Consider the following 115,343-nt stretch of genomic DNA (forward strand, 5'->3'; position numbering starts at 1 on the left):
GCGCGCTTGGCGGGTTGAGCATGCCTAAGAGCCGGAGGATTGGCGCGAACACCGCAGCCAGTATTTGAAAGAACCCTTCGATCCAGGCTAGCGGATTTGGCCAATTCCAGAACGATCTCTTCTTTTTCATGTCGACATCTCATCGTTTATCGACACTAGGATCCGGCTAACGGCCGAAACCGACAAAGAGGACGCGCCAGCGGATTTTTCGAAAGAGGTCTGTCGACTGCCTGTGGTATATCCGGTCTCTTTTTTTTCTAAACCACGAAATCAAGCACGGATACGCTAAAACCTTCAATCCAACGCGTCGGGAGAAGCGATTCCTGCGCAGTCTCACACGGCGATTGAAAGCATACTCGTCAGCCGCATTCCGATTACAGCACATGTGGAGAGTGGAAGCAGGACGCCGACGAGGCTTGTAACGCCAAGTTGCTCAGCTATACATCATTTTCTAGGAGAACGTTTCGACGCTCGTGGGAGGGGCGTGAAGTGAACAATTTGACATCGCGATCTCTGAAGCCATCGGCAGACATAACTATTCCGATAGGAAGTCTTGTAAACGTAACTGCTCTTGCAACTTTTGGGATCGGCAAACTCCACAAATATGATGAGCAAGGTCGCGCTGTAATTCACTTCACCGGTGAGGGCACTCGGACGGTCGCACCGAAGACCCCAATTGTCCGAGTGCGTCTCAGTCCAGAAACATCTGTACGTTTTAAGACTGCTGCCGGCACGGTCGCGATAGGGGAAATCGTCGATTTCCTCATCAAGCGCGAAGACGGTGGTTTCGTCTACCGAGTTGCTTTTGATGACGAAATCCATGACGTTTGGGAAGGCTTGATCATGCCGGTCGGGGAGACGACCGATCCTGTGCAGTTGCTCAAGGCATATCGTTGGGACACGCCGCGAAACTATATCGCTCGATGGTCAATGGCGGATACTTACGGCCGCTGGTGCGCGTCGTCTGGCGGATTGCCCGCGATGCTGGGTGCTCGTGTGCTTCCGTTGGGCCACCAGATCTACGCGGCACGCCGCGTGCTCTTTGACCGCACGCCCCGCTTTATTCTCGCCGATGAAGTTGGCCTCGGGAAAACGATCGAGGCCGGGATGATCATCCAGGCGTTGCAGGCGGAGCGGCAGGATTTTAGCGTACTTGTAGTGGCGCCGGGGTCTATGTCTCGCCAGTGGCTAACGGAGACGTATCTGCGCTTCGGCGCTCGCGCATATCATCACATTGATTGTGCCAGAATGGTCGAGGAAGGCCGTGGCTCGTTGAGGACCTTAGTTGGAAGCGAGAGGCTCATAGTCGCAACAACCGCACTTGAAGCATATCCTGAACTTGCTGAGATGATTGCCGCGCGTCGCTGGGACATGGTGGTGATAGATGAGGCTCACCAGATCCCGCCCGGTCACGCGTTATATCCTCAACTGCAACGCCTCGCTTGCCAGTCGGACGGCCTCCTGCTTTTGTCCGCGACGCCCTCGAAGCGCGACATGGCTGGCTTGGTAGGGCTCCTTGCGCTGATTGCACCTGATGCCTACACCGACCACTCGCCAACGAACCTCCAAGCAAAGTTCGACCGACAAAGCGAAGTCTGGGACCGTCTCAATTTCACCCGGAAGCTAATCGACGCCACTGCGGCAGAAGGTCGGGAGCTTAATTCAGATGAGGTGGAGTTCGTAGCCGGTGAATGGGTAGGCTTTATTGAAGGCGATCCCCAATTCGATGCCCTGCTGGAGCGGATGCGGGCGGGCGAAGCACAAGCTGCAATCGAACTCATTGCTTATGTGCAGGAGTTCCACAGGCTCGACCACCGAATCATTCGGACGCGGCGCGCAACGCTGCCAGGTGAAACGACTGCTTGGCCTGAGAGAAAGCTCATAGAGTTGTCGTGGTCAGCTAGTCCGGCCGAAGCCATTTTCCTTAACCACCTTGAGGAGTTGCCTGAAAGCGAAGGACCAGAAGGCACGGCAATCCGCGCGCTTTATCAGCGCTTTTGTTCAACCTCTCCCAGTGCTGCCGTACGCTTCCTGGAACAGCGGCGAAAAGCCCTCGACGACGGACCAGACGGCGACGCCAACGACCCCATTGGACGCATCGCATCGGATTCGGGCCCAAATGATGAGCCGATCATCCTAGCGGAACTTGTCGGAGATCTTTCACCACTTGAGGGAGAAGACAGGTGGCTGCGGACGGCTATGGGTCTTGCAGAGGCTTGGGAGCAGGAAGGCGGCTTCAGCCGAGCGGACGTCCTCGAAAGCTGGCTCGATGATCACTTGGCTGATCCAGATCACCAGGTACTGGTTTTTGTGCAAGACGCCAGATCTGCCGACGATCTTGCTGATCGGTTCGAAGGGCGATATGGCAAGCGCTCGGTCGCGCGTTTCCACTGCAATATCGAAGAAGTGGATCTCGCCAGTACCGCCTTTCGGTTCCAGCACGATAAAAGTTGCCGCGTGCTCGTCTTGGACGAACTGGGGGGCGAGGGTCGGAACTTCCAGAATGCTTCCGCAATCGTCCATTTCGACGTGCCGGTCTCCTGTGCGCGGCTCGAGCAGCGCATCGGGCGGCTCGACCGAGTGGGCCGGAAGTGTGACTCACACGTTCTATCTGTCGTATTGGAGCCAGGAACGGCGGCGGATCAGGCGTTACTGGAAATGCACCGCGATGTCTTCCAGGTCTTTAATCGTTCGATCGGCGGCTTAGAGTTCATATTGCCGAAATTGCAACGGCAGCTCCAAGCCGCTTACGGAGAAAGCCCATCCGCATTGAAAGCGATTATCTCCGACCTTCGTGCCGAGGTCGATGCATCGATGAGCGCAATTGACGAGGCTTTTGACATATCCCTTGACGCAACTAAACCCCAGCTTGAGCGCGCATTCGCCCTCGCCTCAGAAATGGAAGACGAGGGTGATACGCTTGATAGCGCTGTGACGCTGCGATCGTGGGCTTCGCGCCTTGGAATTCAGACAAAAAAAGGGGAGGATGACACCAGTGAGTTTCGCTGGACCAACGGGTCGCTCAACGTCACAAGTGATCGTTTGAAAATAGGCACAGGCGCGGATGGTGAAACCCGCCTGGTCTGCGGTACGTTCTCTCGGAGAATTGCTCTAGCACGAGACGACCTCCAGTTTTTCGCCCCTGGCCACAGTCTCGTCGATACGATGACTTCCGAGGCAGAGCATGGGCGGCACAGCCGGGTCACAGCCTTCATGCTCAATGGTTTCCCCAAGCTTAAGGGCACTTTTCTCCTCCAAGTACTTGCACGATCTGTCCTCGATGAGCGTGTCTGGGTATCACATGACATCGGACCGGGGCTGGCCGCCCGCGCCCGGTCGTTACTCTGGCCGGAGGTCACCGCCGAGATCATGCTGCTCCGCGACAACCGCGGCGCACGTCAAGATATCGTCACTCATGGGGGTATTCGGGGCTTTCTCGATCAACCGCGGCGGGACTTGAACCTCAGAGCCATCGAACCTTCCATGGTCGGCGAATTGCCATTCCTAGCCGAGTTGTGGGGTTCGATTGATAAGTCTGTTCCGATAGCTCTCGCGTCCATTGCCAATCGTCGAGCCGCCAGTGCGAAAGAACGAGCCGATGCGCTGGAGACCAGTCTGCGAGGAGAGATTGGCTTTCTTCATTGGCAGGCACATACCGCAACTAACGATGCTGCGGCGAACGAATTTCTTTCTGCGATTGAGGCCCGGCAGGCACTCATCCAGTCCGTGCGAAATCCGCGTACCGATCTCCTCGGGCTGGCTTTGGTAGCCCTGGTCTAATTGCGATGACAGTGATCTCTCAAAAGCCCTGGTATGTGAGCGCGCAGCAGCGTGCGGTCCTTGCGTTCAACGCCGGGAGTGGGATCGGCGATCGGGGAGCGATGCTCCGGGAGCTTTGCCGCCTCCACGGTGGCTATTTGGATGTTGCCACAAGCGGGGTTACTCTCACTGCCAACGATTTCGCAAGCTTCGACCGGTTCGGACTGAAACGCGTTACTGGATCCGGCGGCGACGCCCTCATCATTGATGAGGTCGATGCGCTTCCGATTGAGGGGCTGGCCGATGTCCTGAGACTCGATCCGGCGCCGCGCCAGACGTATCCACCCTCCTGTGCCGATGCCCTGCTGCTGCGCCATACTCCTTTCGATCAATATCGCGCGCCGACGCAGAAGGCTGCGGTTCGCGCCCTCGCTACGATGCCTGACGGCGCTACGCTCCTGGCGACGCTCCCGACCGGTGCAGGAAAGAGCCTACTTTTCCAAATCGCGCCGTTGTTTGCAGGGGCACCCGGTTCTTGCTGCGTTGTCATCGTCCCTACCGTAGCGCTCGCGCTTGCGCATGTAGGCCGCCTCCGGGCTATAGCTGGCCTCGAAGCCAGCCAGTGCATCCATGGTAGTCAGAGCCACACCACCCGATCGCAAATCTTTGATGCGTTCGGACGAGGTGAGGTACCCGTGCTTGTCCTTTCGCCTGAGGTGGCCCTTGGGGCCGCCCGCACCCTCCTGATCGAGGCCGCTCAGGATCCGGCCGCTAAGTTGCCCGGTCTCGGCGCGCACTTGACCACCTTTTTTGTTGACGAGGCACATATCATTGAGTCTTGGGGACGGTCTTTTCGTCCGGACTTTCAACGTCTACCGGGTCTAGTGGAGGCGCTGCGAGAGTCCAACCCTGGGATGCGGACGGTATTGCTCTCGGCGACAGTAAACGATGCCGCTCGCGCCGAACTAAAGCGTGCTTATGGCGCTGCTGAATTTCTGGCGGTTGAGGCCAAGGTCGCGCGCTACGAGTTTGATCTCGTTCATAGCCGTGTCGACACCGCCGTTGAGCGTGATGCCATGTTGATCCAGATGATTGACCGCCTACCGCGACCGGCGATCATCTACACAACGCTCGTCAAGCATGCGGAAAGCCTCCACAGGGCCATAGCGGTGCGCGGATATAACCGGCTGGCTCTCTTCACCGGCCAAGTCGACGACGGAACATCTCGTTTGCAGATCGTTAAGGACTGGTTAGACGGCAATGTCGATCTGGTCGTTGCCACCTCAGCCTTCGGAATGGGCATTGATAAGGACGATGTCCGCGCCGTAATCCACGCCTGCGTCCCAGAGTCTCCGTCCCGCTATTATCAGGAGATCGGCCGGGCGGCGCGAGACGGGAATCAGGGGCTGGCGCTGATGCTCTGGACTGATAATCGAGGGGACGCCGGCGACTGGCGCAAAGCAAGGCAATTGTGGTCAGGTGGCTGGCTGCGCCCGCCGATGATGCTGAAGCGCTGGCGCGCGATCGTGCGCGCCGCGGAGGCGCTCGGCGAAAGCACGATTGTCTCGGGCGTCCGACGACTCGTCGTTCCGCTCGATGCTGCACACGAGGATCTCGAAGATGGCGACACCGACTATAATCGCGATTGGAACCGCAGCCTCCTGAACATGCTGCAGCGCGCCGGTGCTATTTCGATCATGGCAACGGAGAGCCGAGGTGAGATGCCGGTCTGGCATGTAGAGATCCGAGAACCGTTGCTGCTCGATTCTAGTGCGAACGAGACATATTGGGCAGGCATCGCTAAGCTGCGGAGTAAAGAACAGTTGGCCGCTTTGTCGGATCTCGACAACTTCAAGGCGGCAGTGTTCAACCCGCAGATCTGCGTTTCGGCGGCAATTTTCGAGCAAGTCGAGGCGGGAAGCCCGCTCGTACCACCATGCGGCCGCTGTGCCTTTTGCCGGAAGCAGCAGATTGCACCGCCCAGGCTAGATGAGATTCGCTTTGAAGGGGTCGATCGCCGGTGGCCCCATTCCATAGGCGAAAGCGGACTGCGTCCTGGCATCTCTATTCTTCACCCGACCCGCGATGACGGAACGATTAGTGACGATCTCATCGAAGGCCTAGTAAATGCCGGGATCGAGCAATTTGTCGTTCATGACCATCTCGCGGCCGACTTTGCCCGAAGGCTTGTCGCCTTCGGCTGTCGCTATGGCCTGGTCAGCAGCCATAGCGACGTGCAGGGAGACTGGCGTCTGGCCCTCTTGCCCACTGCGATCTTCATCGATGGTCGGGGCCGTGTCGAGCGGTTGATCGAGCGAATCGAAAGCTGGACTGCGGCCAATCCCACCGAGCGTTTGGTCATCGTTGCGCTGCCTGAGACTTCCGTTCGCGGCAAGTTGATCGTCAACATTCTATCGAGCAGTGCTCCTATCAGCGCGGGAGCGCTCCAAAATTTCGCGAAGGAAACGTTGCCCCAATGAGTCTGCTGAGCGACACCAATTATTCTCCGCAGCGCATCTATGCTTTGCTACGCCTGCTCGGTGCCCAGGGGGGGCAACTCGGCTTTGACAGCATCCGAACATGGCTGAAGCCAGCAATGCGAGGGATCGAGCAAAAAGGCTCGGAGGAGAACACTAACATACGGCAGTTGCTCGGAGCGACAGCAAGCCTTGAGTTGATCGAGACACCTTCTCAAAACCAATATAAGCTGGCAGCGGCGGTGCCACCCACGATCGAAGCCTTCGCCGACGCCGTGCATGATCGGCTGGTTGGACTAGACATGAGCCACCCGGATTCAGTTGTCCTTGAGGCTTTCGCCGCGATGGTCGTGCTGACAGAGGCAGAGCAGGGCACGTCGTGGCTCGACCTCAACGCCAAGGACCGCGCTGCAAAGGTTAACGATGCTATGCGCGCGTCCGAGACGAACGAAGATGATGACGAAAAGAAGCGTTTCAACGCGACCAAATCTTCGCCATGGAAGCGTTGGATGATCTTTCTTGGCCTCGGTGTGCCAATGCCGAAGAGCGATCTTTACCCTTATCCTGCGCAAAGGCTTGAACGCGAGATCCGGAGGTTGCAACGTAATGAGACGACCCCAGATGCACTAGAGGTAGAGGTGTTCATTTCGAAGATTGCGGAGCGTATGCCTTATCTCGATAGCGGCCGCCTATTCCTTGCTTCCGCAGATCGTCTCCGGCTCCCACCGTTAGATCGGCGTATCTCTCGCGTCTTGAGCAATACACTCCGCGACCTCCATGACGACAAACGTCTGGTACTCGATGCCATCGGCGATGCGAAGGAGATCTATACTCTGACGCAGGAACCGCACCCAGTAAGGCACATCAAGGCCATAACGTTGCAAGGGCAGATCAACAATGACTGAGGCGATGCACGGTACATGCTGGACCGAGGACCGCGCGCACGCGATCCTGCGCTCCGTTGCGCTGGCCAATGATGAACCCGAGTTTCTCGCTGTCCATCAGCCGATCCGCGACTTTCAGGTTTCGACGACAACAGGCCGGAGCATCGAAGCAAGCGATGAGGCCTTGCTTGCTGACCTGTCAGATTCAGAAACTCGTTACGCCTTCTGCATCGTCGAAGGAGAACCCGGGGCAGGCAAATCGCACCTGATCCGGTGGCTCAATGTCAAATGGAACCGTGACGATCTCGTTATGCTGATTGAGCGGGCTGACGGTAGCCTCACCGGTACGCTGCGCCAGTTGCGGGACCAACTAGGCTCCAAGTACGGCTACCTGTTCGAAAATCTCGCTCAGAGCGTCGAGGCATCGTTTGACGGCCGGGTGAAGCTCTTTCACGCTAACCTAGCGGCCTCGCTCGGCAAATCCTTCTTCGAGACTCCCATGGGAGATGAAGACTGGTGCACAACATGGGACGTTGAACGCCTGCTTGGCCATCAGGCAGTTCAAGAGAGATGGGGTAGCCCCGAGCGTATCCTCAAGGTGATGTCCGGGAGTGGCGGTCATCGCAATTCTGCGTCGGCAAGCTTCAACATCTATGACATCGCCGACCTCGCGCAGGTTCAGTTGGCGGTCGAAGGCTTGCCGCCGAAAGCTATAATGCTGATGCGGACCTTGAAGCGGGAATGCGACCGTATCGCACCTGCACGCGCGGCAGGTGTGCCCGCAGCAGACCTCGAGCTCGACGAAACCCTAGAGATACCGCAAGCCCGCAGATTTCTGAAGGCGCTCAATGATCGCCGGAACTTCGCGGTCCAGCACATTCTCGGTATCACTGTGGATGGCTTGCGCGACATGTTCTTCAAGCTGCGCAGGGAGTTGCTCAAGGAAAAGCGCCGATTGGTTCTTCTGCTTGAGGACGTCACTAGCTGGGAAGGCATTGACGGCCAGTTGATCGACTCGCTGGTCGTTGATGCGAGGACCCGCAGCGATGTCTGTGACATGATCTCGGTTGTCGGCATGACGCCGCTGTACCTTAAGGGGATCCAGGGGAATTACAGCGGACGGATCACGCATGTTTTGCGCCTCGGGAGAGTACGTCAAGCGGGTGGATTCCAGGAAACCATCCAACTTGCAACCAAGGATTCCCAGGCAGAATTTGCCTCGCGCTATCTCCGCGCAGCGCGAATCGACCGGCCGGAATTGAAGGCCTGGCACAAAGCCGGCGCCAATCCCGACACGATACCCAATAAGTGCGAAACTTGCGCCAGTCGCGAAACCTGCTTCGCGACTTTCGGCGCCTCCGACGGGATCGGATTGTTTCCTTTCAACCGAAACGCCATCACGAACATGTTCGAGAAGCTCGAGGACCCGAAGGGCACGCAGAGTCTCCATACTCCTCGAGGGATGATCCAAGGCGTGCTTGCACCTGTGCTCCTCCATCCTTCTCGATTTGATGCCGGCGAGTTCCCCCCTGCGGAAATCGAGTTCTCGGAATGGCTGCCTGAGCGCGCGTTGCAGCCAAGTGGCTTTCTCGCGCAGGTGATCAACGCTGCGGAGCCTGATTTCGCACGACGTGAGCAATTGCGTCGGCTCATGATGCTCTGGGGCGACCGGACAAGCGAAGTCCGCGTCGGCGTGACCGCGGAGGGAGTGCGCTCTGTTTCCGGAGTAGCCGAGGGCATCTTTAGAAGTTTCCGACTTCCATGGCTCGGGGAAGGTCTGGAGGCGGCGGAGACGCCAGCGCCTGCGATCGTTGTTCCGGCCAATGAGGCATTGCCGCAGCAGCAGGCACACGAGGCCGCCGCTCTCGTTACGGAGGGCCAAGCGACTCCCGCGCCCAATACCCGAGCGTCGGTACAGCCAGGGCCGGTAAGACCCGTCTCCTCAGGAAACCGGTCGATGTCGAGTTCGACAGTCTCTCCGGCTCGTCTGAAAGCGCTGGCCGAGCAGGCGCTGCTTTGGCGCGATGGGAAGTCGATCAGCGACCCGACCGCATGGGAGATCTTGCTGGTGGAGTTGATGACCGAGGCGCGAGAGCTTTTGGCGGAGCCACAATTCGGGCTTTGGGAACGCATCTTTACGAAGGACAATGTGAAGCTGGAGGGCTCAGGAAGGACCGACATTCGGCACTTCGTCATCCCTCGCGAGGAGTGGGCGACGCGCGGCATCGAAGCTTATCTGACCAATCGGCTTGGTACCCCCCTGCAGCCTATTGAAATGGAGAGCAATCGGCGAGCTATTGCCCGATTATTGCGGCGCCTTGCTGAACTGGCATCTGCGCAGATGGCGCGCCGCGTGGGACAGAACGAAAACCTCTGGTCTATTGATGGCGCGCTGGCGCAGGTCTTACTGGCGCGCGCCTGGCTCCGGGGCGCCATTTCACCTGATGCACCGCTTGAGGAGCAATTTCAGGAACTTCTCTCGGAAGAACAGGAGGCGAGGAGCCTTCCGGATGATCGCGTCGAATCCTGGGGCGAATTAGTGAAAGCGACGGGCTATTGGCATGACAAGCTTCGCAGCATGCTAAGGCAGTCCCTAAACCTTCCACTCGGCAGTGGCGCTTCATTGGTCAATGCGGGTGCAGTTGCCGGAGTGATAAAGAGCCTTCGCGATACTATGCGGACCGTGGCCGTACCGACCAAGGCGGAATTCTCGAAGGGACTCGAAGAGGTTGGCAAACTCGTTGAACTCACTCGCCAGACTGATAGCCAGTTGCGGTTTATCCCCGAGCGCGAGAACAAGAGCCTTACCCAGCGCAAGGATCGCGCGCTCGTTCTGCTCCGTCAATCGAGCCTCAGCCATAACCTAGTGAGGGTCGACGGCGCAATGTCACGTACCGTTGCCGCACTTCTGCAAGCGGCACCGGTGCAGTATCAGGAATATCTCACCGCCCGGGCGCGCGCCGACAACGCCGGGTTGCTGAATGATGCCGATCCGATGTGGGAGCGGCTGGCAGAATATCTCCTCGCCGATGAAACGCCCTTCGATGGCGAGGCCGAGAAGCTTGCCCATACGCTCGGGGTTCCGATCGCGTCGTTGCGCGTCGCGCTTGAGACACTCGAAAAAGCTGAACTCGCCGTCTCTGCGGCCTATAAACATGCCCGCGCCTTTGTTGAGAGCAACCAGAGCGACGGCGACCTCTCGGTCGTGCGAAGCTTCGGCGAGCGATTAGCGACAGCCATTGAAGCGCTGCGGACCAAATTGGATGAGGTGGCGTGATGGATTATGCACCTGACCCCGATCTGGCACCACTCGACGAACTGATTGAGTTGCTGCCGAAGATTGAAACGGCAAAGGAGCGTGCCCGGCTTGGCACCGCGCTGCAAAAGGCGACAGCATCCGCAGAACGGTTTGATCACATCCCAGCGTTGATCGAGGGGCTGGCGACTTTGGTGGAAGCAGCCGACGCCGACTTTGAAGCGGTCCGGTCGGAAATCGGCACTTCGTTGAGCGAGATCGTCAAGATGAGCCGGATCCTTTCCGGCGAACCAACCATCGATCAACTCGACACAATCAACCAGATTGGGCTCACTCGACTGCCCTTCGAGGTGGAGAAGATCGGGAACTATGTCGAAGGCGTTTGGCGAAAGGCCGTGCAAGATGCTTTGGGTGGTCAGGCGGCGCTGGGCGAAGTGCTGACCAACATTCCTGGAGTGGACGCGCTCGGCCGGGAACTGCTGAAGCTAGCCGCACGTGCCAAGAAACTTGAGGATGCAAGCCGTCCAGCGGTCGATCGGGTAAACGAACGCAATACCCTCGTAGCAGAGGCTTCCGCCCTAAATGAGCGGCTGCTTGCCGTCGGAGTTGCCCCACCCATCGCCAATTTTCTCGTGGCTGTAGCGGCTCGGCCCGTGCGTCTGTCTGACCTCACGGACGAGATACTCGGTTGGATCCGCGATCATGAAGCTTTGGCGTTATTCACCGTGTCAGCCCGCGGAGCGACATGATACCATGAAGCGCGTCAGCAGTCGGCGACTGACGGTGACGTCTGCAAGAGCAGATGGCATGAGGTCGCTGCCGCCATACAAGCAAGAAAGGCAGCCATCGAAGCACAGCCTCCCACTGACGCGATAGATCTGGTCGGCTACGCGTTCGGAGGGCGAGAGGCTGCCATCCTGTGCTGCACCCTCAATTTGCGAATAGGAGGCGAGCATCGTCGCGAGCGTCGGATAGAGCCCGTCCAGTGTGCCCTTCGAGGCCGCGCTGACGATTTCCCACCCATCAGGCTCGCGCCCTATGAGCAATTTCAGCGCGGACTTCGCCTTCATTACCTCCTGCCAGACGTCGTACAGGGCCACTTGCTGGCCGCCAATAGCCTCAGTAGCGTATAGCAGGCGCAGAAGTTGCTGAGGTGAAGGCGCATCGCTTGCTTCGAAATCAATGCCCAAATCGCGGCCTATTTGATCAAGGGTGTCGGGATGGCGCGGGTCCAGCGACCGCCAAAGATCGTGACGCTCGCAGCGGCCATGCGCTAGTTCCATCAGTTGATCTTCGGCGGCATTAGGACACTCTTCGGCAAACCCCTCCATGAAGGTCGAAAATGCATCGCTCGCGTGCTCGATGAAAGTACGCGTGGTGCCATCCCCGCCCATTCCATTCTCGACAATGGAGATGATATCTTCCGCTTTGCTGCCGAACTGGATCGGCAGCTTCACATGAACGACGACCCGCCGCTCTTCTCCGCGACCGTGCAGCACGAAAGTCTGGCGGAGCCGAACAGCCAAGCTGTGGACAAGTTGGCTACGCAGAAACTTGCGAAGATGATCGTCGGATTTCTGCGCTTCGGTGACATGCCGGAGCAACTCATTAAAGCGGGTCCCCGCGAGCGCCCCCATGAGCCGATCAATCCGCCGCACGCTGAGAAGGGGGTGACTGGACAAGGCCTCCTGGTAGGTGCGCTTGAACAAGTTCCCGAGCGCGGTGTCGCTCCACATCTTGAGCAACTTAGCGAGATCTTTAGCAAGGCTGGGGGTATCGGCTGCGGTGACCACCAATTCGGCGGCCCGTTGTGCCTCATAGCCGTTGATCCCGGCGTTTCTCGCCCGACGCTGGACAATGTACCGAAGCATCTGGTTGCGATGCCATCGCAGGTCAGCGGGATCGCTAGCGAGCCGTATCATTTCGTCGTCGAGGAACCGGTCGATCCGATCCGAGTGTAGAGCAAAGCGCACGCCTTCGCTCTCCATTGTGTAGCCGATGAACTGCGAATTCTCACCGGCAGCATCTGTGAAAGTCTGGGAAACAGCAATAGGGTCGGCCTGCTCGACGATCCTGACTTCAGCATCCGCTCCCCAATAGATCCGAGACAGGTGAAGACCTGGCCCGTGCGTCGCAGTGCCGACATAGGTCTCGAATCTTGAGAGGATCGCGCGCATTAGGTCACTCTCCGCTGTCGCACCTGCTCGGTCGAACCGCAGAGTCGGAAAGCCACGAAGCGTGCCCGTGCTGCGCATGTCGAGCGCTGCTGTCGGATCGAGATTGTCCGGGATCGGCTTGGCGGTCGAGTTCTGCGCATCCCATTCGACCAACGGCGTCCAGCCACCACCCCGAACAAAACCTATAAGCTGCGCGGCAAGGTTTGCAGGACGAAGGACCGTGGCCGAAATCGCGGCGTTGCCCAGATCTTCCCTTGCGTCGATCGGCAGACTTGCAAGAAGATCAGCACTGCTGCCCAGATAGATCTTTTCGGCTTCGGCCTCCTCGTCTGCGTTCAGAAAGGGGGCGCGGCCGAGCTTTGGTGCACGCCAATGGACTTCGATGCTTCCCCATCGGCGCGTTGCGTTGCCCGGCGCGCTTGCGGCGAGTCCCAGGGCGATATCTTCGCTTTTCACGAGCGGTACGCCATCATGGGTCGGCACACTAATGTGGACGCTGGGTAAGTCGGCCGCCCCGAACAAGGTCCGAGGCACCCAGTCGATCCGCGCCCGTCTGGCCCTCGCACGCTCATCGGCAAGGAATGTGCCGAACTTCGCGGTGAGGTCGCGAACGAACGCGCGCGCATCGGCATAGCCAAGCCTCGGAAAGGGATCGTCGGCAAAGAGACGCGAACAGGCGGCGGCGAACTCGGAGACCGCCTCATTCGTCAGTTGTCCGTCGCGCTCTATCGTCGGCAATCCGAGACCCTCGCGGCGAGCGACGAGGTCGAGGATCAATGCCGCCAACTGACCGCGAGTGACGATAGGGTTCGTAAGATTTAAAGGAACCTCAAAGCTGCGGCTATCCAAGAGCGCTGCCGGCCGCCGGTAATACCAGGAATCACGAGCGGAGTAGATGGAGAGCGTTATGCCCGTCACTGGGCGGTCATCGTTTCCGCGGCCTCCGCGTCCCTTGCGCTGAATAAAACTTGCTAGGTTGGAGGGGGCGTAATGCTGATATACAAACGCCATGTCGGGATCGTCGTAGCCGACCTCAAGGGACGCGGTTGAGAAGACCAAATCACTGCGCTGGATCTCAGTCTCGATACGCGCGCCACTTCCGGAATAGACCGGGAAGCGGGCGACCGTGAGCGGATTGCCCGGGATATAAAGCCCACGAGCCGTCCGCTGTCGTCGGTCGGTGGCGGCGAACGTCCAGCATTCGCCGTCGCGGAACAGGTCGCATCCGAGCGGATCGCCACAACACGCCCGTCGTGGCAGGCCGGTCGCGGGATGATCCGGGTAGATGCGGGTGCGGAGACTGGCGAGGTTCTGTCCCTCTTCCGCGTCCATGTAGTTGCCGTGGAGACGCTTCAGCTTGTCGATGGAGTCGACGAATACGATCCCGCGAAATCCCCCTTCGCTGCCCTGGCGGCGATGCATGTTGTGCGCGAGTGCCATCGTTGATTGAATTGTTGTCGACGCGCCCGCCACGTCGCGATTTCGCGACTCCACCTCTGGCTGAACGAAGTAGAAATATTCTCGCCCCTTCGGATTGGGTTTTCGCTCGTCCGGACGCGGTTCGACCAGTAGGGGCTCGGAGCCTCCCACCAGATGATGCCAGACATGGGAGGGGCGACCGAGCGTGGCGCTCATGCCGACGGCGAGGGGAGCTACTCCGTTCAATGCGCACCGGCCGAGGAGGCGACGTAGACTGTAGCCGATCTGGGCGCCTTGGATGTGAGTATAAAGGTGGATCTCGTCGGCTAGCACGCAGCGTGGTCCGACCGCGCCGTCGCCAAACAGAGGCCCATAGCGGCTATCATTCAACCATTGATGCAGCGATTCCGTGGTCGGGAGGAACAGGCTTGGTGGCGTCGCTCGCAATGCCTGCTTCGTTCCGATCCAGCCGTCGAATTGCCAGCCGCAGCACTTGCAATTCAGCGTATCGGGTGCGCTGTTCCTACCGGCAGTGACCGTAAGCGGCGCACCGCACGCGGGTTCGGGGCACATGAAAAAGGGGAACTGATACTCGCCCGTACGCCCGGTCGGTTCCCAGGCCTCTGGGTCCGCTTCATTCCAGGTTTCGGGGACGGAACCGTTCTGCAATCCGAGAGTGAGCGGGGGCGCACCCTCGATCTGTTGAAGTGCCGCGAGATACCGTGCGAGGCGCTGCGCCTGGTTAGCAGCCAGCCTGACGCGGGGATAGACGAGGATTGCTCGCGTGCCACCGATAGATCGGAGTAGGTCCAGCGTCGCTCCTGCGATAATTGGGAGACAGGCTGCTTCGGTTTTGCCGGAGCCGGTATCAGCCGCAATGACGAACCGTTCGTCGCTCGGGCCGACCCAAGCGTTGAAGATTGCGGTGAGAGCCCGATCCTGAAACCCCGCGAGGTTGGGCGCAGGTGCGTTCCAAGCCCGCCGCAGCATCGCGGTGACCATTCCAAACGCGATGGCTGGTTCGCTTCCTGCCCCGTGTCTCGCCTCCACGGCCGCTAGCGCATCGCTGAGGGGGCTGTCGTACGCAGGTTTGTCCCGGTTGCGCAGTTCGACTTTCAAGCCACGAACCAGATAAGGCCGATCGGCAGAATCATCCTTGCGAAAACGCTGCTTCGAATAGCGAACCGCGCGCGCCATCTCGGCCATTCGGCTGCGGATGCGTCCTTCCTCGGCCACTAGGATCAGGCCATGAAGGCTGAGGCGACGCAGAGACTCAGCGACTTCTTCAAGACTGGTGCAAAGCCCGCGCGCGAGATCGATCGGCGCGTGCCACTCTTCGAAGACGCCGAAGTTGATGCGGCGCGCTTCCTGATCCTCGAGGTGATTTAGCAGGATGTAGTCTGCTGACTGTAGTTCCTCGCCCAACGACTCTATGGTAACTGGATCGTTCGCCGACTCGGGACGTACCGTCGAGACGTGGAGCCGATTGTTGATCATCTCGTATTGGACGATCCCATCAGCCTCGAGCCTGTCGAGCACTGGCTTGAACTGGTCCTCGCCCTCTGCGCTTAGCCAGTCGAATGCATCGCGAACACGAGGATAAAGGGCACCCCGGCGGCCTGCCCCGGAAAGCATGATGGATTCCTCAACGCGATCGACAAGGTCCTCTTCATCAAGCGAGTGGAGGGGGGCATTCGAAGTCGGCCTCATGCTCCAGAATGGTGGGTTGCCGCTTATGCGCTCGAGTGCGATATGGCCATGGCGCTGCAGGAGCCGAAGATCGGGGAAGATGCGATCTGCGTCAGTGCGCATCGCTTTCGCGAGCGTGTAATCGGGGACAGTGCCCCATTTGTTTGCGCCGGCCATTTTACGGATTTCCTCGAGGATCCGCAGGTGACCTGGCGCAATGTCGGTTAGGTCGTCAAGTGTCGGTCGCGCGAGGGCCGCTATTTGCGGCAACGGCGCCTCGTCTTCGAACGGCAACACGCAGACGTCTACTTTGATCTGGCCGTGATCGGGGGCTGAAAGTTTGATACTTTCGACATACTTGGCGCGGAAGATGAACTCGCGCAGTGTCTCGGCTTTGTCGACAACTTCCTCATCGGTGGGAACAACCTCGAGCAACCTTCGTGATATGATCAGGATGAGTTTGCCGCGCGCGCGGGTCACGGTGACGTTGAGGCGTTCCGGGCTGAAGATGAACTCGGCTTCCGCCATTGCGAATTCCGGGTCTGAGACGGTGTAGCTCACCACAATTGCATCGCGTTCACGGCCCTGAATGCGATCCACGGTCTCCACGACCGCCCCCGTACCTTCGGCGCCTTGCGCAAGCATGTTACGGATGAGCGCGTTCTGCGCCCGATGTGGGCTCACGATTGCGAGTCGATGCTGCCACTTGTCGGCGTCGTCGGCACCGTCCCCGGTTGGGGGCAGTCTGCGAACCAACAGCCTGCCGAGTTTAGCAGCGATCGTCGCCTCAAACGGGTTTGACGATCCCACCGGCGGTCCATCGTGAATCAACACGCAGACCGGATATTCGGGATCAAGTGCCACCCGTTCCCAATCTTCAAGCCCTTGTTGCCAACCCTCGATAAGCGCTAGGCGGCGCTCGGGCACGACGCTCTGGTATCGGTTCTCATAGAAGCGATCTCGCGGAAAGCGCGTGAGTGGTTCGTTTAGCCGGAAGGTTTCATCAAAGGGAAACTCGGGAACACCCGCAGCCTGCATGAAAGCGTAGAGCGATGATCCGAGTCGGCGTCCGTCGAAGTCATGATCATGCTCTACACGGATCGGCGGGAGTTGCTTGTTGTCGCCCGCGACCAGGATGCGTCCATTCTCCGCCATCCCGGCGATCGCCATAAGGCCATGGCTCAACACCATCTGAGACGCTTCATCGATACAGGTTAAGTGGAAGAAGGCACCGGTGAACCCACCTTGAGATGTGATAAGCCTGTTGAGGCCCCATACCGTCATGCCTGCGACGGCATAATTTTCGGTCAGCAGATCGGATGCGTCATCGACATCCAGATGTTCGACCCCCGCCGTCAACGGACTGGATGGTTCGCGGCCGACAAAGGCAATCCTTGGGGGCGTCGAAAGTTGCTGACAGCGCTCCGCGATCGCCTCGATCAGGTTGATGATTGCGTTGCGAGTGAATGCAGATACGAGGATCCGGCACGGAAGGCCTGCCCTGCGTCGCGCTTCGAGGTAACCGGCGGCCATCCACGCGAGTGCATGAGTTTTGCCTGTCCCTGGGGGGCCTAGAATTAGGCCCGCCCTTGCATCAGCGAGGCCGTGCCAAGCGTCGATCTGCGCGCGTCGCAACGGCTTGTTCGCGGCTTCCGTGAGTAGCTGCGCAACGTCGTAAAATCCAGCCTCCCAGACATCAGTGTCGACGCGATCATTCGCGAAGTCGACCGGATCGCGCAGGAACCGCAAAATTTCAGCGCCACTCATCCCTGAACTCCGAGTTGCGCGAGGAAGTTCTGGACGCGTGGGCCGTTAATGTCCCGATGCGTTTTGTCTATGCACCAACCCCGTGGACCCGTCTGTCGGCGGAGACTTGCCATGAGTGATGAATCATATTGGCGCGCCGACATATTCACGAAGAGCGTTCCATAGTCTCCGTAGTTGAATCGTATCTCCAACGGCCGCCAGTTCGTCGGATTCAAGCGCAAGTCCGGGTTATCGTTGGTGAGTATGAGACCGATGTCGTCGGGCGATATCTCGGCGTCCCGACTTTCAGGCGGTATGGAAAATTGGAGCCAGCGACGCCCATTCTGGTGTCGCCCTTCTCGTTCCAATGTTAGACCAGCAAGGCATTCTCCCCGTTGCTGACGAACCTGAGCAGGCTGTGCCAGACGGACAAGTGTTTCCAACAACGCGCTACGCGAATCCAGCAATTCGTAGGCGTGCAGGAGGTCGAGATCCCCTGCGTCGAGAGGATTGAGTGTCGACTGAAATCGAAAGGGCTGCTTCTCGAGCCTCAGGAAGGGAGTCTGAGCAGCGGCGTTCTGGCTAGTCAGCCAATCAACAAGTTGCGCTGCTGCGTCCAACCGCGCTCTGACATCGTCTTCAACCGCAGCAACGGGGATCGCGTCGCGCTTGTCCTCACGCAGTGAGCGGATGACTTCCATCGCGAGCAGCGATGAAAAGTCGCGCCGAAATGCACCCATAGGAGCATAGGCGGTATCAATCTGCCCGGCAGCCCTCAGCGCCTCCGAAACTTGGCGAAGATCATAGGAGACCATAGTGGGCAACGCATAGAGCTGCTCGATGACCGACCGAATTGCCGTGGCGGGAAGGTGATGCGCGCCCTTGAACTCCGGTTCGGGTATAACATCCTCCGGCGGAAACAGCCGGACTGCATGAAGCAGCCCGGTGCGGATTTGGGGGTCATTGAGATGGCGTCCGATCGCTGCTTGGATGGCTCTCGCCTCCGCCGGTTCATAGACGAAGATGTGCGCCTGCAATTGCTGGTCGGGATCGGCCGTTTCATTGTGGCGATCGACTTCTCCGAGATCCGCGATTAAAGCACTGAAAACGTCTAGCAGTGCCTGCCGCTCAGCATTCGAGTTGCTCTTGTCAATTATGCGGATCATCGAGCGCGGAGCACCGCCGCGCCGCATATAGCCAATTGTGACGAGATTGTCTTCGACGGCGTCGTGATCGGCCAGCAGATAGAAGGCACGGTCAATACGGGGCGGCATCAAATAGCTCATTACTTCAGGAAGGCGTCGCGCTTCGCACGCGGTGATAGCGCCTGCACGGGCGATGATTGTGTTGCTCAGTCGCTGAAGTGACCAACTTGTGGGTCCGGTGGTGCCGATGCCAGGCGATCGCGCCACCAGTCCAACGGTTTTCATGCCCCGCGCCTGCAACGCCAGTTTGCCTTCATGTGATACCCCAGGGATTGCGGACACATCGTTGTCTCCTGGGTCAAGATGATCAATCGCTTTGCGGCAATGGGTGAGATAATCGCACTGCTCGCACTTGAAGTAGATGTGAAAGAAAGTTTCATCGTGTTTGGCGGAAACCCTCCCTTTTGCAATTCGGGGTGCGTCTCGCCTTAAGAACTCCTGGACAAGACGCAGATAGGGCTTAAGCGGGAAGTCCGCTGGCTCGCTGAGGCCTTCCACTAAGCGAGTGCCCGCGCGAATATGCCAGATGGAGCTAGTCGCATCGACAGTTGCATCGATGTCGAGATCGGCGAGCATCCCGCGTAGGAGCAGCGCATAAAAGGCGACCTGTGCTTTGTGGAAAGGCGTAGAGCTACGTGTCGCCTTTATGTCCACGATGCGAAAAACTGTGCCTTCCGGCCGAGAGTCTCTGAATACTATGTCGGTGAAAGATCGATTGATCTGAAGGTGATCTGGCAGATCCTGCTCGGCCCTGAAGGACGGTCCAGCTTCGAGACCGAGTTGCGTAGCGGCTTTCTCCTTAGTCCGGCCACAGAGGAAGGCGATTGTCTCAGCTTGACCCAACCTATCTTGGTTAGGGCTTGGACCGAGCAAAAGCTGCTCGTCCCTCACCCTTGCGAGCACACGTTCCTCGAACTTGCTCCCTTCAAGCGCCCAGGCGGCGCCGCTCTCTTTCTTGGTGATAGTCGCACTGTCGCGCTCCGAGCGCGTCATCATATCGTATCGAGTTTTGCGCTCGCAGCGATATTGGAACCAGTTTTTGACTGTAGAAGCACTTATACCCGATACCATCATCCCCCCGGGCGCAGGCGCGGCCTTTCAGCAGTTCAACAAGTGGCGAAATCTGGTCGCTCACGACCAGCAGTGCGTCGAATACTTTCAAATCCTTAAGCGATAAAGGGCGGTTAGTGAACTCGAATTAGTTTGCGATCCGGCCAGCAGGCATAATTCCTGCAGCGGTATCTGCCTCAATTAACTGCGGGGACCAAAACTGAGGCCCAACAGTTTTGGCTCGGCAACGAGAAAGCGCTGCGCAGTTTCTGTATTGACGCCAATGGGTCGATACAGTTATCTGACAAGCAGGATCAAACTTCTTCAGTAATTAAGTGACAGCCTCAAAGGCAGCTATCATGCATGCTTTCCTCACTGCTTGCACTCAGCGAAAGCGCTTTACCCCCAGTCCTTTTTTGTGCGCGCGAAACCTGACGGGCGGCGCTTTCCAAGACGTGCTTGACGCATGGAAGGGTAGGCTAGCCGAGGTTGAGTCGTCTTCGAGAGCCAAAGATCTGTACTGCGGTCGCTCATTCGCGGAAGCTAGGAAAGCTGCACAGATCGCGAAGGCGGATTTGCATATTGTGTCCGCCGGATTGGGCTTGATCCATTTTGAGCAGCCTGTTCCCTCTTACGACCTCACAGTCTCGAAGGGGAGTCCGGACTACATCCTAGGCAAATTGAATGATGACAAAACGGAGTCTGATTGGTGGAGCGCCTTGGGCGGAGCCAAGGCATTGCATGAGGTTTTCGACCGCACGGAATGCCTAATCATCATTGCTCTGCCATCGCCCTATCTTCGAATGATCGCGCCATTCCTCTCAGAACTTCCAGAATCAACATGCAAACGGATACGTATTGTTGGGGGGCGAGATGCGCGCGGCCTCCGGCCAATTTTAGAGAGCGCCCGTCTTCCATATGACGATCGCTTGGACGGGCCGCAAAGTTTCCTTCGTGGCACAAAGTCAGATTTTGCCTCCCGCGCACTCCGTCATTTTGCCGAAGTAGTCTTATCGAAGGCACCTCTCGAGACAGCAGAGACCCATGCAAAGCAGGTTGAACTTGCGTTGGCTGCATGGCGCCCTCCCGTCACTAAGGTCGGCGTGCGCGTGTCCGACACCGACTTGAAATCCGTCCTACGTGAACACTGGTATAGGGCGGGCGGTCGAACGACCAAACTACTTCGACTGTTGCGCGATGAGATGAATATCGCCTGCGAACAAAAGCGGTTTGCCAGGTTGGCGGCGGAAGTACGCGAAGAGAGAACGCTCTCATGACGATGCAAGAAAATCTCATGATCCGAGCCGTCAAAACCCAACAGGGCGACGGCATCGATGTTTATGCGTTCTTTCTTCATGGCTCCGACTTGACGCGTATCGCCGACATCAGTCGAATTCACCGTGACGAAAAAGATCTCAAAGGCTTTCAGCGAAAGGAAATTCGCAGCCACGTTAAGGCGATCTTGGAGTTTTTGGACAGCGGTCCAGTCCTATTTCCTAACGCAATTACGCTCGCACTTTCTTCAGAAGTAACCTTCGAGGTGTCGCGCGGCCCCAAACCGAAAGGGCTGATAGAGGTTGGTGTTTCGGGCACTCTTACTATTCCTTTCCTGAAGGAGGGGGAACGGGTCGCCTGGATCGTTGACGGTCAACAGCGCTCATTGGCCCTTGCAAAAGCCAAGAACAGTCGGTTTCCGGTTCCAGTGATAGGCTTCGTCTCTCGAGACGTTCAAGTTCATCGCGAACAATTTATCTTGGTCAACAAAGTTAAAGCCTTGGACGTCCGCCTCATTAACGAGTTGCTGCCGGAAGTTGGATCACTTTTACCTAAGGACCTTTCAGCAAACCGACTCCCTAGTGAACTCTGCAATCTTCTCAATCGCCAGCAGAAATCCCCGTTTTATCGGTTGATACGCCGCGCGTCGGACGCCGGCCGTGAAGACAATGTCGTAAACGACACCGCCCTGATCGCAGCAATAAAGCAGAACCTGCGCCCGCCGTACGGCGCGCTCAGCCAGTACAAACCAGGTTCTGAACCATCGAACCCAGATGCAATGTTTGAGGCACTCGTCCTTTATTGGTCCGCCGTCCGAGATACGTTTTCAGATGCCTGGGGCAAGGCTCCAACCGAGAGTCGCCTCATGCATTCGGCTGGTATTAGAGCGATGGGCGCGCTGATGGACCAGATTATGCTACGGGCTGATAGTTCATCGACGCCGCAAATCGAAATCCAGGAAGCGTTGCGGCGGATTGCCCCGCATTGCTGCTGGACAGAAGGGACATGGGAAGGGCTCGGTTGGCAGTGGAATGAAATCCAGGGCACGCCCCAACATATTTCAAAGCTCTCCGATCACCTCATGCAACTCGACCGTAGACTATCGAGACCGACACGATGAAGTTCATTTTTGCCGACAGCCTCGATCACGTCGATCCGGGATACGATTTCATCAGAGATCGGTATTCGGAAGGCCGTACCCCTTACTGGGACGATGCTTACCCGCACGAAATCATGGGGTATGCCCCCTATAAAGGAATGCTCGTTTCAAGAGGGATTGTAGGCGGCGGCGCAGTTGGCGGAAAGTACACGGAAGCCCAGGCAATGCGCTTTCGCCGTGTAGGAGCGCGGGAGTTCCTTCGGTTGGACAAACCGGAGTTCGCAGGCTTGCCGATCTTTGGCGATTGCGGCGCGTTCACTTATCACATGGAAGACAAGCCTCCTTATACTCCCGAAGACACCGCCGAGTTTTATGACGATGCGCGTTTTACACACGGATGCTCCGTCGACCACATCATCTTCGATTTTGACGAGAGCCTGAAAGGATTCGAGGGGGGCACCGAGGAGGCGAGAAGGCGGTTCGAAATCACGCTCGAGAACGCGTCGGCTTTCAGAACGGCGACCCAGCATATGTCCAACCGCTTCACCCCCCTTGGCGTCATACAGGGCTGGTCGCCCGGCAGTATGGCCGAGGGGGCAAGGCGGTTGGTAGCCATGGGTTACAACTATCTGGCACTGGGCGGTACAGTTCCTCTCAAAGCGCCTCAGATCAGAGCGTGTCTTGCTGCCATTCGAGACACTATCCCGGACACGACTAAACTTCATATCCTCGGGTTTGCCAAAGCGGACGAAATCGACACGTTCGGCCGCTACAACATCACTAGCTTCGATACGACGTCGCCACTGATCCGGGCCTTTAAGGACGCCAAAGCGAATTACTATCTGCCGATGAGGAGCGGGAAGTTGGAGTACTACACCGCCATTCGTGTCCCACAGGCGCTCGAAAATCCTAAGCTGATGCGATTGGCGAAGCGTGGCGCGCTTAACCAAGAGCAACTCGTGTCGATGGAAAAGAATGCTCTCTCCGCGTTGCGGTCCTATGACCGCGGGGAATCGCAGTTGGAAGAGACGCTCGACACAGTGATTGCCTACGCGACACCGGCGATTACGGGTTCGACGATCGAGGAATTGCCGGGCATGAAGGCAGCAAAGGACCTCCGGGATCGCTACCGACGGACGCTGAGCGACCGGCCTTGGCAGCGGTGCTCTTGCGCGATTTGCAGTGCTCTTTCCATTGAAGTCGTAATTTTCCGTGCGAGCAATCGAAACAAGCGACGCGGCATTCACAATCTTGGCGTCTACAACGCCCTTGTCGACCAACTCCCAACCAATAGCGGCCAAAATGACGACACTCAAATTTCCAGCGATCCGAGCCAGACAGAGCGGAGCACACACAGTTCTTTCGTTTGCAGCGCTGGCGTCTGACCTTCAAAAATTCGCGCTCATCGAACGCGTCGCCCGCGACGCTGAGGGGAGTTTGAGCGGTTTTCAGCGCCCCCAGATTGCGGGCCACATTCGAGAGATCCGGGATTATCTGGAAAAGGCAGAAGCTATTCTTCCGAACCCTATTGTGGTCGCCTTTACCGATTGTGTCCAAATCGTGGACGAGCATGCCGATGGCCGTTGCACCGTCGAAATTAACGTACTCGAGGGGGCGCCAGGCCTTGTAGTCGATGGCCAACAAAGACTGACCGCCTTGGGTCAGGTTGAAGAGAAAGACTTCCAGGTCTTCGTTTCCGCGATCATTTGCCGTGATGAGGAGGAGCTGCGTCGGCAATTTGTCTTGATCAACAACACAAGGCCACTTCCAAAATCCCTCATTTATGAACTCCTCCCGACCGTGACCGGATTGCCGCGGCGCCTTGGAGATCGATCAGTGGCCGCGGACATTGCGGCACGTCTCAACTACGATGAGACGTCATCGCTCAAGGGTATGATCTATCAGCATACGAACCCGACCGGCATCATCCGCGACACGGCCATCCAGCGCGTCATTATCAATTCCATGAGCGACGGCGTCATGCGCGAAATGATCCGCGAACCGGATGGGGCTGATCTCAGCTTCCGACTGGTTAGTGAGTTCTACCGCGCCGTCCAATACGTGTTCCGAAGCGAATGGGAAGATCATACCCCGAAGACGTCCCGCCTGGTTCATGGCGCGGGCATCATGGCCCTTGGCTATGTCATGGAGATCTTAGCACTTCTCGACGGAGCACGCACGTGGGAGGATTTCTCCAAGGGGCTCGCATGCCTGGTCGACAATACGGCTTGGACGTCCGGCGAGTGGAACTTCGGTGAAGGCGACAGGCGTCACTGGAAATCTGTTCAGAACGTCAACCGCGATATCGTCACGCTTGCTCAGTATCTGATCGGAATCGTGCGCGCTGATGTCAAACGACGGCGGACGCAGGGCGTCGAGGTTGCTGAGGAAGAAGTTTCGAAGCTGCGGGCGTGAGATGACTTATTCCGTCAAAGAACTCTTCAAAACTCTGCAAGGCGAAGGCGCCCAGACCGGGCGCGTTGCCATCTTTTGCAGGTTCTCCGGTTGTAACCTCTGGTCCGGTCGCGAAGAGGATCGACACAAGGCTGCCTGCCAATTTTGCGATACAGATTTTATCGGGACTGATGGCGGAGGCGGAGGCAAGTTTCAAAACGCTGATAGTCTAGCCGAGGCGATAGCTCGAACTTGGGGAGACGCTGCCGCTCGTCGTTACGTTGTCTTCACCGGTGGCGAGCCGCTCTTGCAACTCGACTCTGCCCTTGTCAACGCAGTTCATAACGTGGGCTTCGAGATCGCAATCGAGACGAACGGCACAGTCGAGCCGCCTGAGGGTATCGACTGGATCTGCGTCAGCCCCAAGGCGGGAGCCCCTTTGAAACTTAGGGCGGGTAATGAACTTAAGCTCGTCTATCCGCAGCCAAACTTACTTCCAGGCGACCTGACGGACGTGCAATTCGAACACTATTTCCTCCAGCCGATGGATGGACCTGACCGCATCGAAAACACGGCCGCAGTCACTGAATTCTGCCTTCAGAACCCCCATTGGCGTCTTAGCCTACAGACTCACAAGATGATTGGGATCCCATGAAAATCACTCAAGCGTTCACGTTCGAGGCCGCCCATCGACTTCCTAACGTGCCGGCCACACACAAATGCCATCGGATGCATGGGCATTCGTATCGGATCGAGCTTCAAGTCGAGGGGCCAATCGATCCGCATACCGGCTTCGTGATCGACTTCTTTGATGTGGAAAAGGTGTTCGGGCCAGTGCTCCAGCAACTCGATCATCATACACTTAACGACATCCCCGGCCTCGAGAACCCCACTGCGGAAAACATTTCGGTCTGGATCTGGGAGAAGGTGAAGCCCCTGCTTGGCAATGTCAGTTCGATTAAAGTGTTCGAGACGCCTGCCTGCTGGGCAGAGTATGACGGCAAATAGCTCGGAGTTTGTAGATGTCAGCGACTGCGTTGGTTCTTTTTTCGGGCGGCCAAGACTCGACCACGTGCCTCGCGTGGGCACTGGATCGATACGAGCGCGTCGAGACGGTCGGTTTCGACTACGGTCAACGACACAGGATCGAACTTGAGTGCCGAGAAACGCTACGGGCGCGACTTCGAGCGATAAATCCGATCTGGGCTGAAAGGCTGGGAGAGGATCACACGATCTCTCTTGCTGCGCTCGGAGAGATCTCTCACACGGCGTTAACTAGCTCGGTGGCAATCGAAATGGCCGATTCCGGGTTGCCGAATACGTTTGTGCCTGGTCGCAATCTGATCTTTCTGACGTTTGCGGCGGCGCTCGCTTACCGGCGCGGTTTGAAACACATCATTGGTGGAATGTGCGAGACCGATTTTTCCGGCTATCCCGATTGCCGAGACGATACGGTAAAGGCGCTCCAGGTTGCCCTAAACTTGGGAATGGAAACCCGCTTCGTCCTGGATACACCGCTTATGTGGATCGACAAGGCACAAACGTGGCAGCTCGCTGAGCAACTTGGCGGCACGGAATTAGTCGACGTGATCGTGAAGGAAAGCCACACCTGCTACCTCGGCGACCGCGGCGACCTTCATGACTGGGGATACGGTTGCGGAGTTTGCCCGGCTTGTGATTTGCGGGCGAAGGGGTACACAAAATTTATGGCCGAGGCGGCATAGGAGTTTGGGGATGAACCTTCAAAGCAGACAGTGGATCGAGGGCGGAATCTTTTTGGTCGGTTTCGCCGCCTGCATTCCGCTGGCAAATTACATGATCGGCCACGTTGGCACAGTGTGCCTTCCTAACGGGCCCTGTCTAATTCCGGTTGGACCGGGCCTGACCGCCCCAAGCGGAGTTTTGCTGGTTGGACTTGCTCTTGTATTAAGGGATCTTGTCCAGCGTCGCCTGGGTTTGACGTGGGCGATCACCGCTATCATCGTCGGCGCGTTTCTTTCCACGACTTTCGCGGCGCCCGCCCTCGCGCTCGCGTCGGCCGTGGCTTTTCTCAGTTCTGAGATTGCTGATCTTATTGTCTTCACGCCCCTTCAGAAGAAAGGGCTGGTGAAGGCTGCATTTTTCAGCAGTATCGCCGGTCTAGTCGTCGATAGCGTTATGTTCCTTTGGCTTGCCTTCGGATCGCTCGACTTCCTGGCGGGGCAAGTCGTCGGAAAAGCCATCATGGTTATTGCGGCGCTTCCAGTGTTGTTCTGGATAAGGACCCGCGACCGGCGGCTAGGTCTCATGCCGGCATGATGGTAATACCCGAAGTAATTCGACCGACTTGCGTTCGCTGGCGGTTCTCCCACCATTTGTGATCCAATTTCGATGGGCGGTGCCGCGATCGATTTTCTACTGCGCCCGGTTATTAGAACTTTCCCGTGAATCCTGCCGCCAGGGCTGCGTCCTGGTGCCATCTTACGGGCGTATCCCGCCAATGAATAACACATCGTCGATTTCAATTGGCGGCCGGTGCAATTGTATCATGTGACCTGCCACTGCGAATTTCCTCCAGAATTGATTAGAGTCCGGCCCATCAAAGGACGGACGAATGAAGAAGCAGAGATTTACCGAAGAGCAGATAATTGCGGTGCTGAAGGAGCAGGAGGCTGGTGCGAAGGCGGCCGACCTCTGCCGTAAGCACGGGATTTCGGAAGCGACGTTTTACAACTGGAAAGCCAAATACGGTGGTATGGAAGTGTCCGAGGCCAAGCGGCTGAAGGCGCTTGAGGACGAGAACGCCAGGCTGAAAAAGCTGCTGGCCGAACAGATGCTGGATGCGGCCGCGCTCCGCGAGCTTCTTGCAAAAAAATGGTAGGGCCTGCCGCCAAGCGTGAAGCCGTCACGCATCTGAAGGCCATGATGGGTCTTTCGGAGCGGCGGGCCTGCCAGATCATATCCGCCGACCGCAAGACGGTGCGTTATCGGTCCTGCCGACCGCCGGAGGTGGCGCTGCGGGCAAAGCTGCGTGACCTTGCAAACGAGCGTCGGCGTTTCGGCTATCGGCGACTGTTCGTCCTGCTTCGACGGGAAGGAGAGCCGTCCGGCGTCAATCGCATCTACCGGCTTTATCGCGAGGAAGGGCTTTCCGTTCGCAAGCGCAAAGCCCGGCGGCGTGCTGTCGGCACGCGTGCACCGATCCTGGTCGAAGCGAAGGCCAATGCCCGCTGGTCGCTGGATTTCGTTCACGACCAGTTCGCTTGCGGAAGGAGGTTTCGCGTGCTCAACATCGTCGATGACGTGACGCGCGAATGCCTGGCGGCGATCCCGGACACCTCGATCTCCGGTCGTCGCGTCGCTCGCGAACTGACGACGCTGATCGAACGGCGCGGCAAACCGGGGATGATCGTCTCCGACAACGGCACGGAACTCACTTCGAATGCTATCCTTGCCTGGTCAAAAGATCATAAGGTCGAGTGGCACTACATCGCGCCGGGAAAGCCGATGCAGAATGGCTATGTCGAGAGTTTCAACGGGCGCATGCGCGACGAGCTGCTCAACGAAAGCCTGTTCTTCGGCCTCGACCATGCCCGAAGCGCCATTGCTGAATGGGCCGACGATTACAACCACTTCCGGCCGCACTCATCGCTCGGATACCAGACCCCGGCAAGCTATGCCGATACCATTGCCGCAACCGGCTCCAACGCTGCGCGAGATGAAAGCTTCGCGTTTCCGCCGGTTGCTCACACCGCGCCACTTGGCGTATTCAAAACCGCCGGGGCTCTAATCGCTGCCGGATGAAAGTTCGGTGGCAGGTCACATGGTCGAGAAACCCCGCCATGTCGCCAATCGTCGGTCTACGCCACCAGGGAGCCGGGCTCTGTGTCTGCTGCTTGCGGATTAGGGACAGCCGTCTGCGCTAATCCAAGATAGGCAAAAACTTCCTCAAGTAATTTGCCTATCGCGCCAAAATCCTTGATCAGAACCTTGTCCGACAGCCCCGCCACGAATTTAGCGGCTTTGATTTTGTTATCGTTGTCGAACGCTTTGGTTACATAAATCTTATACTGCTCATCGACTTGATAGTCGCCCGCCTCTCCCCGCAGCACCTTCTCTACGAGTTCAACGGGGAAAACCCTGCCTCGTTCGCGGTCTACTAGGTGTCCTGCTTTTGCTGCCCACTCCCATACATGGGCTGGATATAGGATCTCCAAGGTTACGGGAAGTCTGAACCCGGCCTTGATAGCGGCAATGGCGTGTTCAGGTTTGGGATAGCAGAAGCATTTCGCCGACGCAGTGTTTCCTGCGGCCCCATTCCACTCATTTCGGTCGCTCGCAGCATCCCAGTCAAGAAGTCCTGCCGCTTTGGGGCCGTCTGTGTGGTGCTTGTGGTAGGATCGCCACCCATTCAGCATATCGATAACATAACCATGTCCGCCTCCGGCAAGCTTTGTTTCAAAGTCGACAGCATCAGCTAGCTCAGGATGGAAAATCTTTGCGCAACGTTTCAGGATGATTCTATCGCTCTCACCTTCAACGAAGATCTTTGGCCGATTTTCTTTCGCGAGACGCTCGGCAACATAACTGGATTCGACTTTTTCTCTGATGTCTTTGACAAGCTGTTTCACGCGAGGGGCGAGCAACGACATCGTGCCCATCTTCTCGTCTAGCTTCGATGCGGAGTCGCTCGCCTCGGTTCCTTTCTCGTCGGTATCTCTGAAGATGTGGGAGCAAGTGATCTTGGCTGGATTCTCTTCAGCCAGGTCATAGAAAATTGGCGAATGAGTAGTCAGAAGTATTTGAGCAACTTCTTGAGCCGCGAACGCATACAATTGAACTGCAAGCTCCACGGCACTGGTGAATTCGAGATTGTTTTCTGGCTCTTCGTAGGCCCAGATGAAGCTGTAGGGTGCCGCTCCGCGACCTTGAAGGGATCGCTTTTTCTCGGTCATGAAGCGAAGGATTAACGGGATGTGGCGCGCTTTGATGCCGTCGCCACGGTGGTCCAGCGAGATGCTTTTGTTGCCGCCTAGGAAGTCCAAGCGTTCGAAGATATGGCTTAGGTCCCTCGGAAGGGCGAGCCTCGTTTGGAAGCCGAGTGTAGTTCCAATTTCCGTTGTGAGGTCGGCGAGATGATTGCCGATGGACTCTTCGAAGGCCGTGCTTGACGTTCGGAAAGTGCGAGTTGCGGCCTCCGAAATGATCTTGTAGATCCGTCCGCGCAGGTCGTCGAAGTAGCGCGAATCCTTGATAGCCGGGACATATTCGTACTCGATTTGACGAAGCAGGGCATGAGCATTCGAGCGGTCTGGAAGCTTCTCTTGGGTCCCGACTTCACGGCCGCGCTTGTTCTTCTTGAGGTGCACGCCAACGTATTCGCTAGAGTGGAGGCCCTCTGAGCGCCATCGCTTCTCCCAAACGATGAAGTTGCCATTTTTCGACTGGTAGGATTCAGGGATATCGAGTTCGAGCCGGACAATCACCTCCTTGGCAACTTTAGCTCTCTCCGGAACGAAGAGATTGTAGTCGTCCTCAAAGTTGAACGGCTTTCCAGGATTGGTGACCCCGTTGAAGAAGAGGTTCAGCGCCCGGAGAATGTTAGATTTTCCGCAGTCATTCTTGCCGACGAAGATCGAAAGGTTCTTTGCAGGGATATTGATCTTATGGATCGAGCGGAAATTCTCGATGTAGATACTCCGTATGCTGACGCCCATGTTTGTCCCTCGACACAAAGCCAGTTTCGATCTGGATAGCATGTTTCACAACTTAGAGAAGGGTGTCAGGCTTTGGGTTCGTCGAATCCAGCGAAAATTGCGCGTCCCACACATAGGTTCAGAATTTACGCCGAGACTTGCGGTAGACGGGACCAGTTACCTTTTGTGTTTCGGCGTGCAATTTTTGACCCCCTTGTGGACTGCGTCCCTGAGGTTGACAGATATCAGGCCGCTGTTTTGCCAGTCTGCGGGATATGACGCTTCGATAGGCCATGCAGTGTCTCGCCTGCAATGAACTCCTGCGCGACCTGACGTTTGAATTCCATGCTGTGAACGCGGTGTTTGGCCATGGGCTCCACTTTCGGAAACCTAGCAGCCCCGGTCAATTCAACCAGCCGATCTGTCCACCCTTAGGGGCGCAGTCCAGATAAGGGGTGAATTTTGGACGCTGATTGACACCTCAGCGATGGGCGTGAAACGTGTTCCTTCACCAAATCTTGCACTTGCGATATCCGCTCATCTTCAAGCATGGGTTTCCGTTCAAACCTAGCAGGAACGAGAACGATCCTGACGTATGAGCAAGCCGGCCTAGCTTGGCATAGGGAGAACGCACGGCAACTTCTTTTGGCGGAGGCGTCGGCCATCGCGTCAATCAAAGCCCAAAAGTCGCTCCCCAGTTCTGCAGCGGCCAATGGTTATCTGTCCCGGGCCCAATTCGAAAATGAAAGTTCTTCAGCAATTTCTCTCTGAATAGCCAGCAGACCTCGCTGAACTGCTCCCGTGTGACGTCGAAGCTGACATTCACAGACGGAATTTCATCGGATTTAAACATGAAGCCTGCTTCGACTCTTTCGGGTGTCAGCGGCGTTCGGACCCAAAAGGAGACTACTGCTGGCCAGTGGAATTTGCTGATCGGCGAGATGACCACCGCTCCGGCGAGCAAGTAGGTAAACTCTACGACCTTGATGGGCGGTCCCGGCTGTATATGCTGACCTATGTTGCCATTCGGTGGACCGGCAAACTCCCCACGCCAGTCACCGACCTCAATCTCCGGGAAGGCGACTGCGAGGCGCGGCTTCGGCTTCCCCTGTGGCATGATACCTCCTTGAACCGGCCCGCCAATCGATCGAAGCGGCAGACAAACAAAATCCCTGCTCTAGTCCTATCGATCGCAGAGCCCCAGGCCACTGCTCCGGTGGTGAACATGGGAGCAACGGCTATACCTGATTAGCATTTCACCCAATCTCAAATAAGACGCCCGCATAATACCGAATAACAACCTACTGCGAGCGGAGGCGCGCAGCTTCTGGAGAAGGAACATCTTGATGAGCGTCAAAGACGTGAGCGCGAGGCTGGGAAGAGACGAACTCGCTTTCTACTTTGGCGGTGACGGCAGTATCCCCGCTGAACTTCTCGGGGATTTCCTGCGTCGCGCTGCGGCAGTCACTCGCAGGAACGGCATTGAAATCGAAGTCTTTGCACTGGAACCAGGCAGTCTTTCAGTCGTAATGAAGGCCTTGAAAAAGGCCGGGAGCCGTATTCACGGTGAGTTCGGCAAGGCGCCTTTGGCTACGACTGCTGCTGCAGCGGCTCTCCTCTCATCTATGGGGGGCGACAAACCCGTACCGCTTCAGAAGGTTGGAGCGGAGATCGTGATCAACGGCAAAGCCGAAAACATATACGTTGTAACCGCTGACAACGCTTACGAGGTGATGGATGCACATCGCGCTAAAGCGATAGTCGAGCGTGGAAAGCGAACCAAACCTCGGCTTGTTCAACATGGGGCGGTGCAACAGATCATGGACGATGGTATCACGGGCGCTTTGAGCGGCGTGGTATTGGAGGTCGAAGGAGTTCTTCACTTTCGACCAGACGATAGAAATTTTCTCGTCCCGAGCGACATGCGGACTAGCCCCGCTGCTGCGCAGCTTTTCGAAGGCGGCAGGTTTCGGATGAGAGCCGACCTGAGGCTCCTAGGTGGGCAACCGGACTCGCTCGTAGTCTATCGCGCTGTTCCTTTCTAGCATCGAGGCCACAGGTCGTCAGTGCGGCAGGTAACGCAAAACGACGATAGAATAGACCTCCAACTTGCCGGGCGTATATCTGACATCGGCTCTGAAGACCGCGGCCCGAATCCTGGATGTGCTTGGGCGGCTCCCGGTTCCGAGCGGTGTGAAGGGGTGGCTGAGGGCAAAGGAGCCGTCGCCCCAGCGGGTTCAACGTTTCCTTGATTTCCACAGCGCTGCTGTTTTCGCCACCGATCCTTCAGGCATGTCCGCGTGACCGGCAAGTTGGTAAACCAGAAACGCATGAGTTCTCCCACGATCCCACCCGCACTTTTGGTTCCGTCGTTGTGCGGATGATAGCGGTCGCCAAGATCTGCAACAATGAGCGGCTCGACTCCGGCCAGTGCTGGCAGCCCGGCCCCGGTCGCTGCAACAGCAGCCTCTTTCCCTTCCGAAGACCGAAAACCAGACGATCTCTTCCATTCTCTGGTACACGGGGTCGGACAATCTCATGCCTCAGGACGCGGCAGTCCTTAGGTCAACAAACTTCTATTTTTCAGGGGCTTTGTGTGTTGCGCGCCGGTGATGCAAATTTTCTCACGTAGTGAGGGCGGGAGAGCTGGAAGGGCCTCTCGTAGTGACGGGCAGGAGGGAGCGAGGGATATGCCGAGACCGCGAAATCCGAGGAAGGAAAGCCGCCGGGCCACACAGGAACGGTATCGCAAGCGGCTGCGCGAAATCCGGCGACCCGAGGCACCGCGCGTTGACGGCGCAGTTGCTGCCGCATTTGCGGTCGCTCTTGCCCGGGTGAGGCGAATGGGTGAGCGAAGCGCCGCCATTGAGGCGATTATCGCGGATGCGAAGGAACTCCTGATCGCTGCCGGTTATGCGCCCAATGAGGCCGTCAAGAAGCTCATGATGCGACTTCTCTATCGGGACGATCTGGCACCTCTCGATGCGGCAACGCGGAACCGCATCGGAGCATCATCATGACCTCGACGGGCTCAGAAAGCTCCCCCCGTTACTTCATAGAAAAGAATCGGGATTCGGAGGATTCTCATAGTGATCGTGGTGGTGGTCCGGCGCTCCGTCTCTGTCAGGGACTACTTTCCGGTCCTAAGCCGGACCCACTGCCGGAAAGGGTCGAAGCCGCTTTGGAGATTCTCGATGCCATTGCCGCCCGCGATGGCGACCGTGCCCGCGAGCGCAATGGGATCGGCTTTTCCAAGGCGGATAGCCGCCACGGACATATGCTCTCGAAACTCTCGATTGATGCGGCGTTGCGAGATCCCGCAATGTTGTCCGAAGTGCTCAAGATGGCGTCCAAGTACCAGAGACAGATATCGAGGACGGGGCAACTCGGTCTGCTCTGAGCTTCCATCGCCATAGTTTGCCGGGTTATCCAAGCCCTCCGGCAACCGTGCTCGTACACCTGTTGGCTATGGGCCGGCGTGCACGGAAACGAAAGAGTTCGTTCCAGACCGACGGCCTCCGGCTTGCGGAAACGAGTACGTCGACTCATATCGAGAGAAGTTGCCGATGATTTGTCTCAAGTTAGGTAGTGAGGGATGGCGTAGTGATCGTGGCTTGCGTCACTATCTGAGATACTCGTGATGCAACAGGAGAGGGCGAGGTATGCCACGCCCGCGAAATCCAAGCAATGAAACCGCCAGACGCCGAACTGAGGTTTGGCGGGAAAGCCGACTCCTCCACGGGCGACCGGAATCCTCGATCATCGACAGGGCGATCGCTGCGTCGGTCGCCACATTCTTCAGCGCTGATTTCGATGACGAGGGACTGTCCGTGGGTATCGTTACGATCCTGGATGGTGCCGAGCGGATACTTTTGAGCAAGGGTTTCGATAGGCGTGACGTCCGCATCGAGTTGGAGCGACGGCTATCGCGTCGAGCGGATCTACCAGAACTCCAGAAGATCTGTGGGGTCGCGGATTAGCGGTTCCCTAAATGCGGGGGCAGTCCGGATGCGCACCTGCTTTTTTGTTGCTTCCTTGCTTCACGCCGCCGGCAGGCGGAACATCGTACTGGTCGCGGCAAAGGAGCACATATCGGGCATGGCGCTAAACGGCAGCATCCTTCATCATCGTCCAGATCAGAAATTTAGCGCTCGCGATCTATGGTATATAGGAAGTGTCGCGGAATGGCGGCCATTCTTGGCGGCGTTCGAGGCGTTTCGGCAGATCGAGATGCTGGATCATGCGGAGACCCTGCATTTGCTGTCCGATCTCGTCCTGGGGCAGAAGAAACGGTGGCCGGTAGCGTCAACAGGAAAGATAATGTTGAACGAGGTTCTGGCGGAAGGGTTGTTCATCGATGCCACGCTGCTTCAGAACCTTGCGGCTGGCTGCAAGGAGTTGTTGCTTATGGCGAGGCATGATCGCTTCGACGCTTTTCGCGGAACTTTATGCGACGGATGGGCGCCGAGGTATGGGCGCGAGCCGCTTCTAAACGACATCGAAGACCGATTGGTGAGATCCTTGGCACGCAGGACAATTGGTCTGGTCGACAATGACAGCCTGCGTTACCCAACTCCGGCTTTACATTCTGAAAATGAGAGCCGCCCGTTCCCGCGCCATTGCGGCCTGCAAGAAACGGGCGTTCCGCATTTTGAAATGCTCTACCTATCTGGTGGTCGCATTCACAGGAAAGAGACTGACAAACCCGGAGTAATGGCGGCGGCCGATCATTCCGCCGGCATACTCGAAGTCTGTTTCTGACAGCGCGCGACCAATGCGCCCAGCATGGTCCACGTCTTCTCCGGAGGCGTCGCTGAGCAGGTTGCTAAGCTCCCGGATCAATCTCTCCATCGCGTTCATGTCGGGCAACGGTGCGCCGTTTCGTGCGAGATAGGTAAGCTGTTGGACGGCTTCATCATACGCCCGGTCGAGAGCAAGCTCATCGGTGAAGTCGATTTCCGAAGGGCTTGATACGTCTACGAAGAAGCGAGCAAATCGCGCTGCGCGGACCTGTGTCATGGCATTTTCCCTGTTCATGTCGGACGTTCCTTATTTGCTGATCAATGTGGGTTTCGAGGCGATCCACCTGCATACGGCTCTTCCGGCATCCCCGATGGCTTCGAGCCGTGAGTTGGCAATGCCGAAGATTGGCGGAGGGGTCCGGATGCCATCACCTCCTTCATTCAGCATGTCACCGGTCCAGACCCAGCGCCCATCTGGGCAGTCTCTTATCAGCGATACCCAGAGACATAGAGCGCCCACCTCTGCGGAGGCAGGGCTGCATTCGCTAGATCTGTTAAAGCTCCATTCGATCATCGTTTTTTTCCTCATTTATGGTGTTTGAGCCCGACCTGATCGGTCGGGGGGAAGGAGGGATCAATGATGGGGAGGGGGCGACCGATCTGTAACCTTCGCGAACAAACGGCTGATCAAGGGGCGGAGTGCGTTGATCACGGCTGTATTGTGCGGGAAGGGCAGCCCTGATCGACCTCCTCGAGGTGATGACGATCGCCCTTCGTCGTCCTGGGTGGCGCTATCGTTGGACAAGTTTGCGTGACGCGCCCACGCATCGTAAACGATAGTTACGACTTTGAGTTCGTGGGTCAGCATCTGCTTCCACCGATTGCTGCCGAGGAAATCAATAATTTGCTCGGATGTAGACGCTCCGATTGTTTGCTCCGTCCCTGAGCCGGCCAAGATATCCAGGGGCACCCAGAAGGTGTCTCGATCGACCACCGTGAATGCAAGGGGATGGGTGCGATTGACAAGACCCATCGTCGCCCTCAGCCCCTCGTCTGTAACGTGGAAATTCTGGACAAGTGTTGGTGCCCAGAACGTTTCGCCGGGAGGGGCGTCCAGTCCAGCTTTGAACTGATCCAGGATTTCATTCGACATCTCCATCAGACTCTTACCGATTTTCTTGAGATCATCAGGTTCGAGCGTGGCGAGCGTCCGCTTGGTCGGTCTGTCCGAGGGCCAAAGCAGCCTCTCTGTAAGAGGTATGACTTGTTGAGAACGGTGGGCTGGTCTACGATTTGCTGATTCATGCTGCGGTTCCTTCGTTACGAGCGGGGGATTCATATGTGTTCAGCAGGTGATGAGGGGCGGAAAGCCCCTCAAAGTCGGCTGTGCGTCAAAGCGGGCCAAACCCCATTTTTTTGGCGAGGCGTTCATCGAAGTTGTGGGCGGCCTCGGCGAGGCATGTGACGCCAATGACCCATTGCGCCACAGCCTTTTGCCGAAGCCCCGAGCGGATCATCTTTTCAAAGTGCGGAAAAATTCGCGTCGAAATTGACTGCGCAAGCACGGCACGGGTGACTGGCAATCCGCAACAGGCGCCGTCATAGCCAATTCTGTATGCGTAGTTGCTGATGCTCGTTTCGAACCGATTCACGAACGCGACACGAAGCCAGTCGCCGGGTTCGCGTTGCGGGTTAAACCTGATCTCCAACATCATGCCGTCGGGCTGCGGACGAGAGGCCTCTGGCTGGCTAATCTCGTACGGCAGTGTCGCTGCGGCGAGCTTCGCGGCGTCCGCGAGAATCTCATCCTGAATGCGCTTGGTAACGAGATGGCTGGGGAACTTGCTCATGACTTCTCCATTTACTGAGGCCTCGTTGTCCGGCCTGCGATGGAGAAAAGACTGCCCTTACATGGAGGATAAGGTCCACCAAACTTACCATTTGAGCTTGTCGGCTGGAGTAAGCCGCCTATGGTTAACGGTGGAGCTTTGCCTCTGTTTTAATTGGAATAATTCCGGTGTGAAATTGTCCGAAAACGTTTGTTCTGCAAGGGTTATTGCAAGTGATCGCCGGAAGAGAGTTCTCTCCGACCCTAGGTCGTGGCAGCTTTGGGGCCGTCTCCGGAAAGTCCGCTTTGCGGTACTCAAGGCCGAATATCAGCCGTCCGATACGTATAGATCTCAAGGACGGCATCCAATCTGTGCCTCTAGCAGCCAGTGATTGCAGCCCTCATAGAAATGGGCTATCAATGTTTGCTGTTCGCTAGTAGTGAGGCGTCGGTGGGGGACTTCAACTTCAGTAGTAGGACAAAGCTGGACGCCCAGTTTCGCCAGGGCTTGCTGTGTGCCGCGTGTGGTATCGAGGACCCGGCATTCATTCATCATCACATCATTCCGCAGCAGAGCGGAGACCCCGCAAACGCGTCGCACGGGATTCTTTCTACCCTTGATAATTGCGTTGCGATCTGTGAGAACTGCCATTGGGTTGTGCATCAGGGTGCCCGATGGCGGAACGGTGGCGTGGCCCCTCCGAGCCACTTCAAGTTCTCACATGGCCCGCGCACACGTGGTCGTGGCGTTAGGGGGGATTGGCTCCTGCGAATGGAGAAGGCGTTCGATCGTATCATCGGCTCGGTTTCACGGTTAACATGACTAACGTCCTCGTCGCGGGCGACCGTTTAGTTTTTGACGTCCAGTTTGGATCGGCGTTGCTGTCTCCCACAACGACCACCGTGAAGGGGAGCGCTATGACGTCTTCATCTCAAGGGGCGCTATGCTACGAGAGCGACCTTCTTGGACTTCCTCCAGTCAACGCGACTTATGTGATTCCGGGAGCTACTCCGGGGACGGGGCTTGTGAGCGTAACTGCGCTCGCGGAGGACCAGGTCTCCGTGATCTACAAGGACGGGGGCAAGCCTGTGGTTTTGGCTAGAGGAAAATTCGAAGCTCGCCTTCAAGTTGTTACGCCCGCAGTTACGGCCACAGGGGCGCCTGACCCTACGCCGCGTTATGACGGTGCAGGAAGTTTTCTTTACGAGGGATCACGCCCAGATGTGGAATAGCTGGCCATTGCGGCTCGCATGAGCGAGCCCAGCCGCACCTAGATACGGGGGGAGAAGGTTGCGTAAGCCGGCTTGGACGAATGGGCAGATCCTGAGCGCAGGAGATCTTGAGGCGCTTACCGACTTTGCCAGTCCGCGAGTGCCGATTGCCTTCACGGAAGGCGCATCGGCCGTGGTCGAGATCGCGGAGAGCGAGTCAATCGCAAAGCTGTCCACAGGGGGGGCTGGTGAGCAAGATTTGATCATTCCGCGCGGGCGTTTTTTTGTTGGTGGACGCTATGTAGACACCACCGAGCTCACGGAGGATCAAAGACGAACCCGCCTTGAGGGGATACCCGACGGAGTAACAATCGATGCATTTCTAACTTTCAGCCTTGAGCTCGCCGATCTGCCAAGGGCAAAGACCAGTAGTCGAAAGGAACCGGCGAGCGGAACGCTTGCATATCGAGAAGTCCCGAAACTTACACTTTTGGGAACCGGTGCACCTCCATCGGGGGCCCTTCTTCTAGCACGGTTCACCCGCGAAGCAGGGGCGCCTCTGATGCCTGTTGAGAACTTCGTTCCACCTTGTATCTGGCTCGACTCGCTCCCGGAATTGAGAGGAAAGTTGTCGCGAAGGTTTGCCTGGCTGAATGAGCCGGCGTACCAGGCGGCCTCGCGACTGCGTCACACCGACGCGCACTTCGGTCTTAGGGAATGGAGACTCGAGGCCGTCGTGCGCTTCAGCGAGCGAATACAGTCTGCCCTCGCCTTGCATGGAGCACGCCTGAGTGATGTCTATCGGCTACTGGCGATCGCGGCCAACGGGGCTCGTCGGACCCTCGTGGAGGAGCAAGTGGACGAGGACATACCTTGGGGTGCCGCCGGCATCCTTATGGGTCACACTCTGAACGACGTCTTCGAGTTCGCCGACCTGCAGGAGGCCGTCAGGAGCGTCGTCCAAACACCGATCGTTGCCGACGATATGACACTGACCGTACTTCCCGTCAGCATCACGGTGAAGCGCGCAGGAAATCTGACGAGCTTTAGTACGAAGCTGGAGTCCCGTTTGCGGAAGGTCTTTCCCACGGAAAAAATGCTTACGATTACACTGCAGTTTGCGGAAGGTGCTTTGGATGATGATACGTGGGCGTCCTGCCACCCCGAACTGGGACCAAATGCCCTCGGCCCGCCTTACAACCAGCTAAAACTGCGGAAGATTTTTGATGGTCGGTACGCTTTTGAGCTTCCGTTTGGAGACAACGACACGGCCGACGCGATCGGCGGCACATTGAATTTCAAGGTGACGATTTCGGAAATCTACGACGGTCCCAAGCCCACAATTAGCATTGGGTCAGCCAAATGACTGAATCTATAGATACTATTTTGAAGCAGTATGATCGCCTCGTTATGGCAGTTTCGGCTTCGGCCGCCCAAAACGATACCGAGGGCAAACTTGGTTCCGCGGTCAATGATTTGATCGAGATCGTATCGGCTTGCCAGCGCGACACCAAGAACGAAGAACGTCGCGCCTTTTTTAATATGTCGATCGCAAAATCATCGACGGTGCGGAGCGTAACTGTAGGTGGGAAGGGCGGCGTCGATATTAATACTATTGTTGCTACCATGCTGATTTACCTAATTGGTCGGCACGACAAAAGGATGAACGAATACATCGAGTGGGAGACAAAGGTTCAATCAACAAAGCGGGACAAAACCAGGTCTCATTCTGTCTTCAGCTACATGACGGAGGTGATCGCAAACTCGATCGTCGACGGAGCTGGGCATGAGGGTAAACTTAACGATGCAAGCACCAAATTGTGGTCCATTCCGACAGCGCACCTCCTCCTGTCGAACCTCGTGTCAATACTTGGCGAGGCCGAGGTCGAGAACTACGTAATTCTCCTACGCGACAGGCTCGTGGGTGCCGTCGCGAAGGATGCGAGAAGGGAAGTCGTCACCGGATACGCGGTGCCCGACGGCGCCATCCTTGTCAGCGTAATGGGCCTTCGGAAGTTCGCCGGCCTCGTGCCATCGGACCCCGGAAAGTGTCGGGAAGTCTTCGCGGAGGCTTTCAGCGACTATCCGGAAACGCTTGGAGACCTTCCTGACTTCCTTGAGGGGTCTACCTATCTATGGGCCGGCTCGGACGACAGCGAGGCCAGGCGCGTTCTGGCTCAGCGCATCTTGACTGACATGGGTTGGTACGTCCCCTGGGAGCAGGCCAAGGCCAGAGTGCCCCCCGCCGAAGACCGCCTTGTCGCGAGGCTCAGGAGTGCGCTTCCCGAAGGCTCGGATCGTGAGGCACTTGCCCTGGCGTTTCCAGAGAATCTTGCGGGCCGGGTGGTCGAGAGGGACGCAGCTTCGATTATCCGACAGGAACCTGTCGATACGGGTGATCCGACAACGATCCCGGATAGCTGGAGCAGGGCGAAGAGCAGGGCGGGCTTCCGGCTCGCGCAGTTGGACGAACGCTACACTCTAAAGCCACTCAACATCTTCATTGTAGGCAATCATCGCGTCGGGAAGTCGACCTTTCTGGCCGCTATCCTCCACGAATTTCTGCGGGGCGAAGCCAAGCTCATCGCGGGGCGATCTCCGCTGGTATCCGCACGGGGGCAGACCTTCTTTACAGAAAACAGCGAGAAATGGCTTGCGGACAAGCCAATCTCCCCAACGTTGATCTCCTTCTATGGGATCAGCTTGCTGATAGACGGTTGGTTCCAGATTGAACTATTCGATCATCGAGGCGAGTTGCTTCACGCGCAGGTCGATCGAAGCAAACCCGTGGAGGTGCGCGACGAACCGGACCTACACGGGGGGGGAGAAGCGGCGTTAATCGCGCCAGGCACGAAAGAAGAAGACAATGCATTCTCCGAAGCACTGAGTGCTGCCGATGGCGCTATCTTTTTCGTCAATAGCGAAGATCTGCGAGCGGTCGCTGGCCGCAACGAAGAAAAAGTGAACACTCAGCGCGACAAGGTGCTCGAGGGCCTGAATCAAGTATCGGAGAGGCTGACTAGATTTTCCCAGTTGCGAACCGCTTCGAGCAACATTCCGATCGCGACCGTGGTCAACAAGTCCGATCTCCTGTTCGACGCGGACGACTGGCCGCAGATCTACAGCATTGGGGCGCTCATCGGGGACAAGTTGGATCGCTCCGAATTCGGAGATAAAGACGTTCATGAGGCGCTGAAGAACTGGGCCTATCGAACCCCGTTGGGCACGATAAGCCTCGGCACCCAGGCCCGTATCAAGCGCGTCGTCGACTTGATGTCTAAGTGGCTTACAGCACTGATGACGGTCACACGGCGCTACGAAGTTTTCTTTACCTCCGCAAAGGCGTTCCCATTCAGGGCCAAACCGAGGACAGAGCCATCAGGTGCCGGGCCGCTGAAAGTGTTGCAGTGGGCGGTGGCGAGTATCGCGCCGGCGTACCTCCACCAAATGCTGAAGACGATTGATGAGGACCTGGCGCAACTCGACCTTATTAGGGCGGAAATCGAGCGCGGCGATCGGATCGCAGGCTGGATCAAGGCGTGTGACGAGATCGCCGGCAGCGGAGGGATTGCATTTGTCGGTGTCTATCGACTGCCTGTGCTTGGTACAAAGCGGGGCCAGAAAAGCAGGGACAAGTACGGGATGGAGCTAAAAAGGCTCATCGACCGCTATGAGGCCGCCATTCAACAGCCGGAAGCCGCCCCTGCTGCCGGCGGGGCACCCCCGCCTCCTACGAAGATCGCCGACTACGCCACCGCGAATAGCGAAATGCAGCGGCTCAAAGAGCGTCACCGAGTGATGAAGACCCAGATAGAAGGTTTGAGGAAGTCCGTCGTCCAGCTTGCGAGCGATATCCGGCAGCAGCAGACGCGGAACGGCTAGGCCATGGCCCTGCCCTCGCAACTCGTGGCTTTGGTAAAGCAGGCCCAGCGGGAGGCGGTGGCCCGTCGGCATAGGCTGGTGGGGCCGGAGCACATCGCCCTCGCCGATCTTCGCCTATCGCCGCCCTTACTTACGAGCCAGTCTTCCCAGCGGCAAAAAGACGACTATCTGGCTTGGCTTAACTCGCAACTTGATTTGAGGCCGGCACAACCAGCAGCGACCGCCACCGAGCTGGACCCGGTGGTGTTGCGGGCATCTGACGAGGCAGGCGGAAGTGTCCAAGCATTTCTCAAGGCACTCGTCGAGGGGCCCGATGCTCCATTGCGCCAAGCGCGCGAGCGATTCTCGCTGAGCGTTCCGTCAGAAAAGATCGTGGCCGAATCCGCTGGGGCCGCCAAACCAGAATTCCTCACGGAACTCACGGCACCGGACACGCTCAAGCGACTTTCGATGGCCTATGAACGAGATTCGGAGCTCGGGGAACTGGCCGTTATTCTCTGCCAGATGCGCGCAAACAATGTGATGCTCATCGGCGATCCGGGCGTGGGAAAGACCGCCTTGGTTGAGACCCTCGCCCTGTCTATCGCGTCGGACAAACTGTCGGCGCTGAGCAAGCGAAGAGTGTTCGAGCTGGACCTCGGGCATATGCTTGCCATCTGCCGGTTCCCCGGTGAATTCGAAGACAACATGCGGGCTGTGCTCGCATTCTGCGGCAACACGAACGACATTCTATTTGTCGATGAAGTTCACCTGCTGATGGGCGCCAGCGGATCGAATTCACGCATCGACGCAGCGAACCTACTGAAACCGCCACTGGCGCGCGGCGCCCTTCGAATGATTGGGGCCACCACCTATGTCGAGTTCCGCAGGCACGTCGAGCCGGATAGCGCGTTTGTGCGGCGCTTTCAGCTCCTCCATCTCGACCAGCCTTCGGCCAAGGCGACAAACTCGATATTGGAGCGAGTTGCGCCCCGATTCGAAGAGGCTCACGGCGTTTCGATACTGCCCGCGGCGAGGGAACGCATCGTTGAACTAACCGACCGGTTCGTCGGTGGGCGCAGCTTTCCCGACAAGGCGATTAAGCTCCTCGATCGCGTTGGATCTGCAGCGAAGCTCGCCCGCAAGAAGCGGGTTCCCCCAGACTTCGTTGATCTGACCTTCGCGCAGATGGCGCGACTTCCGCTGGACTACCTGCGACATGACAGCAGCTCCCACCCTGTCGGGCCGCGGTTGAGGGGCATGCTGAACAACACATTGATCGGACAAGAAGCGGCCATTGACCAAGTTATCTCCAGCCTGGAGCGACAGTTCTTCTGGAACGTCGGTAGGGCGGACGGCGCAAGGGCACTGCTCTTGGTCGGTGGGCCTAGTGGAAGCGGGAAATCGGCTCTACTAGCTGGGGCGGCGAGGGCGCTGGTGCCCGACAGCGATCACGTCCTCAGTTTCGATATGCGGAACTTCTCGGAACCGGGAAGCATCAGCCAGTTGGTGGGTCCGCCCGTCGGCATCGTTGGCCACGATGAAGGCGGGAAGTTTACCGAGTTGCTCGATCGCTATCCAAGCGCGTTCGTCCATATCGAGAATCTCCACCTGGCCACCTCCGACGTGCGCTCCCGACTGCTGGATTTATTGAGGCGGGGATGGATCGAAGACACCCGCGGTAAGCGAGTATTGGCTGCAAACTGCATCATCGCCATAGAGGTCGCGGACAAAGGCGATCTCTTCTATGAGGCGCTTGCCGCGCGCTTTGGGGGCATCATTACCTTGCGCGAACTTCGCGTGGAAGATGCGCCTGCCGCTGCCAAACGAGCAGCAGCACGGTTCTCCGCCGATATCTCGCGTCGGCTCGGGCGAGAAGTTGAGCTGATGCTCAGCGCCCGAGCAATGGCGCGCATGACTGATATCTTTAAGGAGTATCCCAGCGGAGAGCGAATTGACTTTATAGTTGCACAGTTGAAGAATGCCTCGATCGCTGTCCTTGGACTTGCGGGGGAAATTAGCATCGACTGGGTTGACGGCGTATTTCGTGTAGAGGGGTCTTGATCATGGCAGAATTGGTGCCTCAAGATAGAACGGTGTTCGTTGGCCGTTTGGACGGAGTTCCCGAGGACAGTTCTCGGGAAGATTTCGCTCCCGGAGACGAAGAGCTCGCGAAGCCTTTCGAGGCGGCATCTTTCGGCGAATATGTCGATCACTATCACCCCGTCGTAGAGACGAAGGCGTCCGTCGAATTAATCGGCGATAACTCGGGGAAGCCTTTGGTTCTATCGGTTAGGTATGGGGTAACTGATGGGGAGACCGAGCCATACCAGATGCTGCGGTCCTTCGATCCTGGTGTTGTCGCGCTGAACGCTACGAATACCGAAGCGGCTGACCCCAACTCGGTGGAGTACTATCCTCTCTTGCAGCAAGCGCTTGAGCTCGATGCAATCGACGAAATCATTTCGGTGGAGGAGTGGCGGAAGGTCGTGGAAGCTGGGCCCGCGACGATCGAAGCGCAACTGGCACGGATCGATGAAATCATTGAACGCTACGAGTCGGCTGCGTAGATGAACGACGAACCAGAGAAAGTATTGCCCAAACAGCGAGAGCAACGCGGCCCGCTCGGCAGGGGTGGCGCTGTCGCTATACTCGGGGAGATCCCAAGTCGATCGATCCCAAATGTCGGCCTTGCCCGCGACTCCGGCCTAAGCGAGCGCGATCTGAGAGGCCTTGCAAGAGCCAAGGCCTTTAATGCTGATCAAAATGAAGGGGTAAACAACGCGATCAGCGCTCACACTGTCGCCATCGGTCGTCTTAGGGCGCTTCGTGCGGCACTGGAGGTCGCAAGGAGTGCCGGGTCCTCATGGGAAAATGCGCTGGCCAATAAGAAGGCGGAGCTCGATGACTCTCGGAAAAGGGTCATGTCGTCGCTCATGTCACGACAGCGCCCTCTCGAAAGGAACTGGACGTCAGTTGCGGCCCTGTTCCGGTCGGCTGATAAGCCGGCTGGCGCGCGGCTTCGCGCAATTGGCTGTTCGTCAACATGGCTGCTCCGAGGGCTCTCCGATCGACTATCAACAGGCAAGTTCAAGACCGGTGACGCAACTTCGCTGGCTGATCGCCTGTTCGCAGAGGCGGTCGTTCCGCTTACGGGTCTGCAACTGGGGGTGAGTGCGTCGCGAGTGGTTCTCGCCGAGCCCGTAGAGTCCCCCTACGACCTGAAGAATATTGCTGACCATTCGGAACGGCACCGTGTTGTTACTTTGGCATCGCTCGATTTCACGAGCGTGGCCGATGTGAGAGCAGCATTCAAAAGCGGTGCGTGGGCGGCTCTCACGAAGACCTCGAACACGCGGTGGCGCTACGTCAGCCTCTATTCCAATCCCGCGATCCTTCGGCAGGGCGAAGATTTTTACGATGCAACGCCCCTCTATCTGCCCGCCGCCGTTCTCTATGCGGATCGCCAAATCGACGCGGACCGGAATCCCCGCGACGGCTATACGGCGAAGAGTCCAACTACTCATGAATGGCCCCTTCTTACGGAGGATAGCCCCCTAACCGAATGGCGATCCCGCGGACGCCTCAAAGGGTTCGCGTTTGAGCTGGACCGAAGCGACTTTCCAGAGGAACTGACGGGTCATGGATCTCGATTGATCCCCAGGGTCAACTTTGTTTTGAAGCGTCGAGATGCGGTGCCTGTCTATTACTTCAGCGGCGTCTTCAATCTCTACGAGGCCAAGGACAGTTCACCTACACCTTCGGCTGATCGCTACTTCGAGAGCCAGGAGGTGGTTCGTGTAGAGAATCTGATCTTCAAATCGGTTGCGCAAGTTGTTCGCGATCAATTTCAGAACAAGCCATTCTCTGACAAAAACACGATTCGAGACGCAACAAATACTGTCAAAGAACTGGTCAATACCATGATCAAAATGGATATCATTGACGATTGTCAATTCGAAATTCTTAGAACCGCCACAAGCGATAAGTTGAATACTCAGCTAACCGTGAAGTATAAACCGGTAGTTCGTGGCGTTGAAGTCGATGTGAGGGCGTCGCTACCACAGGAATACGAGAAGAAAGACGGGAAACTCAACTTAGTGAGCGATTGAAGAGGAGACGACGTAATGAAAGTCGACCTTAATGGTACTGAGCTCACCGGGGTGTCGGCAATGAGTGTCAGCCTGGATCGGGCGTACGGCCCAGACGGAAAGGTTCACGGGTTCCATACTGTCGCTCATGTACTTATCGAGCGGGACCTAGGTGATCCCGACGACGCGTCAATTGCTCCGTACGATGCCCTGACCAAACTCGACGAAGCGGCGTCAATGGAACTAACCTTCACTCAGGGCGGTGGCGATTTATGTGTAATCGAGCTTAATGATCTTAAAATCACGAGCGTTGTTGCGACGCTAGGAAATCCGTCGAAAGAAACGATCAGCGGCGCAGCGGGCGTCATGCGCATGACCAACCCAGTTGCGGGTATGGAATTCAAACGCGACGTTCCTCTTTTTAATGACTAGGATCGAACACCATGGCCATTGAGAATTTCACTGTTGCCGGCTCGGAGCTAATGTTCGGCAGTGTCCGCCTGGCACGCGTCGGGGCGCACGTTCCTTTCGACGCAAACAACGACACTGCTTCGGACAGCTTGGCTGTAACGGAGTTTGAGTTCGAACGAGATTTCGCCGTAAACCCCGGGAGCGAGTTTTTCGACTCTGTGCTGGCAGACAATGCCGACGCCAACGCACTGACGGCATCTTTCGAGCTTTCTATCCAAGATGGGACGGTTGAATCGTGGAGCATCGAAGAGGGAACAGCGGTCGGATGGTCGTTGTCGCAGAGCGCCGCCACTAACGCCCTTGAGAGGCTATTGGTTTTAGCCAGGGTTACCTCAACGGATGTCAACGGCGGGGGAGCTGAACTCCGCTACGGTCCTCCTCAAGCCGCGGGCTAGTACGCGAGAGGACGCACAGCAATGCCGCTGTCTATAGTGATCGATGGCACCGACTATTTTGTAGATCGCTATTCGTACCGTCACATCTTGGGGCGCCCGTCAAAGGCACGCGTAACCTTCCGGCACGACGTGGGTTCGCCGCGCGACTTTGTTGCCGAATGGGTTGGCAAGCAGGCCACCATTAACTGGACAGGCGCGGATGCCGACTGGTCCGAAACGCTTGACATCGCAAGCGTGCGCAGTCGACGCACACATACGAGGCTGATCTGTGTCGGACCAAGCTGGCGGCTCACCCAGCGCAGATCGAGGCGGGCGTGGTCGAACACTGCGCCGGTCGAAGCAGTTGAGGATTTACTTAATGCCGCTGGGCTCGACCCCGACGTCACAATTCGGAACGGTGCGGACAAGGTGCCGATCCTGCTCCAGCTCGACCAAACCGATCACGCCTTCATCAGCGGGCTGGCCCGTAGCTTCGGCTTTGTCCTCATTGATCGCCCCGACGGCAGTATCTTGATCTGCGATCGGCCGGAAGGCGGAGAGGCCTTCTTTGAAGAGAGCGACGTCGTTCCAGAGGAGACGCTCGCCAAGGGTGCGGTGGCGCCTACTGCTGTCGAAACCACAACGCTTATAGACGGTGAGGCAATCGCGAGAGTCGTAGATGGCGAGGGGAACTCTTTGATTAAGGGGCCTGTCTTCGAGCAGAGTCCCCACATGGATGAGGAAGGGTACATATCGAAGGTTTTGGCCAACCGTAGGAAGAGCCTTGAACCAATCGTCACAACGCGGGTCGCCATTAGGCGAGGTGACGTCTTCCTGGGGCAGACTGTTGCCGGTCACGGTGGCCATTTGCCAACCGGCGGCATCGTCAAAGTGTCTCGAAAGCTTCGGAGCGGGATCGTAGTGTCTAGGGTGTCGGTGACGAACGAGGACGAGTTTGTCCGGATCCCGAAGGGTGCTTTTGAGACTGCCGGCCCCTCTATGCTTCTTGCATCAATTGCCGAGGCAAAAACTCAACCACCTCCAGGCTGGATTGTGGCCAGACTCCCATGGCAGCAGGCGCACGAGAGCGTCCTCGTGCAGTGGACTACTCCTGGTGGAGGGGGCGGCTCCGGGCCGTTCTGGCTACCCCAGGTGGGCGCGCAGGTGCTGCTTGCCCTCGAAGGCGATCCATCAATACCCCGCCTTGTTTTCCTCGGCGTTCTTTCCCACTCGAAGCATCCTCCTAAGATGGAGCAGAGCGCAGCCAAACCCGACGCGATGCTCGTGAGCTCAGGCGGAGCCACCGTACATTTCACCGAGCGCGAGGGAAGCGAGAGTGTCCTGATCGGATATGGAGAGCATAACGTGACCATGCGGATCGACAAAGACGGCGCGATAGCGATCAACGGAACCAAGGTTACCATTGTGAGCGAAAGGTTCAGCGTAGAGGCCGATCAAATAAACCTCAGTGGAAACGCTATTGAAGCCAAGAGAAAATGAACGACTTCGAGGTAGGACGCGCGGCGTTTGTGTTTTCCATCATCGATCGGATGCGGCTTCTTAACGGCACGCCTACGATCGATGGCCGAGATATCGCTTTTCTCGACAGTTTCATGGCTGCGGTCTGGCACGATCGACCGGAAAGCGCGCTGCCGCATGCACAGGGAGCATTCAACGCGCTTCGCCGCCGACTGTTCGATCAAGCTGCCCCTTTGGTCGCTCGGGTCGTGTTGGCCCGCAGCGATAAGGGCGACGTGGCATGGTTGTTAAAGCAAGGCAGCGGGCGACTGCTTACGCAAGCGACGCCAGGGACCTCGGCGTTCGAATTCGAGATGGACAAGACCTGCTGTCCTACCGCCTGGCTCCAAGGTACTGCCACGATGGAAACCGCCGGCAGTGACATCGTCGTTACGGTTCCTGGATGTTCCGCGCGGGACCGGGATGTCTTTCTATGGGTGGAGCGCAGTGGCGCGGACGAAAACTACTATCGGAAGATCAGAGATCTGCTTGTCGCGACCGAGTGGACGCCAGAGAGCGGGGAGGGGCTCGCGTTCCGGCCGATCGACATTCCCTTCTATCGGCGCCGAAGCGCAGGTCCGATGGCTTCGCTCTTCGCTCGATACGTGGTTGCCATCCCCTCGAACCAACTGCAGGTAGCCGAAAAATCACCAACTCAAGTGGTTCGCTTCCGGATAAGGAATGTTGCTTCAATAGTAGGCGTTGGCACCGCCTTGCCGACGTTGCGGACCAATCCCTTTCTCGTCTGCGTTGGGGAAACGATCTCAGACTATACGCTGGACGTGACACCGGCAACGGCCGAGGGGGCTGCGTATATTCAACTCCCCGCAACGACGACTGGACCTAGGAAAGATTTCTGGACACAGCCCGACATCCGTGAAGTATCGATCGACAGTATGGTGATCGAGCGGCGCTCGAACGGACCGAACCGCGATCCGTCGTGGGAGTATCAGTGGGACGGCAATCGAATTGTGGTTCGATCCTCGAAGCTGGTGGCTAGAACAGCGAAGGTAAAGCTGCGGATTTGCCCGGACCTAGCGGACGCTGAAGACCTTACCTGGTCGGCACCAATAGACGGTGTAGAGATAGATTCTGTGTTGTTCGACCCCGCGCGCAAAGCTTATAAGTGGCCATTTTCCGCCGACTGCCTATCCATGGAGGTCACGAACAAGCAGGATTTGAGCACCTTCCTCGCCGCGTTGAACCCGTTCGGACTGGATCTCCGCTTCAGCAGCCTGAGGTTCGAGACACGGCTCGGTGTAGACACTTGCTCTGGATCCATGTCGGGTGCGCAGGTGATACACTACGTGATAGTGACGATCGTCGACGAATTTCCCACCGATCACGTCGCCTCGCTGGAGCGGTTGCTGGCAACAGCGATCGCTAGCGTCGCGACCACGGATGCTCCGATCAAGGTTCATGTCGAGGCTGGCGGATGAGCGACCGCTGGTTTGATCCGCATGATCACCCGCACTTGCGGATGCTCAAGGCCGCGACCTTTGCGTTGTCGTATCCGGGCCACGTAAGCCTTCGCACTCCAGACGCAGTCAGGCACTGGCTGGCCGACAGACTTGGGGTCGGCGTCGAGCGCGTCACGTTCTCGCTGCGGGCTAAGGCAACTGCGGTTGAGGAAGGGACATCTTTCCGGCTAAACAGCAGTACGCTCGGAACCAAAATGCTGACGGAGGAAGGGGTCGTTGATGCCCACCTCTGCTGGTCTTTCTCAACCGAGATTACTCAGGAACATGCAAGCGCGCGCGCCATTGACCCAGAGACGGTAATCACGGCCCTTAGCGCATTGCTGCCCTTCTGGATAGCCTTCGAACTCTCAATCACCACGCAAGACAATCAAGTGCTTTTTGTGTTAGGCACCTCGAGGCTCGGCACCAACCTGACAATCGCGCTGGACTTGCCGTCAAGCAGCTAATCCAACTCGGCGCAGCAAGGCGCCCACCTATCCCCGCTATAATTGCCCCAGAACGGATACTTCGCCCGATGCCCCGCGCAGGTTTTAGCGCCAGCCGACCAAGGCTCTGGACCGCGCAACACGTTCTTCCATTTAGACCAGTGACCGCTTCTTGCGCAACGAAGCGGTTGGCAGTCGCTGTTGAAACGGTCCGCTAACCACCCCAGTTTGAGACATCTCCGCTGTCAATCTGATGACCGCTTTTGGGAACACTCGGCGCAGCGTGAACAACTGGAATGCGGGCGCAAAGCAGCCTGTCAGACATCATCGCCGCGTGAGGAAGTGGTATCCAGACGGTCGTGGCGTTGATCAGGCACGGCTTCTCGGCGAGAACTGCCGAAAAGCCGTGGTTTTCCATTCGTCACCTCGTCCGGCGATCAGTTCTTTAAGCCACTTTGAGAGTGCCACCCTCGGACAAAGTTCCCCGCAGGATTTCCAAAGCCGCTTTTACGATCGGCTGGCGGCGCTCGTGACGTGCGTCGGGTCTGTCGTACCAGTCGCGCGTGCGTTCAACGACGGAGCGTGTCAGTTTGAAATAAGTCACAGCAAAATCATAACCGTCTCGCGAATAACGGTAGTCAGCAACGACGTTTGCCTTGCCCATTTCTTGGAGTGAGACTTTAGGAGCACGTTCGCGCGCGCAAGCTACCGCCAAGGCATCAGGTGCTGCGTTCCAAGGGCGCTGCAATTGGCCATGGGTGGGATCGAAGATGATGTTTCCCACTTGTACCACCATGTGAGCATTCCACATGTTGTGTTTTACGGGTGCCCCAGGATCGCCGAGCACCATAACGTTGAGATCATGTCCTGCGTGCATGCGAACCATTTTTACGCCAACAGGAGCAACGGATGCGTCCGCGCGGCCGATGGCATGGAAGATATCCCGCACAGTCAGCGCAGACAGAATACAGCGGACCATGGGCCACTGATGCGGAGCGCACAGTAGAGGATAGGATTGAATTGCTTTCCAATACGCCTCGACGACATTCTTGCCCAACTGTACGCCATCACGCTGCGAGGGCGTGAGCGTTTCGTAGTCAACGCAGGGCACGCATTCGATATAACGAGTGAGCGGGTCGCCACGCTCGGGCGCAAGGAAGATCGGCGCATCCAAAATAGCCGGCTGTTCGGCTTCTGTGCGCTGTGTAACTTTGAAACCGACTGTGTTGCGCGGCAGCGAACCGATGGCGGATGATGTCGTGAGGTATGTCATGTCTGCTCCTTACCTTAGGGCCGGATGTGGCGCCGTTGACGGAGAGACGTCTGGCAGACGATTGCATGTGAAAGCGATCGTCAGGACCTTTACGATGGTTTACCGCAACTTCGAAGTTATGGTTAATGGTAGATCTAAATCAATGATTCTGAATGATTTTTTTTTGTCACAAGTTTGTGCGATGGCGGCAATCATAGACAGGAAGGAGTGCATGTTCGTTTCGGCCGCGGCAAGGCCCACCGCAGGGGGCGGTGGGCTTACGGGCGCTGGATACGGAGCATCCCGGCAACCGAGCTACCAAATTCGCTAAACTTTGATCTGACGAGATCGCGCAGCCGCAGCACCGCGCCCTTTTTGCTGATCTAAATTGCGAAGTACGACAGCCATCGCCTTCTCTGTCTCAGTTGGTAATGTGACGTTGGGAAATCGTTTTTTCCATATTTGATGTAGGCGCGTTTGGACGTCCTTCTTGTTGCGGTTTTGAACGAAATCGGAATGTTCATCGTTGAAGGAAATCACAAATCGCAAGAGCTCGGATTGGTACGAGCCTTGAGGTTTTTCTTCAGTGGCGAAGAAATTGGGGAGGTTGGACCGGAGATCCTCAGCGTCCACGAATATCCACTCTAGGCTCGAAGATTTGTAATCTTCAACAGGAGCAAAAGGATTGTCGGTGTCCATCTTGCCGCATTCGAAACGGTAGAACAGATCTTCGCTGTTCCATTGCCACTGGTCGATCCGCACGATTTCCCCACCCTCATGACGACGTGTCGCAGTTTGAATCTTTCCTGACTGGAAGAGCTTGAGCAACTCGTTTCGTGTCGATTCATACCGGCGCCAGGAAGCATTTCGTTTTTCCAGTTCGACCGATGCGTGAGTCCAGACTTCGCTCGAGGCGACCGGTGGTTTGTTCAATTGCGTTGCCATCTGAATTGGACGGGTGAGATCGGCTGGTACCAGACGTTCAACCAGCCGCCAGTTTGCCCACTGATCATCGCGAGTGAACGGCGGCGTTCTCTTGAATGTCCCCAGGAACTCGCTGGTTGGTTCCTGCTCCGTCCATTCATGACCAAACAGTGCTCGCCCCATATCGTGCACCGCTCTGCCCAGGAAGCGGTATGTCCCGAAGTCGATTGGCCAGTTCCCGTCAGTCCAAAATTTATTTGCCATGTCTGCCTCTGTAGGTTGCTGACGCAAACTAGAAACTCCCGCCTAAAGATCCCCTAAAACCATGCTTCGACTTGGATGGATAATGCCAAAATCTTCGTGACAGCATTGGCTGCCACGACACCCCGCTGGGCCTGTCGCTGCCCGCTGCTCAACTCGCAATCGTGATCAACAAGACGGCAGGCGTTCTTCCTAAGCCAATGAAAATAAAAGTTTGTTGACGCAGTCGGTTGCATGCATCGCGCGTCAATTTTTTTGACTGTCATGCCAGCCGCCTGCTGCTTGCGATGCGCCCGGATGTCCCAAACCATTGATGCAAGGGTCCGCCAAGAGACCCGTTCGATGACGTTCAGAAACATCCGGATCGATCGCAATGCACAACCCCACCAGCATAGAGTTTCAGAGAGATCGCGCCCTGCAATGGCACATGCATGCCGACTATGACCGCATGGTCGAAGCGGGAGTTCCGTTGCCCGTGGGGAAAACCAAGCGCGACCGTCAGGCGATCGCCTCGATCGCCTCAGGCATTATATCCAGTGCCCGCACGATGCCGGGACAGTGGATGTCCTACAGCCGCTCTGAGTCGTGGTATCCGGGGCAGGAGGTCTATTATGGTGACGCTTTTGGCTACAGCACCGTGGTTGGCGCCGTGGAACGTCTTTTAGATGGCCCCCTGGTTGAAGCCCACATCAAGGCTCGGCCGGGTGATCATCTGCGGAAGGACGAAAACGGGCGGACGCTTCAGTCGAGGTTCCTGCCGGCCGTCGGCGCATCGAAGATTGTCCTGCCGAAGATGGACAAGGAGCTGGCGCAGTCGATCAGGCTCCGTCGTCGCGACGACAAGCGCCTCGTGCCGTACAAGGACACCGAAGCCACCTCTCGGATGCGCAATATGCTCACGAAGCTCAACGCGCACTACGCCGAGGCCAACATCGAATTCCACGGTGGCCGCCGTGAAGGAGACGTCGTTTTCCACGTCTCGAAGCGCGGACACGAATACGGTGTCGACCTGTCGAACAGGGCATGCCATCGCGTGTTCTCAGATGTCTGGACATTGGGCGGCCGCTATTACGGCGCAGCATGGCAAGCATTGGGGAAGGATGCCCGCAAGCAGATCGTCATCTATGGCGAGGCCGTGTTCGAGGCAGACTACGAGACTTTCCACCCGGGGATGCTTTACCACGCCGCCGGGCTGCGTCTGGAAGGTGATGCATATGACGTCCCAGGCTATCGAGACCAGCGCGAAGCATGCAAGCGTGGCCTGAACATCCTGATCAACGCCGACAGCTATTCCGAAGCGGTCCATGCCCTGACGGAGCACGTCAGCGGAGGATATTACGAAGCCGTCGACATGATCGAGGCCATCATCGAGAAGCATCAGGGCATCGCGCAGTACTTCCACACCGACGCTGGCATCCATCTTCAGAAGATCGACAGCTCCATCTGCACGGACATCCTGAACGAGATCACGCTGAAGAAGGGGATCACATGCCTTTCTGTGCACGACAGCTTCATCGTCCAGTCCTCGTGTAAGGAGGTACTTATCGAGGCTATGGAACGTCACTACAACAACCATGTAAATGGAGTGTCCCGTATCCTGAATTCGTGTGTAAAAACAAAGGAATTTCGCCGGAGTCCGCTACATAAGGGAGCTGTCCTCCCCTCGGCCTGTCCCGTCTCCTGCCGTGCCGTTGCGGCAGACTCAGAATCCAATCGGACTCGTAAGAAGATTCAGAACCGGAATCGTAAGACCGCAGGCGCGGAGGGAAAGGCCGACACGACATCCCAGAAGACGGAGATCAAGAAGGAAGGATCGAAGACGATGCGTTCGAACAGCCGCTTCGACCGAGTGAGACGCAAGCCCGAGACGGCACGGGCGGCACGAACCGATGTTCTGCAGATCATCCCATTAGGGGCCGCGCGGGAGAATGGGCCTGAGATGACCAAGGAGTGCCTCCCTACTGCTCCGGTGAGTTCGGACACGGGAAGCACGCCTGAAGGCGCTGTATGCCCCGTTCCCGATGAACACAAGAAATGTGGGTCTTCATATGTAGATCTGCTTGTCGAGATGGCGAAGGAAGATGAGGTCATGAAGGAGAGTCCGAGGGCCACCTGGCAGCCGCGGAAGACGACAATGCTGGAGATCATCAGAACCGAGGAAGCGAGGCGGGATACCGCCAATCACCGACGGAGAGATGCAACCTCGGTGCGATCGCACTAAACTTACCTTGACATCATCCGGGCGAAGCGTAGGGGCTCACAACTCCTCCGGGTCCTGCTATGACACCCTGAAAGAAGGAAACGACCACATGATTGCAGGACTCCGAATAGCCGTAGCCTGACATCCGCCTCGCGCGGAGCCGTCAGCCCATGTCTTTTCCTGGAGTCTTCTCATGACCTTCACCCGCAAGTTCTACACCGCTGACCTTCATCTCGGCCATCACGGCATCCTCCGCCACCGCGCCGCTACGCGTTCATACGACACCGTGGAGGACATGGATCGCGCCATCGTCGAGCGCATCAACGAGCGCGTCACAAAGGACGACATCCTCTACATCATTGGAGATTTTGCGATCTCGTCGGATCCGGCTTACGTCCGCCATCTGTTCCATTCGATCAATTGCCGCAAGATTCTTGTGCTCGGCAACCATGACCTCGACAACAAGGGCCGCGTTGCGAACACGATCCGGGATCTTCCGTGGGACATCTCGCCGACGGCTGCGCTCGAAACCACGGACGAAGGCGCCAGGATCTACCTGCATCATTACGGCTGCCGAACTTGGCCTGCTGTGCACCACGGCTCGTACCATCTGTTCGGCCACAGCCATGGAGGGCTGCCGCCGATGGGGCGCAGCCGCGACGTCGGCGTCGACTGCCCGGACACAAACTTCGCACCGATGACTTTCGCGGAGATCAAGGAGACAATCATGTCCGTGGAAACTGCGTGGTATCAATCACTTGCCGCCGCTTTCGGCGCATCCGTGCCATCTCTCGAATCCTTTCGTTGTCGTCCGAGCCTGCAGCCGATGCTCTGGAGCATGTATGCAGATCTCGAAGCGCGCGGCCTGCTGCAGTCCGTCCGCATTATTGGAATCGAGACGCGCGACCGCGGCTGGGTAACCGTAGTCCGCCAGTTCCGCGAGAGCTTGTCTGTTGAGCACAAGCGCGCGCTCGACGAGTTGCTGGTGGACTGGGAGATGGACCTCTCGGAAGCAGACCGACATGACTGACGACGAATACGAATTCCTCGTCGCCAGCCACGGAGATGCCGTTCCGCCGCGTGACCGAATCCGTCTCCACGACCGTCAGTTTGCTGCGCTCGAGAGTCTTCTGCGCGTCATGCACGAGGATGGCATCGACCGCGAGGTGCGTATCACCGGGATCTACGCAACCGCCGCAGGCCGCACTTGGATCGATAAGAAGCTGACGGCTGCAGTCGATCCGAGCAGCGCGCAAGCGCTTTGTCTTGAGATTTCGTTCTGGGCCATCGAACGTCGCTTTGAGGAAATCGCGAAAGGAGAAGACGATGATTGAGTACGCACCGCTGCCTGTGGGTTGGCTGGATCTCATCACCGACCTGCATCTCGCGTTGATGCAGCACTTTCCCGACGTTGCCGTCACTGAGATGACTTCCGACCGAGGCTGGCTGCACGTGCGTTGCGACGACAGCAGCCTAGATCCTGGAGAGCGCTTTCGCCTCGACCGTCTCGTCCAGGGATTCGTGACGCAGTCGCTGACGACATGCATGTCCTGCGGTTCTCACCACGGACGTGATCGCGGAGAACGTCGCGAAATCACGTGCGACGAATGCGAAGAGGAGACCGCCGATGCATGATTTCCCGAGGATCAAGCTTGATGACCTCCGCGCGGACTTCCCGGGCGTTTTCGACTCCGCACGCTGGGTCGACGTTGGCATCGGGTGGCTGCCGCTGATCCAGGCATTCGTGATGGAGGCGCTCCCGCACGATCCGAGTCTCTGCGTACACGAGCTGAAAGAAAAATTCGGCACCCTCAGAATCTGGTGCGACACAGAGGTCACTGCTGCGCGTATGGCCAAGGCCAAGGCGGAGATCAAAAGCAGCTACGTTTGCGAAATCTGTGGTGCCGGCGGCTACGTCCGTCGACCGCCGCCGGAACGGATGGCTTGGTGGCGCTGCCTGTGCGACGACCATGCGTCCGAAGATCAGCGGTCTTGGGGGACGCGGCACCAAGGGCCAATGTACGGCTACATGCAGACCCGCGATGGCCAGTGGTACCGCTATGACGAAGAGCGGGATTTGATGATCGCGAGCGAGCCGCCAGAGAGGTTCAGATGACGATGACGTTCAAAGAGCTGAAAGCGAAATACCCGCGCCTGATTCCGCAGCGCTTTGGATTCGAATGCCACGAAGGATGGATTCCGATTCTCGATGCCTATTTTGCCGTCGTCGATCGCTTCCTGCCCCCGGGGGTTCCCTACAATCTTCGGCAGGTAAAGGAAAAGTTGGGCGGCCTACGTATATATGACCACTCAGACGCGACCGCGTCCTCCCCGGAAATCTCCGACGCTCACATGCTTGCGGAAGCACGCAGTGTCCACACTTGTGAATACTGCGGTGCGCCGGGCGTTTACAGTGATCGCCGTGGCTATCTGACCACAGTCTGCAAAGACCATGCGGAACTGCACGGTGAATATGCAGAGCCATGCGCCGGTGAGTTTGAGTACTACCTAAATAGCAAGAGGTACCGCTACGACCCCGACGTCGATGCCTTCGTTGAGATCGAGGAGAAGACTTGAGCACGACATCACTCGCATCTCGCCGTCGCCGCCGTTCGCTCGGTGTGCCGCGTCACATCTCCATCGAATCAATGGATCGCGAATTCCTCATCTGCGAAGCGATCCTGCGCGATCCGGACATTGAACTCGCTCTCGATATCGATTGGGTTGCCGACGACGTGACTTGTCGCCGCGTTGGCTGGTGGCTGGTCAAGTACACGGGGACGCTCTTCCACGTCGGCCGCCGACTGCTCGAACTCTCGTCTCCAGGAGGCGCGCTCCTCCCGCCGCCTGAGTTTCGGATTTGCTTGGCAACGGAGCCGACCGAAGAAGAGTTGTCCATGGCGCCGATCCTGCAGCCCTGGAGCCTTTTGCTTTTCCAGAGCGGAAATCAGCCGGCGATGTGGAAGCTCGGCGGGACCGTCTATCATCCAGATCACGACTGCTCGCCGATCTGGACGCGGCTGCTGTATCTGCATCGGGACAAGGCGATGGCGCGGACAGATGAGGGTTGGGTGCGGCTAGGGAAGAGGATGAGCGCATGACGATCACGGATCAACGGAGACAGTGGCTGCGCGGGGCGTATCTCGACCGCATCATCGAAACAGCCATGCACTACGCCGCCGATCACACGCATTTTGCCGACGCGGAATGGGAATCCTATATCGCCGGCGCGTTTGAGTATCTCACCGAGCTGACGGCGGAAGACCATGGATATCTTCGCGAGCAGGCAGGATATGAAGCCTGGAAGCGGATCCGCGCGGCGCTGGCTGAGGAAAGCGAGACGACAATCGCGAAGCTCCGCCACGACAACGGCGATGTGATCGCCGACGACGCCAACTTCGCGATCGGCATGGGATGGCTCAGCCTGCTGCGGCACGCAGCCGATCGCGTCCGCACGTATCCGGAGTCGTGGCATGCTAGGCTTGCCGGCGGCAAGGAGAAGCTTGGCTGTTGCGTGCTTCACATCGCCTGCGACTACGACGCCCGTGGCTGCCGCTCCGAAGTCGAACGCCTCCGTGAGGAGGTTCGGCTGCGCAGCCTCGGCATGTGCGAGATCTGCGGAGAGAGCGGTCGGCTGCGGCTGTCGGGGTTCGCTGAAGACTGTCTGTGACAAGCATGCGCCGATCATGGGCGAGATGCGCGAAGATGACGGAATGCATGCGGATCCGTGGTCGTGGAATGATGATGCCGGACGCATCGAAGACCTGCTCGCGAAGGGCCGGGCGCTGATATCCGAGTATCCTCCTGAGACCACCGAGCTGCTCAGAGATATGGATCCCGTGCGGCCGCGACCGAAACATCATGTCATCGACGAGAGTAACGACCCGCTTCGCTCGACCACGCGCGGCATGCGGATCGATGACGACACCTGGAGCAAGAGCGGCCGCGAGCAGGAACTCTTGATCGAATTCGGATGGCACATCCAAGACGCGGTCAACGGTGCCGCCGTGAAAGTCGAATATCTCGACGGCTACGTTCGCGACGAGGTCGCGGGATGGCGCGCGCTCGCGGTGCAGCCGCTGACGGAATCAGACGAGGAATTCCTGCACGGGTATCTCCGTGGACTCATCGACGATGAATACGAGCGGATCCGGATCAAGCAGCAGGCCGAACGCAAAAACGATTAATGTCGAAAATAACCGACCAAAAGGTGGACAATGTCGAATATTCCCGTCGCTTACGGCTGGCAGCACATTCTCGCCGAGGCCATAGAAGAAGCGGCCGCGCTGCCGGAACAGTGGTGCTTCGAGATCTGCAATTCCGAGACCGTCGGCGGTGCGATGAAGCTCTCGGCCTCATACGTCAGCGGCGACGTGCCGCTGGACGACCACCTGCCGCCGCAGCGCAAGCTGCCGCATCCGTGGCGCTCGATGATGCGGATCCGGGAGAAGGCTCGCGCGCGGTCGCTGCAGACGTGTGAGTGCTGCGGCCGCCAAGGACAGCTTGTCGGTGCCGGCGAGAACGCGCTAGTGCGCTGCGTGCAGCATGAGTATGTCCTCGATGCGATGGCGTGGAGCGCGGATCCTGTCGGGTTTCTGTTCGACAGCGCGGAGGAAGCGATGGCGCACTTCCTTCAGGACTACGGTGCCGGCATCGACATGATGAAGGACCTGGCGGCTGGTTCCGATGAGGATGATGCCGACGTGACATCGGTGAAACACTGAAAACTGACACCCAGTCCCCGACGAGTTTGAAGCATCGGGCACTGGGGTAGGGCAGGGATCACTCGGCTGCTTCGAGGAACTTCTCCTGCACAGGCATCAGCCGTTCCAATCCGTCCAGGACGGAGTCGGTCCAAGCGAGCATTGCCTTCTTCTTTAGGGCAAGGTGGAGAGGATTGCCGTAGGCCATCTTGGTGATCTTCGCGACACGCTGTTCATGCCACTCCGCTTTCTGCTCGGCGGTCATGGCATCTTCGCCAAGGCCTTGGGAAAGTGTGATCTCATGCGCTAGGATTGCAGACGCTCCTCCCGGGATACCAGCATCGTCCATGCAGTCAGTCAGGCTCCGGCGAAGGTCGTGAGGTGACCAGAACAAGATCCCGTTCTGCGCCAGCAGATCCACTGCCTCATGTTTACGCCCCTTGCTAAGGACATCTTTTGCAGCGAGACGTCGAACTACCGCAAGCGGCGCGCTTCGGTTTACATGAATCTCGTTCTCGTCCGTGGCGCGCTCGGATGGAAATGCCCAGTCAGAATCCGAACGCCGAGCCGCTTTAAGCAGCGGCATCATGAATTCGACTGCCCGAGGAGGGACCGGAAGGACATGAGCTTTTCCTGCCTTCATGACGCCTTCCCCCCATGCTGCCAGATACCAGCCTGGTTCGTTTGGATCAGGATAGAAATCCCTGCGACGGAGGGAGAGGGCGGCTTCGACGCGCTGGCATGTCATCGTCAACCAGCAGAACGCTGAGTAGACATTGTCACGAAGGCCGTGTTTGCCATCCTGTCGACCGGGTAGGGGCTTGTCGAGATACTCAGTGGCAAGCCGGATGGTCTTGGCGATGTCGGTCACCGACGGCTTCCGATCGCGTGCCTTTACAACGCTGTCTGAGGTCACGTGCTGCCACCACATGAATGTCTGATCGAGGCCGGAGTCGCCCGAACGCTGCGTGCAACAGTATGTCATCACGCCCTTGATGTTCGACAGGGCCTTCAGGCTGGGGGAAACTCCACTTGTGTTTTCGACATCATCGCGGATCTTTTCCAGGTCGCCGCGCTTGAGCAGCGCAGCAGGCTGATCAACGAACTTCGACAACTCCGGGCGGCGGAGGGTGCGATTGAGTTCCTCGATGTAGAGTTTGCCGATCTTTTTCCTTGCCGTCGGTTTGGTGCGTGCTTCGATCATGTATTCGAAGCACTTCCTGAGCGTCCACGTGTGGACTACAGGCCGCATTTCATCGAGCGCTTCCTTGTTCGTCTTTTTGGGTCCGACGAACTTCGATGCGAGAAAAGGCTCAAGTTGCTCTGAGTCGTGATCGAGGAGATCCTTGACCACTTTGCAAAGCTCTCGAGCGGCAGTGATTGCTGAGATGTGCCTACGCTTGTTCGGCCAAGCGTAGCCGAAAGTCTTGCTCCAGTCGCGGTACTTCACGATCCATGAAGCTCGACCTTTCTGTACGACCAGCCTCAAACCTTCCATTTTGGCATCACTGTAGATGTGAATACCTCCGGGCGGCGTCTCACCCGTCTCAGCCATTGCAATGGCCTCTTTGATGACCCTCTCGTCAATGATTACTCGTACCGTCGCCATACCGTCTCCGTGCCGCCCCGGCTTGCCATACCGCCGCCATACCGTTCAAAACGAGTTGACAAGCGCCACAAACACGAGGGCTATAGATTAGTCATCCCTGAAATGAACCAGCCCTAATTGTTGACAATGCTTAGGAAATTCAGCAGGTTACGAAAATGATGCCGAGGAACTTCGAGGCTTGTCAACTGGTTTGGTGACGGCCGGAATTTGGGGTTTCGTCAGACAACAGTCTTGTGGCACCTGAGGTCGGAGGTTCGAGACCCCCCAACCGTACCATCTCCCCACGTAGGATCGCTTTCGAGCAAGTCGTTTCGGCTAACGTTATTTCGAACGAATTGTCACTGCAGATGCTGAAGTAGTCTGCAAACCGCAGCGCGGCGCCCTCAAGAGCTCGACGCTCTGACCGCGAATTGCTGCTTATTTGCCACATCAAATCGAACATTTGGAATGGCACAACCGCCCATATGGTGCGATAGCGCCATCTGAGCTACATGTGCAGCAAATAGCAGCACCAAGGTCCGCAATTGCGACGATCCGCCACTCGATCCAAAAAGAATCCCCCACGTCAGCATGTCGCGGAAGATGCGAACAGCGAAGCCTACCTAGCCCCAAGAGAGGCGGAGATAGCTTTCGGACCGTCGAAACATGCGGAGCCGATATCGCCGAACCTGAGACTTACTAAATTTCAGCACATCAATGTAACGTCAATTTAAGTGCCGTCATGCCAGCAATTGCGGAAGTTGGGACGGGCAGAACGCAGGATCCTGGAATATGTCTTGTAGCCCTTGAAAGAGGTTGCGGAGGAAGCGTTTCATAAGCGCTGGTTGCCAAGATCAAAACATTCCTGAACAGAAATGAAGCTTTTAGTTGAAGTTTCCCCTTTTATGAAGCAGAGGGAAACTGGTGTTAGGCGCGGCCGAGTGGAATAGGCAAACGGGGATTTTATGACGGACCTTATTACTCCGACGAAGAGCGTCAACACGACTGGCGATGCGAAAGTTGACGGGCTCTTCAGCGGCACCGCCTGGGACGGAACGATAACCTATGCGTTTCCTACCACCTCGTCATCGTATGTCGATGATGGCGTCAATTTATACTATGAAAAGTACTATTCTTTCACTCCAATATCCTCGCAGCAGCAGTCTCACGCCTTGTTCTTTATGGAGCAATCCTACGGGAGTGCGGCAAATGACGGCTTCTCCGTCGAGGGGTTCACGAACGCCAACTTTGAGGCCGGAAGCGCGAATACCGCAACGGTGCGCTTCGCTCAGACGTCGGATCCCTATCTGGATACGGCAGGGGCCTATTTCCCAGCTGCCGACGGGCGGGGTGGGGATATCTGGTTCGGGACGGGATATGCTGGCACCGAAGCTGATTATCGCTTCCCGAGGTTCGGCAACTATGCAGGCCAAACCTTGGCGCACGAGCTGGGTCACGCGCTCGGGCTGAAACATGCTCACGAAGGGGGAACGGTCGTTCCAAGCGCCTACGACTCGCTCGAATACACGATCATGACCTACCACACATTTATCGGAGACGATGAGAGTGGGGCCAAGTATGAGCAAAATGGCGCCCCACAAACCTTCATGATGCTCGACATCGCCGCCCTGCAGGAAATGTATGGTGCGGACTATACGACGAACAGTGGCGATACCGTCTACAAGTGGAATCCGAACCAGGGCATCACCTATGTCAATGGGGTGGCGGCCATCACGCCCGCTGCCAACAGGGTTTTCGCAACAATCTGGGACGGCGGCGGTATCGATACCTATGATTTGAGCGCTTATACCACCGCCCTCAAGATCGACTTGCATGCAGGGGGCTATTCGGTCTTTTCCCAGGGCCAGTTGGCCGACCTGGGAGGCGGTCCGAATAATGGCTACGCCCGCGGCAACATTTTCAACGCCCTTCTTTATCACGACAATGTCGCGTCGTTGATTGAGAACGTTTGGGCCGGCTCCGCCAACGATACTATTGTCGGCAACGAGGCGGACAATACACTCTGGGGCAATGCCGGAAACGATACCCTTACTGGCGACTCCGGCAATGACACGCTCGACGGCGGTGCCGGAAACGACAAGATGTCGGGCGGGGCGGGTGACGACGTCTACATCGCCGACAACGGCAACGACACCGTGATCGAGAATGCCAATGAGGGAACGGATACGGTCCGGACGACGGTTTGGAGTTATACACTCGGCGCCAACGTCGAAAACCTGACCTATATCGGCACCGGCACGTTCGCCGGTGGTGGCAATGCGGCGGACAATGTGATCACCGGCGGGACTGGGTCTGATCGGCTGGATGGGAAGGCCGGTGCCGACACGCTGATCGGTGGTGCGGGCGACGATCAATATACTGTCGATAGTCTCAACGATGTTGTGATCGAGGCCGCCGGCGGCGGCGTTGACACGATCTGGACCGATCTTAACACTTATTCGCTGGCGGGGATCGCCAATGTCGAGAACCTATCCTTCTCAAGCGGCGGCAATTCTACCGGCACCGGCAACAGCCTCGACAATATAATCAAGGGTGGGACAGGCAACGACACGCTCTCTGGTGGGGTAGGCAACGATACTCTGATCGGTGGCTTGGGAACTGACACGCTCATCGGTGGGACTGGCAACGATACTTATGTCGTTTGGGATAACGGCGACACTATCATCGAAAACGTCGACGAGGGGATCGATACGGTTCAGACGACAATGGCGGCCTACACATTGGCAGCCAATGTCGAGTACCTCATCTACAGCTGGATTGGGGCGTTTGCGGGCACGGGCAACAATCTCGACAACACGATCACGGGTGGCGCTGCCAGCGATACGCTTTCCGGCGGCGCCGGCAATGACACGCTGGATGGCGGGGCAGGCGCGGACAGCCTGTTCGGTGGTGCCGGTAACGACACTTACATCGTCGACAATGCCGGCGACCTCGTCACCGAAGCCGCCGACGCAGGGATCGATACGGTTCGCACGACACTGGCAAGCTATTTGCTCGGTAGCAATGTCGAGAACCTCACCTATAGCGGCACGGTAGCCTTTACCGGGACCGGCAATAGCCTCGCCAACACGATCAAGGGCGGGGCAGGTGCCGACACCCTGGACGGAAAAGCCGGAGCAGACATATTGATCGGCGCAGCCGGCGACGACACCTATTTTGTCGATAACGTTGCCGACGTCGTCACTGAACGGCCGAATGAAGGAGCCGATCTGACCAAGACGACGCTTTCTTCCTATGCCTTGACCAATAATGTTGAAAGCCTGACCTTCATTGGCACCGGCGATTTCGCCGGGACTGGAAATGGTCTCGCCAATACGATCACCGGCGGTGCCGGCAACGACACACTTGACGGCGGCGTCGGCAACGACACGCTGAACGGTGGCGCCGGCAACGACATACTTGACGGCGGCGCCGGCAACGACAGGCTGGCAGGCGGCGGCGGCGACGACGTCTATATCGTCGACAGTGCGAACGACGTGATCACCGAACTGGTCAGCGCCGGCACCGACGAAATCCGCACGGCGCTTGCAGCCTACTCGATCGCCGCACTGGTCAATGTCGAGAACCTGACCTACACGGGATCCGCCAACTTCACCGGCACCGGCAATGCGCTTGCCAACACGATCACCGGCGACGCCGGCAATGACACGCTTGATGGCGGGGCCGGTGCGGACGCGTTGATCGGCGGTTTGGGCGACGACACCTACATCGTCGACAATGCCGGCGACAGCGTCACCGAAGCCGCCGATGAGGGGACCGATACGGTTCGCACGGCATTGGCGACCTATACGCTTGGCAGCGATGTCGAGAACCTCACCTATACCGGCACGGTAGCCTTTACCGGGACCGGCAATGACCTCGCCAACACGATCAAGGGCGGGGCAGGTGCCGACACCCTGGACGGAAAGGCCGGAGCAGACATACTGATCGGCGCAGCCGGCGACGACACCTATATCGTCGATAACGTTGGCGACGTGGTCACCGAAGCCACTAATCAAGGCACCGATCTGATCAGGACGGCGCTTTCAAGCTATACGCTCGGCAACAATGTCGAGAACCTGCGCTATACGGGATCCGCCAGCTTCACCGGCACCGGCAACGCGCTCGCCAATACGATCATCGGCGGCGCCGGCAACGATCTTCTGGACGGTGGCGCCGGCAACGACACGCTTGACGGCGGCGCCGGCGACGACATCTATGTGGTCGACAGTGCGAGCGACGTGATCAAGGACAGCGCCGGCACCGACGAAATCCGCACGGCGCTTGCAGCCTACTCGATCGCCGCCTTGGTCAGTGTCGAGAACCTGACCTACACGGGATCGGCCAACTTCACCGGCACCGGCAATGCGCTGGCCAACACGATCACCGGCGGTATCGGCAACGACACGCTGAACGGCGGGGCCGGTGCGGACAGCTTGATCGGTGGGGCGGGGGGCGACGCCTATGTCGTCGACAATGCCGGCGACCTTGTCAGCGAAGCGGCCGATGCAGGGATCGACACGATTTGGACGACATTGGCCGCCTACACTCTGGGGGCCAATGTCGAGAACCTCACCTACTTCGGTACGGCAGCCTTTGCCGGAACAGGCAATGATCTCGACAACACGATCACCGGTGGCGCTGCCGCCGATACGCTGTCCGGCGGTGTCGGCAACGATGTGCTGAATGGTGGCCTTGGGGCCGATCGTTTGATCGGTGGGGCTGGCAACGACACCTATATCGTCGACCATGCCGGCGACCTCGTCACCGAGGCCGCCAATGCGGGGACCGATACGGTTCGCACGACATTGGCGAGCTATACGCTTGGCAGCGATGTCGAGAACCTCACCTACATCGGCACGACGGCCTTTGTCGGGACTGGGAATCTGCTCGACAACGTTATTATGGGTGGTGTTGGCGCTGACAAGCTCATGGGGGCTGGCGGCCACGATACTTTGATCGGCGGGGCTGGTGCCGACACGATGTTGGGTGGGATCGGCGACGACGTATACGTCGTCGACATTGCGACCGATATCGTGATCGAGAATGTGAACGAAGGGACGGACACGGTCCAGACGGCGCTTTCAAGCTATACGCTCGGCAACAATGTCGAGAACCTGACTTATACGGGATCCGCCAGCTTCAGCGGCACCGGCAATGCGCTCGCCAACACGATCACCGGCGGCGCCGGCAACGACACGCTGAATGGCGGGGCTGGCGCTGATACCTTGATCGGTGGAGCCGGCAACGACACCTACATCGTCGACCATGCCGGCGACCTCGTCACCGAAGCCGCCGATAAGGGGATCGACACGGTTCGCACGAACCTGGCGAGTTATGCGCTTGCCGACAATGTCGAGAACCTGAGCTTTGTCGGCACTGGGGCCTTTGCCGGAACAGGGAATGCGCTGAACAACGTTATCGTCGGCGGCAGTGGTTCCAATACGCTAACCGGTGGCGCCGGAAACGATACCCTCACTGGTGGAGTAGCAGCCGACGTCTTCATTTATTTGACGAACTGGGGCCATGATACGATCACAAACTTCCTGGCAACCGGCTCCGGACATGACGCGATCTCGATCGATCACAGCATTTTCGCCGACTGGGAATCGCTTTTTGCGGCAACCGAGCAATCCGGGAATGATACAATTATCACTGCCGATTCCGACAACACCATAACGCTGCAGAATGTTGCTCTTTCAAGCCTTCAGTCTTGGGACTTCCTGTTCGCATAATTTTTGCTCGGACTCGCGGCACGTTTTTGCCGCGAGTCCGAGACTGGGATCCTATCGATTGGATGGAACCCATGCCGTCTCGGGCCGTTCTCCAAGTTGACTGGAGAATATGCATGTCGAAAACCCTTCTTTACGGCGCGACCAAAGTCGACGAGACGAACAGCGCCTATGCGCCGGTCGAAAGCCTCGCCCCATTCCAGTGGAAGAACCGCGTCTTCATCGTTTTTGCCGGCAAGGACAATGCCCGCGCCGCCCGGCAAGAAAATCAGCTTTTGGCCGACCGCTCAGCCCTCGACGAGCGTGATCTGGTGGTACTCAAAATCTCAGGCGCAGCTGTCCGGCCGCTCTTCGGTGCGGCGGACGGTCTTGACGGCGAGGCGATCCGCCGCGATCTCGAAGCGTCGGAGATTGGGGAATTCGCCGCCTTCCTCGTCGGCAAGGACGGCACGGTGAAGCTCAAGGTCAGCGAGCCGATCACCGATGCCGAGCTTTTCGCCATCATCGACAGCATGCCGATGCGCGCTGCCGAATCGCTGAAGCCGGACAAGTAACCCCGGCCGAACGTCAGTTTAATCCAGCATCACGAAAGGGAGGCGGTCATGTCCGTGCCCAACGAACCCATTCCCGATCAGCCGCCGATGCCGGCGCCAGGCTGGAAGCCGGTTCCGCCGATCAAGGAGCCTGAGCCGGACAGGCTGCCTGATGAGGCGCCGGTGCCAAACCCGGATGAGAATGACGAGCCGGCGAGGCACGTTGGCTCTTAAAGAAAGATTTGCCGCTCGGCGCTGACGAGTTCCTGGAGGAAATCGACGACGCTTCTGACCCGGACAAGGTCGCGCGCCGTTTCGTGATAGGTCGTCCAGTAGGCGCGGCGGATCGAAATGTCAGGCAGGATGCGCTGGAGTTCCGGATATTGCCGGGCGATATAATCGTGCAGAATGCCGATGCCGGCGCCGGATCGTACCGCCTCCGTCTGGCCGATCGCCGTCGAAATCTCGAAGCCCGCATCCCAGCTGCGCATCACCTCGCCGGAGAAGTTCAGCGAGGCGGTGAAGATCAGGTCTTCGACATAGCCGATGCGCGGATGCGCCTTCAGCGCCTCGATATCGCCGGGCGCGCCTTGCAAAGTGAGATAGTTGCGCGACGCATAGAGGCCGAGCGTGTAATCGGTGAGCTTGGAGGAGACGAGCCGGCCCTGTTCGGGCCGTTCCAGCGTGATGGCAATATCGGCTTCGCGTTGCGACAGCGAAAACGAGCGCGGCACCGGCACAAGCTGGATCTTCAGCGCCGGATGGCGCTCGATCAGCCGGCCCATGCGCGGCGCCAGAAAGGAAACGCCGAACCCGTCAGGCGCGCCGACGCGCACCGTCCCGGCAATCGCCGTATCGGTGTGGCCGAGGCTGGCCTGTGCTGCGAGCATTTCCGTTTCCATGCGCTCGGCGGACGCCAGGAACACTTCGCCTTCGGCCGTCAGCTCGCAGCCATTGGTGCGGCGGATAAACAGCCGCGTCTTCAGCGCCTCTTCCAACGAGGTCAGCCGGCGCGAGAGTGTGGCGTGATTGAGCCCCAGCCGCTTCGAGGCGGCAAGAATCTGCCCGGTACGGGCGACGGCGAGGAAAATCCGGACGTCGTCCCAGTTCATGGCTTGGCCCGCATTGCGATCGGATCGACCTCGATCAGCGTCAGCGATGTCACCATGCCGGCCGTCTCGCTCTTGTATTTGAGGAAATGCGGTGCTCGCAGATGGGCCTCGTAGGCCCGCGGGTCGGCATAGACCTCAAGAATACGGATCCGGTTTGGGGTGTCCCTGATGGCAACAGCGCTCAGCGAAATTACGCCGTCTTCCAGCGCGACGGAGGCGTCGATTTCTTCCGTGAGCAATGCGCGATAGGCGTCGAGCCTATCCGGATCGATCTCCAGCTCCGCCATTCGGACGACAGGTTTGCGGCTCATCGGCTTGACCTCTCCGGGATTTGACTTGTCCGCGTGCCGTTCCAAGTTTGGGAGCAACAGCAACGCCTGACGCAATGGCAGCGCTATAATTTACGCACAACCGTTACTTATATCAGCGCATTGATTTGTGCAAATTGAAGTGCGATTGTAGGCCATCCAAAAAACAGGAGGAGCATCCATGCGTGAGATCGGTCATTTCATCGGCGGCAAGCAAGTCGCCGGCACCAGCGGCCGCGTCAGCAATGTCTATAATCCGGCAACCGGCGAAGTGCAGGCGACGGTCGCGCTCGCAAGCGTCGAAGAACTGCGCGCCGCCGTCGAGAACGCCAAGGCTGCGCAGCCGAAATGGGCTGCCACCAATCCGCAGCGCCGCGCCCGCGTCTTCTTCAAGTTCGTCGAGCTCCTGAACAAGCACATGGACGAGCTTGCCGAAATGCTTTCCAAGGAGCACGGCAAGACGATCGAAGACGCCAAGGGCGACGTCATCCGCGGCCTCGAAGTCTGCGAATTCGTCTGCGGCATTCCGCATCTCGCCAAGGGCGAGTTCACCGAGGGCGCAGGCCCGGCGATCGACATGTATTCGATCCGCCAGCCGGTCGGCATCGGCGCCGGCATCACCCCCTTCAACTTCCCCGGCATGATCCCGATGTGGATGTTCGCCCCGGCAATCGCCTGCGGCAATGCCTTCATCCTGAAGCCCTCCGAGCGTGATCCCTCCCTGCCGATCCGTCTTGCCGAATTGATGATCGAGGCCGGTCTTCCGGCCGGCATCCTCAATGTCGTCAATGGCGACAAGGGTGCCGTTGACGCGATCCTCACCGATCCCGATATCGGCGCCGTCTCCTTCGTTGGCTCGACGCCGATCGCCCGCTACGTCTATGGGACGGCGGCGATGAACGGCAAGCGCGCCCAGTGCTTCGGCGGCGCCAAGAACCACATGATCATCATGCCGGACGCCGATATGGATCAGGCCGTCAACGCGCTGATGGGCGCCGGCTATGGCTCCGCTGGCGAGCGCTGCATGGCGATCTCGGTTGCCGTTCCGGTCGGCGAGGACACCGCCAACCGCCTCGTCGAGAAGCTGATCCCGAAGATCGAATCGCTGCGTATCGGCCCCTACACCGACGACCAGGCCGATATGGGGCCGCTGGTCACGAAGGACGCCTATACCCGTGTTCGCGGCCTGATCGACCGCGGCGTCGAGGAAGGCGCCAAGCTCCTCGTCGACGGCCGCGATTTCAAGCTTCAGGGCTATGAAGACGGCTATTTCGTCGGCGGCTGCCTGTTCGATCACGTCACGCCTGAGATGGATATCTACAAGACCGAGATCTTCGGACCCGTCCTCTCCGTCGTTCGCGCCCAGAATTACGAAGAAGCGCTGTCGCTGCCGATGAAGCACGAATACGGCAACGGCGTTGCGATCTACACCCGTGACGGCGATGCCGCCCGCGATTTCGCCTCGCGCATCAATATCGGCATGATCGGCATCAACGTTCCGATCCCGGTTCCGCTCGCCTACCACTCCTTCGGCGGCTGGAAGGCCTCGAGCTTCGGCGACCTCAACCAGCACGGCACGGATTCGATCAAGTTCTGGACGAAGACCAAGACCGTCACCGCCCGCTGGCCCTCCGGCATCAAGAGCGGTGCCGAATTCGTCATGCCGACGATGAAGTGATTTTCACGACAGATCGATTTGCAATTCGGGGGCCTTGTGGCCCCCGTTTTCGATTTCAGGTTGTCGATTTCTTCGCGTTTTGCTTTTCTGTCGGTGCGCTCGACGCGTGATTCTCATCATGCTGTCGGGCAATGTGCTGGGGGAAGCAAAGATCATGGATAACAGAGTGTCCGCGGGCTCCGCGGCAAACGCGTTTGAGCGTGCCCGGTTCACCGGCACCGCATCGGAATATTTCGGAATCTGGATCGTCAACGTCCTTTTGACGATCGTAACGCTCGGCATCTATTCAGCCTGGGCGAAAGTACGGCGCAATCGCTATTTCTACGGCAACACCGTCCTGCTTGGCCGCGCTTTCGAATATCACGCCACCGGCAAGCAGATTTTCATCGGCCGCCTCATCGTCTTCGCCTTCGTCATCGTGGCCAACATTCTGGCGGCGATCCATCCGCTGTTTTCGCTGGTGACCACGGTTCTGGTGCTCGTCGCACTGCCCTGGCTGATCGTCAGAGGCCTTCGTTTCAACGCCCGCGTGACCAGCTACCGCAATGTTCGGTTTGATTTCACCGGCACCGCCGGCGGCGCCTTCGTCTGCGTGATGCTCGGAAGCCTCGTCGCTTTCCTGTCGCTGGGTCTGCTTGCGCCCTTGGCCAGCCGCTGGCTCAACCGCTATATCTTCAACAATCTCCGCTACGGCAATCGGCCTTTCGATACCGATCCCAAGGTCGGCGCGCTCTACCGCGCGCTTCTCATCCCGGCCCTGATGGTCGTGCTGGGCCTGGTCATTCTCGCCGGGTTGGTTGCGATCGCGGTCGTCGGGATGCAGGCCAATGACCCCGGCGCATTCGAGCATGATGCCGCTATGTTGATGATAGTGTCGGGAATGTATCTTGTCGTTTTCGGCCTGATCATCGTCTATGGCCTTGCAGGCCTCATATATCGGGCCGCCGTCCATAACATCGTCTGGTCGTCGACCCGCATCGACGGCCAGCATCTCTTGCGCAGCGATCTTTCCCGTGCACGCTATGCCTGGATCGCCATATCGAACGTCGTGGTGACGATGCTTACCCTCGGCTTGATGCGCCCCTGGGCGGCGGTTCGTCTGGCACGCTATGTGGCCGAGCATACGGCGGTCCGCATCGAAGGCGAAATCGGCGAGGTCTTTACGCAGTTTCAAACGACAGGTGCGGCCATCGGTGCCGAATATATGAGCATGGAAGGGATCGATTTTGGTTTCTGACGCAGAGACCATCGCCAAGGGGGAATGGTATCCGCCGCATTCGAGCGGCTCCGTTCCTGCGCGCCTGCTGTCGCGCGGCGGGCGTCTGCTCGCCGTAACCGAGGAGGATGTCGCCCTTTCGGACAGCGCGGCCGGAGAGCTCTCCTTCACGCCGCGCGTCGGGTCGATCCCCCGACGCGCCGTCTTTGCCGACGGCTCCGTCTTCGAGAGCAGCGAGAATGATGCCATCGATGCCTTTCTTCGCGGCGGCGGCAGAAGCGGCTGGGTACATCGGCTGGAGGAATTTCATCCCCGCATCTTCGTCTTCGCGATCGCGGTCGTTTTGCTCGCGGTCGGAATCTATCGTTACGCGCTGCCGGCGCTCGTCGAAGTCGCCGTCTTCGTGACGCCGCCTGTTGTTTCCGAGGCGATGTCCTATAGCGCTCTCAACACGCTCGACAGCACGGCGCTGTCCGCCAGCCAGTTGGACGAAGCCCGGCAGGCCGAAATCGCCGCTCGCTTCCGCCAGGTCGCTGCCAATGCCGAAGGCGGCGCCGGCCGTTATGTGCTGAATTTCCGCGATGGCGGCGTGATCGGTCCCAATGCTTTCGCGCTTCCCGACGGCAATATCGTCATCACCGACCAGCTGGTGGAACTGGCGGGGGGCGACGATGAGATGATAACCGGGGTTCTCGCCCACGAGGTGGGCCATGTCGAATACAAGCACAGCCTCCGGCAGCTTTATCGCGCCGCAGGCGTTGCCGGCCTCGTCATGCTGATTGCCGGCGATGTCGGCTCTGGCGTCGAAGATATCCTGACGCAGGGTGGCGGCCTGCTGGCCTTGTCCTATTCACGCAGTGCAGAGGCCGAGGCCGATCGGCGCTCGGTGGAACTGATGCGCAAGGCCGGCATGGATACTGTTGCGATCGCCCGTTTTTTCGATGTCATGGAAACCAAGCTCGGCGATCATTCCCGCACCAGCATGCTCTCCACCCATCCGGGCAGCCCTGAGCGCAAGCAGGCAATTCTGGAGTATGACCGGATCCTGCGGCAGGATTGACGACGCGGCATTTGGCCTCATAAGCTGAATGCGAATTTCATATTTTGGAATTGTTCAAAACTACCAAACCGCCTATATAGGTCTGAACAGGCACGAGTCAGGAGAATGGCATGCGGTTGACGAAGCAGACCAACTATGCGGTTCGCATGTTGATGTATTGTGCTGCCAACGACGGGCACTTGAGCCGGATTCCGGAAATCGCCAAGGCTTACGGTGTCTCCGAGCTCTTTCTTTTCAAGATCCTCCAGCCGCTGAACAAGGCGGGTCTGGTCGAAACCGTGCGCGGTCGCAATGGCGGCGTGCGGCTCGGCAAGCCGGCCGCCGACATCACGCTCTTCGACGTCGTCAGGGTGACGGAAGACAGTTTTGCCATGGCCGAATGTTTCGAGGATGACGGCATGGTCGAATGCCCGCTGGTCGACAGCTGCGGCCTGAATTCGGCACTGCGCAAGGCGCTGAACGCCTTCTTCGCCGTGCTGTCCGAATATTCGATCGACGACCTTGTCAAGGCGCGTCCGCAGATCAATTTCCTTCTCGGAATTACCGGCGAGCAGCCCTATCGTAAACCCGCGATCGTTGCGCCTGCCGCCTGAATTTAACGAGCAGCACAGACTTGTGAAACCGCGGTTGCCCCGGCAATCGCGGTTTTGCTTTGTGCCGCGTCTCGCCGGCTCGGCAAGAGATAAACATCCACGCGTGGCAAGTGAATCCGATCGATCGCGACACGCTTAAGAGGCGCAATTATCCAAAATACGACGAAATCCCGGTCATCTTTATCCAAATATGTCCGATTGAGGCCGATTTTTGACTGAAAATTTCTAAAATTGTCCAACTGGAAAAATTTTCTCCGTAGCCCGTTGCTTTCAGTAGATAAATGTCGTTCCATCGACCGTCGATCGGGATGCATATCTGCGGTCTCCAGACATCAAAAAAGAACAACCGGGAAACAATATTATGAAAAAGATCTCTGTCATGCTGGCAGCGACGGCCCTGATTTCGCTCATGGCGACGTCGGCCTGGTCCAAGACCCTTGTTTATTGCTCCGAGGGCTCGCCGGAAGGCTTCGACCCGAGCCTTTATACGGCAGGCACGACCTTCGACGCCTCGTCGCGCACGGTCTATAGCCGCCTGGTCGAATTCAAGCATGGCGGCACCGAGATCGAACCCGGCCTCGCCGACAGCTGGAGCGTTTCGGCCGATGGGACGGAATACACCTTCAAGCTTCATCCCGGCGTCAAGTATCAGACCACCGACTTCTTCACGCCGACGCGCGATTTCAACGCCGACGACGTCGTGTTCTCCTTCGAGCGTCAGCTGAAGGCCGACAATCCGTGGAACAAATATGTCGAGGGCGGTTCTTATGAATACGCCGCCGGCATGGGCTTCCCGGACCTGATCAAGTCGATCGAGAAGGTCGACGACCTCACCGTCAAGTTCACGCTCAACCATCCCGAAGCGCCGTTCCTCGCCGACCTCGCCATGGACTTCGCCTCGATCGTCTCCAAGGAATATGCCGACAAGCTCGCCGCCGATGGCAAGATGGCGCAGCTCAACCAGCAGCCGCTCGGCACCGGCCCGTTCACCTTCGTCGCTTACCAGCCGGATGCCGTCATCCGCTACAAGGCCAACGAAACCTATTTCAAGGGCAAGGAAAAGATCGACGATCTGGTTTTCGCCATCACTTCTGATGCCGCCGTCCGCGCTCAGAAGCTGAAGGCCGGCGAATGCCACCTGATCCCCTATCCGAATGCGGCCGACGTTCCCGAACTGAAGAAGGACGGCAATCTGACGGTGATGGAACAGGCCGGCCTCAATGTCGGCTTCCTCGCCTACAACACGCAGATGGCCCCGTTCGACAAGCCGGAAGTTCGCCGCGCGCTCAACATGGCGATCAACAAGCAGGCGATCATCGACGCCGTCTTCCAGGGTGCCGCGGCCGTTGCCAAGAACCCGATCCCGCCGACGATGTGGTCCTATAATGACGCCGTTCAGGACGACAAGTATGATCCAGATGCCGCCAAGAAGGCTCTCGCCGATGCCGGCGTCAAGGATCTCAGCATGAAGGTATGGGCGATGCCGGTGTCGCGTCCCTACATGCTGAACGCGCGCCGTGCCGCCGAACTGATCCAGGCCGATTTCGCCAAGGCCGGCGTCAAGGTCGAGATCGTCACCCATGAATGGGCCGAATATCTGAAGCTCTCCTCCGACGTGAAGCGCGACGGCGCCGTCATCCTCGGCTGGACCGGCGACAACGGCGATCCGGATAACTTCATGGATACGTTGCTCGGCTGCGATGCCGTCGGCGGCAACAACCGCGCCCAGTGGTGCAACAAGGAATATGACGACCTGATGACCAAGGCCAAGCTGACCGCCGATGTCGGCGAGCGCACCAAGGCCTATGAGCAGGCGCAGCTGATCTTCAAGAAGGAAGCCCCCTGGGCGACCCTCGATCACTCGCTCGTCTTCGTCCCGATGAGCAAGAAGGTCTCCGGCTTCTTCATGGATCCGCTCGGCATTCACCGCTTCGACGGCGTCGACGTATCCGAATAACAAGAAAAATGTAAGAATGCCCGGCAGAGCTGGGCGCAGCCGGCGGTCAGGCACCCCCTGACCGCCGGAAACTATTGGATATCTGCCATGTTGCGTTTTTTCATCGGCCGCCTCGCGGTGCTGATCCCGACATTCCTCGGCGTTTCCCTTATTGCCTTCTCGTTCATCCGCATGCTTCCCGGCGATCCCGTCATGCTCCTGTCGGGTGAACGCGTGATGGCGCCGGAACGGCACGCCCAGATCATGCATGATCTCGGTTTCGACCGGCCGATGTATGTGCAGTATTTCGATTATCTCGGAAAAGTACTGCAAGGCGATCTCGGCACCTCGATCGTCACCAAGCGGCCCGTGCTCGGCGAATTCCTGACGCTGTTTCCGGCGACGCTCGAACTTTCCTTCTGTGCCATCATCCTCGCCGTCTGTCTTGGCGTGCCCGCCGGCATTTTTGCTGCCGTTAAGCGAGGCACGTGGTTCGATCAAAGCGTGATGGGTGTCGCCCTCATCGGTTATTCCATGCCGATTTTCTGGTGGGGCCTGCTGCTGATCATCTTCTTCTCCGGCTATCTCGGCTGGACACCGGTTTCCGGCCGGATTTCGCTGATGTATTTCTTCAAGCCGGTTACCGGATTCATGCTGATCGACAGCCTGCTGTCCGGCCAGAAGGGCGCGTTTTCCTCCGCCGTCAGCTATCTCATCCTGCCGACCATTGTGCTGGCGACCATCCCGCTTGCCGTCATCGCCCGTCAGACGCGCTCGGCGATGCTCGAGGTTCTGGGCGAGGATTATGTCCGCACCGCGCGCTCGAAAGGGCTGAAGCCGCTGCGCGTCGTTGGCGTGCATGCACTGCGCAATGCGATGATCCCCGTCATCACCACCATCGGCCTGCAGATCGGCGTTCTTCTGGCCGGCGCCATCCTCACCGAGACGATCTTCTCCTGGCCGGGCATCGGCAAATGGATGGTCGATTCGGTCTTCAAGCGCGATTACGCCGTCGTCCAGGGCGGGCTTCTGCTGATCGCCGGCGTGATCATGATGGTCAACCTGATTGTTGATGTCCTCTATGGCTTCATCAATCCGCGCATTCGTCACTAGGAGCGGTTCATGAGCACCGTCACCGTCAAGACTGGCCAGCCATCCGCCGCTGCGGAATTCTGGCACTATTTCTCCCGCAACAAGGGCGCCGTTATCGGCCTCGTCGTTTTCATCATCATCCTGGTCGTCGCAATCTTCGCACCGATCTTCGCGCCGCATGCGCCGAACGAGCAGAACCGCCAGGCGCTGCTGGCCGTGCCATCCTGGATGGAGGGCGGCAGCATCTCGTTCCCGCTCGGAACGGATGCCGTCGGCCGCGATATCCTCTCGCGCCTGATCTACGGCGCGCGCTTCTCGCTCTTCATCGGCGTCGTCGTCGTCACGCTTTCGGTCGTCTGCGGCGTCCTGATCGGCCTCGTCGCCGGCTATTTCCGCGGCAGGATCGATACGGCGATCATGCGGCTGATGGACATCATCCTGGCCTTCCCGTCGCTGCTGCTTGCTCTCGTGCTGGTGGCCGTGCTCGGGCCTGGGCTGACCAACGCCATGATCGCGATCTCTCTGGTCAACCAGCCGCATTTCGTGCGTTTGACCCGCGCCTCCGTCATCTCGGAGCGCGAGAAGGAATATGTGATCGCCTCGCGTGTCGCCGGTGCCGGCACCTTCCGCCTGATGTTCAAGACGATCCTGCCGAACTGTCTGGGGCCGCTGATCGTCCAGGCGACGCTCGCCTTTTCAGCGGCGATTCTCGATGCCGCCGCCCTCGGCTTCCTCGGCATGGGCGCCCAGCCGCCGACACCCGAATGGGGCACGATGCTCGCCGAATCCCGCGAGTTCATCTCGCGCGCCTGGTGGGTGGTAACATTCCCGGGTCTTGCCATCCTCATCACCGTTCTCGCCATCAACCTGATGGGCGACGGCCTGCGCGATGCGCTTGACCCCAAGCTGAAGAGGTCGTGATGCCGCTCCTCGAAATCGAAAATCTGACCGTCGAGTTCCAGACCTCTTCCGGTCTCTTCCGCGCCGTCGACCGCGTATCGCTTACCTGCGACAAGGGCGAGATCCTGTCGGTCGTCGGCGAATCCGGCTCGGGCAAATCCGTTGCCATGCTGGCCCTGATGGGGCTTCTGCCCTGGACGGCGAAGATCACGGCCGACCGCCTGCAGTTCGACGGACAGGATCTGCGGGGCATCTCCGGGCGCCAGCGCCGCAGGATCGTCGGCAAGGACATGGCGATGATCTTCCAGGAGCCGATGTCGAGCCTCAATCCGTGCTTCACCGTCGGCTTCCAGCTCGGCGAGACCCTGCGCGTCCATATGGGCCTCAACCGCAAGGAGCGTCGCGAGCGCTCGATCGAACTCCTGAACCTCGTCGGTATTCCGGCCCCGGAAGACCGGCTGTCGAACTTCCCGCATCAGATGTCGGGCGGTATGAGCCAGCGCGTGATGATCGCCATGGCGCTCGCCTGCAATCCGAAGCTGCTGATCGCCGATGAGCCGACGACGGCGCTCGACGTGACGATTCAGGCGCAGATCCTCGATCTGCTCGCGCGCCTGCAGAAGGAGCAGGGCATGGCGCTGGTGCTGATCACCCATGACATGGGTGTCGTCGCCGAAACCGCCGAGCGCGTGCAGGTGCAATATGCCGGCCAGAAGGTCGAGGAGCAGCCGGTGAAAGCGCTGTTCCGCGATCCGCATCACCCCTATACCGCAGCCCTGCTCGCCGCCTTGCCGGAACGAGCCCAGGTCGGCCAGCGTCTGCCCTCGATCGCCGGTGTCGTTCCCGGCCAGCACGGCCGCCCGACGGGCTGTCTTTTCGCGCCGCGCTGCGGCTACGCCACGATCGAATGCGACCGCGGCGTCGTCCGCCAGGGGCCGGAGCTCGGGCTGGCGCTGTGCAACTATCCTTTGAAGGACGGCAAGCCGCTCGGGCATCCCGGCGTCATGGCCGTTGAAACGACAGGAGACCTGGTATGACGGGCGCTGTTCTCGAGGGCAGGGATCTCGCCCGCTTCTACACCGTCAACCGCGGCCTCTTCAAAGCCGATGCCACCGTCAAGGCGCTGAACGGCGTCAGCTTCAGCCTACATTCCGGCAAGACGCTGGCCGTCGTCGGCGAATCCGGCTGCGGCAAGTCGACGCTTGCCCGCCTGGTCAGCATGATCGAGAACCCGACAGCGGGAGAGTTGCTGATCGACGGCAAGCCCGCCCGTGTCGGCGACCGCAGCCTGCGCAGCCAGGTGCAGATCGTCTTCCAGAATCCCTATGGCTCGCTCAACCCGCGCCAGAAGGTCGGCGCGATCCTGGAAGAGCCGCTGAAGATCAACACCGATCTCAACGCCGCCGCCCGCCGCCGCAAGGTGGAGGAGATGATGGCCCGTGTCGGCCTGCGCCCGGAGCATCACGGCCGCTATCCGCATATGTTCTCCGGCGGCCAGCGCCAGCGCATCGCCATCGCCCGCGCTTTGATGCTGCGGCCGAAGGTGCTGGTGCTCGACGAACCGGTGTCGGCGCTCGACCTGTCGATCCAGGCGCAGGTGCTGAACCTGCTGATGGATCTGCAGAAGGAGATGGGACTTGCCTATCTCTTCATCTCGCACGGCCTCTCCGTCGTCCACCACATCGCCGACGAGGTGATGGTGATGTATCTCGGCCGCCCGGTCGAAACCGGTCCGGCCGCCGAGGTCTTCGCCCGGCCGCGCCACCCCTATACCGCCGCCCTGCTGTCGGCCACACCGATCGCCGACCCGGAACGGGCCAAGAACCGCATCCGCCTACAGGGCGAACTGCCGTCGCCGCTGAAGCCGCCGTCCGGCTGTCACTTCAATCCGCGCTGCTGGAAGGCGCAGGAGTATTGTCGCCAGGTCTCTCCCGAATTAAGGGGAGAAGGTGCGCAACAATATGCCTGTCATTTTCCGCTGGATTGAGCGGGAAGGAACGCCAAGGAGGGATCATGTCGGAGCCGATGAACAAACCCCATGCGATCATCGTCATGGGCGTCAGCGGCTGTGGTAAATCTTCCGTCGGCGAGACGCTGGCGGCAGCCCTGCATCTGGCCTTCGTCGAAGGCGATGCGCTGCACCCGGCCGCGAATGTCGAGAAAATGTCGAGGGGCATTCCGCTGACCGACGAGGACCGGATGCCCTGGCTCGACCGCATCGGTGAAGACATCAAGGCGTCGCTTGCAACAGGCGAGGGCATCATCGTCTCCTGCTCGGCGCTGAAGCGCATCTATCGCGACAGGCTGCGGGCTGCGGCCGGCGGAAACCTGTTCTTCGTTTACCTCGAAGGCTCAGAAGCCTTGCTGACCAAACGGATGGGCGAGCGCAAGGGCCATTTCATGCCGGTCTCGCTGCTCGAAAGCCAGCTGGCGACGCTGGAGGTGCCCACAGGCGAGCCGGGCGTCGTCACCGTCGATATCGACGATACGATCGACGGCATTGCGGCAACGGCTCTCAAGGGCCTTGCCTCCCTCGGCGTCACGGGTTGAAACGCTCAGGCGAATAGGCCGCAATATCGATGAATGGTTTTTCGCCGGTGATGAGCTCGGCCAGCACGCGGCCGGTGACCGGCCCGAGCGTCAGCCCGTGATGGGCATGGCCGAAGGCAAACCACAAGCCTTGATGGCGCGGCGCCTTGCCGATAACAGGCATCATGTCGGGTGTGCAGGGACGCGCGCCCATCCAAGGTTCGGGATCGAGCCTGTCGCCGAGCGGGAAGATCGTGCGCGCCACGGCTTCGGCCCGGTCGAGCTGGACCGGCGTCTTCGGCGCGTCGAGCGTTGCGAACTCCGCTCCCGTCGTCAGCCGGATGCCGCGGCGCATCGGCGCCAGGAGATAGCCGCGTTCGGCATCGAGCAGCCAGTTGTTAAGCACGGCATCGCCCCTGGCAGCATAATGCATGTGATAGCCGCGCTTGACGCCGAGCGGGAAGGAATAGCCGAGCCGGCGCGTTGCGAGCGCCGTCCAGGGGCCGAGCGCGATCACCGCATCGTCGGCTTCGAGTGGGCCTTCTGCAGTCATGATCTTCCAGCCCGAGCCGAACGGGCCGAATGAGGCGGCGTCGCCTGTGACGAAGCGGCCGCCGAGGCTTTCGAAATAGCCGCGATAGGCTGAGGTCAGCGCATGCGGGTCGAGCACCGACCACGGATCGCGCCAGCGGATGCCGCCGGCAAAATCGCCTGTCATGTCAGGCTCCATGCGGGCGATGTCGGCCGAAGTCAGGCTGTCATAGTCCACCCCGAATTCATCTTGCCAGAGTGCGGCCTCCGCTAAGGCCTCGTCACGCTTGGCTTCCGTGCGGAAGATCTTCATCCAGCCATCCCTACGGATCAGCGTTTCCGCATGTGAGGCCTCGATGAGGTCCTTGTGCTCGGCAATCGAATGTTGGATCAGCGGCGCATAGGCCCGGGTGATCACCGCGTGGCGCCGCGCATTGGAATTCCACCAGTAGCGGGCGAGAAAGGCGAGCTGGCTTGGCAGCGTGCGCAGGTGGTAATGGGCATCGATGCGGTTATTCAGCGCATAGCGCAAGAGAAGGCCGAGCTGCTGGGGAAAGCCGTAAGGCACCACGCCTTCGCGCTGGATCAGGCCGGCATTGCCGAAGGAGGTTTCGCTGCCAGGATCCTTACGGTCGATCAGCGTCACCTGTCGGCCGCGCCGCTGAAGATGGATGGCCGCCGACACACCGACGATACCGGCGCCGAGCACGATCGCGTTTTTCGTCATTCCCCTGCATTCCGCTTTGTTGTCGGGGTGAAAATGCTCCCGCCGATACTGCGGCGCAAACGAAATATCGCATTCATTTCACAATCATTGCGCTTTTCAGTGCGGCATTTTCGGCCCTCATGCGGACGTAGAGGACGCAGGCGTTCAGAAGCGAAAAGCCGATCGCGTAGAAGGGCAGGCCGAAGGCCAACGGGAGGGCGGCGATCTCGCCGACGACGATCGCGTAGTTCGGGTGCCGGAGGAAGCGATAGGGCCCCGATGTGACGAGCGGTGCGCCGGGCAGGATGATGATGCGCGTCGTCCAGCGGTCCTTCAGCGTCGCCAGCACCCAAAGCCGCAACGCCTGCAGCCCGATGAAGACGGCAAACCAGTAGGGCTCGACCGGCCTGCCCGGCGCCAGCAGCCAGAGGCCGATGATCCAGCCGGCATGCAGCGCCACCATGGCGGGATAGTGCTCCGGTGCCACTTCCCTGGCGCCCTTGGCGATAAGGGCAGCGGTGTTGCGCCGGGCAAGGGCGAGTTCGCCAAGCCGCTGCAGCGTCACGAAGGTAAGCAGCGCGATCGACGGCCACATCATGACAGCCTCCGGAGCGTCACGCAGCTCGCCGAAAAGCCCGGCCCCATGGCAATCATCGCTGAGCGCTCCGGCAATCCGGCGCGGATTGCCCGCTCCAGCACGAACAGTATGGTCGGTGAGGACATGTTGCCATAGTCGGCAAGCACGCCGCGCTCGTGATCGAGGGAGCCCGGCGACAGCGACAGCGCGCTCTCCATCGCGGCCAGCACTTTGGTGCCGCCGGGATGGCAGATGAAGCGGCCGATATCGTCAGGTGTCAGTCCGTTTCGCGCCAGAATGGCCGTCACCGCCGGGCCGAGCTCCTTTTCGGCAAAGGGCGGCAGAGCTTGCGCGAGCACGATGCCGAAGCCGCCGTCGTCGATCTTCCAGCCCATGATATCGAGCGTGTCGGGAAAGAGATGCTCGCCGGTCGATTCCACCGCGGCCAGTCCGCCTTCCCCCGATCGCAGCACGCAGGCGGCGGCACCGTCGCCGAAAAGCGCCGTTGCGATGATGTTCGGTCGCGTCAGCTCGTCGAGGCGGAAGGCCAGCGTGCAAAGCTCGATCGAGACGAAGAGAACGACGGCGCCCGGCCGGCTTCGCGCCAGCCGCGCGGCGATCGCAAAGCCCGACACACCGGCCGCACAGCCGAGCCCGAATACAGGCACACGCTCTATATCGGCTCGGAAACCCATCTGCCGGGCCATCTGCGCATCGAGGCTCGGCGTCGTAAAACCGGTCGACGACACGGTCACGACGCAATCGACATCGCCGGCATCAAGCCCTGCCTGACGTAGCGAAGAGGTTGCGGTCTCGACGAAGAGCCTGCCTGCCACTTCCGCATAGGCCTGCATCCGGTCCTGCCAGCCATGCGGCTCGTCGAACCAGGCAAGCGGCCGCGCCGCATGGCGCTTTTGGATGCCGGCGCTGTCGAAGACGCGGGCAAGATGGCGGAAATCCTCGAAACGGTCGGCAAACAGCCGGCCGGAGGCTTCGACCGCCTCTTTCTGGAAAATGACATGTTCGGGTGCGGCGACGGCGAGGCTGACGAGTTTTACGCTATCTGTCACGAAATTCTCCTTGTCGTTCCCGGCGTAACGTTGAGAACACTCGGTTTCGACGATCTATTCGGCCTCGGTGGCATCACGAAGCCGTGATGACGAAAATAGAGAGGCTGCCGAATAAAGCTCGGGGCAGCGGTGTTTTCTCCTCGCAACGTCACCTTTGAGGAGTTTTCCGATGATGATCATGCCAGTCCGTTTTGCCTCCGTCCTTCTCGGCGGCTGCCTTGCCGCTTCCCTCTTCTCCGGCCCGGCCTTTGCCGTCGGCAATGACAACAGCACGATGCCGACCTGCAAGAAGGGCGAGATCTACGACCAGAAGACCAAGAGATGCGTCAAGCAGCAGAGCGCCAACGTCTCGGACGAGAACCGCACCGACTATGCCTATTCGCTGGCCAAAGCCGGCCGTTATCAGGAGGCGCTCGCCATGCTCGACACGGTCAAGGATCAGAACACGGCCGAAGTGCTGAACTATCGCGGTTATGCCACCCGCAAGCTCGGCCGCACCGACGAAGGCATCTCCTACTACCTCCAATCGGTGAAGATGGATCCGCAATACGCCAAGGTCCGCGAATATCTCGGCGAAGCCTATGTCATCAAGGGCCGGCTCGATCTCGCCAAGGACCAGTTGAAGTCAATCAAGGCGATCTGCGGTACGGGCTGCGAGGAATATCAGGATTTGAATGCCGTCATCCTCGACCCGTCGAAGATCTGATCGGCGGCACGGGCGGGGACGCAGCCACGAAAGGGATACCGAATGTCGGTCGCGCGCACCACATTTCCTGCCTATAGTCCCGCCAGGACGGAATCGCCGGTTCATCCGGCGGTTCCATGGGATAGAGAATCGGCGGAGGCGGCCATCGCGAGCGCAGCGGATATCAGGAGCGGCCTGGCGGAAAGTCTGGCAAGGCTCTGGCGTTATGGTCTCGTTCTCTCGCATCAGCGCGATGTCGCCGATGATCTGGTGCAGGCGACCTGCCTTCGCGCGCTCGAACGTGCCGATCAGTTCGTCCCCGGCACCCGGCTCGACCGCTGGCTCTTTTCGATCCTGCATTCGATCTGGCTGAACGAGATCCGTTCCCGCCGGGTGCGTGAGGGCCAGGGTTTCGTCGATGCCGGCGAGGTGCTGACCTTTGACGGCGTCCACGACACCGAGACCCATGTGATGGCGGGTCAGGTGCTCAAACGGGTGAATGCGCTGCCCGAAGCGCAGAGAACGGTGATTTTCCTCGCCTATGTCGAAGGACTTTCCTATCGCGAGGTTGCAGGCATATTGGATATTCCGATCGGAACCGTGATGAGCCGGCTGGCGGCTGCCCGCGCCAAGCTCGCCAGTGACGAGCGGGAAGGGGGACGGCAATGAACACCAAGCAAATCATTCCCTCCGACGAGGAACTGACCGCCTTCATTGATGGCGAACTGACGGCCGAAGAGGCCGCGCGCATCGAGACCATGGTGAATGAAGACGAGAGCGTCGCCGAACGGCTGGAATTCCTGTCGCGCGCCAGCCTGCCCTTCGAGCAGGCCTTCGCTCCGCTGCTGTCGCAGGCCCCTCGCGAAAAACTGGAAGCAATGCTCGCCGCCATCCCGGTGGGTGAGGTCGCGAGATCCGGCTCCGCACCGGCCCTCGTCAGCCGCCGCCGTCTTCTTGGCGCGCTCGCCGCCTCGCTCATCGCCGGCATCGCCATAGACCGCGCCGTCCTCGGCATCGGCAAAGGCTTTTCGCCGAAGGATGAAAACAGCGAATGGCGCGCCGTGGTCGCCGACTATATCTCGCTCTATACGCCGGAGACGCTGGCCGGCCCGGCGCCGGAAAGAGACGTCCAGGCTGCTCAACTCGCAAGCCTCGACGAAAAGCTCGGCCTGTCGCTTTCCCCCGAAGCCGTCGCCCTTCCGGGCATCGATTTCAAACGCGCTCTGCTCCTGCAATATGACGGCAAACCGCTTGCTCAGATCGCCTATCTCGACCCCGAAACCGGCCCGATGGCACTGTGCATCGTCCGTTCCGATGGAGGCCCCAAAGCGCCGGACCTCGAAAGCCGCAAGGGCATGAACGTCGTCTACTGGTTGAACGGAACGCACGCCTTCATGCTGATCGGCCACGCGGCAGCAGACAGGATGACGGCGATTGCGGATGAGCTGCGCGGCAAGGTGGATGCGTAAGCGGTATCTTACGCGCGGTTGGCGGCAACGGGCTGGTGGGTTAGTGAAGGCGAGCGCGATTTTGAAACGGCAGGCTGGACCATAAATTCAGAAACGCTGATATGTCGGCTTCACGCATCGGCCGCGAATAGAAATATCCCTGGATCAGGAAACCGCCGAGCTCTCTGAGGGCTGTCACCTCTTCCTGCGTTTCGACACCTTCGATGACGCAGTCGAGACCCATGTCGCGACCGAGCGCCAGCAGCGATTTGACGATCTTGTAGCTGGCCGGCTTCCGATGCAGGTCGGTCACGAAAGTGCGGTCGATCTTGATCTTGGTGAGCGGCAGGGCATGAAGCCGCGAAAGGCTCGAATAGCCGATCCCGAAATCGTCAAGCGATATGCCGCAGCCGAGCGCCTTCAAGGTGGTGATCGCGCTTTGAATTTGACCGAAATCGGCAGCGAAGGCTGTCTCGGTAATCTCGAGATCGAGACGTTTGGGATCGAAACGGCTGGCGTGGATAATGCTGATGATATGCAGCAAGCCTTCCGGCGAGGTCAGGTCCTGCGCCGACAAATTGAAGGAAAGACGAATGCCGGCCGGCCAATTGGCCGCGACAGTGAGGGCTTTTTCGAGAAGCGGTCGCGTCAGGCGATTGATGAAGCCCGCCCTTTCGGCGACAGGAACGAACTGGACCGGCGAGACGCTTCCAAGCACCGGGCTCGTCCAGCGCGCCAGCGCCTCGAAGCCGATCGTTTCGTCCAACCGCACATCGACGATCGGTTGAAACACGACGCTCAGTTCCTCCTGCAGATCAGCCATCTGCAGCACCTGTTCGATCCGTGCATCGCGGCGGATTTCCGCATCGTGGTCCGACGAGAAGAGAACGGCTTTGCCGCGTTTGCTCCGCTTGCCGTGATAGAGCGCGTAATCGGCACGCTCGAAAAGATCGGCCGCGCTCCCGGCGTTATCGGGATATACCGCAAAGCCGATGGAGCACGAAATTTGGACGGCGGCTTCGGCAAAAATGAATGGCACCCGCAGCGCAATACACAGGCTTTCTCCGAGGGCGAGCAGTTCGGGCTCACTCGAAGGTCTTGAAATGATCAGCGCGAATTCATCGCCGCCAAGCCTCGCGAGATGGATATTCTGAGCGCAGAGCCCGGCCAGACGCTGGCCGACCTCGTAGAGCAGTTTGTCGCCGATGCCGTGGCCATAGAGGTCGTTGACCGGCTTGAAGCCATCGAGATCGATGATGCCGACCGCAAGGCTTTGCCCACTGGCCTCTGCTTCGCTGAATGCTTCCCCGAGATGGGAGAAGAACGCGCGGCGATTGGGAAGCTCGGTGAGGCTGTCGAGATTGGCGAGGCGAAAGTTCTCGTTGCTGAGCGCCTCGGTCTCTATCTTCGCCTCGATCAGCCGGGTGAAATCCCGGTACTGAATGAGAAGGGTGATCAGCATAGTGCCGGAAACAAGACCGGTATTGATGGCGATGGCAATGAAGACGGCATTGCCCGACAGGGCGAAAAAGATGAAGAACACGCCGTTGACGATAGCAGCGACGGTAAAGGCTGCCGGGCGCAGATGCATCAGGCAGAAAATGACGCCGATAACGGTAATCGCCATGTAGAAGGCCACGTGGCTCTTGGCATAGGCGTCGCCGTAAGGAAACAACAGCAGAGCCCAGCCGGTGAAGGCGACGGCAATAATACTGGCGAGGCGATTGGTGCGCGAGAGCGCCCGCGCGGCGACCTCATGGGTTGGCGTAACCCGCAGGGAGCGCGACCAGGCCATGAGGCGAACCGCGCAGACCAATGTCAGCACGATCGGGATATAGACGGCCAACCAGGTTGGCGCGACCGACATATGGGTCGCCGCCAGCACCCATGTATTGGTCAGCAGGATCACATACATGAGCGGCAGCTGATAGGAAAAGGCCCGGTATTGCGCCTTGAGCAATTCCGGCCTGTCCAGAGGTATGGACATGAATGCCCGAACCTTCGCGAGCCTGCTCGTCGACGGGATCGGATCTACTTTCATGTTTTCGCGCTTTGCTCGACGTTTGTGTAAGCCATGGTGTCCTTTGACCAGCCTGCTACGACGGTCCCCATCGGCCTTGGGATCATTGTTTGAAAAGATACAATCGAGTCATTCGATTGCATTCGGGCCTCTCGACAGACCGATCAGCTGTGCCGCCGACGTAAGTTCCGGGCACAGGCAGCCAGTTGGGCGTTTGGATTTCCACGACCAAACTAAGCATCCAATGCGTTAACGCTTCTGCACCGCAAGCCGATTGCGTGCGGGATTATTCGCAAAGTGGATATTCAGTTCGCGAGGCGGCTCGATGCCGCGTAAGGGCAGGAATGTCGTCCGCCGGTCGAGCGCGATGCACCGCGCCGATGCTGATCGGCCGCATCCCGTCTAGCCGGGTGCAGGAGCAGGCGGAGAGCGTTCGGAGCAAGCTTTCAGCCCAACTTTCCTCTTCCGTCGCCGCTCTGGATGTCATGATTTGCATTTGCTGCGGCGATAGAATATTGGCCCTCGAGCCTCGACCTTCATCCTGCCATGAAGTGGTACCGGTCTGACCAGGTCGCTCTCAACACAGCGATGCTTGTGCGGTCATAAGTGCCTGCTCTCCATTAAGTGATCCGGGATGAAATCATGAATTCAAGAGTCAAAAGGCTTTTATTTTTCTGCATACTTCCACTGGTCGTTTTTTGTCTTGTTCTCGGGTGGGTTTATAGCGGGGCACCGGGGCTCCCCAAACCCAGTTTGAAGCGGGTCGCCGTTGCCGATTGGCCGCCGCGCGATTCGGCTGGAGAATTCGTGTATCACAACAAGCTTTGGCTCTTGGGGGGCTGGAAAACAAAGCCGACAGAGTTGCTTCGGGATGTCTGGAATTCAGCCGATGGCGTCAAGTGGGATCTAGTCCAGTCGGAGCTACCTTTCTATTATACCGACCTACCGATGACGATCGTTTTCAAGGACCGAATGTGGGTACTGGGCGGCACCACACTCTCGGATCCGGAGCACCCGGCCACGAATTCAGTGTGGAACTCCGATGATGGAATCCACTGGAGCAACGTGCAAGCAGCGGCTTCATGGAGCCCAAGAACAGCCACGCCAATTGTCACGCTAAATGGCAAGCTGTGGATTCTTGGGGGCCTCGAGTGGGTTGATGGCAAGCAGACCCTTAAGAACGACGTGTGGAGCTCCAGCGATGGTATCAATTGGACCAAGGTGACCGAGCACGCGGCATGGCAGCCGCGAGCGTATCACGCAGCGGTCGCTTATCACGGAAAACTATGGGTTCTTGGAGGCGGGTCGTATCACCCAGACTACATCGCCCTGAACGATGTCTGGAATTCTGAAGATGGTCTCCATTGGAAAAAAGTTTCCGATGCGCCGTGGAGCGGGCGGATCTGGTTCTCGGCGGCAGAGTATCGAGACCGTATGTGGGTCATTGGTGGCTGGAGTAAAAGCACGCTGAACGTCGGCGGAATTTGGTTCACGGACAACGGCATTGATTGGACGCGATTGCCTTTATCTGACAGCTGGCGACCAAGGCATGAACAATCGACCTATGTCGTGGGCGATAAGATGATCATCGCTGCTGGGCATGCCGACCCAATCACAAATGAGGTGTGGGAGTTGAAAGTTCCTCCGTTATGGTTGAAATTTGATCGCCTCGTCCATCAGGTGCTGCCTTTTGTGAACGGGCGGACGGATGGCAGGGCAGACTAGCCCCGATAGTGGTCGTTAAAGACCAACCTGATGCATCAAGCCCTTGCAGATCCGCGGTCGACATTGTGTCTACCGTGGGTAGTCGATAGGAACGAACTGGATGTGCTTCTTGGCGCGACGAATATGATCTCAACATTTCGTCCCAAAATCATGCTTGAGTTGGCTCCCTACGTGTATTCGGAAAACCAGAGAAATTCGATCGAATTTTGAGCATCACAGTTCGGTCGATCGAGTTGAAGAAGTTGCTGCCGCAGAGCCTGGAATTGGTCTGTAAGGCAATTCCAGAAGGTGGAGGCATGAATGTTCTCGCAGAACCGAATGACAAGCGGCCTGATAATCAAGGTGGATCGATTGTCGCGAGTTGAGTTGTTCACTTACCCTCTCATTATTTGTATCCATGCCTATGCCTTAGTAGTCTTCGGGGCGACGTATTGGATCGATTCACGCGACTATATATCATTGGCCACTGCCATGTCTTCGCCTAGCGGATTGCAGCTATTTTACCAAACAACAGGTCAATGGATATTTAGCCATCTCGGGCCTGGCGTGCCGGGAGCCTGGCTCTTGCTCAGCGAGTTGCCGGTCTCCTGGCAATGGCCGGCGCTCGCAATATTCCAGCACATGGTGGCTGCAGGGGCGCTCATTTTCGCATTTCGGACGGTTTATCGCCTTTGGCCATCGCCCGTGCACATGATTTTTGTCCTATTGCTGTTACTGCTGCCAGCGTATCAGGCATTTCATAATTCACTTCTGACCGAATCGTGCACTTCATCTTTCGTTCTGATTGGTTTTTCGTGTTGTTTAAGGATAGCGCGGGGGAATCGGTCTGTCGGTAGTTGTGTTGTTGTGGCGCTTATAGTGATCGGGTGCGTGACCCAGTTTAGAAGTTACTGGGGAGCTATAGTCGCGTTAATGTTATTCTACGCACTTATTTCCCGGGCATTTCTTATTTCTAGATGGATGGTTGTCCTTTTCGCTGTGTCGGCTAGCTCGGTCCTAGCGTTTCCGACATACAGATATCTGCAGGACGGACAATTTTTTCTGCCAGCGGGCGGTATCAACCTTCTAATATCGGCGTCGCAGGCTAATCCGCACCCCTCGTCGACAGTGAATACGCTCCTTAACGTGGCAGGGTTTCCGGATACTTTGACGTATAGCGGTATCACAATGTCCGACGCGCTATTAATCGCTGAAAAGTGGAGAGCTGAAGGACGCTCCAATAGCGAGATCAACGAAAAGGCAGAGGAACTCGCCAGTGCGCTACGCTCGGATGGGGCGAGTGTTCAATTGAACCGGTTCTTATATGGCATGGCCTCAATCGGAGCGATCTTGCCGTCGGCGGTAGTTCCGCAAACGCATGAAGTCTTTCCGGGATACTCTCCCAGGAATTTTCTCGATCATCTTTACGGCTATTATCGTTGGCAAAGCTGGGCATCATCGGAGGACTATCGGTCTGGATTCGACCGTTTTTTTGGACCGCAAGCAGCCTCAGACGCGGCAGTTTTTCCGTTCGCGGTTCTATCAAACGCTAAGATCTATGCAGCATTCAATCCGTACATTTCGACCTTCGGAGTGGCGCTTCGTGACCCAATAAAGATAGGTGTTCTGCCGCCCGACCTTTGGCTTTTGTTGGCTTTGCTGGCTGCTGCATTTTTGACGGTACAAGCAAAGGAGGTAACAATATTGCTTCTTTGTTCGTTGGCGCCAGCCTTTGCTGTCGCGTATGCGTTTCCTCTCGGAAACCCACGCTACTCAGTACCATTGCTTCCATTATATTTTTTCGTCATTTCGATTGGGGCGGCTCACCTCATCGCACGGTCGCGACTTTCGAGAGTCCATCAAAGGAGAGCCGCAAAAATATCATCCCATGTAAACTAGCGCTTTCAATTCCACCCCGTGTCAGCGTGGCGGCGTGAGTTTGGAAAACTAAGAGTACGTGGGTTTGCTGCCAGTGATGAAGATTGACTTTTTTGGCGAGAACACCCAATGAGGCCTAATCATTCCTGTCCGCGCGAGTCCCACATGGCAATTGTGCGGTCGCCGATAAAACCGGGTGCCTCCGGTCATGCCACGGGTGCACAAGCAAATATGAGAAGTCTTCCAAAAAAAATCATTGCTGGCCATACCGGTATGGTGGGTTCGGCCGTTGAACGACGCTTGATCGCGGAAGGGTGTCCGGCTAGCTCAGGGGATGTCAATGTGAACCGCCAAATTATTTTGGGCGGCGGATACTGTCGCGCGGGGAGAAGCTCTTGATAAAATTCGCTATTGTTGGATGCGGACGCATTGCTAAAAGACATTCCGAACTGTTGGGCTTGTCACAGATAACCGGGGCGTCGCTAGTCGCAGTTTGTGACGTAGTGGAAGAAAGGGCAAAGGAGTTCGGAGAAAGATTCGGCGTTCCTCACTATCAGTCCATCGACGAAATGCTCCAGAACACGGACGCCGATGTCGTATCGATATTGACGCCAAGTGGCATGCATGCAGAGCACGTCATAACTGCTGCAAAATATAAACGGCACATCGTGGTTGAAAAGCCAATGGCGCTGACTTTGACCGACGCTGAAGCGATGATCAAGGCGTGTGATGACAACAACATTCGCCTTTTTGTCGTCAAACAAAACCGGTTTAACGTCCCGGTCCTGAAAGCGCGCGAAGCTCTTGATGCGGGCCGCTTCGGAAAGCTCGTGCTCGGGACGGTTAGGGTACGATGGTGCCGCGATCAGAGTTACTATGATCAGGATAACTGGCGCGGTACCTGGCAATATGACGGCGGTGTTCTTGCCAATCAGGCAAGTCATCATATCGACATGTTAACTTGGTTCATGGGTGATGTCGAAAGTGTTCACGCGCGCGCGGCGACAGCGTTGGTGGATATCGAGGCGGAAGACACTGCCGTAGCCACACTGAAGTTCCGCAACGGTGCTCTCGGCATTATAGAAGCCACCGCAGCAACGCGACCCAAGGACATTGAAGGATCGATTTCGATACTTGGTGCTGGGGGCTCTGTTGAGATTGCGGGCTTTGCGGTGAACAAGATCCGCACCTGGCAGTTCGGCGACCATGACTTAGGCGATGAGCAAGTTATGGAGAAGTACTCTGTTAATCCTCCGAACGTTTATGGTTTTGGTCATCAGGCTTATTACGAACATGTCGTCGATTGCCTAGTGAACGATACAAAAGCCATCGTGGATGGTCATGAGGGACGTCAGAGTCTTGAGCTGATCTCCGCACTTTACGAATCAATCGCGTCCAATCAGGAAGTGAAATTGCCTTTGGAAGTGAAACATTCGAAACTGGGACGATCTTCCCAGTGACCGACGGCTCCCCCACGCTCTGGAAGGCGCAGGTCAGAGACGTCGTTTGCGGCGCTCGGGTAAAAATAGTTGAGCCCGCCAATGTCTATGAATGCGAACTTGCGGATGATTGTTTCGTCGGTCCGTTCGTCGAAATCCAGAAGGGCGTGAAGATCGGGCCGCGCACAAAGATACAGTCACACAGTTTCATATGCGAACTTGTGGAGATTGGTGAGGATTGTTTCATCGGACATGGGGTTGTTTTTGTGAACGACCTTTTTTCGGGAGGTGGGCCTGCGCGGGGAAATCGCGCGCTCTGGAAGGAGACACGGATCGGCAACCGAGTTTCGATCGGCTCAAACGCTACGGTCCTGGCAGTTCGGATATGCGACGATGTCGTCATCGGCGCAGGCGCGGTTGTAACCCGGGATATCACCATTTCTGGCACCTATGCCGGCAACCCCGCCCGGCCTTTACCTCGTTCGGCAAGGAATGAGGTTTAGGTTTGTTTCGGGAAGATCGTCGTTGGTGGACAACGTCGGTACATGCCCCAGGCTTTGCAGTTTCTCGCCGTCAGCCCCCGTGGGAAGGGGTGTTGGCCTCAGCCTTTCGCGAAGGGTTGTTACAGCGTTGAGCCGGGCTGAATTTTATTTTTTGTTGGCGCAAATGGCGGCGCCGGCGCACACGGAAATCATCGCAATTTACCGAGAGCAGGTTTCATGAAAGTTCCTTTCGCTGATCTTCATCTCCAATATCTCTCGCTAAAGGAGGAGATCGATGCTGCAATCGCTTCGGTCATCCGCTCTTCCGCGTTTATCAGGGGGCCATTCGTTCAGAAGTTCGAGGACGAATTTGCCGCCGCCGTCGGCGCCCCTTATTGCATCTCATGTGCGAATGGAACGGATTCGCTCTTCATCGCCATGCGCGCGCTAGGCGTCAAACCCGGGGATGAAGTTATTACGACTGCCCATTCGTGGATTTCAACTACCGAGACGATTTCACAGGCCGGCGGCAATGTTGTCTTCTGCGACACCGACGCTTCGACATACACCATCGATCCTGTTCAAATCGAAGCGAAGATCACGCCTAGAACGGTTGGCATCATCCCGGTTCACCTCTATGGCCAACCGGCCGATATGACTGCGATCATGGCTATCGCCCGGAAGCACGGTCTCTGGGTCATAGAGGATTGTGCCCAATCCCATCTGGCTGAGATTGATGGGCAGGTCGTCGGGAGTTTCGGGGATGTCGCTTCCTATTCTTTCTACCCGGGAAAGAACCTTGGTGCGATGGGCGACGCAGGCGCCATTACCTGCAAGGACAAATCACTTGCCGATCGGATGGCGATGTTTGCGCGGCATGGCGGGCTTTCAAAGGGCGACCACCAGATCGAGGGCATAAATAGCCGCCTCGACGGACTGCAGGCCGCGATCCTGTCGGTGAAGCTGCCGCGTCTGCCGGAATGGACTGCAAAGCGGCAGGAATGGGCGAGGCGCTATGTGCGCGCCCTCGAAGATATTGGTGGGCTGGAACTGCCTGAAACGGCAGCCGGACGAAATCACGTCTATCACCTGTTTGTGATCAAGCACGAGCGGCGCGATGCCCTGGCCGCCCACCTCAATCATGCCGGCATCCAAACCGTGGTCAACTATCCGATATCGCTGCCGTTCCTGCCGGCTTACGAACGCCTTGGGCATCGGCCGGAAGATTTTCCCAACGCGTTTGGAAATCAGTCCAAGATTCTTTCAATTCCGATTTTCCCTGAAATGACAGAAGCCCAACTCCTGTACGTCGCAGATATGATCAGGGGCTTCGCCGAGTGAGTGACGAACGCCCGGAGAGCCATGGAAGGCGCAGCAATCTTCTTGGAAACTCAGGCTGGAATTTTGCGGGTTTCCTTTTTACGCTGATTGCTAATCTTGCCACGGTGCCGTTCGTCGTGCGCTGGATTGGACTGCAGGCACTGGGAAGCGCAGGCATAGTGATCGCTATCGCAGCTCCCGTGACGCTGATCGGCACGGTGCTCGGGCAGGCCGTTGTCAGGGAAATTTCCGCGCGGATTGGACGTGGCGAGGAGCATGCCGCCGCCCGTATTGCTATCGTCGGATTGAAAATCTGCCTGATTGCTTCGGCGGTGGCTTGGCTAGGGATCGTGCTTGCCGGTCCATGGATCATGACCGGCATCGCCGGTGCGTCTCTTCCATCACAGAATCTCACCGTCTCCTTCCTCATTGTCGCAACCGGCACCGTGGCGCAGCAGTTCTCGTTTGTCCTGCAAGGTATTTGCGTGGGAAAGCAAAATTTTCGATTGGTGGCCAAAGCATCAGCGTGGAGTTCATTCGCAACCATCATCGTGACCTTGGGATGCACGTGGTCATTTCCAGTGCTGAATGGCTATTTGCTCGGATTTGCTGGAAGTCTTGTATTTTCGACTGCAGGATGGATATGGGTTACATCCTCGGAATTCCGTGAGAGCGGCAGATTGATCTCGTCGTCTCCCGACGAACTGAAATCATTGCTTCATTTTGGAAAATGGCAAAGCCTTTCTCAGCTTGCCGGAATCTTTGGCAACCAGATTGACCGCTACGTTCTGGCTTCGCTCGCGCCGTCTGCCGTTGTCGGCCAATATAACGTGTGCAATCGCCTCCAGGAGGCCGCTTACATCGCGGTCATACGTATCTGTGAAGTCCTGTTTCCTCGATTTGGCAACATGTCGAACAGCCGCGAAGAGGAGCGGCATGATTTCTTCATGCTCGCCTCATGGGGCAATTCGGCTTTCGGAGCCATCGTACTCTCGCCAATCGCGGTTCTCTCTAGGCCGCTGTTGACGGTTTGGGTCGGCGAAGAAACCGCTGCAGGCGGCACGCATCTGCTCCAGATACTCATTCTCGGCGGCATCGTCGGGTGCGGGTCGAATGTATTCCAGTATTACGCCATGGGAATGGGCAGAAATGCACCGGCTGCATATACTTCGCTTGCGTATTCGGTGATGACGGTTGTTTTTTCTTTTGTTTCCATTTGGTTTTACGGTCCATACGCTGCCGGAGCAGGCTTGCTTGCTGCGAGCGTTGTAAGAGTGCCTCTCGCGCTTTTGGTGACTCGCAATTGCTTCTTTCGCACTTTCAGCGCGGAGCAAATGTTCGCCTGTACAGTTGCACCTATCTTGGTTGGCATCTGCATAGTTGTCGGATCTTTAGGCCTGAATTTCACCTGGATCAATGGCTGGTTGTCCCTCGCTTTCGCGTATGTCTGTTCTGTCTGCGTTGTCTCCGCCGCGATCGCAGCCGTGGCGATGACGACGAAAACCGGGAGCCTTATCTTGTCCCGTATCTATGGGTCCGTTAGAACGGCTTTGTCCGAGAGACGCCTGATTGGATGGAATAACCATCTTGTGAAACGCAAGAGAGGGTTTTGAGTGATCACTGTGGTAGACTATGGCGTCGGGAATATCGGCGCAATTACCAATATGGCGGAGTATCTGGGGATCGATGCTCGGCCAAGCGGTGATCCCAAAGAGATCGAAAGTGCTGCGAAGCTCATTCTTCCAGGGGTCGGTGCGTTTGACAAAGCAATGGCCACGTTGAGAAACAGAAAATTAGTCGATCCACTGAATCACGCTGTGCGCGAACGGAGGGTTCCTGTTCTCGGCATATGTCTCGGTATGCAGCTGTTGGCGCGATCCAGCGAGGAAGGCTCGGAACCGGGACTCGGCTGGATAAATGCGGATGTGAAGCGCATCAGGCTGCCGGCAACATCATCCCTTAAAGTTCCTCATATCGGCTGGCTTGAGATAAGGCCGTGCCGAGAAAGCGCTTTGTTCGACAGGTCCAACCGGAGGGAGCGCTTTTATTTCGACCACAGCTATTTTGTCGATTGCGATGATCCGAATGACGTTACCGCCGTCATCGACTACGGCGAGGAGCTATGTTGCGCAATGAGTTCGAACAATGTCAGCGGCGTGCAATTTCATCCTGAAAAAAGCCACCGCTTCGGGATGCGGGTTCTTGAAGCATTCGGGAAGCTTTGATGAGAAAAAGGCTTATACCCGTCCTGCTGGTCGATCAGAAGCGTCGGCTGGTGAAAACGATAGAGTTTGGCGAGCGCACCTACGTCGGCGATCCCTTCAATGTTGTGCGCCTTTTCAACGAAAAGGAAGTCGACGAGATCTGCATTCTCGATATCGACGCCACGCGTACGGGGCGAGGTCCTGACCTCGGCTTCGTTCGCGAACTCGCAACCGAATGTTTCATGCCTTTGGCATATGGCGGCGGTATCACCGAGCTTAGGCAGTGCGAGGAACTTAACCGCTCCGGCGTCGAGAAGTTTGTACTTGGTCAAGGCGCGCGCAATTCGCAACTGGTGGGAGCGATCGCTGCCGATATGGGCAGCCAGGCTCTGGTTGCCTGTGTCGACGTTGAGGGTCGCGGTGCGGCGGCGAGCTGCTACGCTTCAAGCGGTGCGAGGCAAGAGCCGATAGAATTCTGCCTGAGGCTGCAGGATGCCGGCGTTGGCGAAATAATTCTTCAGTCGAAAACTCTCGACGGCACGCGCAACGGGTATGATCTTGAGTTGATCCAGTCGATTAGCCGAAAGCTGAGCATTCCGGTCGTGGCCTTGGGTGGCGCCGGAAACGTCGCCCACATGGAGGAAGGCCTTCATGCCGGCGCTTCCGCCGCAGCCTCGGGGAGCGCCTTCACCTTTATCGGCCGGCTAAGGGCAGTCCTTATAAGCTACCCTGCACCAGAAATTTTGGAGGAGGCGGAGCAAGGTGCTCATGGATAACGCGTCGCGAGTTTGCTCATTTTGCGCCATGGACAATTCCAACCCGTCGATCGTGTTTGACGCAAACGGCCAATGTAACTGCTGTCGGGATGCGCTGAATCGCAAGCCGCACGAGTGGTGGACTGGCCCGGAAGGCGATATTCGAATGCGGCGATTGATCGCCACATTGAAGGAAGAAGGCGCAGGTAAGCCATACGATGCGATGGTCGGGCTTAGCGGTGGAATTGACAGCGCGTTTCTTGCGCATCTCGCCGCCCGAAAGCATGGTCTTCGTCTTCTGGCGGTCCATGTTGACGGCGGTTGGAATTCCGAGCCCGCCGTCCACAATATTGAAATTCTTGTCCGAAAACTCGATCTCGACCTTCACACTTATGTAATCGAGTGGCAGGAGATGCGCGATCTGCAGATTGCGTTTATGAAGGCTTCTGTCCTCAATCAGGACATCCCGCAAGATCATGCATTCTTTTCCACCCTCTATAGGACAGCAGCTAAATTCGGCATTCGTCACTTCCTCAGCGGCGTAAACTTCGCGTCAGAATCGGTGATACCCCGCGGCTTTGGCTATCCGTCGATTGACGGAACGCATGCGAGCGCGATTCAAAAACGCTTCGGCTCCTTGAAGCTCACGACCTATCCCTTCATGAGCCCTCTTGAGTATATTTGGCTTACCCGCGTCCGCCGGCAACTCACCATTCACCGTCCGCTCAACTACATCGACTACAATAAGGAAGAGGCGCGCACTGAGCTTCAGCGCGAATACGGGTGGCGTGACTACGGTGGCAAACACAGTGAATCCAGATTCACAAAATTCTACCAGGATATCTATCTTCCGAGAAAATTTAACTTTGACAAAAGACGGCTTCACCTTTCAAGTTTGATTGTTGCCGGACAAATGACACGGGAGGAGGCGCTGCGCGAAATTTCAAAGCCCATCATCTCCGTTCAGGATGCCCGCAGGGAAACAAAGTTCGTGGCCAAAAAACTGGGATTGAAGCCGGAAGAGCTCCAATCGTATATCGAGGCACCGCCAGTCCCGCACAGCAATTATCCGAACGGCATGTGGCTTCATAGAGCGCTTTTGCGCCTGCGTAACATGACACGGACACTCCTGCCGACACGTAACGCAGCCGCAGAGGCAGCAGATGTCGACTAGCCTCGTCTTTGCCATGGCTGTTACATGGTCGGTGGCGTTCTACGTCTGGAGGGTGGGGATCAATCTGACGCTTTCGTCAGTTTTTTTAGGTCTCATGCTCGCGCTTCATGGGCCCATGTATCTCTATTACACTCGAATATGGGGTATCCAGACTAAGTTTTTTGAGACAATCATGTCTTCCGCTCCCTACACCGATGCTATAGGCGCACTGGATCTCTCTCTTGCCCTTTCATTTGTTTGCATCACTGTCGGCATAGCAGGAGCGGATTTCGCGTTCGGCGTTAACCATCAACAGATCCAGGCGGCACTGCATTCCTGGCGCACTCAGCCTGTCCGGATAGCCAGCGGTGTCGCTCAACGGCTCAAAATAATCTCGGCCATCGGTTTCTTTATCATTCTCGCCTTTATTATAGCTGAAAACAAAATCCCCAAAACTATTGTCTACTTCATTTCCGATGCAAGCGAAGTCGCGAAGATTGCGATGCGGCGCGAGTCGGGTGGAAGCCGCTTTTATCTTTTCAATCTCCTCGTCTCCAACCTATTTCCCTTCTCTGCTTTTTGCTGTTTTATAGCTTTAAGACAGCAGTCAATGAAACTGCCAGCGATCGCGTGGGCTTTTATCGTTGCCGTCATGGTGGCCAAGGCCTCGACTTTGAGCAAGGCGCCATTGGCGATATTTGTACTGCAGTTGATAGTCGTGGAACATCTTCGAAAATCTTTGGATCTGCCATTGGGGATGGCGATTAGGTTTATTTCGTTTTGTGTTCTTTTGTTTGGTGCGATGGTACTTGTTGCCATTCGTGACTTGCATGGTGTCGGCGACGCGCTCGATTTTCTATTTTATCGGGTATTCATGATCGCAAACGAAAGTTTGCTTGAGTATTATGCCGCAATTCCAAGTGTTCTCCCCTATGGTTGGGGTAGTAAGTTCAGTTGGCTGGTAGGCTCTCTGACCGGGCAACCCAGTCAACCAACCTATGTACTGGTCGGCGCCGTCCATCGCGGCATGGAAGGTTCCACCTCGACAGCGATGTTTATCGCCGATGCCTGGGCCGACTTCTCTTGGGTGGGTGTGTTTCTATTTTCGCTATTTGCCGGATTTTTTATCCGCTTGCTAGATATCCAGCTAATAGTGAAACGAGGGAAGACCGTCGCAACGATTGCGGGGCTGGCTCTCGGCCACTATGGAATATTCGTGATGCTTTCGACCGCACTTCAAACTGCGATGATGACCGGCGGTTTGTTTTTGATTGTTCCATTAGTGCTGGCGCTGTCCAGCTCGCTAAAGTGGGTGCCAGATAAGAACGACGGTGGACAAGAGCATCTTGTCCAGCTCGGACGGGTATAGAATCCAATATGCGCGTTTTTCAAAATTCCGGGGTATATGCTGCTTATATGCGGCGGCTTGATATACTCGCAGTTGATGCGAGAAGTTTTTCAGACAGATTGTCTCATTTTCTGGATGATCGCTATGGCGCTTGCCACATACTGAACCCGGTGATGGAGGCCTCTCCAGACACCTTCTTTACGAACGGCGATGACGAGATACTTCAACGATACTGGGCGGTAGAAAACGGTTTGCCCGCCACCTCCGACATGGAGCAGATCTTGCTGAGCCAGATCGAACATCACCGCACCGAGATATTTTATAATTCGGATCCGATGCGATACGGGAACGATTTCGTCCGCAAACTTCCTGGCTGCGTGCGGAAGTCAATCATGTGGCGAGCGGCGCCTTCCGGCAATACCGACTTCGGCGCCTACGATTTGATCGTCTGCAACTTTCCTACCATATTGGAAGGTTATCGGAAGCTTGGCTGGCGCGCGGAATATTTTGCACCAGCCCATGATCCGGCAATGGATAGCTATGCCGAAAATCGAGACCGGCCAATCGATGTGCTTTTTGTCGGAGGCTATAGTCGTCACCATCGTCGGCGTGCAGAGATACTGCAAGCCGTGTCGGCTATTCGAAGGGATTTTAAAGTTCGTTACCACCTTGATCGGTCGCGATTGACTAGGCTTGCTGAGAGCCCGATTGGCTGGCTTCTGCCGCTTGGGAAGCACAGACGTCCGAAGAATATTCGCGCAGTGTCCCGTACCCCTCTTTTCGGACGCGAGCTTTATGAAGCGATTTCGCAGGCGAAAATTGTTCTAAACGGCGCCGTGGATATGGCGGGAACGGACAGGGGAAATATGCGATGCTGGGAGGCGCTAGGATGCGGTGCGCTGATGGTCTCGGACTCCGGTGTTTATCCCGAGGGGATGGTCAATAATATCAGCATGGTAACATATGAAGATGCGGAATCCGCGGCGCGGACAATTGTAAATCTGCTTCGGGAGCCGGGGCGCCTCCAGGCGTTAGCCAACGAGGGAACCCGTACTGTACGAACCGTGTACAACAAGCGTGCCCAATGGCTTAACTTCCAACGGCTGGCTGCAAGCGCATGAAGCTTAGCCTGACCACGATCGCAAACATGGCGGCGGGATGGTTGGCCCGCAAGCGGAGCAAATTTCTCGTCGGGAGTGGTAGCAACGTCCGTTGGCTGGCGTTGCGATCCATTCGCGGAGGCAATGTGAAGGTCGGCGAGAACTGTATCATCAATTGCAATATCAGCTTCGATGATCCCCGCGGCCGCATCAGCATTGGTGATCGCTGCTATATTGGTGCCAGTCACCTGGTATGCCATTCCGGAATTACGATTGGAAACGATGTCATCATCTCATGGGGAGTGACAATCGTCGATCATGATTCTCATTCTCTCGACTGGGAATTGCGCAAGAACGATGTGACCGATTGGGGCTTGGGAAAGAAGAATTGGAACGGGGTTTCCATCAAGCCAGTGTTTATTCAGGACAAGGTGTGGATTGGTTTTGGCGTGAGTATCCTGAAGGGGGTGACAGTCGGCGACGGGGCAGTTATTGGAGCCCATGCTGTTGTCACGCGCGATGTCCCCCCTTACACCGTCGTCGCCGGTAACCCCGCTCGCATAATTCGGAATCTCAAGCGGACGCAAAAAGAGACAGAAGGTCAACCATGACGGCAACAAAGTTGGACACGTGGGAAGCAGCCGTCCAGTGGCTTCGGCAACAGCCTGACCAGCAAAAGCTGGTGCTCGATGCCTATTACGACGATCCGATTCTGAAGGCGGCCGAGCGGTATTGGCGGAGCGGCGAATGGGGTGCCATTCGCGAATTTCTCCCGCGGGCGCCAGGAACTGCAGTGGATATCGGCGCCGGTCGTGGTATTGCCAGCTATGCTCTGGCGAAGGAAGGTTTTGAGGTAACGGCCCTGGAGCCCGACGCGAGCGACCTCGTGGGGGCTGGTGCAATTCGTGCCCTCTTCAATGAAGTTCATCTTCCCATTTCGATCGCCGAGGAGTTTTCCGAAAAGCTCCCATTCTCCGACAATGCCTTCGATGTGGTCTTTGCTAGAGCCGTTCTGCATCACACCTCCGATCTGTCGGCCGCGTGCCGCGAATTCTTTCGAGTGCTCAAGCCCGGCGGGCGCTTCATCGCAGTTCGCGAACATGTGATATCGAGCGAACGCGATTTGCCGATCTTTCTCGATCGCCATCCCCTGCACAAACTCTATGGAGGGGAAAACGCCTTTCTTCTGAAGGAGTATCAGAACTCTATTGTTTCGGCCGGTTTCAAGATGGAAAAGCTCCTTATGCCGCTGGAGAGCGAGATCAACTTCGCCCCCTATACTCCGGCGGAGTTGAAGGCGCAGATTGCCATGCGATTGCCGTTCTTCGCCAGAGCCGTTCCAGCGCTTTTGAATTCTCGGTCGGTCTGGACGATCTTCTCGCATATCGCAGCAAAGTTCGATCGGCGGCCGGGTCGGCTATATTCGTTCGTCGCCACGCGGCCCCAATAAAGAAAAAGAATGGCTCGTATATTAATCACAGGCGCTCACGGATTTATCGGAAGATATCTGGCAAAGTCGCTTGCACTTGCCGGGAATTCCGTATTCGGCCTTGGGCACGGTACCTGGTCACCGCTTCACGCCCAGCGCTGGGGGCTAGTCTCTTGGCATAACGGCGAGGTCGATATCCCCAATCTTCGGTTGATTCAACAGCAGTTTGGGACGGTGGACATTGTGTACCATCTTGCGGGGGGCTCGTCGGTCGGAGCAGCAATCGCAAATCCTCGCGAAGATTTCCACCGCACGGTCAGCTCGAGCATTGAACTCCTTGAATGGATGAGACTGGAGGCCCCTAAAAGCAGCTTAGTGGCGGTTTCTAGCGCTGCTGTTTACGGGGCAGGGCACACAGGTCAGATAGCTGAAACGGCGAAACCCAATCCCTTCTCTCCCTACGGTCATCACAAGCATATAATGGAATCTCTCTGCATCTCCTATTGCGAGAGTTACGAGTTAAAGGTCGTGATCGGTCGGCTGTTTTCAGTTTATGGGGAGGGATTACGCAAGCAATTGCTCTGGGACGTTTGCTCCCAGCTCGAGGTTCACCCTGAGCGACTCCTTCTCGGTGGCAGTGGCAACGAGCTTAGAGACTGGACGGCGGTGACCGACGTCGCGCGCGCTCTGTCGCTGATCCACACCGAGGCGAGCCCCTCGCCAAAAGTTATCAATATCGGCACCGGCCGCGGCACCAATGTTCGCGCGATCGTTGAAGGTATTGCCCAAGCATGGGCGGTCGATACCAATTTGGAAGCCAGGATTGAATTTTCGGGTAAAGCACGAGCTGGCGACCCTCAAAGCCTGATAGCCCAATCCGAGCAGCTCGCAGCCCTCGGGTTCGAGTGGCAAAAGGATTTGATGGAAGGCCTCTCAGACTATGTCAGGTGGTTTCGATCGGAATCCGGTGTGAGATCATGACCCGTATTGCCTTTACGATGATCGGCGGGAAAGACTGGACCGGCGGTTATAACTATCTGATAAATCTCGCCAGGCTGCTGTCGGCTGATCAGAGCAGAGCTCTTACGCCCGTTATGTTCTTTGGAACCGACGTCGATGAAGAAGATATAACTCCATTTGCGGCTCTCAATTGCGTTGAGGTGGTCCGTAGCCCGCTCTTTAACAGATCCAGGAGCTTTAGATCTCTGCTCACCGGTCTTGTCACCGGCGCCGACTGGCGTGTGCGTAAGCTGTTTAGAACTCACCAGATAGATGTCGTATTTGAGGTGGCACAATTTTTTGGTTTCAATCTCGGCATCCCCGCTATTGCCTGGATCCCAGATTTCCAGCACCGCTTCCTCCCCCATCTCTTCAGTAAGCTTGGCTACTGGAAACGCGATATAGGGTTTAGAATTCAGGTCCTGGGAAAACGCGAGATCATGTTGAGCAGCGAAGACTCGCGCGTCTCGTGCGAAGTTTTCTATCCGTCCTCCCGGGGGCGCACACACGTGGTCAGGTTTGCGGTGCCGCCGAAGGTCGTGATTGTTCCTGCGGCTGCTCGTGCTCTTGCCGACAAATATGGACTGCCTGAGCGGTATATCTTCCTTCCCAACCAGTTCTGGCAGCACAAGAACCATCTTCTTGTCGTGGAGGCATTGACGATCCTCCGTGGCCGCGGTCAAGACGTTACTGTCGTAGCATGTGGCAGCCAGTCTGATCCGCGCGACCCCTCTTATTTTCCGCGTGTGAAGGCTGCTATCGACAGTTCCGGTCTCTCCTCAAACTTCATTCTTCTCGGTCTTATCCCGTATGGCGATCTTGCTCCACTCGCAACCGCTAGTATGGCCTTGCTGAATCCATCTCTCTTCGAAGGATGGAGCACGACAGTCGAAGAGGCCCTGTCGTGGGGCGTGCCGTTGATTTTGTCGGATTTGGACGTCAACAGGGAACAGGCGGGCGAAGTGGCCGTATTTTTCGATCGCCATGACGCGCAGGCGCTTGCAGACGCACTTGCTTCGGCAAATCTGTCTTCGCCGGATATTCTGTTCGAGCGGGCGGCGAAGGCACAGGCCATCGCTAATGAACGCGTCAACCGCTTCATCACTGATTTCCATGCGCTTGTTCAACGGGCTGCCACCAAACGCCGGTAGCAAACCACGCACGAAGGCCGGGGGACCTCGCCTCTACCCACCAGCTATGAAAGTAAGTGTGAATGCGCGAACCGAAAATTTCAATCATCACCGTTGTCTTCAACAACGAAGCCACGATCGCTGATACGATCGAATCCGTTCGCGCTCAAAACTATCCAAATATGGAGTATATCGTCGTCGACGGACTCTCAAAGGACCGCACGCTTGATCGGATCAACGAACGCCGCGAGGTTATCACGCGCCTAGTTTCCGAAGAGGACTTCGGCATCTATGATGCCATGAACAAAGGAATAAGTCTTGCGACCGGCGATGTTATCGGCTTCATCAATGGCGACGACTTTTACATGCCGGGCGCTCTGGCAAAGGTCGCGGAGGCGTTCCGGGATCCGGCCTTGGAAGCATGTTACGGGGATCTCTGCTATGTTCGGCAAGATGATACCTCAACGATCGTGCGCGACTGGCGCTCTTCGCCTTTTGTACCTCGGGCTTTCGAAAAGGGCTGGTGCCCGCCTCATCCAACCTTCTTTGTTCGGCGCGAGGTCTACAAGCGCCTTGGGTCATTTGACCTCTGTTATAGGATTGCTGCTGATGTAGAATTAATGATGCGCTTTCTAGAACGCCACCGTATCAAGTCGAAATACCTGCCCGGTATTATGGTGAAGATGCGAATGGGCGGCACCACAAATCGCAGCTGGAAGAATATCCTGCAGCAAAACAAAGAAGTTCTACTTGCGCTTGAAACTCACGGGTTGAAAGCCAGCCCAGTACATTTCTTCTCCAGGAAGCTTGTATCGCGGGGCATGCAGGTACTTCGTGCGGCCTTGCTCAAGGTGCGCTAACGCATTAGCCGTTCGACCGGCTACGGCGATTTCGTTGCATGAGGTATGCGCTTTTAAGGAGGTTGATTAGAACGCCCATAACGAACCCGACAAAGAGACCTGCAGTCAGAATAGTTATCTTGGTCGGAGAGACGGCATTTGATGGAGCGTAAATTGGGGAAAGCAGAGTTGCGGACTTGCTTAATTCTAGTTTGCCCGTCAAGTCGGCAATGTCCTTACGCAATGCGATCGCATCGTCCCGTGTCGCGAGATATATTGCCTGCTGCCATCCGGAATCCTGCGCCTCCTTCAGGAGCTTCGAATTTTCCGCGAGTTGATCCTGCAGTGACCTGATTTGAGATTTCAGATGTTCCGAGCTGGTGGACGCAACCAACGTCTGCTGTTCTTGAACCCCCCGCACGATGGCGGCGACGCACTGCCGCGCCAATTCAGCGGTTGGGGCGGTAAAGGAAATTGCGATGACGTCACTGGGAGCTGATGGTGCCGTCACCCTGAGATTTTGCGAAATCTGTTCGGCGGTTACCGGGCCGCCGTCAGAGCAGGCGGAGACGGTCTGCTGATCGAAAGCTGATGGAGATCGCAGACGAAAAATAACATGCTCACGAGGCTCCACAAGAGCGACGGCATCAGGATCGAGCTGTGTCGGAGCCGACGTGGTTGCGAGCACTAGTTGCGCGGAGGCTTGATAGTAAGGTTGGCTACGCCAGAGGAACATGGCTGCTAGTGCAACTCCAATGGAGCAGCACACAATAAAGATGGCCATGCCACGTCTCAGAAAGGCAACAACAGAGAATAGATTAATTTCCTCGTCAAATAATCTTTTTTCCATGATCGCAGCTTTCAGAATCCGCCATAGGCTCAAATTTAGCAAAGAATTTCACAGCAGCTGGGAGCCTAATGACGCTTCAATCCTATCGGACCTTCAATGTCAATCGTCAAAAGACCGCAACCTGGGCTTATCACGATGCCTCCGTTAATCGCACGGCTATGCAGATCTTCGCCTGCCTCGTCGCGGTGATTTTACGGACGCTGCAGCCACGTTCACGCCGCCGTATTGGTTTCGACGCCGACCAAAGCCAGATCCGAGACCTCGCCCGTTGACGAATAGCCGGAAACGAGCTCAGCCAATGTTGCACGGGCAGCGATCATATCGTTGCGATCCAATGCCGCAGTGAGCGCGTTGAGCTTTTTCATAAGCTCCGGCCAGGACAGGAAATCCTCACGCGCCTTCATGATCCGGGGATGTTCGGTTGTCTCAGGATTATCGCCGATCAGCAGCTCTTCATAGAGCTTCTCGCCGGGCCTGAGACCGGTCACGGAAAGCTCGATATCCCCTTCGGGACTGTTCTCGTCGCGCACGGTCAATCCGGACAGCTCCACCATCTTGCGGGCGAGATCGGCAATGCGAACGGGTTCTCCCATATCGAGCAGGAAAACATCGCCGCCCTCACCCATCGCGCCGGCCTGGATGACCAGCTGCGAGGCTTCCGAAATGGTCATGAAATAGCGGGTGATCTCACGATGCGTCAGCGTAACGGGGCCGCCTTCCCTGATCTGCTGCCGGAACAGCGGCACGACGGATCCGGAGGAGCCGAGGACGTTTCCGAAGCGGACCATGGAAAAATTCGTCCGCAGTCTGTCGGTCGTCGATTCTGCTGCGAGCGCCTGCAGAACCATCTCCGCCAGCCTCTTGCTGGCACCCATCACATTTGTCGGACGCACGGCCTTATCCGTGCTGATCAGCACGAAATTCGAGACGCCGTATTTATGCGCCGCGCGGGCCGCGACAAGCGTCCCCATGACGTTGTTCTTGATGCCTTCGACGGCATTGTGTTCGACAAGCGGCACATGTTTGTAGGCGGCGGCATGATAAAGCGTCTGCGGTCGCCAGCTCTGGATGATATGCTCCATGCGATCCTGATCGCGGACGGAACAGAGGATTGGAACGATCTGCAGATTTTCATGCTCGTAGAGTTCGGCCAGCTTCCGCAATTCGGCATCGATATTATAAAGCGCAAACTCGTTCTGATCGAGGAGGATCAGGCTGGAAGGCGCGTTGCGCAAAATCTGACGGCATAACTCGCCGCCGATCGAGCCGCCGGCGCCGGTGACCATCACCACCTTGTTGCGCATCGCCTTGTCGAGCAGCTCCTGGCGCGGCGCGACCGCTTCCCGTCCCAGCAGATCTTCGATCTCCAGCTCACGAATGTCGGAAACGGCGATCCGCCCCTGAGCAAGCGCCGTGAGATCCGGCAATGTGCGCACATTCACCCTGGCCTTGCGGATATGCTCCAGGATTTCGTTGCGCCGCTGCCGGGAGGCAGATGGCAGCGCAAGAAGCACATTGTGCACGCCAAGGGCTTCGACAAGCACCGGAAGATCCGACGGGTCATAGATCGGCAAGCCGCCCATGACGCCGCCCTTGAGACGCGGATCGTCATCCAGATAGCCGACGACGTTGAGTTCGGCGCTGTTCGTCAGGGCAGCCGCCAATTGCCGCCCGGCCTTGCCCGCCCCGTAGATCAGCACCTTCGCGAGCATATTCTGGTGAAGGATCCGCTGGTAGGCATCCCCGAGCCAATAGCGGATACCCAGCCGCGACAGCCCGATCCCGATCAACAGCAGGAACGGCTGGAGAATGCCGACGGTTCTCGGGACACCGGGCACGCTGAGAGCCGTAAATATCGTCATGAAGGCGAAGCCGTAGATCGCAATCGCCTTTAACACAGTGATGAACGCAGCCAGATTGGCATAACGGAAGATCGCCCGATACATGCCCATGACGATGAAGATGGGAAGTGCCATGCACAGCGAAACGAACACCGGCAACCACTGCACGCCGGTCAGCACCGTCCATTCGTTGAGCCGGAAGCAATAGGCCAGCCAGATGGTCAGAACACAAAAGCTGGAATCCACCAGTAAAGCCAGAGCGCGTTTTGCAACCCGCGGCATCGCCAGCAAAGGGGCGACCAGCGCTTGCATCGGCACCAACAACCATCCGGAGCGCGATGTCTCAGAGGGAGAATTTTCAGGCATTGCTTACCAGCGTCTCGCAGATCAACAGACAACCACCTTCTTGTCGCTTTCTGCAACGAGCGCAACTGAAATAATCGGAAATCAAGGTCTTCCGCACCGGCTTATCTATCAGAAGTAGGTAATGGCAGCGAAATCGAGGATTGCGCGGGGAAGATGCGAAGGAGCACTTCCTCACTAGTCGTGTCAGTGATGCCGCCTTTGACGAGAATGGCGCGGACCGTTCCGAATGGAGGTGAGATTTTCAAGGTTGCCAGCGTAGGTGAGTGCATCGAGGTTGATGACTAGTGCATCATGAAGCGCAAGCCGATCGAGCATGAAGTTCGCACCGATGAAGCAGGCTTCTCCCGACACCAGGATTATTTTTGCCACCTTGGACGCTGATAAATGGAAAGTTCTAGTCTCGTTGTGCCAGTCTCGGGTCAACCGAAGAGATCGACGATGCTCATTTCGCCGGTCTTGCCACGGTCACATGGGGGTTGCACTCGTTCGGCCGTTTCCATAAACACGACCCGAAGATTGTATCGAAAGACGATGTGAAAAATGACGAAAACCGCGCTTATTACTGGGGTGACTGGTCAGGATGGTGCCTACCTGTCCGAATTGCTTCTGAGCAAAGGCTATACGGTGCACGGTATCAAGCGGCGGTCGTCGTCTTTCAATACCGGCCGCATCGAACATATCTATCAGGATCCGCATGAGACACATCCTCGCTTCATTCTTCATTATGGCGATATGATCGACTCGACGAACCTGCTGCGGATCGTGCAGCAGACGCAGCCCGATGAAATCTACAATCTCGCGGCACAAAGCCATGTGGGTGTGAGCTTCGAAACCCCTGAATATACGGCGGATGCCGATGGTATCGGGACGTTGCGGCTGCTCGAAGCGATCCGTATCCTGGGGCTCCAGGAAAAGACCCGGTTCTACCAGGCATCGACCTCGGAACTCTACGGTCTTGTGCAGGAAGTGCCGCAGAGCGAAAAAACGCCGTTTTATCCGCGTTCTCCTTATGCGGCAGCCAAGCTCTATGCCTATTGGATCGTGGTGAATTATCGCGAGGCCTATGGCATGCACGCATCCAACGGCATTCTTTTCAATCACGAAAGCCCGCTTCGCGGCGAAACCTTCGTCACGCGCAAGATCACGATGGCAGTGGCTGCCATCCATCTGGGTCGGCAGGACAAGCTTTTCCTCGGCAATCTTGACGCCCAGCGTGACTGGGGCCACGCGCGTGAATATGTCGAGGGCATGTGGCGCATGCTGCAGCAGGACAAGCCGGATGACTACGTATTGGCGACCGGCGAGACGACGAGTGTCCGCCAGTTTGTCGAGTGGGCCTTTGCCGACGTGGGCATTGCTTTGGAATGGAAGGGGTCCGGCGTCGACGAAAAGGGTTATGACGCCGCGTCCGGAGCCTGCCTTGTGGAAGTCGATCCTCGATACTTCCGCCCGACGGAAGTCGATCTTTTGCTTGGTGATCCGACCAAGGCTCGCCAGAAGTTGGGCTGGCAGCACAAGACCCCGGTTCGCGAGCTCGCCGCCGAGATGGTGCGCGAGGATGTCAAGCACTGGAAGGCTCTAAACAGCCGGAAAGAGATCTGAGTGTACGACTTGTCCAACAAGAAGATCTGGGTTGCCGGCCATCGCGGTATGGTCGGCAGTGCTCTTGTGCGCCGGCTCCAATCCGAAGATTGCAACGTCATCACGGCCACGCGCCGTGAGGTCGATTTGAAGCGGCAGGACGAGGTTGAGAAATTTGTTGAAGCAAACCGACCCGACGCGATCATTCTAGCGGCTGCCAAGGTTGGCGGTATCCTCGCCAATGACAGCTATCCGGCAGACTTTATTTATGACAATCTGATCATTGAAGCGAACATCTTCGAAGCCGCCCATCGGGGCGAAGTGGACCGGCTGCTGTTCCTGGGATCAAGCTGCATTTACCCCAAGCTCGCTCCACAGCCGATCCCCGAAGAGGCTCTATTGACCGGTGCGCTCGAGCCGACCAACGAATGGTACGCGATCGCCAAGATCGCCGGCATCAAGCTCGCGGAAGCCTATCGTAAGCAATACGGCCGCGATTATATTTCGGCCATGCCGACCAATCTTTATGGCCCGGGCGACAATTTCGACCTGAACTCCAGCCATGTGCTGCCTGCGCTCATCCGCAAAGCGCATGCTGCGAAACTTCGAAAAGACCCGCATATGGTGGTCTGGGGCACGGGAACCCCGCGCCGGGAGTTTCTTCACGTCGACGACTGCGCCGACGCTCTGGTGTTTCTTCTCAAGACATATTCGGGCGCGCAGCACGTCAATGTCGGCTCGGGAACAGATCTCGAAATTATCGAATTGACGCGTTTGGTCTGCCGCGTTGTCGGCTACGAGGGTGAGATCATTCACGATCTTTCCAAGCCCGATGGCACGCCACGCAAGCTGATGAGCAATCAGAAACTGCAGGACATGGGCTGGAAGCCGCGCATCTCGCTTGAGGATGGCATTGCATCCACTTATGCATGGTTTCTGGATTTCGAAAATACATCTGACCCAGCGGTCTGATATCAGGCAGGCGAATCGGCATTTATTCCCGCGTCGATCTTCGCGACACAGACGGTGTCGCCGGGTCGGCGAGTGGGCGACATGCGAGTGAAAAGATTGCGCAATGCCGAGGGTGTGATCCATCAGCGCCCGTTGTCGGCAACAGGCTACGCGTCAATTTCTAGGAGTCGCTCGAATATGGCACTCTACCCTGGAACCTTCGCCCGTGGTTCCAATAAGTGCTTGATCGGTGAAATTGATTGGCTGGGGAACCTGGACTCGAACCAAGATTAACGGAGTCAGAGTCCGTCGTTCTACCATTGAACTATTCCCCAGCAGTTGCCGCCGAAGCATGGCTTGGCTGCTGTGCGGCGCTTATAACCAAAAGCGGGCGGATTGCAAATACCCGTTTTGAAAAAATTCAGTGCTGTCGCGGAAGAGGTGAAACGGCCCGCAAACCCCCGTCCAAAAAAGAATTTGGCGATTTCGGCGGGCGCTGATATTCTTGCGGCAACGCAAAAATCGAATGAGCGCCTGCTGCATACCTCAGGACTTGCGCGGCGCGATGGAAAGATAACGTGGAAGACCCCGAAGGCGGCGCAAAGCCGCAATTTGACGGGGCGTCGGCGGCAGGGCGCAAGGACGGCAAGAAGTCCAGGCGCCGCAAGGGCAAGCGTGGCGGGCAATCCCGCAACGCGGCTCATCCCGCTTCGCATGAGCTTTCCGGCAATGCCGGGCAGTCTGCGCGCCCGATGGAAGATGCGGCCGGAAATCCGGCCCGCAAGCGAAAGCGTCGCCGTCGTGGCGGCCAAGGCGCTGCGCAGGACGCTTCCCTTCATCCGCATGTTACGGAGCAGACCCAGGCGGCGGGCAGTGCGGCTCGGGCCGAGGGCGATTCCACGCCGAACCGACGCAACCGCCGCAAACACCGCGGCAAGCGCGGTCTTCAGGGCCGGCCGCTGACGGCGGCAAAACCTTCCCCGCCGCAGCAGGAACGCCGCGCCGAAGAGACGGTACAGCGCGCCGAGCCGCGGGAGGCGCAGAACAGCGCCAATGCCGGCCGCAGGGCGCGCCAGGATGGCCATATCAATTCCGGTTATCAGGGCGATCGCCAGGCCGGCGAACATGCATGGCCGGACGAACTCTATGCCGCTCTCGACCTCGGCACCAACAATTGCCGTCTCCTCATCGCCCAGCCGACCCGCCCGGGTCAGTTCCGGGTGGTTGACGCCTTTTCCCGCATCGTGCGCCTTGGCGAAGGGCTGGCGGCCAGCGGCCGATTGTCCGACGAGGCGATGGAGCGGGCGATCGAAGCGCTGAGGATCTGCGCCTCCAAGCTCAGAAACCGCGAGATCCGCCGCATGCGGCTGATCGCCACCGAGGCCTGCCGCCAGGCGGTCAATGGCGAGGAGTTTCTCGCCCGCGTCGTTGCCGAAACCGGCCTGGCGCTCGAAATCATCGATCGCGAGACCGAAGCCCGGCTTGCCGTCTCCGGCTGCTCTTCGCTCGTCGGGCGTGACACCCGTTCCGTCGTGCTCTTCGATATCGGCGGTGGCTCGTCGGAGATCGCCGTCATCCGCATCGGCGACAATCGTTACAGTCGCCTCGCCAATCACATCACCCACTGGACCTCGCTGCCGGTCGGCGTCGTGACGCTGTCGGAACGTCATGGCGGGCGCGACGTCACGCCTGAAGCTTTCGAAGGCATGGTGCGCGAAGTCGGCGGCATGCTCGAAGGCTTCGACTGCCCGGAGATCGAGGTCGCTCAGACCGGCGATTTCCACCTGATCGGCACATCGGGCACGGTGACCACGCTTGCCGGCGTGCATCTCGATCTGCCGCGTTATGACCGGCGCAAGGTCGACGGCATCTGGCTGTCCGACGACGAGGTCTCCGCCATGCAGGCAAAACTGCTCTCGTGGAATTTCGAAAGCCGCGCCGCCAATCCCTGCATCGGGCCGGATCGGGCCGATCTGGTGCTCGCCGGCTGCGCCATCCTCGAGGCGATCCGCCGCCGCTGGCCGAGCCCGCGCATGCGGGTCGCCGATCGCGGTTTGAGGGAAGGACTGCTCACCGACATGATGGCCGATGACGGCGTGTGGCGGCGCAACCGCAACCGCCGCGGCCAGCGGGCTAGATCCGGATGATTTCAGGCGAACCTGAAATCTGAATCCGGATCTGAATGAAAGAATTAGAGCATGATGTCGTCCGAAAACCGCGCACACTTTTCGGCATCATGCTCTGGATAAGGAGAACGCATGACCAAGGCACCGATCGCGGGAAACCGCACCGGCCGCAAGCTCGGCCAGCGCGTCAAGAACAAGAAGATGAAGGCCTCTTCCCGGCAATGGCTGCAGCGCCACATCAACGATCCCTATGTGCAGCGCGCCCAGCTCGAGGGCTATCGCGCCCGCGCCGCCTTCAAGCTTTTGGAGATCGACGAGAAGCACCATATCCTGCGCGGCGCCAAGCGCATCATCGATCTCGGTGCTGCCCCCGGCAGCTGGTCGCAGATCGCCGCCAAGGTCACCGGCTCGACGGATGAGGATATCCGTGTGGCCGCCATCGATTTTCTCGAAATGGCCCAACTGCCCGGCGTCAAGATCCTGCAGCTCGATTTCCTCGATCCCAGTGCGCCGGAAATGCTGCTGGAGGCCGTCGGCGGCACGCCCGATCTCGTCATTTCCGATATGGCGGCACTCACCACCGGCCACCACCGCACCGACCATTTGCGCACCATGCATCTCTGTGAAGTCGCGGCCCAATTCGCGGTCGAGGTGCTGGGGGAGGGCGGGCATTTCCTCACCAAGACCTTCCAGGGCGGCACCGAGCGTGAGCTGCTCGCCATGCTGAAGCAGAACTTCCGCCAGGTCGTCCATGTCAAGCCGAACGCCTCGCGCGCCGAATCGGTCGAGATGTTCCTGCTGGCCAAGGGGTTCAAGGGGCGCAAGGCCGAAGGTGACGCTGAGAACGCTTGATCTTCGGCCGGTCCGGGCCGATGATGGCGGCACCAAGAGCTGAGCTGCTGGTCCCATGCTTCTCTACGTCACGCTCGGAACCAATGATCTGTATCGCGCAGGGCATTTTTATGATGCCGTGCTGCCTCTGCTCGGCTATCGCCGTCAGCATTATTCGGAGGAGGAAATCGGCTATTCCGCCGAGAGCGATACGCGCTGCCGCTTCTGGGTGGTGACGCCGTTCAATCGCCGCCGGGCGGCTGCCGGCAACGGCACCATGGTAGCGTTTGCGGCCGACACGCGGGCCGCCGTCGATGCCTTCCACGCGGCTGCGATCGCGGCAGGTGCGGTCGATGAAGGCGGGCCGGGCCTGCGCTCCTACCACGCCCATTTCTATGCCGCTTATGTGAGGGATCTCGACGGCAACAAGCTCTCTGCCGTCTGCGAAAACCCCGAATAGCTTACGGCGCCGCGCGTTTTTTCAGGCGCGCAAAGGACGCTACGGCGCCTTGAGCCTATTTCACCGCCGGCTGCTCGGCTTCGATCGGAGACTGCGTTACCACCTTTGCGCGGTGGCCGGAAACGAGTGCGCCGGCGTTGCGGTCCATTCTGACGAAGGGAATGGTGGCGATGACGGTCAGTCCGGCGATGATATAGAAGGTTAGGTGGAAATCGGCGACCTGCAATGCTTCGCCCCTGATATAGATCGAGCTTTCCAGGATCGCGGCGGCGACTGCAACGCCGAGCGCCAGGCTGATCTGCTGCATCACCGAGCTCATCGATGTCGCCTGGCTGGCTTGCGCATCGTCGATATCGGCGAAGGCAAGCGCATTGACGCCGGTGAACATGAACGAGCGGGAGAAGCCGCCGATGAGCAGCACGCCGATGATGACCAGATGCGGCGTTGCCGGAGTGAACAGGCCAGTGACGACGGTCACGAGCGTCGTCACCATGGCGGCGCAAAGCAGTGTCGTGCGGAAGCCGGCGGCCGCGAAGACGCGCTTTGCCATGAATTTGGTGGTGATTGCCCCGATCGCCCCGGCAAAGGTGATCATGCCGGATTGGAACGGCGTCAGCCCGAAACCGAGCTGCAGCATCAGCGGCGTCAGGAAGGGCATGGCGCCGACGCAGACGCGAAAGAGCGTGCCGCCGAGCGTCGAGGCCCGGAAGGTCGGGTTCTTGAACAGATCGAGGTTGAGGATCGGCGCCGCGTGGCGCTTCGCATGGCGCACATACAGAACGCCGCAGACGAGGCCGATTACGGTGGCGGTGACGCCGATGATCGGCGGCAGGGCCGGCAGGCTGACCACCGACAGGCCGAAGACGACGCCCGCGGCAGACAGCGAAGTCAGCACGAAGCCGGTGAAATCGAGCTTCGGCGGGGCCATCGCCTCGACCTCCGGCAGGAAGATCGTCGCCAGCCAGATGCCGATGATGCCGACCGGCACGTTGATCAGAAAGATCCAGTGCCAGCTGAAATAGGTGGTGATGAAGCCGCCGAGCGGCGGGCCGGTGAGCGGCCCGACCAAGGCCGGGATGGTCAGCAGCGCCATGGCCGAAACGAGATCGCTGCGCTTGGTCGTGCGCACCAGCACGAGGCGGCCGACCGGCGTCATCATCGCCCCGCCCATGCCCTGCAGGAAGCGGGCGAAAACGAATTCGACGAGGTTGGAGGAAATGGCGCAGAAGATCGATCCGATGACGAAGACCGAGATGGCCAGGCGGAAGATTTTCTTGGCGCCGAACCGGTCGGCCATCCAGCCGCTGACCGGGATGAACACCGCCAGCGCCACCATATAGGAGGTCAGCGCCAGCTTCAGCGTGATCGGCCCGACATGGAGATCCCTAGCGATCGCCGGCAGCGCCGTTGCAATGACGGTGGAGTCCATCTGTTCCATGAAAAGAGCGACGGCGAGGATCAGCGGAACGATGCGGTTCATAGGCGGGAGGCCTTGATGGGCTGCGGATGGGAGCTGGGAAGGCCCGTGCTGTTTAGTCCCACTTCGAAAGCCTGCCAATCCCTCAATCCGCCTCGACGACACGTTTGCTTCACGTCTGCGTGAGACGGCTTGTCCGACAACGTCGCGTGGCAAGATTGAGATATGTCTGTTCCGCCGAGGGAGGAAATCCGGCCGGAATCGATATCGGGGGCCGTGCGGCGACGCACCGCACGTCATGGAAGGATGGACATATGGCAATTTCGTCAGGAATAAAGCGGCGCACCCTTTTTGCCGCAGGCCTTGGTATTACAGCGC

98 protein-coding genes, 1 tRNA gene and 2 pseudogenes (2 of these 101 running past the window's edge) are annotated in these 115,343 nt (G+C 57.9%); 80 read left to right on the plus strand and 21 right to left on the minus strand.

All coding sequences use genetic code 11. The features are described from left to right. Window positions 1-130, minus strand: partial view of a hypothetical protein gene (locus AMK05_RS03850; RefSeq protein ID WP_064836672.1) — the beginning only. Its footprint begins 470 nt before the window's first position; the window shows 130 of its 600 coding nt (coding positions 1-130); the start codon lies at window positions 128-130; its stop codon lies off the left edge, out of view. A gap of 359 nt (window positions 131-489) precedes the next feature. Between AMK05_RS03850 and AMK05_RS03855 the strand changes: the two genes are divergently transcribed. The 5 genes from AMK05_RS03855 to AMK05_RS03875 are packed head-to-tail and all read left to right on the plus strand — an operon-like array spanning window position 490 to window position 11,125. After that, on the plus strand, window positions 490-3,780 hold the full coding sequence (locus tag AMK05_RS03855; protein ID WP_143535799.1) for an SNF2-related protein: 3,291 nt from the start codon (window positions 490-492) through the stop codon (window positions 3,778-3,780). 5 nt (window positions 3,781-3,785) lie between these two features. After that, entirely contained in the window at window positions 3,786-6,239 is a 2,454-nt protein-coding gene (locus AMK05_RS03860) for a helicase-related protein (protein ID WP_064836676.1), read from the plus strand. Continuing rightward, a complete protein-coding gene (locus AMK05_RS03865; protein WP_064836678.1) occupies window positions 6,236-7,141 on the plus strand; it encodes a hypothetical protein in 906 nt (301 codons plus the stop codon). The genes AMK05_RS03860 and AMK05_RS03865 overlap by 4 nt, the downstream gene beginning before the upstream one ends. Beyond that, on the plus strand, window positions 7,134-10,397 hold the full coding sequence (locus tag AMK05_RS03870) for a hypothetical protein (RefSeq protein WP_064836680.1): 3,264 nt from the start codon (window positions 7,134-7,136) through the stop codon (window positions 10,395-10,397). Before AMK05_RS03865 ends, AMK05_RS03870 begins: the two co-directional genes overlap by 8 nt. Further along, window positions 10,397-11,125 (plus strand): hypothetical protein, encoded by a 729-nt coding sequence (locus AMK05_RS03875; RefSeq protein ID WP_064836682.1) that lies wholly within the window; start codon window positions 10,397-10,399, stop codon window positions 11,123-11,125. Before AMK05_RS03870 ends, AMK05_RS03875 begins: the two co-directional genes overlap by 1 nt. Here the strand turns inward: AMK05_RS03875 and AMK05_RS03880 are convergent. Further along, window positions 11,105-17,428, minus strand: a complete 6,324-nt coding sequence (locus AMK05_RS03880) for an AAA domain-containing protein (RefSeq protein ID WP_064836684.1) — start codon at window positions 17,426-17,428, stop codon at window positions 11,105-11,107. The two genes, AMK05_RS03875 and AMK05_RS03880, sit on opposite strands and share 21 nt — an antisense overlap. Next, on the minus strand, window positions 17,425-19,608 hold the full coding sequence (locus AMK05_RS03885; protein ID WP_064836686.1) for a PD-(D/E)XK nuclease family protein: 2,184 nt from the start codon (window positions 19,606-19,608) through the stop codon (window positions 17,425-17,427). The genes AMK05_RS03880 and AMK05_RS03885 overlap by 4 nt, the downstream gene beginning before the upstream one ends. A 413-nt stretch (window positions 19,609-20,021) precedes the next feature. On the opposite strand from AMK05_RS03885, the pseudogene AMK05_RS36160 reads away from it, so the two are divergent. From AMK05_RS36160 to AMK05_RS03935, 10 genes and pseudogenes are all read left to right on the plus strand, one after another. Then, window positions 20,022-20,264, plus strand: a pseudogene (locus AMK05_RS36160) (hypothetical protein); the annotation flags it as partial. Next, complete coding sequence (locus AMK05_RS03890) at window positions 20,265-20,939, plus strand: hypothetical protein (RefSeq protein ID WP_143535801.1); 675 nt, start codon at window positions 20,265-20,267, stop codon at window positions 20,937-20,939. Beyond that, window positions 20,936-22,057, plus strand: a complete 1,122-nt coding sequence (gene dbpB, locus AMK05_RS03895; RefSeq protein ID WP_094447725.1) for a DGQHR domain-containing protein DpdB — start codon at window positions 20,936-20,938, stop codon at window positions 22,055-22,057. The genes AMK05_RS03890 and dbpB (AMK05_RS03895) overlap by 4 nt, the downstream gene beginning before the upstream one ends. After that, window positions 22,054-23,421: a tRNA-guanine transglycosylase DpdA gene (gene dpdA / locus AMK05_RS03900; RefSeq protein WP_064836690.1), complete on the plus strand. Its 1,368-nt coding sequence runs from the start codon at window positions 22,054-22,056 to the stop codon at window positions 23,419-23,421. The genes dbpB (AMK05_RS03895) and dpdA overlap by 4 nt, the downstream gene beginning before the upstream one ends. Continuing rightward, window positions 23,339-24,451: a DGQHR domain-containing protein DpdB gene (dbpB, locus tag AMK05_RS03905; RefSeq protein WP_064836692.1), complete on the plus strand. Its 1,113-nt coding sequence runs from the start codon at window positions 23,339-23,341 to the stop codon at window positions 24,449-24,451. The genes dpdA and dbpB (AMK05_RS03905) overlap by 83 nt, the downstream gene beginning before the upstream one ends. 1 nt (window position 24,452) lies before the next feature. Further along, complete coding sequence (queE, locus tag AMK05_RS03910; RefSeq protein WP_064836694.1) at window positions 24,453-25,085, plus strand: 7-carboxy-7-deazaguanine synthase; 633 nt, start codon at window positions 24,453-24,455, stop codon at window positions 25,083-25,085. Beyond that, window positions 25,082-25,438 carry a 6-carboxytetrahydropterin synthase QueD gene (gene queD / locus AMK05_RS03915; RefSeq protein ID WP_064836696.1) on the plus strand — a complete coding sequence of 119 codons (357 nt, stop codon included), beginning with the start codon at window positions 25,082-25,084 and terminating at the stop codon, window positions 25,436-25,438. Before queE ends, queD begins: the two co-directional genes overlap by 4 nt. A gap of 14 nt (window positions 25,439-25,452) precedes the next feature. Beyond that, window positions 25,453-26,154 carry a 7-cyano-7-deazaguanine synthase QueC gene (gene queC / locus AMK05_RS03920; RefSeq protein ID WP_064836698.1) on the plus strand — a complete coding sequence of 234 codons (702 nt, stop codon included), beginning with the start codon at window positions 25,453-25,455 and terminating at the stop codon, window positions 26,152-26,154. Between the two features lie 10 nt (window positions 26,155-26,164). Continuing rightward, window positions 26,165-26,728, plus strand: coding sequence for a VUT family protein (locus AMK05_RS03925; RefSeq protein ID WP_064836700.1), 564 nt, complete (start codon window positions 26,165-26,167; stop codon window positions 26,726-26,728). 295 nt (window positions 26,729-27,023) lie between these two features. Further along, a protein-coding gene (locus AMK05_RS03935) for an IS3 family transposase (RefSeq protein ID WP_094447701.1) occupies window positions 27,024-28,213 on the plus strand; the annotation gives its coding sequence in 2 pieces (ribosomal slippage) (window positions 27,024-27,276 and window positions 27,276-28,213; 1,191 coding nt in all). Between the two features lie 56 nt (window positions 28,214-28,269). Here the strand turns inward: AMK05_RS03935 and AMK05_RS03940 are convergent. Together AMK05_RS03940 and AMK05_RS03950 are read right to left on the minus strand one after the other, a co-directional pair. After that, window positions 28,270-30,126, minus strand: a complete 1,857-nt coding sequence (locus AMK05_RS03940; protein WP_064836704.1) for an ATP-dependent nuclease — start codon at window positions 30,124-30,126, stop codon at window positions 28,270-28,272. A 652-nt stretch (window positions 30,127-30,778) separates the two neighbouring features. After that, window positions 30,779-31,222: a hypothetical protein gene (locus AMK05_RS03950; protein WP_064836706.1), complete on the minus strand. Its 444-nt coding sequence runs from the start codon at window positions 31,220-31,222 to the stop codon at window positions 30,779-30,781. 229 nt (window positions 31,223-31,451) lie between these two features. On the opposite strand from AMK05_RS03950, the gene AMK05_RS03955 reads away from it, so the two are divergent. From AMK05_RS03955 to AMK05_RS03980, 5 genes are all read left to right on the plus strand, one after another. After that, window positions 31,452-32,150, plus strand: a complete 699-nt coding sequence (locus tag AMK05_RS03955; RefSeq protein ID WP_064836708.1) for a hypothetical protein — start codon at window positions 31,452-31,454, stop codon at window positions 32,148-32,150. A 798-nt stretch (window positions 32,151-32,948) separates the two neighbouring features. Continuing rightward, window positions 32,949-33,125 carry a hypothetical protein gene (locus tag AMK05_RS35095; RefSeq protein WP_190237335.1) on the plus strand — a complete coding sequence of 59 codons (177 nt, stop codon included), beginning with the start codon at window positions 32,949-32,951 and terminating at the stop codon, window positions 33,123-33,125. Beyond that, entirely contained in the window at window positions 33,122-33,505 is a 384-nt protein-coding gene (locus tag AMK05_RS34355) for a hypothetical protein (protein ID WP_143535802.1), read from the plus strand. The genes AMK05_RS35095 and AMK05_RS34355 overlap by 4 nt, the downstream gene beginning before the upstream one ends. A gap of 608 nt (window positions 33,506-34,113) precedes the next feature. Continuing rightward, window positions 34,114-34,866 carry a hypothetical protein gene (locus AMK05_RS03970; protein ID WP_064836714.1) on the plus strand — a complete coding sequence of 251 codons (753 nt, stop codon included), beginning with the start codon at window positions 34,114-34,116 and terminating at the stop codon, window positions 34,864-34,866. A gap of 256 nt (window positions 34,867-35,122) precedes the next feature. After that, on the plus strand, window positions 35,123-35,449 hold the full coding sequence (locus AMK05_RS03980) for a hypothetical protein (RefSeq protein ID WP_064836717.1): 327 nt from the start codon (window positions 35,123-35,125) through the stop codon (window positions 35,447-35,449). A 32-nt stretch (window positions 35,450-35,481) separates the two neighbouring features. Here AMK05_RS03980 and AMK05_RS03985 read toward each other — a convergent pair whose 3' ends face one another. Both AMK05_RS03985 and AMK05_RS03990 read right to left on the minus strand, forming a co-directional pair. Continuing rightward, complete coding sequence (locus AMK05_RS03985; protein ID WP_143535803.1) at window positions 35,482-36,000, minus strand: hypothetical protein; 519 nt, start codon at window positions 35,998-36,000, stop codon at window positions 35,482-35,484. A gap of 238 nt (window positions 36,001-36,238) precedes the next feature. After that, entirely contained in the window at window positions 36,239-36,697 is a 459-nt protein-coding gene (locus tag AMK05_RS03990) for a hypothetical protein (RefSeq protein WP_064836722.1), read from the minus strand. A 387-nt stretch (window positions 36,698-37,084) separates the two neighbouring features. Between AMK05_RS03990 and AMK05_RS36165 the strand changes: the two genes are divergently transcribed. Genes AMK05_RS36165 through AMK05_RS04040 form a run of 12 tightly spaced genes read left to right on the plus strand, consistent with a single transcriptional unit; the run spans window position 37,085 to window position 50,129 of the window. Further along, a complete protein-coding gene (locus tag AMK05_RS36165; RefSeq protein WP_082935617.1) occupies window positions 37,085-37,498 on the plus strand; it encodes an HNH endonuclease in 414 nt (137 codons plus the stop codon). Next, window positions 37,495-37,908, plus strand: coding sequence for a hypothetical protein (locus tag AMK05_RS36170; protein WP_442966252.1), 414 nt, complete (start codon window positions 37,495-37,497; stop codon window positions 37,906-37,908). Before AMK05_RS36165 ends, AMK05_RS36170 begins: the two co-directional genes overlap by 4 nt. Before the next feature lie 58 nt (window positions 37,909-37,966). Continuing rightward, on the plus strand, window positions 37,967-39,253 hold the full coding sequence (locus AMK05_RS03995; protein ID WP_064836723.1) for a hypothetical protein: 1,287 nt from the start codon (window positions 37,967-37,969) through the stop codon (window positions 39,251-39,253). Beyond that, window positions 39,250-41,769: a hypothetical protein gene (locus AMK05_RS04000; RefSeq protein ID WP_064836725.1), complete on the plus strand. Its 2,520-nt coding sequence runs from the start codon at window positions 39,250-39,252 to the stop codon at window positions 41,767-41,769. Before AMK05_RS03995 ends, AMK05_RS04000 begins: the two co-directional genes overlap by 4 nt. A gap of 3 nt (window positions 41,770-41,772) precedes the next feature. Then, window positions 41,773-43,812 (plus strand): AAA family ATPase, encoded by a 2,040-nt coding sequence (locus AMK05_RS04005; RefSeq protein ID WP_064836727.1) that lies wholly within the window; start codon window positions 41,773-41,775, stop codon window positions 43,810-43,812. Between the two features lie 2 nt (window positions 43,813-43,814). Then, complete coding sequence (locus tag AMK05_RS04010) at window positions 43,815-44,318, plus strand: hypothetical protein (RefSeq protein WP_064836729.1); 504 nt, start codon at window positions 43,815-43,817, stop codon at window positions 44,316-44,318. Further along, window positions 44,319-45,860 carry a hypothetical protein gene (locus tag AMK05_RS04015; protein WP_064836731.1) on the plus strand — a complete coding sequence of 514 codons (1,542 nt, stop codon included), beginning with the start codon at window positions 44,319-44,321 and terminating at the stop codon, window positions 45,858-45,860. A 15-nt stretch (window positions 45,861-45,875) separates the two neighbouring features. Continuing rightward, entirely contained in the window at window positions 45,876-46,271 is a 396-nt protein-coding gene (locus AMK05_RS04020; RefSeq protein WP_064836733.1) for a hypothetical protein, read from the plus strand. An 11-nt stretch (window positions 46,272-46,282) separates the two neighbouring features. Then, entirely contained in the window at window positions 46,283-46,705 is a 423-nt protein-coding gene (locus AMK05_RS04025) for a hypothetical protein (RefSeq protein ID WP_064836735.1), read from the plus strand. A gap of 21 nt (window positions 46,706-46,726) precedes the next feature. Beyond that, window positions 46,727-48,184, plus strand: coding sequence for a contractile injection system protein, VgrG/Pvc8 family (locus AMK05_RS04030; protein WP_064836737.1), 1,458 nt, complete (start codon window positions 46,727-46,729; stop codon window positions 48,182-48,184). Beyond that, window positions 48,181-49,641, plus strand: a complete 1,461-nt coding sequence (locus AMK05_RS04035; protein ID WP_064836739.1) for a hypothetical protein — start codon at window positions 48,181-48,183, stop codon at window positions 49,639-49,641. The genes AMK05_RS04030 and AMK05_RS04035 overlap by 4 nt, the downstream gene beginning before the upstream one ends. Further along, window positions 49,638-50,129, plus strand: coding sequence for a hypothetical protein (locus AMK05_RS04040; protein ID WP_064836741.1), 492 nt, complete (start codon window positions 49,638-49,640; stop codon window positions 50,127-50,129). The genes AMK05_RS04035 and AMK05_RS04040 overlap by 4 nt, the downstream gene beginning before the upstream one ends. 424 nt (window positions 50,130-50,553) lie before the next feature. On the opposite strand, the gene AMK05_RS04045 is transcribed toward AMK05_RS04040, so the two are convergent. The 3 genes from AMK05_RS04045 to AMK05_RS04060 all read right to left on the minus strand — a co-directional run bounded on the left by AMK05_RS04045 (window position 50,554) and on the right by AMK05_RS04060 (window position 52,904). Then, window positions 50,554-51,381, minus strand: a complete 828-nt coding sequence (locus tag AMK05_RS04045) for a hypothetical protein (RefSeq protein ID WP_064836743.1) — start codon at window positions 51,379-51,381, stop codon at window positions 50,554-50,556. 306 nt (window positions 51,382-51,687) lie between these two features. Next, entirely contained in the window at window positions 51,688-52,548 is an 861-nt protein-coding gene (locus AMK05_RS04055) for a hypothetical protein (RefSeq protein WP_064836747.1), read from the minus strand. A gap of 53 nt (window positions 52,549-52,601) precedes the next feature. Beyond that, the gene (locus AMK05_RS04060; protein WP_064836748.1) at window positions 52,602-52,904 is read right to left on the minus strand and encodes a hypothetical protein; all 303 of its coding nucleotides are present in this window, start codon (window positions 52,902-52,904) and stop codon (window positions 52,602-52,604) included. A 14-nt stretch (window positions 52,905-52,918) separates the two neighbouring features. On the opposite strand from AMK05_RS04060, the gene AMK05_RS04065 reads away from it, so the two are divergent. The 10 genes from AMK05_RS04065 to AMK05_RS04110 all read left to right on the plus strand — a co-directional run bounded on the left by AMK05_RS04065 (window position 52,919) and on the right by AMK05_RS04110 (window position 59,469). Continuing rightward, window positions 52,919-54,766, plus strand: a complete 1,848-nt coding sequence (locus AMK05_RS04065; protein WP_064836750.1) for a hypothetical protein — start codon at window positions 52,919-52,921, stop codon at window positions 54,764-54,766. Between the two features lie 172 nt (window positions 54,767-54,938). Then, complete coding sequence (locus AMK05_RS04070) at window positions 54,939-55,775, plus strand: hypothetical protein (RefSeq protein WP_064836752.1); 837 nt, start codon at window positions 54,939-54,941, stop codon at window positions 55,773-55,775. Continuing rightward, entirely contained in the window at window positions 55,768-56,079 is a 312-nt protein-coding gene (locus AMK05_RS04075; protein WP_064836754.1) for a hypothetical protein, read from the plus strand. Before AMK05_RS04070 ends, AMK05_RS04075 begins: the two co-directional genes overlap by 8 nt. After that, complete coding sequence (locus tag AMK05_RS04080) at window positions 56,072-56,380, plus strand: hypothetical protein (protein ID WP_064836756.1); 309 nt, start codon at window positions 56,072-56,074, stop codon at window positions 56,378-56,380. The genes AMK05_RS04075 and AMK05_RS04080 overlap by 8 nt, the downstream gene beginning before the upstream one ends. Then, window positions 56,373-56,861, plus strand: a complete 489-nt coding sequence (locus AMK05_RS04085; RefSeq protein WP_064836758.1) for a hypothetical protein — start codon at window positions 56,373-56,375, stop codon at window positions 56,859-56,861. The genes AMK05_RS04080 and AMK05_RS04085 overlap by 8 nt, the downstream gene beginning before the upstream one ends. Then, window positions 56,858-57,322: a hypothetical protein gene (locus AMK05_RS04090; protein ID WP_094447727.1), complete on the plus strand. Its 465-nt coding sequence runs from the start codon at window positions 56,858-56,860 to the stop codon at window positions 57,320-57,322. The genes AMK05_RS04085 and AMK05_RS04090 overlap by 4 nt, the downstream gene beginning before the upstream one ends. Then, window positions 57,319-57,846 (plus strand): hypothetical protein, encoded by a 528-nt coding sequence (locus tag AMK05_RS04095; protein WP_064836763.1) that lies wholly within the window; start codon window positions 57,319-57,321, stop codon window positions 57,844-57,846. The genes AMK05_RS04090 and AMK05_RS04095 overlap by 4 nt, the downstream gene beginning before the upstream one ends. Next, window positions 57,843-58,415: a hypothetical protein gene (locus AMK05_RS04100; RefSeq protein WP_064836765.1), complete on the plus strand. Its 573-nt coding sequence runs from the start codon at window positions 57,843-57,845 to the stop codon at window positions 58,413-58,415. Before AMK05_RS04095 ends, AMK05_RS04100 begins: the two co-directional genes overlap by 4 nt. Window positions 58,416-58,431: 16 nt before the next feature. After that, window positions 58,432-58,932 carry a hypothetical protein gene (locus AMK05_RS04105; RefSeq protein WP_064836767.1) on the plus strand — a complete coding sequence of 167 codons (501 nt, stop codon included), beginning with the start codon at window positions 58,432-58,434 and terminating at the stop codon, window positions 58,930-58,932. 30 nt (window positions 58,933-58,962) lie between these two features. Then, complete coding sequence (locus tag AMK05_RS04110) at window positions 58,963-59,469, plus strand: hypothetical protein (RefSeq protein ID WP_064836768.1); 507 nt, start codon at window positions 58,963-58,965, stop codon at window positions 59,467-59,469. 58 nt (window positions 59,470-59,527) lie between these two features. On the opposite strand, the gene AMK05_RS04115 is transcribed toward AMK05_RS04110, so the two are convergent. Continuing rightward, window positions 59,528-61,057 carry a tyrosine-type recombinase/integrase gene (locus AMK05_RS04115; protein WP_064836771.1) on the minus strand — a complete coding sequence of 510 codons (1,530 nt, stop codon included), beginning with the start codon at window positions 61,055-61,057 and terminating at the stop codon, window positions 59,528-59,530. Between the two features lie 944 nt (window positions 61,058-62,001). Between AMK05_RS04115 and AMK05_RS04120 the strand changes: the two genes are divergently transcribed. From AMK05_RS04120 to AMK05_RS35100, 3 genes are all read left to right on the plus strand, one after another. Continuing rightward, window positions 62,002-66,771 (plus strand): M10 family metallopeptidase C-terminal domain-containing protein, encoded by a 4,770-nt coding sequence (locus AMK05_RS04120; RefSeq protein ID WP_064836773.1) that lies wholly within the window; start codon window positions 62,002-62,004, stop codon window positions 66,769-66,771. 113 nt (window positions 66,772-66,884) lie between these two features. After that, a complete protein-coding gene (locus tag AMK05_RS04125; RefSeq protein ID WP_064836775.1) occupies window positions 66,885-67,322 on the plus strand; it encodes a DUF4174 domain-containing protein in 438 nt (145 codons plus the stop codon). 48 nt (window positions 67,323-67,370) lie between these two features. Next, window positions 67,371-67,535 carry a hypothetical protein gene (locus AMK05_RS35100; protein WP_094447728.1) on the plus strand — a complete coding sequence of 55 codons (165 nt, stop codon included), beginning with the start codon at window positions 67,371-67,373 and terminating at the stop codon, window positions 67,533-67,535. Here the strand turns inward: AMK05_RS35100 and AMK05_RS04130 are convergent. Next, entirely contained in the window at window positions 67,532-68,413 is an 882-nt protein-coding gene (locus tag AMK05_RS04130) for a LysR family transcriptional regulator (RefSeq protein WP_064836777.1), read from the minus strand. The two genes, AMK05_RS35100 and AMK05_RS04130, sit on opposite strands and share 4 nt — an antisense overlap. After that, window positions 68,410-68,724, minus strand: a complete 315-nt coding sequence (locus AMK05_RS04135) for a putative quinol monooxygenase (protein WP_064836779.1) — start codon at window positions 68,722-68,724, stop codon at window positions 68,410-68,412. Before AMK05_RS04135 ends, AMK05_RS04130 begins: the two co-directional genes overlap by 4 nt. Before the next feature lie 178 nt (window positions 68,725-68,902). Between AMK05_RS04135 and AMK05_RS04140 the strand changes: the two genes are divergently transcribed. From AMK05_RS04140 to AMK05_RS04185, 10 genes are all read left to right on the plus strand, one after another. Then, window positions 68,903-70,399, plus strand: coding sequence for a CoA-acylating methylmalonate-semialdehyde dehydrogenase (locus tag AMK05_RS04140; protein WP_012556645.1), 1,497 nt, complete (start codon window positions 68,903-68,905; stop codon window positions 70,397-70,399). A 154-nt stretch (window positions 70,400-70,553) separates the two neighbouring features. After that, window positions 70,554-71,636 (plus strand): YjgN family protein, encoded by a 1,083-nt coding sequence (locus AMK05_RS04145; protein WP_064841263.1) that lies wholly within the window; start codon window positions 70,554-70,556, stop codon window positions 71,634-71,636. Further along, window positions 71,626-72,675, plus strand: coding sequence for a M48 family metallopeptidase (locus tag AMK05_RS04150; protein ID WP_064836781.1), 1,050 nt, complete (start codon window positions 71,626-71,628; stop codon window positions 72,673-72,675). The genes AMK05_RS04145 and AMK05_RS04150 overlap by 11 nt, the downstream gene beginning before the upstream one ends. Before the next feature lie 110 nt (window positions 72,676-72,785). Then, window positions 72,786-73,268 carry an iron-responsive transcriptional regulator RirA gene (gene rirA / locus AMK05_RS04155; RefSeq protein WP_064836783.1) on the plus strand — a complete coding sequence of 161 codons (483 nt, stop codon included), beginning with the start codon at window positions 72,786-72,788 and terminating at the stop codon, window positions 73,266-73,268. 361 nt (window positions 73,269-73,629) lie between these two features. Beyond that, a complete protein-coding gene (locus AMK05_RS04160) occupies window positions 73,630-75,225 on the plus strand; it encodes an ABC transporter substrate-binding protein (protein ID WP_064836785.1) in 1,596 nt (531 codons plus the stop codon). A gap of 87 nt (window positions 75,226-75,312) precedes the next feature. After that, on the plus strand, window positions 75,313-76,317 hold the full coding sequence (locus AMK05_RS04165) for an ABC transporter permease subunit (protein ID WP_049735861.1): 1,005 nt from the start codon (window positions 75,313-75,315) through the stop codon (window positions 76,315-76,317). A gap of 9 nt (window positions 76,318-76,326) precedes the next feature. After that, window positions 76,327-77,217, plus strand: a complete 891-nt coding sequence (locus tag AMK05_RS04170) for an ABC transporter permease subunit (RefSeq protein WP_064836787.1) — start codon at window positions 76,327-76,329, stop codon at window positions 77,215-77,217. Continuing rightward, window positions 77,217-78,233 (plus strand): ABC transporter ATP-binding protein, encoded by a 1,017-nt coding sequence (locus AMK05_RS04175; RefSeq protein ID WP_064836789.1) that lies wholly within the window; start codon window positions 77,217-77,219, stop codon window positions 78,231-78,233. The genes AMK05_RS04170 and AMK05_RS04175 overlap by 1 nt, the downstream gene beginning before the upstream one ends. Next, the gene (locus AMK05_RS04180) at window positions 78,230-79,183 is read left to right on the plus strand and encodes a peptide ABC transporter ATP-binding protein (RefSeq protein ID WP_064836791.1); all 954 of its coding nucleotides are present in this window, start codon (window positions 78,230-78,232) and stop codon (window positions 79,181-79,183) included. The genes AMK05_RS04175 and AMK05_RS04180 overlap by 4 nt, the downstream gene beginning before the upstream one ends. A gap of 26 nt (window positions 79,184-79,209) precedes the next feature. Further along, window positions 79,210-79,746 carry a gluconokinase gene (locus AMK05_RS04185; protein WP_064836793.1) on the plus strand — a complete coding sequence of 179 codons (537 nt, stop codon included), beginning with the start codon at window positions 79,210-79,212 and terminating at the stop codon, window positions 79,744-79,746. Here AMK05_RS04185 and AMK05_RS04190 read toward each other — a convergent pair. The 3 genes from AMK05_RS04190 to AMK05_RS04200 form a co-directional block, all read right to left on the minus strand. Beyond that, entirely contained in the window at window positions 79,736-80,983 is a 1,248-nt protein-coding gene (locus AMK05_RS04190; protein ID WP_064836795.1) for an NAD(P)/FAD-dependent oxidoreductase, read from the minus strand. The two genes, AMK05_RS04185 and AMK05_RS04190, sit on opposite strands and share 11 nt — an antisense overlap. Before the next feature lie 73 nt (window positions 80,984-81,056). Beyond that, on the minus strand, window positions 81,057-81,560 hold the full coding sequence (locus AMK05_RS04195) for an isoprenylcysteine carboxyl methyltransferase family protein (RefSeq protein ID WP_064836797.1): 504 nt from the start codon (window positions 81,558-81,560) through the stop codon (window positions 81,057-81,059). Then, window positions 81,557-82,609, minus strand: a complete 1,053-nt coding sequence (locus tag AMK05_RS04200; RefSeq protein ID WP_064836799.1) for a type III polyketide synthase — start codon at window positions 82,607-82,609, stop codon at window positions 81,557-81,559. The genes AMK05_RS04195 and AMK05_RS04200 overlap by 4 nt, the downstream gene beginning before the upstream one ends. Before the next feature lie 169 nt (window positions 82,610-82,778). On the opposite strand from AMK05_RS04200, the gene AMK05_RS04205 reads away from it, so the two are divergent. The 3 genes from AMK05_RS04205 to AMK05_RS04215 are packed head-to-tail and all read left to right on the plus strand — an operon-like array spanning window position 82,779 to window position 84,763. After that, window positions 82,779-83,315, plus strand: a complete 537-nt coding sequence (locus tag AMK05_RS04205) for a tetratricopeptide repeat protein (protein WP_064836801.1) — start codon at window positions 82,779-82,781, stop codon at window positions 83,313-83,315. A 42-nt stretch (window positions 83,316-83,357) separates the two neighbouring features. Continuing rightward, window positions 83,358-83,963, plus strand: a complete 606-nt coding sequence (locus tag AMK05_RS04210) for an RNA polymerase sigma factor (RefSeq protein ID WP_064836803.1) — start codon at window positions 83,358-83,360, stop codon at window positions 83,961-83,963. Beyond that, on the plus strand, window positions 83,960-84,763 hold the full coding sequence (locus AMK05_RS04215; protein WP_064836806.1) for an anti-sigma factor family protein: 804 nt from the start codon (window positions 83,960-83,962) through the stop codon (window positions 84,761-84,763). The genes AMK05_RS04210 and AMK05_RS04215 overlap by 4 nt, the downstream gene beginning before the upstream one ends. Window positions 84,764-84,803: 40 nt before the next feature. Here the strand turns inward: AMK05_RS04215 and AMK05_RS04220 are convergent, their stop codons facing one another. Next, window positions 84,804-86,729, minus strand: coding sequence for a putative bifunctional diguanylate cyclase/phosphodiesterase (locus AMK05_RS04220; RefSeq protein WP_064841264.1), 1,926 nt, complete (start codon window positions 86,727-86,729; stop codon window positions 84,804-84,806). Window positions 86,730-87,404: 675 nt separating this feature from the next. Here AMK05_RS04220 and AMK05_RS04225 point away from each other — a divergent pair. The 16 genes from AMK05_RS04225 (at window position 87,405) to AMK05_RS04300 (ending at window position 104,563) form a co-directional block, all read left to right on the plus strand. Beyond that, entirely contained in the window at window positions 87,405-88,487 is a 1,083-nt protein-coding gene (locus tag AMK05_RS04225; RefSeq protein WP_143535806.1) for a galactose oxidase, read from the plus strand. A gap of 300 nt (window positions 88,488-88,787) precedes the next feature. Beyond that, complete coding sequence (locus AMK05_RS04230; protein WP_064836810.1) at window positions 88,788-90,365, plus strand: hypothetical protein; 1,578 nt, start codon at window positions 88,788-88,790, stop codon at window positions 90,363-90,365. 374 nt (window positions 90,366-90,739) lie between these two features. Next, entirely contained in the window at window positions 90,740-91,804 is a 1,065-nt protein-coding gene (locus AMK05_RS04235) for a Gfo/Idh/MocA family protein (protein ID WP_064836812.1), read from the plus strand. After that, window positions 91,801-92,286 carry an acyltransferase gene (locus AMK05_RS04240; RefSeq protein ID WP_039618020.1) on the plus strand — a complete coding sequence of 162 codons (486 nt, stop codon included), beginning with the start codon at window positions 91,801-91,803 and terminating at the stop codon, window positions 92,284-92,286. The genes AMK05_RS04235 and AMK05_RS04240 overlap by 4 nt, the downstream gene beginning before the upstream one ends. 216 nt (window positions 92,287-92,502) lie before the next feature. Continuing rightward, window positions 92,503-93,606 carry a DegT/DnrJ/EryC1/StrS family aminotransferase gene (locus AMK05_RS04245; protein ID WP_064836814.1) on the plus strand — a complete coding sequence of 368 codons (1,104 nt, stop codon included), beginning with the start codon at window positions 92,503-92,505 and terminating at the stop codon, window positions 93,604-93,606. Beyond that, window positions 93,603-95,198, plus strand: a complete 1,596-nt coding sequence (locus AMK05_RS04250; protein ID WP_064836816.1) for a lipopolysaccharide biosynthesis protein — start codon at window positions 93,603-93,605, stop codon at window positions 95,196-95,198. The genes AMK05_RS04245 and AMK05_RS04250 overlap by 4 nt, the downstream gene beginning before the upstream one ends. After that, entirely contained in the window at window positions 95,199-95,810 is a 612-nt protein-coding gene (gene hisH / locus AMK05_RS04255) for an imidazole glycerol phosphate synthase subunit HisH (RefSeq protein ID WP_064836818.1), read from the plus strand. It abuts the gene before it with no gap. Further along, the gene (locus tag AMK05_RS04260) at window positions 95,810-96,565 is read left to right on the plus strand and encodes a HisA/HisF-related TIM barrel protein (RefSeq protein ID WP_237352163.1); all 756 of its coding nucleotides are present in this window, start codon (window positions 95,810-95,812) and stop codon (window positions 96,563-96,565) included. The genes hisH and AMK05_RS04260 overlap by 1 nt, the downstream gene beginning before the upstream one ends. Continuing rightward, window positions 96,558-97,718, plus strand: a complete 1,161-nt coding sequence (locus AMK05_RS04265; protein ID WP_064836823.1) for an N-acetyl sugar amidotransferase — start codon at window positions 96,558-96,560, stop codon at window positions 97,716-97,718. Before AMK05_RS04260 ends, AMK05_RS04265 begins: the two co-directional genes overlap by 8 nt. Next, entirely contained in the window at window positions 97,708-99,066 is a 1,359-nt protein-coding gene (locus AMK05_RS04270) for a hypothetical protein (protein ID WP_064836825.1), read from the plus strand. Before AMK05_RS04265 ends, AMK05_RS04270 begins: the two co-directional genes overlap by 11 nt. Window positions 99,067-99,074: 8 nt before the next feature. Continuing rightward, window positions 99,075-100,166, plus strand: coding sequence for a glycosyltransferase family protein (locus tag AMK05_RS04275; protein ID WP_049735882.1), 1,092 nt, complete (start codon window positions 99,075-99,077; stop codon window positions 100,164-100,166). Continuing rightward, the gene (locus AMK05_RS04280; RefSeq protein ID WP_064836827.1) at window positions 100,163-100,756 is read left to right on the plus strand and encodes an acyltransferase; all 594 of its coding nucleotides are present in this window, start codon (window positions 100,163-100,165) and stop codon (window positions 100,754-100,756) included. The genes AMK05_RS04275 and AMK05_RS04280 overlap by 4 nt, the downstream gene beginning before the upstream one ends. Further along, window positions 100,753-101,595: a class I SAM-dependent methyltransferase gene (locus AMK05_RS04285; RefSeq protein WP_064836829.1), complete on the plus strand. Its 843-nt coding sequence runs from the start codon at window positions 100,753-100,755 to the stop codon at window positions 101,593-101,595. The genes AMK05_RS04280 and AMK05_RS04285 overlap by 4 nt, the downstream gene beginning before the upstream one ends. Before the next feature lie 9 nt (window positions 101,596-101,604). Next, window positions 101,605-102,555, plus strand: a complete 951-nt coding sequence (locus AMK05_RS04290; RefSeq protein WP_064836831.1) for an NAD-dependent epimerase/dehydratase family protein — start codon at window positions 101,605-101,607, stop codon at window positions 102,553-102,555. Continuing rightward, window positions 102,552-103,724 carry a glycosyltransferase gene (locus AMK05_RS04295; protein WP_064836833.1) on the plus strand — a complete coding sequence of 391 codons (1,173 nt, stop codon included), beginning with the start codon at window positions 102,552-102,554 and terminating at the stop codon, window positions 103,722-103,724. Before AMK05_RS04290 ends, AMK05_RS04295 begins: the two co-directional genes overlap by 4 nt. A 62-nt stretch (window positions 103,725-103,786) precedes the next feature. Then, on the plus strand, window positions 103,787-104,563 hold the full coding sequence (locus AMK05_RS04300; protein WP_064836835.1) for a glycosyltransferase family 2 protein: 777 nt from the start codon (window positions 103,787-103,789) through the stop codon (window positions 104,561-104,563). Between the two features lie 4 nt (window positions 104,564-104,567). On the opposite strand, the gene AMK05_RS04305 is transcribed toward AMK05_RS04300, so the two are convergent. Beyond that, a complete protein-coding gene (locus tag AMK05_RS04305) occupies window positions 104,568-105,392 on the minus strand; it encodes a hypothetical protein (protein WP_237352164.1) in 825 nt (274 codons plus the stop codon). Window positions 105,393-105,604: 212 nt separating this feature from the next. Beyond that, the gene (locus AMK05_RS04310) at window positions 105,605-107,599 is read right to left on the minus strand and encodes a polysaccharide biosynthesis protein (RefSeq protein WP_064836837.1); all 1,995 of its coding nucleotides are present in this window, start codon (window positions 107,597-107,599) and stop codon (window positions 105,605-105,607) included. Window positions 107,600-108,139: 540 nt separating this feature from the next. Between AMK05_RS04310 and gmd the strand changes: the two genes are divergently transcribed. Then, window positions 108,140-109,201, plus strand: coding sequence for a GDP-mannose 4,6-dehydratase (gene gmd, locus AMK05_RS04315; RefSeq protein WP_064836839.1), 1,062 nt, complete (start codon window positions 108,140-108,142; stop codon window positions 109,199-109,201). Continuing rightward, window positions 109,202-110,152 (plus strand): GDP-L-fucose synthase, encoded by a 951-nt coding sequence (gene fcl / locus AMK05_RS04320; protein WP_064836841.1) that lies wholly within the window; start codon window positions 109,202-109,204, stop codon window positions 110,150-110,152. Between the two features lie 240 nt (window positions 110,153-110,392). On the opposite strand, the gene AMK05_RS04325 is transcribed toward fcl, so the two are convergent. Continuing rightward, a tRNA-Gln gene (locus tag AMK05_RS04325) sits at window positions 110,393-110,466 on the minus strand. Between the two features lie 243 nt (window positions 110,467-110,709). Here AMK05_RS04325 and AMK05_RS04330 point away from each other — a divergent pair. From AMK05_RS04330 to AMK05_RS04340, 3 genes are all read left to right on the plus strand, one after another. Next, on the plus strand, window positions 110,710-112,278 hold the full coding sequence (locus AMK05_RS04330) for a Ppx/GppA phosphatase family protein (RefSeq protein ID WP_064836843.1): 1,569 nt from the start codon (window positions 110,710-110,712) through the stop codon (window positions 112,276-112,278). A 111-nt stretch (window positions 112,279-112,389) separates the two neighbouring features. Further along, window positions 112,390-113,109: an RlmE family RNA methyltransferase gene (locus AMK05_RS04335; protein ID WP_064836845.1), complete on the plus strand. Its 720-nt coding sequence runs from the start codon at window positions 112,390-112,392 to the stop codon at window positions 113,107-113,109. A gap of 55 nt (window positions 113,110-113,164) precedes the next feature. Further along, on the plus strand, window positions 113,165-113,548 hold the full coding sequence (locus AMK05_RS04340) for a VOC family protein (RefSeq protein WP_064836847.1): 384 nt from the start codon (window positions 113,165-113,167) through the stop codon (window positions 113,546-113,548). 55 nt (window positions 113,549-113,603) lie between these two features. Here AMK05_RS04340 and AMK05_RS04345 read toward each other — a convergent pair whose 3' ends face one another. Then, entirely contained in the window at window positions 113,604-115,028 is a 1,425-nt protein-coding gene (locus tag AMK05_RS04345; protein ID WP_064836849.1) for a DHA2 family efflux MFS transporter permease subunit, read from the minus strand. A gap of 251 nt (window positions 115,029-115,279) precedes the next feature. On the opposite strand from AMK05_RS04345, the pseudogene AMK05_RS04350 reads away from it, so the two are divergent. Further along, window positions 115,280-115,343: pseudogene (locus tag AMK05_RS04350) on the plus strand (MBL fold metallo-hydrolase); it runs 1,029 nt beyond the window's last position.

The organism is Rhizobium sp. N324 (genome assembly GCF_001664485.1).
Taxonomy (GTDB): Bacteria; Pseudomonadota; Alphaproteobacteria; order Rhizobiales; family Rhizobiaceae; genus Rhizobium.

Coding starts and splice junctions, on each gene's coding strand:
- AMK05_RS04165 (WP_049735861.1), top strand. CDS start 75,313: ATGTTGCGTTTTTTCATCGGCCGCCTCGCGGTGCTGATCCCGACATTC.
- AMK05_RS34355 (WP_143535802.1), top strand. CDS start 33,122: ATGACCTCGACGGGCTCAGAAAGCTCCCCCCGTTACTTCATAGAAAAG.
- AMK05_RS03880 (WP_064836684.1), bottom strand. CDS start 17,428: ATGAGTGGCGCTGAAATTTTGCGGTTCCTGCGCGATCCGGTCGACTTC.
- AMK05_RS04010 (WP_064836729.1), top strand. CDS start 43,815: ATGGCAGAATTGGTGCCTCAAGATAGAACGGTGTTCGTTGGCCGTTTG.
- dpdA (WP_064836690.1), top strand. CDS start 22,054: ATGAAGTTCATTTTTGCCGACAGCCTCGATCACGTCGATCCGGGATAC.
- AMK05_RS03955 (WP_064836708.1), top strand. CDS start 31,452: ATGAGCGTCAAAGACGTGAGCGCGAGGCTGGGAAGAGACGAACTCGCT.
- AMK05_RS04070 (WP_064836752.1), top strand. CDS start 54,939: ATGACCTTCACCCGCAAGTTCTACACCGCTGACCTTCATCTCGGCCAT.
- AMK05_RS03970 (WP_064836714.1), top strand. CDS start 34,114: ATGCGCACCTGCTTTTTTGTTGCTTCCTTGCTTCACGCCGCCGGCAGG.
- AMK05_RS04160 (WP_064836785.1), top strand. CDS start 73,630: ATGAAAAAGATCTCTGTCATGCTGGCAGCGACGGCCCTGATTTCGCTC.
- AMK05_RS04260 (WP_237352163.1), top strand. CDS start 95,810: ATGAGAAAAAGGCTTATACCCGTCCTGCTGGTCGATCAGAAGCGTCGG.
- AMK05_RS04180 (WP_064836791.1), top strand. CDS start 78,230: ATGACGGGCGCTGTTCTCGAGGGCAGGGATCTCGCCCGCTTCTACACC.
- AMK05_RS04110 (WP_064836768.1), top strand. CDS start 58,963: ATGTCGAATATTCCCGTCGCTTACGGCTGGCAGCACATTCTCGCCGAG.
- AMK05_RS04135 (WP_064836779.1), bottom strand. CDS start 68,724: ATGAGCCGCAAACCTGTCGTCCGAATGGCGGAGCTGGAGATCGATCCG.
- AMK05_RS04025 (WP_064836735.1), top strand. CDS start 46,283: ATGGCCATTGAGAATTTCACTGTTGCCGGCTCGGAGCTAATGTTCGGC.
- AMK05_RS04140 (WP_012556645.1), top strand. CDS start 68,903: ATGCGTGAGATCGGTCATTTCATCGGCGGCAAGCAAGTCGCCGGCACC.
- AMK05_RS04285 (WP_064836829.1), top strand. CDS start 100,753: ATGACGGCAACAAAGTTGGACACGTGGGAAGCAGCCGTCCAGTGGCTT.
- AMK05_RS04065 (WP_064836750.1), top strand. CDS start 52,919: ATGCACAACCCCACCAGCATAGAGTTTCAGAGAGATCGCGCCCTGCAA.
- AMK05_RS04170 (WP_064836787.1), top strand. CDS start 76,327: ATGAGCACCGTCACCGTCAAGACTGGCCAGCCATCCGCCGCTGCGGAA.
- AMK05_RS04345 (WP_064836849.1), bottom strand. CDS start 115,028: ATGAACCGCATCGTTCCGCTGATCCTCGCCGTCGCTCTTTTCATGGAA.
- AMK05_RS36170 (WP_442966252.1), top strand. CDS start 37,495: ATGACTAACGTCCTCGTCGCGGGCGACCGTTTAGTTTTTGACGTCCAG.
- AMK05_RS04305 (WP_237352164.1), bottom strand. CDS start 105,392: ATGGAAAAAAGATTATTTGACGAGGAAATTAATCTATTCTCTGTTGTT.
- AMK05_RS35100 (WP_094447728.1), top strand. CDS start 67,371: ATGTCCGTGCCCAACGAACCCATTCCCGATCAGCCGCCGATGCCGGCG.
- AMK05_RS04245 (WP_064836814.1), top strand. CDS start 92,503: ATGAAAGTTCCTTTCGCTGATCTTCATCTCCAATATCTCTCGCTAAAG.
- AMK05_RS04280 (WP_064836827.1), top strand. CDS start 100,163: ATGAAGCTTAGCCTGACCACGATCGCAAACATGGCGGCGGGATGGTTG.
- AMK05_RS04185 (WP_064836793.1), top strand. CDS start 79,210: ATGTCGGAGCCGATGAACAAACCCCATGCGATCATCGTCATGGGCGTC.
- AMK05_RS03950 (WP_064836706.1), bottom strand. CDS start 31,222: ATGCCACAGGGGAAGCCGAAGCCGCGCCTCGCAGTCGCCTTCCCGGAG.
- AMK05_RS04340 (WP_064836847.1), top strand. CDS start 113,165: ATGCTTCTCTACGTCACGCTCGGAACCAATGATCTGTATCGCGCAGGG.
- dbpB (WP_064836692.1), top strand. CDS start 23,339: ATGACGACACTCAAATTTCCAGCGATCCGAGCCAGACAGAGCGGAGCA.
- AMK05_RS04220 (WP_064841264.1), bottom strand. CDS start 86,729: ATGTCCATACCTCTGGACAGGCCGGAATTGCTCAAGGCGCAATACCGG.
- AMK05_RS03885 (WP_064836686.1), bottom strand. CDS start 19,608: ATGATGACGCGCTCGGAGCGCGACAGTGCGACTATCACCAAGAAAGAG.
- AMK05_RS04195 (WP_064836797.1), bottom strand. CDS start 81,560: ATGATGTGGCCGTCGATCGCGCTGCTTACCTTCGTGACGCTGCAGCGG.
- AMK05_RS04000 (WP_064836725.1), top strand. CDS start 39,250: ATGACTGAATCTATAGATACTATTTTGAAGCAGTATGATCGCCTCGTT.
- AMK05_RS04040 (WP_064836741.1), top strand. CDS start 49,638: ATGAGCGACCGCTGGTTTGATCCGCATGATCACCCGCACTTGCGGATG.
- AMK05_RS04290 (WP_064836831.1), top strand. CDS start 101,605: ATGGCTCGTATATTAATCACAGGCGCTCACGGATTTATCGGAAGATAT.
- AMK05_RS03925 (WP_064836700.1), top strand. CDS start 26,165: ATGAACCTTCAAAGCAGACAGTGGATCGAGGGCGGAATCTTTTTGGTC.
- AMK05_RS04005 (WP_064836727.1), top strand. CDS start 41,773: ATGGCCCTGCCCTCGCAACTCGTGGCTTTGGTAAAGCAGGCCCAGCGG.
- AMK05_RS04055 (WP_064836747.1), bottom strand. CDS start 52,548: ATGGCAAATAAATTTTGGACTGACGGGAACTGGCCAATCGACTTCGGG.
- AMK05_RS04100 (WP_064836765.1), top strand. CDS start 57,843: ATGACGATCACGGATCAACGGAGACAGTGGCTGCGCGGGGCGTATCTC.
- AMK05_RS04015 (WP_064836731.1), top strand. CDS start 44,319: ATGAACGACGAACCAGAGAAAGTATTGCCCAAACAGCGAGAGCAACGC.
- AMK05_RS04130 (WP_064836777.1), bottom strand. CDS start 68,413: ATGAACTGGGACGACGTCCGGATTTTCCTCGCCGTCGCCCGTACCGGG.
- AMK05_RS04035 (WP_064836739.1), top strand. CDS start 48,181: ATGAACGACTTCGAGGTAGGACGCGCGGCGTTTGTGTTTTCCATCATC.
- AMK05_RS04085 (WP_064836758.1), top strand. CDS start 56,373: ATGCATGATTTCCCGAGGATCAAGCTTGATGACCTCCGCGCGGACTTC.
- AMK05_RS04080 (WP_064836756.1), top strand. CDS start 56,072: ATGATTGAGTACGCACCGCTGCCTGTGGGTTGGCTGGATCTCATCACC.
- AMK05_RS04020 (WP_064836733.1), top strand. CDS start 45,876: ATGAAAGTCGACCTTAATGGTACTGAGCTCACCGGGGTGTCGGCAATG.
- AMK05_RS04300 (WP_064836835.1), top strand. CDS start 103,787: ATGCGCGAACCGAAAATTTCAATCATCACCGTTGTCTTCAACAACGAA.
- AMK05_RS03875 (WP_064836682.1), top strand. CDS start 10,397: ATGGATTATGCACCTGACCCCGATCTGGCACCACTCGACGAACTGATT.
- AMK05_RS04210 (WP_064836803.1), top strand. CDS start 83,358: ATGTCGGTCGCGCGCACCACATTTCCTGCCTATAGTCCCGCCAGGACG.
- AMK05_RS04175 (WP_064836789.1), top strand. CDS start 77,217: ATGCCGCTCCTCGAAATCGAAAATCTGACCGTCGAGTTCCAGACCTCT.
- AMK05_RS04270 (WP_064836825.1), top strand. CDS start 97,708: ATGTCGACTAGCCTCGTCTTTGCCATGGCTGTTACATGGTCGGTGGCG.
- AMK05_RS04225 (WP_143535806.1), top strand. CDS start 87,405: ATGAATTCAAGAGTCAAAAGGCTTTTATTTTTCTGCATACTTCCACTG.
- AMK05_RS04125 (WP_064836775.1), top strand. CDS start 66,885: ATGTCGAAAACCCTTCTTTACGGCGCGACCAAAGTCGACGAGACGAAC.
- AMK05_RS04205 (WP_064836801.1), top strand. CDS start 82,779: ATGATGATCATGCCAGTCCGTTTTGCCTCCGTCCTTCTCGGCGGCTGC.
- AMK05_RS04275 (WP_049735882.1), top strand. CDS start 99,075: ATGCGCGTTTTTCAAAATTCCGGGGTATATGCTGCTTATATGCGGCGG.
- AMK05_RS04230 (WP_064836810.1), top strand. CDS start 88,788: ATGTTCTCGCAGAACCGAATGACAAGCGGCCTGATAATCAAGGTGGAT.
- AMK05_RS04145 (WP_064841263.1), top strand. CDS start 70,554: ATGGATAACAGAGTGTCCGCGGGCTCCGCGGCAAACGCGTTTGAGCGT.
- AMK05_RS04060 (WP_064836748.1), bottom strand. CDS start 52,904: ATGTTTCTGAACGTCATCGAACGGGTCTCTTGGCGGACCCTTGCATCA.
- queE (WP_064836694.1), top strand. CDS start 24,453: ATGACTTATTCCGTCAAAGAACTCTTCAAAACTCTGCAAGGCGAAGGC.
- AMK05_RS03985 (WP_143535803.1), bottom strand. CDS start 36,000: ATGTCGAATGAAATCCTGGATCAGTTCAAAGCTGGACTGGACGCCCCT.
- AMK05_RS04215 (WP_064836806.1), top strand. CDS start 83,960: ATGAACACCAAGCAAATCATTCCCTCCGACGAGGAACTGACCGCCTTC.
- AMK05_RS36165 (WP_082935617.1), top strand. CDS start 37,085: ATGGGCTATCAATGTTTGCTGTTCGCTAGTAGTGAGGCGTCGGTGGGG.
- AMK05_RS04105 (WP_064836767.1), top strand. CDS start 58,432: ATGGGCGAGATGCGCGAAGATGACGGAATGCATGCGGATCCGTGGTCG.
- AMK05_RS03865 (WP_064836678.1), top strand. CDS start 6,236: ATGAGTCTGCTGAGCGACACCAATTATTCTCCGCAGCGCATCTATGCT.
- AMK05_RS03860 (WP_064836676.1), top strand. CDS start 3,786: ATGACAGTGATCTCTCAAAAGCCCTGGTATGTGAGCGCGCAGCAGCGT.
- queC (WP_064836698.1), top strand. CDS start 25,453: ATGTCAGCGACTGCGTTGGTTCTTTTTTCGGGCGGCCAAGACTCGACC.
- AMK05_RS04295 (WP_064836833.1), top strand. CDS start 102,552: ATGACCCGTATTGCCTTTACGATGATCGGCGGGAAAGACTGGACCGGC.
- AMK05_RS35095 (WP_190237335.1), top strand. CDS start 32,949: ATGGGTGAGCGAAGCGCCGCCATTGAGGCGATTATCGCGGATGCGAAG.
- queD (WP_064836696.1), top strand. CDS start 25,082: ATGAAAATCACTCAAGCGTTCACGTTCGAGGCCGCCCATCGACTTCCT.
- AMK05_RS04190 (WP_064836795.1), bottom strand. CDS start 80,983: ATGACGAAAAACGCGATCGTGCTCGGCGCCGGTATCGTCGGTGTGTCG.
- dbpB (WP_094447725.1), top strand. CDS start 20,936: ATGACGATGCAAGAAAATCTCATGATCCGAGCCGTCAAAACCCAACAG.
- AMK05_RS04075 (WP_064836754.1), top strand. CDS start 55,768: ATGACTGACGACGAATACGAATTCCTCGTCGCCAGCCACGGAGATGCC.
- AMK05_RS04120 (WP_064836773.1), top strand. CDS start 62,002: ATGACGGACCTTATTACTCCGACGAAGAGCGTCAACACGACTGGCGAT.
- AMK05_RS03940 (WP_064836704.1), bottom strand. CDS start 30,126: ATGGGCGTCAGCATACGGAGTATCTACATCGAGAATTTCCGCTCGATC.
- AMK05_RS04090 (WP_094447727.1), top strand. CDS start 56,858: ATGACGATGACGTTCAAAGAGCTGAAAGCGAAATACCCGCGCCTGATT.
- rirA (WP_064836783.1), top strand. CDS start 72,786: ATGCGGTTGACGAAGCAGACCAACTATGCGGTTCGCATGTTGATGTAT.
- AMK05_RS04335 (WP_064836845.1), top strand. CDS start 112,390: ATGACCAAGGCACCGATCGCGGGAAACCGCACCGGCCGCAAGCTCGGC.
- AMK05_RS03990 (WP_064836722.1), bottom strand. CDS start 36,697: ATGAGCAAGTTCCCCAGCCATCTCGTTACCAAGCGCATTCAGGATGAG.
- AMK05_RS04310 (WP_064836837.1), bottom strand. CDS start 107,599: ATGCCTGAAAATTCTCCCTCTGAGACATCGCGCTCCGGATGGTTGTTG.
- gmd (WP_064836839.1), top strand. CDS start 108,140: ATGACGAAAACCGCGCTTATTACTGGGGTGACTGGTCAGGATGGTGCC.
- AMK05_RS04030 (WP_064836737.1), top strand. CDS start 46,727: ATGCCGCTGTCTATAGTGATCGATGGCACCGACTATTTTGTAGATCGC.
- AMK05_RS03870 (WP_064836680.1), top strand. CDS start 7,134: ATGACTGAGGCGATGCACGGTACATGCTGGACCGAGGACCGCGCGCAC.
- AMK05_RS04045 (WP_064836743.1), bottom strand. CDS start 51,381: ATGACATACCTCACGACATCATCCGCCATCGGTTCGCTGCCGCGCAAC.
- AMK05_RS04265 (WP_064836823.1), top strand. CDS start 96,558: ATGGATAACGCGTCGCGAGTTTGCTCATTTTGCGCCATGGACAATTCC.
- AMK05_RS04115 (WP_064836771.1), bottom strand. CDS start 61,057: ATGGCGACGGTACGAGTAATCATTGACGAGAGGGTCATCAAAGAGGCC.
- AMK05_RS03980 (WP_064836717.1), top strand. CDS start 35,123: ATGGCATTTTCCCTGTTCATGTCGGACGTTCCTTATTTGCTGATCAAT.